Here is a 115,343-nt window from a genome sequence, read left to right as displayed (position 1 = left end):
TTTCACTTAAATACTGTTGAATTTTTTCAATATTTTGATGTTCACTTTCAACTACAATTTCTGTGTGAACTTTATTAAATGTTTCTTCATCCACTTTAGAAAGTATATATTCTCTTTCTTCTTTTGTTTCTATATGATTACAATGCGCTGCATATAATAATACATATACTTCAAATTCTCTTTTGGTCCAATCTAAATTCATTTATTTCTCTATTGGTAGTTCTAAATTACTAGCCCATTCTGTCCATGAGCCATCATACATTTTATATCTTTTATATCCTGCTATTTCGCTTCCTAATGCTAATATACATGCTGTTATTCCCGATCCACATGAAAAAATCACATCTTCTTTATTAGGGTTCAAATCTAAAAATATCTTTTGAATTTCTTCTTTTGCTCTCATCTTTCCTTCAATTTGCAGTTCTGAATATGGCAAACTTTTTGAATTTGGTATATGACCACTTCTTAAATCTGCCCTTGGCTCAGGTTCTATTGCGTAAAAACGCCCTTTAGAGCGTGCATCTAAAATTAGTTTTTTATTCTTTGATGCTTGGAGTACATTATTTGTTAAACTTATATTTTCTGTCTTAAAATCAGCTATAAAATCTCCTTTTATTACTTGCTTTAGTTTTAAAACCTCAACTGGATAATTATTCTTTAACCAACTTGGAAATCCGCCATTTAAAACAGTTATATTTTCAAATCCAAAAGCTTTAAACATCCACCAAACTCTTGGTGAAGAATAAACTCCTATTCTATCATAAACAACAATACTACTATTTTTATTTATCCCTAATTTCTGTACTTCCTCTTCAAAATTTTCTTTTGTAGGAATCGTATTTGGGTATAATCCTTCATTATCTAAAAAAACATTTTTTAGGTCAAAGAAAATAGTGTTTGGTATTTGCTGTTTTTCTTCTTTAGTTATTTCCTTTGTTCCTACTTTAGTAATGGTAGCATCTAAAACAATTAAATTTTCTGCATTTATATTCTCATATAACCATTCAACTGAAACTATTGGACTTTCTATTTTAAGTTTCATACTCTTTATAATTCATAAAAACATCAATGATAAAGTACTCATTGATGTTTTCAAATATATTTTTAATTAAGTTTTTTACTTTACCGCATCGTAATTATCGTCCCAATTTTTAGGCTTAGGATCTCCTAATTTACCTACTGATTTTGCTACAATCATAGAAACTGTTGCATCTCCTGTTACATTAATAGTTGTACGTAACATATCCAATGGTCTATCTACAGCAAAAATTAATGCCAAAGCTACTGGATATAAATCTTTTGGAAAACCAATTGACTCTAATACTATTACTAACATAACCATACCTGCTCCTGGAACTGCTGCGCTACCTATAGATGCAAGCAAAGCCGTTAGTACTATTGACATTTGGTTTGCAAACCCTAATCCTTCTGGCCATAAAACTTGCATTACAAATACTGCGGCTACTGCTTGGTATAAACTTGTACCATCCATATTTATAGTTGCTCCTACTGGCAATACAAAACTAGACACTTCTTTATCTACCCCAATATGCTCTTCTACACGTTCCATAGTTACTGGTAAAGTTGCTGCACTTGAACTTGTTGAAAATGCTAATAATTGTGCTGGGCTTAATTGTTTTAAAACCCAAAATGGATTTTTCTTTGTATAAACACTTACTAAAACCGAATAAAAAACAATCATTATTAATAAGCCTAACACTACAACTCCTGCATACTTTAATAAAGCTAATAATATATCTGGATCACCAGATGTTACTACAACGTTTGCTAATAAAGCAAATACAGCATAAGGAGAAATTAACATAATAAGGTCTACCATTTTTAATATGGCATCGTTTAAACTATCAAAAAACTTCTTTAATGGTTTCGCCTTCTTTTCTCCTATTAGCAACATTGAAATTCCTAAAAAGATAGTAAAGAAAATAACTTGTAACATTGCTTTATTATTACTCATAGCACTTACTGCATTATCTGGCACCATATCTACTACAAATTGTAACGGTCCACTACTCTGCTGTTTATTTGCCTCTGTAATTTTAGCTGTAATACTAGAACTTTTAGCATACGTGTTTGTTAATTTATCTACAGTTTCTTGTGATATTCCATCTCCTGGCTGAATTACATTTACCAATGCTAAACCAATAGTAATAGCTATAACTGTTGTTCCTATATAAATTAACATTGTTCTAACTCCAATGTTTTTAAATTTAGAAATGTCTTTTAAATCTGAAATTCCCTTAATTAATGATGCTATAATTAGTGGTACAGCTATTAACTTTAATAATTTAACAAATATGGTACCTAATGGTTTTATCCAATCTTCAATAAAATTATTCCAGCCAAATTGTAATGCTAAAAACCCAAAAAGGATTCCTAAAATCATTCCTATTAAAATTTGCCAGTGTAAAGCCAGTTTTTTCATGTAATCTATTTAATTTTTTAAAGGCTGTAAGGTAAAAATAAATATTTAAAAAAAATGTGACCTTAAATATGTAACTTGTGTCTCAATTATTGAGAACTAATTACTAATCTTATTATAACATAAAATGGCAGGAATTTTAGACTTATTAAACAGTGACTTAGGTAAAACAATTATATCTGGTGTAGCGGGTTCAACAGGACAAGACACTAACAAAACTAGTAGTGTTTTAACAATGGCTTTACCAGTTTTAATGAAAGCAATGCAACGTAATTCAACTACTTCGCAAGGAGCTGAAGGATTAATGGGAGCTATAAATAAACATGATGGTGGAATTTTAGACAACTTAGGAGATTTATTTAAAGGTGGTGTAAATGCTGATGTTTTACAAGACGGTAGTAAGATTTTAGGGCATGTTTTAGGTAATAAACAACAAGGTGTTGAACAAGTACTTAGTCAAAAATCTGGTATGGATTCTGGCGCTGTTGCTAATATTTTAAAAACAGCAGCTCCTATTTTAATGGGAGTTTTAGGAAAACAATCTCGTCAAAGTAATGTAAATAACTCTAATGACTTAGGTGGTTTACTAGGTGGTTTGTTAGGTGGAAACTCTGCTAAAAAAGAGCAAAGCTTTTTAGAACAAATTTTAGATGCTGATGGAGATGGTAGTATTGTTGATGATGTAGCTGGTATGGTTTTAGGTAATGGTGGTAGTCAACAAAAATCTGGTGGTTTACTAGGTGGTTTATTGGGTGGCATCTTTGGTAAGAAATAAATTCATATAAATAAGAAAGAGCAAAATAAATGTTTTGCTCTTTCTTATTTATTAAACATAACAAACCTCTATTAATATTCCCACTACACCTAAAAACAAACATAATGGCGAAAAATATTTTGAATCATTAACCCCGAACTTTGTTTGTTTAATTTTCTTAAAGAAACCTACATATTTAAAATCCCCTACTGCTCGTAATATAAAAACGCCTCCAACTACATATAATCCATAGTTTAAAAGCCAACTTGGTATTAAATCTGTTTTAAAAAGGTTAATTTTTACAGCATATAAAATTGCTATAATTAATAAAAATACACCTACAAACAAACTATCTATCCATTTCGGATTCATTACCTCTTCTCCATTTATTTTTGTTGGGATTACTTCCTTAAAAGCCCACTTACCTCCTACTGACCAATATAAATGAATTATAGAAATAAAAACTAGTATTAAAAAGCTAATCAATCCTAAAAAATAGATCATAATTTGTCGTTTTTAATGTAAATTTGTTAAGCCAAATTTAAGAACAACTTATGACAACTTTATTGATAAATATCAAGGAATTAATTCAAGTTAGAGAACATACTATAAAAAAAGTAAGTGGGAAAGACATGAATGTTTTACCAACCATAAAAAATGCTTTTTTACTTATTGAAAATGATCGAATTATAGATTTTGGTGTTATGGATAATTTATCTATCTCTGCTGATAAAACTATAGATTGTAGTGGTAAAATGGTATTACCTACTTGGTGTGATTCTCATACGCACATTGTATATGCTGGAAACAGAGAACAAGAATTTGTTGATAGAATCAATGGCTTATCATATGAAGAAATAGCTAATAATGGTGGTGGAATTTTAAATTCTGCTAAGAAATTGCAACAAACTTCAGAAAATGATTTATATAAACAATCTTCTGTCCGTTTAGAAGAAGTTATGAAACAAGGTACTGGTGCATTAGAAATTAAATCGGGCTATGGTTTAACTATTGATGCTGAGTTAAAGATGTTACGAGTAATTAAAAAACTAAGAGATAATTATGATCTACCTATTAAAGCTACTTTTTTAGGTGCTCATGCTTTTCCTACTAAATATAAAAATAATAAAAAAGGGTACATTAATTTAATTATAAATGAAATGCTTCCTAAAATTGCTGAAGAAAATTTAGCTGAATTTATTGATGCTTTTTGTGAAACTGGTTATTTTTCGGTTGAAGATACTGATAGAATTTTATCTGCTGGAAAAAAATATGGATTAACTCCAAAAGTGCATGTGAATCAATTTACTACTATTGGTGGTGTTCAAGTAAGTGTTAAACACGATGCTTTATCTGTAGATCATTTAGAAGTTATGAATACCGATGATATTGAAACGTTAAAAGGTTCTAAAACAATGCCTGTTGCTTTACCTTCTTGTTCTTATTTTTTAAGTATTCCTTATACTCCTGCTCGCGATATTATAAACGCTGGATTACCTTTGGCTTTAGCTACAGATTTTAACCCTGGTTCTACTCCTTCTGGAAATATGAATTTTGTAGTTGCCACCGCATGTATTAAAATGAAAATGACTCCGGAAGAAGCTATTAATGCAGCAACTATAAATGGCGCTTACGCTATGAATCTTTCTAATGAAGTTGGGAGTATTACTAAAGGAAAAAAGGCAAACTTTATTATTACTAAAGAAATTTTAAGTTATGGAGCAATTCCTTATAACTTTGGCTCGGTATTAATTGATTCAGTTTTTATTAACGGAAAAGCTATTTAATATGTTGCGTACGTTTTCAGAACATGATATTAAAAATTTTGTAAGTCTTAGACAAGGAGAAACTAAGATTGGTGAATTAATACATACTGTTTCTAATAATAATAATAACATTTCCGAAGAACTAAAAAAATCATCTGCTAAGTTTGTTATTTTTGGTGTTCCAGAAGATATTGGTGTAAAAATGAATTATGGAAATGGTGGAGCTCATACAGCATTTACTCCAGCTTTAAAAGCTTTTTTAAGCACACAAGAAAATCAATTTATTAGTGGAAAAGACATTTTCGTTTTAGGTTATTTAGATTATTTAGAAGATGTTTCTGATTTTGATAAAAATGATAGAGAAATCGGTGATTTATTAGTAAAATCTATAGATAAAAAACTATCAGAGGTTATTAAAATGATCATAGATGCAAATAAAACCCCAATTGTAATTGGTGGTGGCCATAACAATTCTTATGGTAATTTAAAAGGTCTTTCAGAAGCTAAAAAGCAACCTATAAACGTTGTTAACTTAGATGCTCATACAGATTTACGTCAACTAGAAGAACGCCATAGTGGTAATGGTTTTTCATATGCAATTGAGCATAAATATTTAGAAAAATATTTTATGTTTGGCTTACATGAAAATTATACTCCGCAGTATATTTTTGATTATATTCATAATAATTCGAAGATTGATTATAATACTTACGAAGATTTAGAAGTTTACAAATCTATTTCATTTGACAATGAGTTAGAACGTACTGCTAATTTTATTCAAGATCAACCTTTTGGTATTGAAATAGATTTAGATTGCATTCAAAACTTTCCTAGTAGTGCTATGACTTCAAGTGGTTTTAGTCCTTTACAAGCTAGGCAATTTGTACATTATTTTGGTAAAAATCCTAATGCTTCTTATATTCATATTTGTGAAGGAGCTCCTTCTGTTATGAATGACGAAACCGCAGCTGGTCAAGTAGGTAAATTTATAAGTTATTTAATTTCTGATTTTATTAAAGCTCAAGGAAAGTAATTTATTTTGGATTAAACTAAGTTTAATCAATCCAGTTTTTAAATTCTTTTACTCGCTCTCTACTTACAATTATCTCTGCTTCATTATAAGAGTGTAGTATTAGTTTTAAACGAGAGTTCGTATATGATATAATGTCTTTTATAGCGTTTATATGAATAATATATGTTCTATTCACTCTAAAAAATTGCTCTGGATCTAATTGTTCTTGCCAATGCTCAAGTGAATGATCTATCAAATAATTTCTATTTGAGTTTGTATGAATATATGTTGATTTATTTTCTGAATAAAAACATTCTATTTCATCTACATGTATAATCTTAATATGCTGTCCTACTTTAATAGTAAAACGCTTCTTAAACTTTCTATCAACTGGGTTAATTAATAATTTTCTAATATCATCAATGTTAACTTGAACATCTGACTGTTTTGGTTGATTTTCTTTAAATTTCTCAACTGCTACTTTCAATTCATCTTCATCAATAGGTTTTAATAAGTAATCTATTGAATTTAATTTAAATGCCTTTAATGCATATTCATCATAAGCTGTTGTAAAGATTATTGCTGACTTTACCTCTACTTCTTCAAAAATCTCAAATGATAACCCATCTGATAATTGAATGTCTAAAAAAATTAACTCTGGATGTTTATTCTTTTGAAACCAATTAATTGATTCTTCTACCGAATGTAACATTGTTTCTACTTCAATTCCTAATTCAGCTAGCATTCTACTTAATCTTCTTGCTGCTGGTTTTTCATCTTCAATTATTAATACACTCATTATATCTTATTAATTTTCATCCATGTATTCTTTAACTTTTCTTTCTTCCCAATCTTTATTAAAGAGTTTGTCTTTCCCTAAAACATTAACCGCATGTATTAATACTGCAATTCCCCACCAAAAGAAAATTCGATAATTACTAATATCTGTAAATGCTTCTACAAACGAACTACCATAATTAATATCTTTATAAATTCTATAGCCAATAAAAATAATATTTAATAGAATATAAAACGTTAAATGTTTATAGAACTTTTTTATATCCTCTACTCTTTTTTTTGCTTTTATATATTTTTCTGATTGTTTTTTTGAGTCCATAATCTATTCGTTTTCGTTCATTATACTTTTTATTTTTTCTCTTTCCCAATTCTCTATAAAAGTAAATTTATCTTTAAAAACATAGATACCATAAATTAGAAGTCCAATTCCCCATAATAATGAGTTTACCCAAATATTAGCTTTAGCCCATTTTAAGGTGTTTGGGTTTGCAATATGATTCTCAAAAAAATTAAATATTGTATTTGAAAAAAACATTATTATTAACATTATTAAAACAAATAACTGTAAATGATTATAAAAGTTTTTTTGTTTTGCTACTGTTTTCTGAGCTCTTATATATTTATCTTCTTGTATCATCATTCTCTTTTAGATACTCTTCAATTTTTCTTTTCTCCCAATCTTTATTAAAAAAGATATTTGTTCCAAATGTCCCCAACCAATGAAAAAACAAACCTATCCCCCAAAAAAGCCAAGTAGCATACACTCCAAAATTAGTTATTGCTTTAGTAAAGGATTGATTATTATCATTCATTATTCCTACTGTTACAACTACAGATATAAAGATATTAACACCTATGTATGATACTAAATGCCAATAAAAGCCTTTTATCTTTTCTACTCGCTTTTTAGCAAGCATATACTTATGTTCATTTCTATAATCTCTTTCCATTTTACTTATTCTTTTCTAAATATTCTTTTATCTTCTTTTCTTCCCAATCTTTTCCAAAACCTAATACGTTTTTTCCAAAAACTAACATCCAATGAATAAAGGTTACTAGAACTATTCCTATTACTGCAAACCAAAACCAATGAAAAGAAGGTGAGAACTTTAAATTAACAAAGACAATAATTATAATTGAAAGTACATTTACCAAAACATGAGCATAAAACCCTTTTATTTCCTTAATCTTTTTTTTAGCTTCTAAATATTTTTTCTCTTCTGTATATTTATTATCCATAATTACTATTCTTTATCTAAATATTCTTTTATTTTTTGTTCTTCCCAATCTTTTCCAAAACCTAATTTTTCAAATCCAAAAACTCCTAACCAATGAAAGAACAGTCCTGTTGTCATACCAATGATTGGAAAATAAAACCAATGATATTGCGGTACAAATTTTAAATTGATAAAAATTAAAACAGGAATTACTAAAACTGTTACTAACAAATGAATATACAACCCCTTTATTTTTTCTACTTTCTTCTTTGCTCTGGCATATTTTTGTTCTTCTGTAAATTCTCTTTTCATCTTATTTATATTTTTCTTCATCTTTTAAAATTTCATTGATTTTTCGTTCTTCCCAGTTTTTTCCTAAAAACAAATTATAATTATTCGCTTCTAAATAATGAAAAACTAATCCTATCCCCCAACCTATCATTGGAAACCAAAACCATTGAAAACCTGAATATGTTTTTAAATTAATAAATATTAAAAAAGGTATTACTAAACAGTACGAAACTAAGTTTTGATAGAATTCTTTTAATTTTTCAACTCTTTCAACTGCTTTTACATACTTACTATTTTCTAAATCACTTGTATTATAGTTCATTGTATTTGTTTTTGTTAACAGTGGTAAACTCACTGTAAATGTTTTGTTATTATTTGTTATTTCTACAGTCCTATCGGTTATTAAACCATAACGATCTGCTATATTTCTTAATCCAACTTTTGTACTTTTCCCTATAGCTTCTTTTGGATTAATATTATTTTGAATTTGTAAAAAACCATTTTCTTCAAAAATTCTTATTTCTAAGGGTTTTGTTGAAGACACAACATTATGTTTTACTGCATTCTCAAGTAATAATTGTAATGATAAAGGCACTATTTTTAATTCTGAGTTACTTATTTCATTAGGGATTGTAAACTTTACTGCATCTTCAAAACGCATCTGTAATAATTCCATATAGGTTTTAGCAAATTGTAATTCTTCTTGAATAAGTACTAATTCTTTATTACGCTGTTCTAAAACATACCTATATACTTTAGATAATTTAGTAGTAAACTTTTCAGCTTGCTTAGGATTTTCTCCAATTAAAGAGGTTAAAACATTTAAACTATTAAATAAAAAATGTGGGTCTAATTGACTTTTTAATGTTTCAAACTTTGCAGTCTCTGTTTTTGCTACTATTTCATGTTGGGTAGTTTCTCTTTTTACAGATGCTTTCCAATTTATCATAAAGCCACGAGCATGAAAAAACACCGCCATTCCCAACGAAAGAATAATACCAAATAAATGTGCTAAGATTAAATTCCCTTTAAAAAAACTAGATACTGGGTGGCTAAAAATAATTACATATTGTACATAATGAATTGCTAAAACTGCTATAATTGTATAAACAACTGTTGTAATTACTCCAGCCCAAACTCGTTCGTTCGTTTGAGTTACCCAATCCCATTTAGTATTTAAATAATCGTTAATTATACCATTCCCTAAACCTAATGAAAAAGAATACATAGCTGAAATTAAAAATACTAAAGCTGCTCCTTTTAAAGTAAATTGTTGATTTACAATAATAAAAAAGATTCCAAAGATTATTGTTAATTTTAAACAAACCCAAATATCATTTTTTAAGCTTTTAAAAGTATTTTTAATAGGTAATTTCATTGGTATATTATTCTTAAAATTTGATTTCTAAAGATACATTTTTATCATCAACTAAAAACTTAATTTGATCATATTGAGGTGGTCCAAACCTGTTCATATTGTTTGTAGAAACCCCATAATCTTCAATTGGCATACCATTCGGTTGAAAGTCCATTTTATTATTGTTATTCTTATCATGAAAACAAATAATAGCATATTCTCCTTCTGGAACATTTTCAAAAACCACAGTACTTTCACCCTTAATTATTTTTGATGACTTTGCTAAAACTGGCTCTTTTCTAAAATTGTCTTTAGTATATAATGCATAACTTATCTTTCCTTCATCTGTAGTAGCATTTGTAACTGTTGCAGTTATTGTGCTATTTTGTGCTGTTACTTTTCCTGCTATAAAAAATAAACTTACTATAAACACTGTTGTAAAAAATTTCATCTCTTTTATTTTTATTGGTTAATTATGGTACAAATATCTTCAGGTTATGTAGTTTTTAAAACTAAAAGAAACTCAATTGTATTTTTTTAAGGATGAACTGTAACAATTTGTATTTTTGAGCTACTTATAATTTATCAACTGGACTAAACTTAGTGGAAAAGAAACTAGAAAATAAATTTTTATCTGATTTTGAATCAAATCAAAACATTGTACATAAGGTGTGTAGGATATATACAACTAATCAAGATGCACATAACGATTTGTTTCAAGAGATAACAATTCAGCTATGGAAAAACTATAGTAAGTTTAGAGGTGATGCTAAATTTAGTACTTGGATGTATCGAGTAGCCTTAAATACGGCAATTTCTTTATACAGAAAATCTACAAGAACTGTAAAAACTCAAGACATTACCGACTATACTTTTAAAATTAAGGCTGAAGATTATGATGAAACAGAAGAATTACAATTAAAATCGTTGTATAACGCAATTAGAAAATTAAACGATATTGATAAAGCTCTTATCTTTTTGTATTTAGAAGATAAACCTTATAAAGAAATATCAGAAACTCTTGGTATTAGTGAAGTAAATGCTAGGGTTAAAATGAACAGAGCAAAGGAAAAATTAAAAAAAGTATTAAACCCATAATAATAAATGGATTTAGATAAATATAAAAAAGCATGGGGTAATCAACCAGAGGAGGCTGATAAGGTTTCTAAAGTTGATATCTATAAAATGGCGCATTCCAGGTCATCATCTATTGTAAAATGGATTTTTATTATTGGAATTTTAGAGCTCATATTTTGGGCAGGTTTAAACATATTTTTTGTTGGATCATCATATACAGAAGTATATGAACAATTGCATTTAAATAGTTTTGTAAAAATAAGTGTGTATTTTCACTACTTTGTCATAGTTATATTTTTATATTTCTTTTATAAAAATTATAAATCAATTTCTATTTCTGATACAACTAAAGTGCTACTTCAGAAAATTTTAAAAACAAGAAAAACAGTAAAATACTATGTATATTTTAACCTCTTATATGTAGTTTTTGCAAATATTTTTCTATTGTGTTTTATTTTTTCAGATTTAGACTTATTAATTGAATACTACCATAATCAAGGGATAGCTACTCCTGATAATAAACAACACCTTTTAATTTCATTAATTATAGCTACAGTATTCTTATTAGGTTTCATGGTACTTATTCTTTGGTTATTTTATAGAATAATATACGGTGTACTTTTAAGAAAATTAAATAAAAACTATAAAGAAATATCTAAATTAGAAGAGTTAAATTAACAAAAAAGAGGAAGCAATTAGCTTACTCTTTTTTGTTAGAATAATTTCAATTCTTCAAGTAAAACAGCTAACATATCATCTGTAAAATCTAAATGCGTAACAATACGTATTTTACCATCTCCCATAGAAATTAATAAAATTCTTTTTTGTTCCATCTTTTTAATAAAATCCATTGGATCAATAGCGTCATTCACATAAAAAATAACAATATTTGTTTCAATTGGTTCCACCTTTTTAACATACGAACAATTTTCTAATACTGCTCCTATAGCTTTTGCTCTAGAATGATCTTCAGCTAAGCGATCTACTAAATTATCTAATGCATAAATTCCTGCAGCAGCTAAAAAACCAGCTTGACGCATTCCCCCTCCAAATAATTTTCGCACACGTAGTGCTTTTTCTATATGCTCATTGGTTCCTACTAAAACAGAACCAACAGGAGCTCCTAAGCCTTTAGATAAACAAATAGAAATCGTATCAAATAACTCACCATATTGTTTAGGTGTTTCATTTTTAGCAACCAAAGCATTAAATAAACGGGCTCCATCTAAATGATACGCTAAATTATTAGCTCTAGAAACTTTACCTATCTTAATTAATTCTTCAAAATCCCAACAAGCTCCACCACCTTTATTGGTTGTATTTTCAATACAAACTAATCGATTAAAAGGTACATGAATATCACCTCTACCTAAAGCAGCTTTTTCTAATTGTTCAGCAGTAAACATTCCTCTATCACCATCAATTAAATGTGAGGTTACTCCAGAATTAAATGCAGCTCCTCCTCCTTCGTAATTATATACATGTGCCCATTTATCGCAAAACATTTTATCACCAGGTTGTGTATGTATTTTAATAGCTACTTGATTTGCCATTGTTCCAGATGGGAAAAACAAAGCAGCTTCCATTCCAAACAGTTTTGCTACTTTCTCTTGTAATAAATTTACAGTAGGGTCAGCACCAAAAACATCATCTCCAACTTCAGCATTTAACATTGCCTTTAGCATTCCTTCAGTTGGTTTTGTTACTGTATCGCTTATTAAGTTTATTTCCATTTTTAACTACGGTTTTAAAATGTATTTTTGCATTATGATTACACACGAACAGTTAAAAAATATTACTGAACGAATTGGCAAGTTAAAAGGTTATTTAGAAATTGACAAGAAGTTAATTGAAATTAACAATGAAGAAGAAGAAACTACAAACCCCGACTTTTGGAATAATCCCAAAGAAGCTGAAATTTTAATGAAATCACTCCGTTTTAAGAAAAAATGGGTGAGCGACTATAATTCAGTAATAACAATGAATGAAGACCTTCTTGTATTATATGATTTCTATAAAGAAGACGCTGTTGATGAGACTGAAGTAATTGAGCAATTTGAAAAAACAACTATTTTTTTAGAAGATATTGAATTTAAAAACATGCTTTCTGATGAAGGAGATAATTTAAGTGCTACCATACAAATAACATCAGGTGCTGGTGGTACTGAGAGTTGTGATTGGGTAGAAATGCTTTTGCGTATGTACACCATGTGGGCAGAAAAACAAGGGTATAAATTAAAAACGTTGAATTACCAAGCTGGTGATACCGTTGGTATTAAGACTGTTACTATTGAAATTGAAGGAGATTATGCTTTCGGATGGTTGAAAGGAGAAAACGGCGTGCATCGTTTAGTTCGAATTTCACCTTTTGATAGCAATAATAAAAGACATACTACTTTTGGTTCTGTTTATGTTTTTCCTGTAGCCGACGAAAGTATAGAAATTGATATAAACCCAGCCGACATAGAAATTGTTACTGCTCGTTCTAGTGGAGCTGGTGGACAAAATGTAAATAAAGTAGAAACTAAAGTTCAATTAACTCATAAACCTAGTGGGATAAAAATTTCTTGTTCTAATTCACGCTCTCAACATGATAACAGAGCTACAGCTTTAAAAATGTTAAAATCGCAATTATATGAAATTGAATTACAAAAACGTTTGGCCGCTAGAAATGATATAGAAGCAGGTAAATTAAAAACTGAATGGGGAAGTCAAATACGTAACTACGTGATGCATCCATATAAACTAGTAAAAGATGTACGTACAGCTCATGAAACTGGAAATGTAGATGCTGTAATGGATGGAAATATAAATCCTTTCTTAAAAGCTTATTTAATGTTAAACGGACAAAAAGAGAAATAATGATAAAAATATACCATAATAACAGATGTAGTAAATCTCGTTGCGGATTAGAAATTTTAGAGAATTCAGGAAAAGAATTTGAAGTTGTAAAATACTTAGATAATATTCCTTCCAAAGATGAATTAAAGGAAATAATTAATTTACTTAACATCTCTCCTATTCAATTGGTTCGTAAGAATGAAAAAATATGGAAAGAAGAATTTAAAGGTAAAGAATTATCTGATACGGAAATTATAAATGCAATGGTAAATAATCCTAAACTTATTGAGCGTCCTATTGTTATTAACGGTAAAAAAGCTGTAATTGGACGTCCGCCAGAAAACATTTTAGATATTATTTAAAAAAAAGCTCTCAAAAAATGGAGAGCTTTTTTTAATAATAATTAACAACTAAACTTTTAGTTTGTTATTTTATCATAGTATATTAGCAATTCAATCAATTTATAGATAATACTATGAGAAAAATTTTATTGGGGTTATCCCTCACTTTGATCGCCTCAACAGGCTACAGTCAAATTGCCAAAGAAAGAAAGCAACAGCTTTCTAAGAAAGAAAAAATTAGTACTATGAAAATTCCAACTGATTCTTCAGTTAAGATAGGAAAACTATCAAATGGGATGACATACTACATTAAACAAAATCCAAAACCAGCTAACAAAGTTGAATTACGATTAGCTGTTAATGCCGGTTCAATTTTAGAAGACAAAGACCAATTAGGTTTAGCTCACTTTATGGAGCATATGAACTTTAATGGTACAAAAAACTTTAAAAAGAATGAACTTGTAGATTACCTTCAGTCTATTGGTGTTAAATTTGGAGCGCATTTAAATGCTTATACAGGGTTTGATGAAACTGTGTATATTTTACCAATTCCTAGTGATGATGATGCAAAATTAGAAAAAGGATTTCAAATTCTTGAAGATTGGGCACATGGTGCTTTGTTAGAAGGAAAAGACATTGATGAAGAACGTGGTGTTGTTTTAGAAGAATACCGTTCTCGTAGAGGTGCAGATAGTCGTATGTTAGAAAAATACTTACCAAAAGTAATGCACGGTTCTAAATATGCTGAAAGATTACCTATTGGTACTAAAGAGAACTTAGAAAACTTTAAACATGAAAGTATTCGCCGTTTTCATAAAGATTGGTATCGTCCAGATTTAATGGCAGTTATTGCTGTTGGAGATGTTGATGTAAAAATATTAGAGGAAAAAATAAAATCACACTTTGGTAAAGTTCCAGCGGTTAAAAACCCTAGAAAAAGAGAAGTTGCTCCTTTAAAGAATCATAAGGAGACATTTATTGCTATTGAAGCTGACAAAGAAGCTCCATTTTCTAGAGTACAGTTAATGTATAAAGATTATGATAATGCTAAACCACAAGTAACTGTTGGAGATTATAGAAATTCATTAGTAAAATCTTTATTTTCTCAAATGTTAAATAATCGTTTAGACGAATTACGTAATAGTGAAAAACCTCCTTTTGTTTATGGTTTTAGCTATCACGGTGGTACTTGGGCTAGAGGAAAAAATGCTTATCAATCTATGGCAGGTACAAGTGCAGATGGACAATTGAAAGGATTACAAGCTTTATTAGATGAAAGTGAACGCGTTAAAAGATATGGTTTTAAACAAGGTGAACTTGATAGAGCTAAAAAAAATGTAGTTGCTCGTATTGAAAAAGCTTTTAAAGATAAAGACAAAAGAGCTTCTAATAGAATTATTGGTGAATATGTAAACAACTTCTTAGAACAAGAGCCAATTCCTAGTGTTTCTTGGGAATATAAAGCTCATCAAATGTTATTACCTTCTATAAACCTTGATGAAGTTAATACTATTATTAAAAACTTTTTACACGATGATAACCGTGTAGTAGTAATTACTGGCCCTAAAAAAGTAGTTACTGAAAAACAAGTTTTAGATGCTTTAAATAATGTAAAAACAAAAGAGTTAAAGCCTTATGAAGATAAAGCTGTAGCTACTTCTTTAATGACGAAAGCACCAACTCCTGGTACAATTGTTAAAACTACTGAAAATAAAAATTTAGGGACTAAAACTTTTATTTTAAGTAATGGAGCTACTGTTACTTTTAAAAAGACAGACTTTAAGAATGATGAAATATTATTTGACGCCTTTAGTTTTGGAGGTACTTCTTTATATTCTAATAAAGAATTAAAAGCAACATCTTTTGCTAATGGAGCGCTTTCTCAAGCTGGTGTTAATAAATACTCTAAAACAGATTTATCTAAAATGATGTCTGGTAAAATTGTTAGAGTAAATCCTTTTATTGGAGGTTTAAGTGAAGGATTTAGAGGTTCAGCTTCTCCTAAAAACTTAGAAGAACTTTTTCAAATGGTACATTTATATTTTACTTCTTTAAATAAAGATGAAAAAGCATTTAATTCATATGTAAATAAGCAAAAAAGCTTTTTAGGAAACTTATTGGCTAGTCCAAATTTCTTCTTTCAAAAAGAAATGTCAGAATTTATGAATGAAGGAAATGACCGTTATACTGGTTTTCCAACTCCTGAAAAATATGAAACTGCAGATTATGATTTAGCGTATAAAAAATACCAAGAACGTTTTGCTGATGCAGGTGACTTTAATTTCTATTTTGTTGGTAATGTTGATGAGAAAAAACTTGCTGAGTTTTCAACTAAATACTTAGCTAGCTTACCAGGAAAAAACTTAAAAGAATCATACAAAGTAAATTCTTTTAGACCTTTATCTGGTTCACACTCTAAAACTGTACAAAAAGGTAAAGACCCAAAAAGTAATGTAAGTATTACTTACCAAGGTAAAGCTAAATACAATAAGAAAGACGCTTTAGCTTTTGCTAGTTTAGGTGAAATCGTTGGTATTAAATTAACTGAAAAATTACGTGAGCAAGAAGGTGGAGTTTACTCTTCTAGAACAAGAGGTAATATTTCAAAAATGCCTTATGGATGGTATCGTTTTAATATTTCTTTTCCTTGTGCTCCAGAAAACGTAGAGAAATTAAAAACAATTTCTGTAGATCAAGTTGCATCTATTGTAAAAAATGGTCCAACTGAAGAAGATTTAATGAAAACTAAGAAAGCAATGATTGCAGATCATAAAGAAGATCTTAAAAAGAATCGTTTTTGGTTAAGAACAATTAAAAATGTTGATTACCAAAAAAATGATGCTTCTGATGCTGCTTCTTTTGAAGACCGTGTGAATGCTTTAACTAAAAAAGATATTCAGAAGGTTGCTAAAAAATATTTAACAGATGGTTATATTTTAGGAATATTAAATCCTGAAAAATAATATTGAATATTGTTTTAAATAAATTAAAAAGCTCTCAAGAAATTGAGGGCTTTTATTTTTTTATAAATTGAGATTGAAGAAAACCTAAACCATAACCATAAAACTGAGTAAGTGTAGTAATAATACTTAAAAAAGCTACTTTACTATTTTTATTTTGAAATAATGAATCTATAAATATAAAAGTTAAATAAACTCCATAAAAAGCTAATAATTGCCAAAAGCCAAAAAAAGCAGTAATAATAGCGATGTCTAATCCGAGGATAAATAAACTTGGAAACCAAAAAGTAATTTTAGCCGTTTTTGGATACTTTTTATTAAGTATTGGCCTAGCTGTTCCAAAAGAGAAAGTTTGTTTAAAAAACTGCTTAATAGTACTTCTACGCTTATGATAAACATATGCCATTTCTATTAACTGAGTTTTAAATCCATTTTCCCATAAACGAAAAGTTAAATCAATATCTTCTCCTGTTTTCATTTTAGAAAAACCTTTCGTCTCCTCAAAAGCTTTTTTAGATATCCCTAAATTAAAACTTCTTGGTTGAAATTTCCCTACTCCCTTTTTCTTTCCTCTAATTCCTCCAGTTGTTAATACAGAAGTCATAGAATAATTAATTGCCTTTTGTAAAGAAGTAAAACTTTTATGTGCAGCATCTGGTCCGCCAAAAGCATCTGTATAATGCTCTCGTAATCTTTTATGAACTTCAGATAAATATTGAGAAGGAACTATAACATCAGAATCTAAAATGATAAAATAATTACCAGCAGCTCTTTCCATACCGTAGTTTCTACTCACTCCTGCCCCACTATTTTCTTTAAAAAAATAATGAAGATTTAATTTCTCTTTATAACTCTCAACTATTTTCTCAGAAGAGTTATCAGATCCATCTTCTATAATAAGTACTTCAAAATTATCATGAAAATCTTGTTTGGTAAGACTTTCTAATAATTCATCAATTTCTTTGGGCCGATTATATACCGGAACTATTATAGAAAAATTTAATTTCATTATACTAAAACGCTTTCTTTTATTTGTTCAGTAATACCTTTCCAAAGACTAATTCTTTTTCTCAAAGATTCTTTAGCGTAATATAATACATCATCCCATTTTTGTTGATCTTCTCCACATAATTCTTCAATCATCTTTAATGATAAAGGACCATGCTCATCTCCATCTAATTCAATATGTCTTTTTAAGTAATAAGTAAGTTTACTATAATTTGAATTATCTGTTTCTTCAGTATTTTTAACTATTTCTAAAAACATATCTGGTATTACATCTTCTCTTCCAAACGTAAAACTAGATGCTATTATATGTGGTTCTGATGTAGCTATAACTCCAAATGTAAAGTTAATAAATTCTTTAACTTCATTAATAATTGTTATGCTACTTAATGCTTCATTCACATTTTTTCCATCAATAAGCTTTGATATAAATTTTGCTATTTGAGAAGTATCTGCCCCAGCTTGTTTCATGGCATCAATGTACATTTCAAAATGGCTTTTAGGTTCTCCTGATTCATTTATATCTGTTTCTTCGCCTAATACAATTTCATTTATAAATTGAGCTGTAGTTGAATTTGCTACTGGAAGCCATGGCAAATTAACACAAGTTAAATTCTGTTGTAATGCTTTTAATAATGACATAAAATCCCAAACCGCAAAAACATGAGACTCCATAAATGTTTTTACATCTTCAATATCTTTTAACGATGTATATAAATCATGTGTTTTTAACTCTTCTCTTAACGATTCAAGCTCTTTTTCAATATTTAAAATTGTATTCATAACGTATATATCAATAAAAAATGCAAATCTAACGATTTGCATTTTATTTTTTTATTTATCTAAAAATTACTCTTCAGTAAATTTATCCATTACAGCATCACTTACTCCCATATTAGAGAATCCTCCATCATGAAATAAGTTTTGTAATGTTACTTTCTTTGTTAAATCAGAAAATAATGAAATTGTATAATCAGCACATTCTAAAGCTGAAGCATTTCCTAATGGAGACATTTTTTCTGCATAAGAAATAAATCCATCAAAACCTTTAACTCCTTGTCCAGCTGTTGTTGGTGTTGGCGATTGAGAAATTGTATTTACACGTACTTTATGATCTCTTCCAAAGAAATAACCAAAACTACGAGCAATAGACTCCAAATACGCTTTATTATCAGCCATATCATTATAATCAGGAAATACTCTTTGTGCTGCCATATATGTTAATGCAACAATACTTCCCCATTCATTCATGGCTTGTTTGTTATATAAAACATTCATTACTTTATGAAATGATACTGCTGAAACGTCCCATCCTTTAGTTGTAAAATCATATTTAGAATCTGTATAATGACGTCCTTTACGCACATTTACCGACATACCTATAGAATGTAATACAAAATCTATTTTCCCTCCTAAAATCTCCATAGACTTTTCGACTAAATCTGTTAAATCGTCCATAGAAGTAGCATCTGCAGGAATAATTTCAGATCCAGTCTTTGCTGCTAACTCTTTTATTTGCCCCATACGCATTGCAATTGGTGCATTGGTTAAAACAAACTCTGCTCCTTCTTCATGAGCACGTTCAGCAACTTTCCAAGCAATAGAATTTTCATCTAGGGCTCCAAAAATAATTCCTTTTTTACCTTTTAATAAGTTATACATATTGTTTAATATTTTTATATATCGTTGTTCGTTTGTATGGCAAATATACCTTAATTTAACAATTCTTTTGCGTGTGTTAATGCGCTTTCTGAAATATCCTTTCCACTTAACATTTCAGCAATTTCTACTATTCGCTCTTCGTTTGATAACACTTTTAAATTCGAAGTTGTAACTCCTTTTTCTTCTCCTTTAAATACTTTATAGTGTTGGGTACCTTTTGCTGCTATTTGTGGTAAATGGGTTATAGTTATCACCTGCATATTAGTCCCCATATCTTGCATTATTTTTGCTATTTTATTCGATACTTCACCTGATACCCCCGTATCAATCTCATCAAAAATAATGGTTGGTAATTTTATATTTTTTGATAGAATCTTTTTTATTGAAAGCATAATTCTAGAAAGCTCTCCTCCAGAAGCTACTTTTTTCAACTCCCCAAAATTCCCTCCTTTATTTGCTGAAAATAAAAATGTTAGATTATCTTTCCCATTAGATAAATAAGTTTCAGAATTAGTTAACTCAATTGAAAAACGAGCATTTGGCATTCCTAGTTCTGTTAATAAAAACTCTAACTCTTTTTGTAATTTAGGTATTGCTTTATTTCTTGATTTAGTAACCATAGCAGCTACTTCATCTAATTTTATTGCAACTTCTTTAATTTCTGCATTTTTAGCTGCTATTAAACCTCCTGCATCTTCAACTTGTGCAACTTTTTCCGATAACGACTCATAAATAATTTGCATTTCTTTTATAGAATCAACCGAGTGCTTTTTTTGTAGATTATAAATTAATTGTAATCGATCGTTTAATTCTTCTATTTCATTTGGATTAAACTCTACTTCTTCATTTGCTTTTTCTAGCTCAGAAACAATATCATCCAATTCTATTTTAATACTTGAAACTCTGTTTGATAACTCTTCGTAGTTCTTAGCAAATGAGCTTATTTTTTGTAAATTATTTTCTAATGAATGAAATAAATTCTGGAGTCCAATTTCCTCATTAACAGAAATTTGCAACGCCTCTGATAAATTTAATTTTATTTCCTCAATATTATTTAATTTATCTAACTTTTCTTCTAATACTTCTTGCTCCCCTTCTTTTAAATTTGCCTCTTCTAGTTCTTTAAACAAATGTAAGTTATACTCATATTGCTCTTTAGATTTCTCTGTTTCTTCTTGAAGTACTGTTAATTCCTTTTTTAAAGAATTATATTTGGTTACGCCTCTCTTATAAGATGCTATTTTTGCTTGATTTTTTGCTAAGGCATCTATAACCGAAAATTGAAAGCTAACATCTGATAATTGCATCGTTTGATGCTGGGAATGAATATCTATTAATCTACTTTTTAAAGCCGTTAAAACCGATAATGTAACGGGTGTATCATTTACAAATGCTCTTGATTTACCGGAAGGCAAAATTTCTCTTCGAATTATTGTTTCAGTTTCATAATCAAGGTCTAATTTTTTAAATAAACTTTGTAGAGAATACCCATCAACATCAAACTGTGCTTCTATTACACATTTCTTTTCTGTGTTTTTTAAAGACGATAAATCTGCACGATTTCCCATTACTAAGCCTAAAGCACCTAATAAAATAGATTTTCCTGCCCCAGTTTCACCAGTTATTATTGATAGCCCTTTTGTAAAATCAATCGATAATTGATTGATTAACGCATAATTATGTATCGATAAATGTGTTAACAAATCTTACTTTTTTTAAAGAATAAAAGTAAGGATTTTGAGCGAATTAAATTGCAGCTATTTACTATAAAAATTTATGTCAATTCTTTCCAGTAATCACTATAAAAATTACTTGTTTCTAATAATTCTTTATGACTTCCTTTTATTTTAGTTTCTCCATTTTCTAACACATATATAGTATCTGCGTACTTTTTTAACGTTTCCAAGCGGTGAGAAATAAACAGTATTCCCATATTTTCTTTTAATTTTGATATCAGCTCAATACTAAACCTTTCAGTTTTCCTATCCATTGCTGCTGTAGCTTCATCTAAAATTAATAATTGAGGTTGTTTATATAAAACTCTTGCTAAAGCAATAATCTGTTTTTGCCCACCAGATAAATTTATTCCTTCTTCACCTAATATAGTTGTATATCCTTGTGGAAAATCTTCAATAAACTTATCAAAACCATACTCTTGAAAAAACTCTATAACACTTTCAAGCTTATCTTCTTTACCTAATAAAATATTATCTAATACATTACCATTAAAAATGTTTATTTCTTGAGGTACAACCCCCACTAAATCCCTCCAATGTCTTATATCAATATCTTTAATAGACTCTTTTTTATTGACGATTATCATTCCGTTTTCAAAGTCATAGAATTTTTGAAGTATTTGTCCTAACGTACTTTTACCACTACCACTTTCTCCTACAATAGCAGTAATTTCACCTTTATTGACAGATAAATTTATATTTTTTAGTAATTGACTTCTACCTGCAAAACGAAATGACAAATTTTTAAGCTGTAATGATTCGAAGTTTTGAAGTTTGAGATTTCCTTGTTTTTCTCTTTCTATTGAAGTAAATTCAAACATACGATTAAATGCTATTTTTGCTTCATTAATAGGAATTGCAATCAACGCTAAATTAGTTATTGATGGTAATAAAGAACCAGCTATTCCTAAAACGGCCATCAATTTTCCTAACTGCATTTGAACATCATATACCTGAAAAGAAGTATAGGATAAAATTGCCATTAAAAACAAAACTCCTGCAATACCTGATAATAATGCTAAACGAACGTTGATTTTTCCTAAATCTACAATCTTATTTTGTAAGTTACCAAATACCAATTGATTTACTTTTTGAAAAAACATTTGCCTATTATAATTCTTAATAGTCGCTATACCTTGCATAGAACCTATATAATTACTTTCACTTAGCGCGTAACTTTGCATTACTTCTTTTTGAGATTTTATAATTTTAGAGTTAAAGCTATAAATAATAAAAAAATAAATAGGTAAACTTATTAAAGCTATGACTCCTACTTTCCATGAATAAAAGAATAGGAAACTGAAAGAAACTAAAACTACCAATACGTCTATAATAAAATTACTAGCTATAAATTTAATTACTTTTTGTACTCTATTTGTATCATTTAATCTTGCTACTAGTTCACCTATTTTTCGAGTGTCAAAAAACGGTTTTGGTAGATATAATAGCGAAGAATAAAAAGAATCAATAATACGGTTATTAAAATCTTTAGATTGTCTTATGAGCAACAATTCCCTTAAAGCTGTAAAACCAACCCTTACTAATAATAGAAAAGTTAATAACCCAATACCAAAAATCAATTTTTTAGTGTTTTGAGAAGGTAAAATATCATCAATTAATTTTTGAGAGAACACAGACATTGCCATACCTAATAAGGCAATACCAACACCCAAAACGATACTAATAACTAGTAGTTTTTTATCTTCCTTTAATAAATTTAAAAACCATTCTTTTTTTGATTTCCTAGTTGCTATCTTTTTTACAAAACTATCGTTAGGAGTTAAGGTAAGACAAGTTTTAGAAACCCATATTTTTTCTAACTCTTCTTTAGAATAATTAACTATTCCTCTTGCAGGATCACCAATAATAAATTGATTATTTTTGTAACCATAACACACCACATAATGTTGTAATTTATCTTCTATAATTACATGTAAAACAACAGGTTTCCTATGGTCAATTAATGCTTGTATATGTGCTTCATTTCCTTCAGCTGTAAAACCTATTTTATTTGCTGTTTGATACAATCCTAAAAGTGTAGTTCCTTGTCTAGTAGTACCACTCAACTCTCTTAGTTTTTCAAGTGAACCACTTCCACCATAATAGTTTATTAAAGATAATAAACAAGCAACACCACAATCAGATTGATCGTGTTGTAAAATATGAGTTTTAGTTAATAGTTTTCGATTCATAATATCCTCTCCTTCAAGTTAAACTTGTTTTAGCATCTCATTTTCTGTGAATACGTAATAAGTTCAGAATAAGGTTAAATTATTTGGAACTATTTTAGCACCTCTAAAATCTTATTAACTTTAGTAGCTCCTTTAAACTTTTGTTGCAATTTTTTATTAGCATTATATACTACAATGTAGGGTATTGAATTCACATCAAAAATTGTAGCAAACTCTCCCTTTATATCTTCTAAAAAAATGACATTATCTTTATTATACAATTGATGTTTTTTTGCAAATCGTAAAATATTATCTTTCTTCTCAAAAGAAACAAAGACTAATTGGGTATTTTTAAAATCATGTAAATGTTCTTGTATTTTTGTAGCTTCTGATTGACAATAATCACAATCGGAATTAAAATACACAAATACTATAGGTTTATTTTTTAAGTTATTTTGAGTAAACTTTATTCCTTGCATATTAAAAAAAGAAAAGTCAGGAATTGTTTTTATTCGTTCTTCAATTTCTAATTTATCATTAATTTTATTAATTATTCTATAGCCTAAATAACCAGCACTACTTAAAAGTACAAGTGCTAGTAATAATTTCTTTTTCATTTATTCTTTTTTACATTTAGTTTTTGACTTCGACCAAACCAATAATTAGGTTAAGTTAAGTGTTAAGAACATTACCAAGCCAAGCCAAATAATTAAACCTGCACCATAACTTACAGCAACAATTTCAAAGCTTTTTGAATACTTATTTTTGAGTAATTTATGTAAACCATATACCAATACAAAAAAATAGGCTATTTCAAATAAATTAATAGTTTGCATAGGGTAAATAAGCCAAGGCTCTATATTTTTAATATCTAAAAAATTAATATAACTCAAAGGATAATACTGTTGAATATCTTGTAAAGTATATTCTACTTTTATAAATAAAAAATAGATTAATCTAACAAAACCTACAAATACCAACACAAACTCACCTATTAATGTAACTCTAAATAATTTTATAAATTTTATCTTATTTTCTGTATCATAGAAAAACACCCCTATATTTAAACATAAAGTTATCAAACTAGTTCTAATAATAATTAGAACAAAAACAAAAACATATGGCATCCAAGACCATTCTTTTTTACTCTCTATTAATTCCTTAATTTGATCACCTGATAATTGTTCGAAATAAATTTCGTATATTAAATTATCTATAAACAAAACCCTACTATTGATAAAAACACAAAAAAAGGAAACACCTAAAATTGTAATAAGTATATTTTTAGTTTTCAACTTTGTTTGTCTTTTTAAAAATATGTAACAACAAGTAAACTAGATTCTGAAACAGCATAAGAAATCTCACATATAAAATCAGAATTAAGAAAATTTACAGCAATTATCACTCTACTCTAGTCAACCTTAAATAATTTTTGCTCCCTATTGTTTGCCAAAATACTATTATAGCTAAAGTGCTTACCATAGCCATTGATAAATAAATATTAATTATATCAAATATTAACAAAACCCAACCCAATATAAAACAAGAAGCTATTAGAATAAATAAACCGTTTTGAACCTGACTCGTAACATTAAATCTAACCTTGTTAATTTCTTTATCTAATACTACTTTATTTGAATAGCAATTATTAATCTTTATATATAATTCAGATGAAGTATTCTTAGTATTAACTTTTTTTATAGTTTCAAAAGGCTCTATATAATCAATAAAAACACCATCAATATATACTTTAAGAGGTCTAGGCATTATTAATAAATTTTTTTCTCTATTTATAACTATTTCCATTATTTCTTAATTTTAATTTCTTCTTAATTATAATAAGGTTTTATGCATTTCATAAAACCTTATTAAAGTTTAACAACCTGCCTTCCTTGCTACATAGGCAGCAGCAGCAATTGCAAGAGAAATACCTCCTCCAACTCCTGTCCACCAAGATGATACACCAAAAATCAAAGCCGCTCCAGACAATCCATCAGCTAATCCTGGAAAATCACACCCTCCTTTAATAATCTCCATCTGATTTAATTCTAAATTTTTCATATTAAAATAGTTTTTAATAAAAACACTATTAAAAACAGTACAAGTTTTATCATTTAATAGTATTTAAAATTCATAACATCCTACGATTTCTTTTAAGTCACACATAGCTTTATGACTTGTCATTGCAATAACTAGGATAAATTTCTAGCTTTATTTTATTTTACACAAAACACACAGGTTATAAATAATAACCTATGGTTTTAAAATATAGCTCTAAGTTTTATTTTACTCAACACTAGCTATTTAAGATTTTATTTAATAAATTTACTAAGCTATATTCTCCCCGACTTTACGTATAAGTAATTTATAGTTTTAAAAACTATAAGTATTAAAAAGTTATGGACGAGAATATTAAAATTATTACAGAAAATATACGATTAGAGCGTTTTAAAAAAAGGCTCTCTCAAGAAGCAATGGCTAATCTACTTCAGATTAGTCAAAATGCTTATAGCAAAATAGAAAGTGGTAAAACAACATTAACTATAATTCGTTTACATCAAATTGCTAAAGTTTTGGAAGTACCTTTTGAAAAATTATTTTTGGGATAGGAGCATAAAAAAAAACATAATGACATATTCCATTATAGCTTTTCTTTTTATTTAATAATAGTCTTTTATAGTAATAGCTTTAACTATCTTATATTATTGAATTTTTTTCCACTTATCTTTATAAGTCGGAGCAATTTTTTCTAAAACACTTCGCATTTCTTGACTTTTATTACTTGGCTTTCCATCTGAAAACACACTTGCAATTTCATCACCTTTAGCATCTAAAAAAACACGAATCATATAATTTCCAATAGCTATGTTATGTAGTTTATCTAATGTTATAACATTTGTTTCTATCGCTTCTTTTGCTCCTTCTGTATTATCAGAAAAAATATCAAACCCTTTTCTATGATAATTATAATAAATAGCACGTAAAGGACTAAATTTAGATGATAATAAGTTATCTATCAAAGCAAAACGATTCTGTTTTCCTACTTGATTCTGCCAAGATGTTTCTCCATTAGACTGCGCTTGCAGCATTATATTTTCTGCCTGTTGCAAATAATTTGTCCCTCCTTTTAATGCAAAAGTATCTGCATCTACTCCGATAATAACATATACATAGAATGCGATTGTTGATATTAAATTAGATTCGTAAGCATTAGGATTAAAATTTAACGGATCAAATTCATTATAACGAAAATTAAAATTTGTATCGTTTATATTTAAAATTGGAGTGGCATATGTTGAGTTATATACCGGTCGAGTTGATTGTATTTGCAAACTAGCACTAAAATTATTTCCACTTTGCTCGTTTACTATAATTGTAAATGCACAATTAATACGTTCTTGCTGTTTAAATTTTTTATTTGTCCATTGCTTATCATTAATAAACTCTGTTAATGATTTTTGTAATGTTTCATAAACTTGCTTATTACTACTCTGAACTTTATCTGCATTTATAGTAATTAATGCATTTAATTCTTGTGATTGAGTTGTAAAAATTGATGATAAAATAAAAATTAAAAAAAGGAACTTACGCATTTAATTTATGTATTATTTCGTTAATTATATCTTTTGATACTTCTTTCTTCGATTTTAACTCGAATGACTTTTCATTAAAATCAGCATCAATAATAGTAATTTTGTTAGTATCGGTTGCAAAACCTGCACCTTTGTCTTGTAACGAATTTAATACAATTAAATCTAAATTTTTACGTGCAATTTTATTTTTTGCATTTTCTACTTCATTATTGGTTTCCAATGCAAAACCTACCAACAATTGATCTTTCTTAATCTCTCCTAATGATTTTAAAATATCTTTTGTAGGCTCTAACTCAATAGTTAACGTTGTATCTTTCTTTTTTATTTTCTGAGAAGCAATATTTTTTGGTCTATAATCTGCAACAGCTGCTGATAAAATAGCAATATCAACATCTTTATAATATTTATGACACGCTTCGTACATGTCTTGTGCCGACTTTACATCTATCCTATGGATAAAAGAATGTTTTACTTCTTGATGCGAAGGACCAGATACTAAAAACACTTCTGCTCCTAAATTAGCTGCAGTTTTTGCTACTTCAAAACCCATTTTTCCTGAAGAATGATTTCCTATAAAGCGAACAGGATCTATTGCTTCATAAGTAGGACCCGCTGTTAATAATATTTTTTTTCCTCGAAGCGGTAATTTCGAAACGATATCTTTTTCAATAAATGATACGATATCTTCTGGTTCAGCCATACGTCCTTCTCCCACTAATCCACTTGCTAACTCACCTGAGGCAGCAGGAATTAAAATGTTTCCAAAACTTTGTAGGCTATTTATACTATCTTTAGTAGATGGATGTTGATACATATCTAAATCCATTGCTGGAGCAAAATATACTGGACATTTTGCAGATAAATAAGTTGCTAACAACAAATTATCGCAATTTCCATTTGTCATTTTAGACAATGTATTTGCTGTTGCTGGAGCAATTATCATTAAATCTGCCCACAATCCTAAATCAACATGGTTATTCCACAATTCATTTTCATCTTCTTTTTCATAAAAAGTAGAATGAACTGGATTTTTTGATAATGTAGATAATGTAAGTGGAGTAATAAAATCTTTAGACGCAGGAGTCATTACTACTGTAACTTCTGCGCCAGATTTTATAAATAAACGAACTAAGCTCGCAGTTTTATATGCAGCTATACCAGCGGTAACGCCAAGTAGAACTTTTTTACCGCTTAATACAGACATATTATTCTGCGTCTGGTGTTCTGTGGTATACTTTGTCATTTAACCATTCTTCAACTGCAATTGCATGTGGCTTTGGTAAACGCTCATAAAATTTAGAAACTTCAATTTGTTCTTTATTTTCAAAAACTTCTTCTAAACTGTCATTGTAAGTAGCAAATTCATCTAATTTATCTACTAACTCTTTCTTTAAATCAGAATTAATTTGTGTCGCTCTTTTAGCTATGATTGAAATAGCTTCATAGATATTCTCTGTTGGAGCTTCGATAGCTTCTTTATCATAAGTTATTGTACTTAATGCTGCTTTCGTTTCTTTATAATCCATTTTCTAACTTTTAACTAATTGTTCTTGTTCTTTATTTAATGCTGATAACATTTCATTAGATTCTTTCATGTATTTAGACTCAGGAAAGCTTCTTTTTAATTTATCATACGCTTTTATAGCAGTTTTTATTCTTTCCGCTTTTCTACGTCGCGTGCTCTTTAGTACGAAATCATGAGCTGCTTTTAAACGAAAATATAAAGCTTCTTCTTTATATTTAGTCCCTAAATAATCTGATAATAAATTATCAAAAGCTACTATTGCTGCTCTATAATTTCTTGAATCGTAATCTGCTGTATTATAATAGGTTTTTGCTATTTCAAATGCCTTTTTTTCTAGTTTTGCACGTAATTCAGCATAATACTTATTTGCTTCTCCTAATTTTTCTGAATCTGGGTAATTATCTATAAAACCTTGGAAAGCTTCTAATGCTTTATCTGTATCTGTTGGATCTAAACTAAAACTTGGAGCCGCTTTATAATAACTAAAAGCAGATAAAAAAGCTGCTTCTTCTCTTTTAGAACTTTTAGGATAATTTCTTGTAAATCTATTAAAGTAATATCCAGCTAAACTATAATTCTTTTCGTTAAAGTTTGATTGAGAAACCATAAATTGTATACGTTCCATTTGAGGTTTACCTCTGTAAGATGGTGTAATTTTCTCAAACAAACGTAAGGCTTTACTGTACTTTTGTGCTTCGTACATTTTCACAGCCATTTTATATTGTTCCTCTACAGTTCCTTTATTCAATACTTTTTGATATTGTCCACAAGAAGACAATACTAAAAGCATCACTACTAAGTACGCTAAATTTTTAATTTTTTGCATCTGGCAAAATTAGTGATTAATTATGGATTATTAAAACGATTTTTTACTCTAAATAGAGCATTGCAATAAACTATAAAATCTGTTATAAAAAATCCAAAGAATTCCTAAATGTTTGTTAATCTTACTCTGTAGCGTTTGCAGCTCCTTGAACTACTATTTGCTTTACATCATTATCAAATAAATATAACCCACCTTTATCGTCTCCGATTAAATTAATTTTATCTAAAATATTTCTTGCTAATGCTTCTTCTTCTATTTGTTCTGAAACATACCATTGTAAGAAATTATGAGTCGCATAATCTCTTTCTTCTAAAGTTATATGAACTAAATCGTTAATTGATTTAGATACCATTACTTCATGATCAAATAATGTTTGAAACATATCTTTAAATGAACCAAACTCTAATGGTGGCGCAGCTAAAGCTGAAACTTGTGCATGCCCTCCTCTTTCATTTACAAATTTCACTAATTTAAGCATATGCATACGCTCTTCATCTGAATGTGCATACATAAACTGCGCTACTCCTTCAAAACCTTGAGTTTCTGCCCAACATGCCATTGATAAATATACTTGTGATGACTCTGCTTCTATTTTTATTTGCTTATTTAAAGCTTCTTCTATTTTTTTTGATAACATATTTTACTTTTGATTATACAAAGATGCTAAAAAAAGACTACAATTAAACAATTGTAGCCTTAGTTATACTGAATTTTTGCTTAGATAAATTATAGATTATCTATAAAGTCTGATATTTTAGTTTGTAATTCTTCTGTTGCGGTAACTAAAGGCAAGCGTACTTCATCTAAACAAATTCCTTGCTTAAGTAATACAGCTTTAATTCCTGCAGGATTATTTTCTTCAAAAATATAATCTATAATATCCATTAGTTTATAATGAATCTCATATGCTTCTTTATTCTTTCCTTCTAACCCTAATTGAATCATTGTTGAAAATTCTTTAGGTAATCCTTGTCCTATTACTGATATTACTCCAGATGCTCCTGCTAACACAACACCTAAAGCTAAATCATCATCTCCAGAAATTACTAAAAAATCTTTTGGTTTATTTTTTAACAATTCTAAATATTGTTGTTGATTATTTCCTGCTTCCTTTACTGCTATAATATTTTCAAAATCTCTAGCTAAACGTAAAGTTGTAGCAGGCTCCATATTTTTTGCCGTTCTACCAGGTACATTGTATAAAATAATTGGTTTCGGGCTTGCTAATGAAATTGCTTTATAATGCTGATAAAAACCTTCTTGTGTTGGTTTACTATAATAAGGAGCTACAGATAATATTGCATCTATATTTGATAAATCTAACGATTTTAATTCATCGACCACAACTTGGGTATTATTTCCTCCAACTCCTAAAACTAAAGGTAGTCTTCCTTTATTCTCATCAACTATTACATTGATAATTTTTTCTTTTTCCTCTTTTGTTATAGTACCGCTTTCTCCGGTAGTTCCGTTAATAACTAAATAATTAATTCCGTTATCAATATTAAAATTCACTAACTTTCTAAGTGCATCAAAATCTACACTTAAATCTTCGTTAAAAGGAGTAACTAAAGCAACTCCAGTACCAACAAACTTTTGCATTATATTTTATTTAAAATCGTTAAATATTTTTTTAATTCTTGATTTAAAACTGCTTCATTTTGCCCTTCATCTGATATAACAATATCATATAATCTATCATCAATATTTGCAAAACCCGCTTTTAAATCCGATTGCGATAACAAAGTTACCATATTCGAATATAAGTTAGGCTCCTTTGTGTAATTAATAAGTAAATCGTAATCGTTTTTAACGAACTCTTTTAAATTGTCTGATTTTAAACTAGCGTTAAAACCAAAATCATTATCTGTGAAAAACAAAGGTGACTCTTCATCTTTTTTTGAATACTCTCTATAGATTAACACTGTAATATTTTCTTTTTTAAAAGGAAACTTACTTGTTAAGTTTGATATCATTACGTTCATCAAAGACTCATTATCTAATAAAATAGCAACGCTTTTTATTAAATTACTTTTATGTGTTTTGTTTATTTTTTTATCAACAAAACTATCATACGACTTCTGTATAGATTTATATTTAAATTTACTTATCATTTTTCAAAATTACGAACGCTAATGTACATTATTTATCAACTATTTCTAATAACAAAAATTGATTTAATTGTTTTCCATAAACTTGAAAATTATCATCTGACACTAATATCAATGATTGATTTCCATTTGAGAGTTTAGGACCTAGAGTAATTCCTTCAATATTATCTATAATTCCATCTGTTAATTCGTTTTCAACGCTATTAAAGTCAAAAATTAACTCTTTTTTTAACGGTAAAAACTTTTCTTTTTTTAATGACTGAAAACTTAACGTATTTGTTGTTTCTTCATTAACAGTAGCTTTAAAAATCCTAATTGTATTTCCATAACTACTATAACCACTTTGATATATTCTTTCTACAACGAAAAATTTATTTTTTGTATATTCTAAAATTGCAGTTACTCCATTTAGATTAATTTTACCTTTAGCTGGCTTGTCTATTTTTTCTAACTGATATGCAAACTGTTTTGTAGCTTTCCTTGTATCGTTATCAAAATAAGTAATTCTAATTGGCGATTGCGTTTTATGAAATGTTGGCTCTTCCCCATCTGCTTCCAAAGGAGCTTCCATAGCTGCCCAAAAACCTTTATTATCTATGCTCTTTGATGAACTTTCAAAAGCTGCATTATGTTTTGGTTTTGCCTTAGATTTTGCTTCAAAATAACTCGGAACTAATATTTTTTCTTGAAATTCCCCTGCCATATCTGCTATAAATATTGATGGGTCTTTACCTTTTCTAATTGATCCTTCGCTAACAATATTTAATTGGTTATTATAAACTAAGATAGATTCTAAATCGAGAATATTCTCTTTATAAAATTGACTTGTAGTATCTTTTATTTGAATCGTTTTTTCAAACTTTACTGATTTTATTGAATCTTCCTTAATAAGGATATCTCCAACTAAAACTCTTGGGTTTCTAGCATCGTCAACAACCATATAATATTTATTATTATAAAAATCGATTCCTGAAATTCCTCCAACAATTGCATTTTCAAATTTCAATGAGTCTTTAACTATAAACTCATTTAAAAATTTCAATGATATCTTTTCTGTTTTACACCCTGTTAAAACTAAAAACACTAATATGTAAAAAATATTTTTTTTCATACGGCAAAAATACTATTTTATATAGATGTAAGGAATAAAAAAGAGCTCGTCTAAAACAATAAAACCAATAATAATGAAAAAATATTTACCACTTATTTTAAAATTAATTGCTGCTATTATTATGCTACAAACGTTATTTTTTAAATTTACTGGTGCTCAAGAAAGTATCGATTTATTTACAAAACTAGCTAGAGAAAATGAAGCTAATATGAGAATTGGAACTGGTGTTTTAGAACTTATTGCTTCAATTTTATTATTTATCCCTAAGAGAACTTGGTTAGGAGCTATTTTAACTATAGGTTTAATGGGAGGTGCTATTATGGGCCATATAACTAAACTTGGTATTGTGCACAATAATGATGGTGGTGGTTTATTTATTTGTGCTGTAATAACCTTAATTTCAGGTGCTATTTTATTAATTTTAAACAGAAAAGACATTCCATTTATAGGAGAAAAATTATAACACTCAACTTTATAATTTGTTAACTAAAAAGCGGGTTTAGAATATTTCTAAACTCGCTTTTTTTTAATACAATTTCATTACCATATTGAAAATCTGATGGATTTTACTTAATGGAATATCCTTTACTGGATTTATCATTAACAACTTAACAAAAGTTCTATTTCCTTGAACTAAATCTGGATGCTCTATTTGAACTCCTTTTCCGATTGCTATATAAGGAAACTTTGTTTTTTTGTCTACCCACAAATAGCAAAATATTTTATTCTGATACATAAAACAAGGCAATCTATATTTCCATTCTTGCTTTAATTCCGGGTGGTAATTTTGGATAATACTTTTTAACGCTAACAAACAGCCTTTTATTGGCTCTTCTTTTTCGAAATAAAAATTATCTAAATCTGTCATTAATTATACTGCTATAAATATTTCAGCTTCACCGTTTGTTGGGTTCTGGGCTTTACTTCCATATACTTCAAAATCTGAAGTATAGGTTCTGTTAATATCTGAATTCCAAATTTTCATCCATTCATCAACTACAGCTGTTTTTGTTAAATCTCCTTTTGCTGTAAACTTTTCATAATTAGAAGTTTCTATCTTTTTACCCATCATGCCTTCTGGTATGGCTTCTAAATTTTCTACTCTATATCCTAAGATCATCGTATAAGGCTTAGTATGATCTTTTTCGTAATCGGTATAAACTGCATAACTCTCATCTCCTACTCTATTTGTGAGTTTGTTTATGATTCCTTCCGACATAAATTTTTGCCATAATGCAGGTATATCTTGCATTGCTTTTCCGTTTTCATTTGTAGTTCTAATTGAAATTCCGACTACGTAAAATGCTTCTTTTTTTAATGTATTCATTATTCTAAATTTTAATGTTTATACAAAAATAGAAGTGACTTATGACAACGGTTTGTCAGGGGTATTAGAATATTTTTCTATGTAGATTTTAAAATATTCTTCTAGAGTCATATTATGAGATTCGAAGTGTTCTCCTGTAATTATTACTTTTTTTATACAATCTATTCTAAATGCTCTAAATTCATTACGTAGCCTGCAAAAAGCAATTAATAACCAATTCAAATTAGTACTATACATTGCAAATGGTTCTATAATTCTTTTTGTAGATTTATCTTGAAGTGAATGATATTCTATTTCTAATAATTGAAAATTAGTTATTGCAGTTTGTAACTGCATTAAATAATTACTCGATTGTTCTTTTTCTTGATTAAACCGAAATACGACTCTTTTTGAAAGCAAATCTGCTTTATCCTTTTGAGAATATTTTAAAACTGCTTTTATCTTAGTAATTGCATTTGAATAGTTATCTACAAAAGAGGTGTCTTTGTTTTTTAAGATCAATTGTTCTGCTGTAATTAAAGCATTTGCCTCTTCTTCTGAAAACATTACAGGTGGCAACTGATATCCTTCTTGCAAAAAATACCCTTTACCTTCTTCGGTAACAATTGGCACTCCCGAATTTTCTAATGTTCTAATATCTCTATAAATAGTACGGATGCTTACATCGAATTTTTCTGCCAATTCTCTTGCTGTTATCAATCGTTTGGATTGCAACAATGTTACCAATTGTGTTAATCGAGAAAGTCTTGGCTTTTCCATTTTTAAAAACTATTGATTTTTTGCAATCATTGCTTTTACTATTAAATACTGAGATACTATGTATAATGTTATTATAGCTATATCAAAAAGTCTTTTTGGGCTGTAAAAATTATTTAATGCTATTAAACTATCGGATGCTATAAATAAAATTGCTCCTAATAATAACCATAAATTTATTGTTGATTTTTCTTGCTGATAATTTAATAATGCGCAAGTTCCAAAAGCCGAAATTGCAATTCCATATACAATTACTGGTACTAACATTTCTCCCAGATTATCTTTAATTAAAAACAATACTCCTGCAAATAATGCTACGAATATAATTGCCGCTTTTAGTATTTTGTTTGCAGATTGCTTTTTTAAAAGTTGCGAAGTCATTTTTACATACAATACATGTGCTATTAAAAATGATCCCAATCCAAAAACAAAATAATTTACTTTGTCTAGCAAAAAAACATCTCCCCAAAAAGAGAAGAATAATGCTGAAACTAACCAAAAATTAGGCTTTTTTACTGACACTAAATACACAATAACTAATAGTGTCATTAATAATGGTTTAAAAATAATTTCTAAACTTTTATTCTGCGTAATTACTGCATATACATCTAGTATAGCTACTAATAAAAATAGGATTGATGTTATGGTGATTTTAGTTTGTCTGGTCATATTAATTTATTTTTAGGTTACTTCACTTCTCTTGCAATGACTCTTATTCTTCTTTTATTTAATATTAATTAACCATATCAATAAAGTCCTGTTCAGAAATAATAGGAATTTCTAAACTCTCTGCTTTTGTTAGTTTGCTAGGTCCCATATTATCTCCTGCAACTATATATGTTGTTTTTTTAGAGATTGATGAGCTTACCTTACCTCCATTGTCTTCAATAGCTTTCTTCAATTCGTTTCTACTCATTTGATGAAATACTCCCGAAACTACAAATACCTTTCCTTGTAATTTATCTGTTTGATTTTCTAAGCTTTCTGCTGAAACCTCTAATTGAACTCCATAAATTTTTAAACGATCTATTAATTGAATATTTCCTAAATCGTTAGAAAATTCAATAATGCTTTGCGCTATTCTATCTCCTATTTCATCTACTGCAATCAACGTATCAAAATCGGCAGCCATTAAATTATCTATCGATTTAAAATGCTTTGCTAACTTTTTTGCTACTGTTTCTCCTACAAATCGAATTCCTAAAGCAAATAATACTTTTTCAAATGGAATCTCCTTTGATTTTTCTATTCCCGTAACCATATTTTCGGCTGATTTTTCCGCCATTCGCTCTAAAGGAATTACTTGTTCAACCTTTAAATCGTACAAATCGGCATAATTCTGAATTAGACCTTCTTTTCGTAATAAATCAACTGTTTCTCCTCCTAAACCATCAATATCCATGGCTTTTCTAGAAATAAAATGCTGGATTCTCCCTGTTATTTGTGGCGCACAACCAAATTCATTTGGACAATAATGCTTTGCATCTCCTTCTGTTCTTACTAACTCCGTATCACATTCAGGACAGTTAGTTGCATATTTAGTAGCTTCAGAATCAGCAGATCTTTTAGATAAATCAACCTTAATGATTTTAGGTATAATTTCCCCTCCTTTTTCTACAAATACAGTATCGTTTACTCGAATATCAAGCTTCTCTATCTGGTCTGCATTGTGTAACGAAGCTCTTTTAACAATAGTTCCAGCCAACTGTACAGGCTCTAAATTCGCTACTGGAGTAATTGCTCCCGTTCTTCCTACTTGGTAGGTAATTTCATTTAAAACTGTAGATACTTGTTCTGCTTTAAATTTATATGCTATTGCCCAACGTGGTGCTTTTGCTGTATAACCTAATTCTTCTTGCTGTTGTAAATTGTTTACTTTTATTACAACTCCATCTGTTTCATATGGCAAATCATGACGTTTTTCGTCCCAATGACTTACAAATTCAAATACTTCATCTATCGATTTTGCCAATGCTATTGTTTTTGGCACTTTAAATCCAACTTTTCTAGCATTTTCTAAACTTTCAAAATGTGTTTTGTATTTACGTTCTTCTGTAACTACTTGGTATAATAAACAATCTAACGGACGTTTTGCTACTTCTGCACTATCTTGCAGTTTTAAACTACCACTAGCTGTATTTCTAGGATTTCTATAGGCTTCTTCTCCATTTGCTAAACGCTCTTCGTTCATTTTATTAAAACCATCAAGTGGTAAAATAATCTCTCCTCGCATTTCAAAATCTGATACAAAATCTCCGTTTGGTATTAACGGAATCGATTTTATAGTACGAATATTTGTAGTTACATTATCTCCCTGAAAACCATCTCCACGAGTTACTGCTTTTACAAATTTTCCTTTTTCAAAAGTTAAATTTATAGAGGCTCCATCATATTTTAATTCACAAGTATATTCTATTTCTTCAGTTCCAAGATTCTTTTGTACTCGCTTTTCCCAATCTAACAAATCTTCTTTTGAATAGGAATTATCCAAAGAATACATTCTGTTTTTATGTGTAAGTGTTTCGAAATTTTTAGTAATTTCTCCTCCTACTCGTTGTGTTGGTGAATTAGCATCGAAAAACTGAGGATTTTCTTCTTCTAGTTTTTCTAATTCTTTTAATTTTATATCAAAATCATAATCAGAAATTGTAGCATTATCTAATACATAATAATTATGATTGTGCTCACGTAAATCTTCTCTTAATTGTTGTATTTTTTGTTCAGTTGTCATTTAATCTTTCTTCAAAAAATTCTCTACCTGTCTTCTATGTCTTAATATGTGTACAATGGCATGCTCTAATAATTGTTCTAAATCATACGTCACATTCCATCGTGTTTTAAAAGAATATTTTTCTAGTTCTTCATTTGACTTATACCAATTATCATGAAATGATTCTTCTGTGTATTTCAACATTTCTTCTATCTCATGAATAGCATTTTTTGTAGTATCTATTGTTGTTTTATATTCTAACCAACGATTATTACTTACTGATTGTATATAATTTGCATAAGTATAACCCGATTGAATTATGTGAAATGTTACAGTTTGTATTGATTTACAGTCTGGATCCTTTGCTTCATTATCTCTAACTTCTAAGAATCCTTCCTCTGAAATAATATTTAGTATTCTAATATAATCTTTTGTAGCTCTTTTATATTCTTCTAATAAAGCTACTAACATTCCATTCTTTTGCATCTTATTTCCTAACTGTCCCTGTTAAAAAACTAGGTCCTTTTGGTAATGAATTACCAGCTGTACGCCTGAAAGAAACAACTTGTCCTACATGCCAAATTGCATCTGCTATAGGTCCGTTTAATTGATTCCAAAATGGATATTCTTCTACTTTTCCATTCCCTCTTTTAATCTTCATTACATATTTTGAAATATCTTTTGATGCTCTTAAAATAGCACTCGTTTTTTTAAAGTTTTCAAGTGTCATTTTACGCATCTCTGCATAAGTTAACGAATCTTCTTTTGGAAAACTCATATCTGTTCCTTCTACTGCACTTAAAGTCATAATTGACAATACTAAAATATGATCTAGGGTATCAAACATATTTCTAGCCTCTTTACTTGGCTTATATTGCAAATCTTTTTCCTTTAACCCTTCAGTTGCCCAATAATAACGGAATCCTAATCCATCGACCATTCTACTTACCACAGTTCCTTCTGTAAATTCTTTTGGTGCGTCAGGAATCTCATAATAAGGTAGTTCTTGTGAATTCATATTTTTTGTAATTACTAAAATTAATAGTGTTGTTATTAGCGCCCTCATATACCTAGTTTAACTGCTAAATTAAGAAAAAGTTTTTTAGGTTTTAATCACTTCTACACATCTTTATAAACAAAAAAAAACCGAAGTTAAAACTTCGGTTTTTTTAATAACTCTTTTAAAAAAGCACTACTTTTTTAACTTCATTGAATACGCCATGTCTCCATCTGTTGCTGAAAATAAAAGCTTTGTTTCGTTTAAAATTTCAATCTTTAAACCAGTTACTGTGCTTTCTTCTTCCTCAAGTTTAATTACTTTGTGCTCTTCATCAAACTTCCAAAGACCATTCTTTTTATTATTACCCATAACTACTTGGTATTTTCCATCTGCATGAAAAATCATCCAACTATTATTTTGATAAAATTCTTGAATTTCTTCACCAATTTGCACAGATTCTACAAACCATTTACCTGAAGTTAAAAAATCTAACTCGTTAATTTCTTGAGAATAAGATACAGAAGTAAAACTAAGTATCAATACAAGTACTGCGATTACTTTTTTCATTTTAGGGGAATTAGGGGGTTAAAGTATTCAAAAATAACAAAAAAGCCGAAACAAAAAAATGTTTCGGCTTTTATTATACTTTTCTTACTATTCTAATAATATGTATAGCGACGAACTTTAGCTATATGCTTAGCTAAACGCATTACTTGGTGAGAATATCCATATTCATTATCATACCACACATAAATTACAATTGTATCTCCATCCGCAATAGTTGCCTTACTATCAAAAATTGATGGTGCTGTTGTACCTACAATATCAGAAGACACTAATTCATTACTTAATGAATATTGAATTTGCTCAACTAAATCTCCTTCTAAAGCGTATTGCTTCATAATAGCATTTACTGCTTCTACAGTTGTATTTGAGTTTAACTGTAAATTTAAAATTGCTAACGATCCATTTGGAACTGGTACACGAATAGCACTTGACGTTAACTTACCTTCTAATGCAGGCAATGCTTTTGCTACTGCTTTTCCTGCTCCAGTTTCTGTAATTACCATATTTAAAGCTGCTGCTCTTCCTCTACGGTATTTTTTATGCATATTATCAACCAAATTTTGATCGTTTGTATATGCATGAATCGTTTCTAAATGCCCTTTTTTAATTCCAAAATTATCTTCTAAAACTTTTAATACAGGTGTTATAGCATTTGTTGTACATGAAGCTGCTGAAAATATATCTACATTATCAGGATTGTTTTCAGAATGATTTACTCCGTGTACAATATTTGGAATCCCTACTCCTGGCGCTGTTAATAAAACTTTACTTGCTCCGTTTGGTACTAAATGACGACTTAATGCTTCTTTATCTTTAAAGGCTCCTGTATTGTCAATAATTAACGCATCGTTAATTCCGTATGCTGTATAGTCAATATCTTCAGGTTTACCCGCAGAAATCATATACACTGTAGTACCGTTAATAATTAACGCATTGTTATCTACATCAACTTGAACCGTTCCTAAGAAATCTCCATGAACAGAATCTATACTTAATAAAGATGCTCTTTTTTCTAATACTGCTTCGTTAATTTCTCCACGAGTAACAACAGCTCTTAATCTTAACTGAGAACCTTTACCCATTTTTGTCATTAACTCACGTGCTAATAAACGACCAATACGACCAAAACCATATAATACAACATCTTTTGGCTGAATATCTTCAGCTTCTGTTGCATCTTTTAATTGATTTTGAACAAAAGTTACTTTATCTATCGAATCATCTTGTAAATGATATTCATATGCTAATTTACCAATATCTAATTTTGATGCTGGTAATTCAATGTTTTGAATTGCTTTTGCTATTTCTAAAGCATCGTTAATTGAAATTGGCTTTGCTACAAATTCCTTTGCATAATCAATTAAATTTAAAACTTCACTAGCTCTTTTATCTACTAATGGGTTTCTAAATAAAACTAACTCGATAGACTTATCGTACCATAAATCGTTAACGATATTAATAAACTCAACCGTAGCTCTTCGAACTTGCGCCTGACTTACTACTTCTTTTTCGTAATTTGTTATTGTTGACATAGTTGTGTGTTAACTAAAATTTTAAAATTTGCAGCAAAAATACTTATTTCAAACGATTTCGTAAACGTTTATAAATAAAAAAAACTCGTTAAATAATATTTAACGAGTTTTTAATTATTCTAATAATTGAAACTTTAATATCTAAATCTTTCTAATCTACCTGAAGGACTTATCATTTCTAAAAGAAGTCTTCTATTAGTATTACTATCTAATATTCTAACTGCTTCTGCTGCTGAAGACACTTTTTTACCATTAATTTTTGTTAAAATATAGCCTTTTCCAATTTCAAACTCTTTAAAAGCTTTATTTATCGTTCTTTTAATCTTTGCTCCTCCTTCTATTTTAAATTTCCTTTTATCTTTAGCATCTATATCTTCAAATTCTGTTTCCAAGTATCTACTAGTAGGTAACTTAATTAACTTGGTTAATTTTACAACTTTAGTTAACTCCTTCCCGTCTCTATCAACTGTTACGTTTACATATTCTCCTGGACGCTTTGCTGTTAATAAGCCTTTTAAATCTGAAAACTTAGAGATTTTCACATCATTAACCTTTTTTATTATATCCCCTTCATCTATTCCTGCTTTTTTTGCTCCTCCATTTTCAAATACTTCTCCCACAATCACTCCTTCAATCTCCTCTGAATTTTTCACATCAGGTCTAAAACCTATTAATGCTTGCTGTACTGTTCCATATTCTAATAAATCATCTACAATTTTCTTTGCTATATTAGATGGAACCGCAAAGGAATATCCAATAAAAGAGCCTGTTTTAGATGAAATTGCTGTGTTAATCCCAACTAATTCTCCTCTTGTATTTACCAAAGCTCCTCCACTATTTCCAGGGTTTACTGCCGCATCTGTTTGTATAAAAGCCTCTACATTACTATTCCCTTTTAAATCTCTTCCTTTTGCACTTACAATACCTGCGGTTACAGTTGATGTTAAATTATAAGGATTCCCTACTGCCAATACCCATTCTCCTACTTTTGCATTATCTGAATTTCCAAACGGTAAATTCGGTAAATCTTCATCTGTTTCTACTTTTAATAAAGCTATATCATTGTCTTTATCTGCTCCGACTAAAACTGCTTTCAATTTTTTTCGATTGTTCAGTGTAATTTCTATTTCACTTGCTCCTTCAATTACATGGTTATTTGTAACAATATAACCATCTGGAGAAATTATTACTCCGCTCCCCGTTCCTACTTGCTGGTATTTTTTTGTACCACTTCCATTTCCATAAAACAATTCTGCCCATGGGTTTTGTTGTGTTCTAATTGCTGTATTTTTAACGTGCACAACAGCATTTACTGTTTTTTCAGCTGCCTCTGTAAAATCAGTTGGCTTTGATGATGAATTAATTACAGTTGGTGTGTAATTCGCTTTTACAGTTTGTAAAGTTGGTTCTACAGTTTTTTCAACTATTACTTGCGGCTTTTCAATGGCTACTTTATATCCTGCAAGTGCAACAACTCCACCAAAAAACGCAATCCCTAAGGTTTTAAATACTTTTTTCATATTCTTACAAAATTTAATATCTCAAATATACTATTTTAACATTTTCGTCAAATCTGTTTAACTTCTTTTTAACGGATTTTAACCGCTATTTAACACTATCTCTCAACAAAGAAAATATGTATCTTTGCCTAGTATGAAGATGACTTTTTATAAATATCAAGGAACAGGAAATGACTTTATTATAGTCGATAATAGAGTTAAAACCTTTCCAAAAAACAATATAGATATCGTTACCAAATTATGTGATAGACATTTTGGTATCGGTGCTGATGGCTTAATTCTTATAGAAGAAGATACTACTACAGATTTTAGAATGATTTATTTTAATGCTGATGGTAGTGAAACCATGTGTGGTAATGGAGGAAGATGTGCAGTTGCTTTTGCTAAGCATTTAAACATTATTGATTCTAAAACAACGTTTACTGCTTTTGATGGTAAACATTATGCTGAAATAAAAAATGACCTTATTTCTCTTCATATGATAGATGTGAATGAAATTATTATAAAAGAAGCTTATACCTTTGCCAATACTGGTACACAACACCATGTTGAAATGGTAGACAATTTAGATAAGTTTCCTGTTTTTGAAAAAGGAAAGGACATTCGTTATAATGTATATGGTAAAACTGGGAGCAATGTAAATTTTGTTGAGCAACTTAACAATGACACCTTTAGAGTTAGAACATATGAAAAAGGTGTTGAAGATGAAACTCTAGCTTGTGGTACAGGTGTTACTGCTGTTGCTATTGCGATGCATGCTACTAAAAAAACAACTGAAACTTCAATTAACCTTCCTGTTGAAGGTGGCTTATTAAAAGTTTATTTTGAAGAAAATAATGGTAACTACACTAATATCTTTTTAGAAGGCCCAGCTGTTTGTGTATTTAAAGGTGAAATAAATTTGTAATGAATACTTTAAAAGGTACACATATTAATTTAAGAGCTCTTGAACCTGAAGATTTAGATTTTTTATTTCAAATTGAAAATAATGAAGCTTTTTGGGAAGTTAGCCACACGCAAGCTCCTTTTTCTAAGTATCTTTTAAAACAATATTTAGAAAACGCACATTTAGATATTTTTGAAGCTAAGCAATTACGATTAATTATTGAAGACAATACTTCTTTAAGTTCTATAGGAATGATTGATCTTTTTGACTTCAATCCTCTGCACAAGAGAGCTGGGATTGGAATTTTAATTCATCCTGACTTTCAAAAAAATGGATTTGCTTCAGAAGCTTTACAACTTTTAATTAGTTATAGTTTTACACATTTACAATTGCATCAGTTATTTGCTAATATTACTTTTGATAATAATAATAGTATAGCTCTTTTTTCGAAACACAGTTTCAAAAAAATTGGTATTAAAAAAGATTGGATTTTAAACAAAGGAATTTATAAAGACGAAATTTTATTTCAATTAATCAATGAATAAAAAAATAATATACGGAACGATTGCCATCATATTTTTAATTGGTGGAATTATTGGTTTTAACTTTTATCAAAAAATATTTGGAAAATCTATCAACAAAGATGGTGTCATATATATTGGTTCAAATTATCATTTAATGGATTTAAAAAAGCTATTACATGAATATACTAATACACCTGAAAACTTTGTTTATGTTGCCAATAAAAAGAAATTCACAAAACCTAAAGGAGGAAAGTATACTTTGAAAAAAGGAATGAGTATGAATGATGTTGTTAATTTATTGCGCAGCGGAAATCAAACTCCTATAAAAGTCTCTTTTAACAATCAAGATACTTTAGAAAAGTTGGCAGGAAGAATTGCTCAACAAATTGAAACTGATTCTATTTCGTTGTTAAAAGCAATGACTGATGTAACTTTTCTAAGCCAAAACGGTTTTAATAGACAAACAGCTTTAGAAATTTATATTCCTAATAGCTATGAATTTTACTGGAATACTTCAGCAAATAAGTTTCGTAATAAAATGTTACGCGAATACAAACGTTTTTGGAACCAATCTAGGTTAGAAAAAGCTAAAAAGCTAAACTTAACTAAAAGTGAAGTAATTGCACTTGCTTCAATAGTTCAAAAAGAAACTGCCCAAAAAAGTGAACGCCCTATTGTTGCTGGATTATACCTAAATCGATTAAAAGACAATTGGCTATTACAAGCAGACCCTACTCTTATATATGCTATAAAACAATTAAACGGTCAAGATTTTGTTGTAAAACGTGTATTAAATAAAGATAAAGAAATAAAATCTCCATACAACACTTATAAAAACATCGGACTTCCTCCTTCTTTAATTGCAATGCCAGATGTTTCTTCTATAGATGCTGTTTTAAATTATAAAAAACATAAGTACTTTTATATGTGCGCTAGTATAGAAAAAATTGGATTTCATGATTTTGCTACTACTTTAGCGCAACACAATAGAAATGCGGCTAAATATCAAAGATGGATTAGTCAACAAGGAATTAGAAGATAATTTTAACAAAAAATTATTCTCATAAAAAAATCACAAAAACTATTGATTAAATAAAGAAAAATGATTTTTTCTATTTAATTCTTACAAAAAGCATAAAAAAAATATCTTTTTAGCAATATACAAAAACACCTAATGCACTGAATAATAACTACTTACAAAATTAGTTGTATATTTGCAGCGCTAAACAGAAAGTAACTAATTATCAGATATTTAATATTTGTTTTCATAGGTTTTGTACTATTTGCTAGTTTTACAACACCAGAAATAAGAAAAGAAAAAGAAATTACCACCACCACTACGCCAATAGCTGAATATAATGCTATTGGAGTTACTATACCTTTTTTATTAAAAGATTTTGTAGGCTTTAAAGAAGCATTAGCTTTTAAAGAATCTCAAGGAAGATACCGTATAGTAAACAAACTTGGTTATTTAGGTAAATACCAGTTTGGAAGAGAAACGTTAAAAAGGTTTAGAATTTACAACACTAACTATTTTCTTAAATCTCCAGAACTACAAGAAAAAGCTTTTATAGCTTATTGTAAAGTAAATAAATGGATTCTTAGAAAAGATATTAGAAGAAGTATTGGAAAAACTATTAACGGAACAAAAATAACAGAGTCGGGTATTTTAGCAGCTGCACATTTAAGTGGTGCCGGTAATGTTAAAAAGTATTTACGTTCTAACGGTGTTTTCAAATTTAATGATGCATTTGGAACTTCTATACAATCATATATGAGAAAATTTTCTGGTTATGATGTATCAAACATTACAGCTAACAAAAAACCTACTGTATAAAATAATAAAACCAATTTATACCAAAAAAGACATCAAATATGATGTCTTTTTTTTTATTTATGAATTATAAAAATAGTTGGTCTTTTATGTAAATCCGTTTTTACATTTTTCCATTCTTTTGCTGTATATGTTTTAATATACTCAGAAGGTAATGTAATATCACATGCTACACAAATTCGAGTATCTGGAGATAATGTAGTACGTAAATCATCTAGCATTTTCTCATTTCTATAAGGCGTTTCTATAAAAATTTGAGATTGATTTTTATCTCTTGATATTTTTTCTAAATCTTTAATAGCCTTTTTTCTATCTGATTTATCAATTGGTAAATACCCATTAAAAGCAAAATTCTGACCATTCATTCCAGATGCCATCATAGCCATTAAGATTGAAGAAGGTCCTACTAATGGTACAACCTGCACTCCTTTTTCATGTGCTAATTTTGCAATACTTGCTCCAGGGTCAGCAACTGCAGGAACTCCTGCTTCAGATAACAAACCTATCGAAATACCTTTATCGCAAATATCTAAATAATTTTGAATTTCAAAATCATCAGAATATTTATCTAATAACATTAATTGTAAAGATGATTGCGCTTTTGCTGGTGTAATCTTTTTTATAAATCTTCTCGCTGATTTTTCATTTTCAACAATAAAATAATCAAGATGTTCAATTACTTTTTTTACCGATAATGGCATAACCTCTAAAGGCTCTGTATCTCCTAATGTTGTTGGAATTAAGTATAATTTCCCTTTCATTATTTCTCTAATTTTGAAGCAATAATATTACATGCTTCATCTAACATTCTATATACATTTTCAAAACCTTGATCTCCTCCATAATATGGATCAGGTACACTTCTATTTTCTTTAGGATATAATTCGTTTAAAATCATTTTCACCTTTTGAGTCTCTTCATAATTATCTGACATTGAAACAATGTCATCATAATTATTTTCATCCATTGCAAAAATAAAATCAAATTCTTTAAAGTCTGATTTATTAAACTTTCTAGATCTTTGATCAGTTATATTAATACCGTATTTATTTGCAACCTCTATAGATCTTTTGTCTGGTAATTCACCTACATGATAACCTGCCGTACCAGCAGAATCAACAAAAAATGATTGAGATGATAATTTAGATTGTAAAATACCTTCGGCTAAAGGGGAACGACATATATTCCCTAAACAAACCATTAGTATTTTTTTCATAATCTAATATTACAGTGTTAATTTCTTCCTTAAATCTTCTACGTATTTCTTAAATTGCTTATCAGTTTCAGTTAAGTTATCAACTGTTTTACAAGCATGTAACACAGTGGCATGATCTCTTTTTCCTATCTGACTACCTATACTAGCCAAAGATGATTTAGTCATGCGTTTTGCAAAATACATTGCTAATTGACGTGCTTGAACAATATGTCTTTTACGCGTTTTAGATTGTAAAGTAGCTACATCCATATCAAAATATTTAGACACTACTTTTTGAATATAATCTATTGAAAGTTCTTTCTTTGTATTCTTAACAAATTTATCTACAATTTGTTTTGCTAATTCAATAGTAAACTCTTTTCTATTGAAAGAAGCTTGTGCGATCATAGAAATAATAACACCTTCTAATTCACGAACATTTGATTTTATGTTCTTAGCAATATATTCAACTATTTCTTCTGGCATCTCAACACCATCTCTGTACAACTTGTTTTGAAGTATAGAAGTACGAGTTTCAAAATCAGGTGCCTGTAACTCAGCAGATAATCCCCATTTAAAACGAGATAGTAAACGTTGCTCAATATCTTGCATATCAACAGGAGCCTTATCAGAAGTTAAAATCACCTGTTTACCATTTTGATGTAAATGATTAAAAATATGGAAAAATACATCTTGCGTTCCAGCTTTTCCTGATAAGAATTGTACATCGTCAATAATTAATACATCAATCATTTGATAGAAATGAATAAAATCATTTCTAGTATTCGATTTTACCGAATCAATGAATTGTTGTGTAAATTTTTCTGATGAAATATATAAAACCGTTTTATCCGGATATTTATCTTTAATTTCAACACCTATTGCGTGTCCTAAATGTGTTTTTCCTAAACCTACTCCTCCATAAATTAATAATGGATTGAAAGAAGTTCCACCTGGCTTATTAGCAACTGCCATACTAGCTGAACGAGCTAATCGATTAGAATCTCCTTCTACAAAATTTGCAAAATTATAATTTGGATTTAATTGAGATTCTATCTTAACCTTTTGTAGACCAGGAATAATAAAAGGGTTTTTTAACTCTCTTTTAGATTCTAGTGGCATTGTTACCTTTTGGGGTTTCAATGGGTTACGATTAGAACTTGGGATTTTAACTGTTTGCGGACTGTTACTGCTATACGTATTTTCCATACGTACATCGTAAATCAATTTAGCATCATTCCCCAATTCTCTTACCAAAGCCACTCTTAACAACTTAATGTAATGTTCTTCTAGCCATTCGTAAAAAAATTTACTTGGTACCTGTACTGTAAGTGCCTCCCCTGCCAATTTTATTGGCTTTATTGGTTCGAACCAAGTTTTGTATGCTTGGGGTTTAATATTATCTTTTATAAAAGATAAGCATTCCATCCAAACTGAATCAGCAGTTTTTGTCATTTGGGTTAAAAACTATTTTAAGTTGTTAATTTTTATTCAGATTTATGGGGACACCAGATACATCTGTCTGGGTGAACAAAAGTGTGAATAAAATTCAGTATAAAAAAATCAAATTGCTATTGATTTTTAATTATTTTTTCCGTAACGTTAATTATAACAAAAACACAAAAAACATTTTGAAAAAACATAAAACTTCGGTTAGAATACGATATGCAGAAACCGATCAAATGGGCGTTGTTTACCATGGAAATTATGCTCAATTTTTTGAAATTGGCCGAACCGAATGGTTACGCTCTTTAGGCATTACATACAAATATATGGAAAAAACAGGTGTTATGCTTCCTGTAATTTCATTATCTTGTCATTTTAAAAAATCAGCTTTATATGACGATGAAATTACTATCTATACATACATAAAAAAAACACCTTCAGTAAAAATTGAATTTGATTATGAAATTATAAATCAAAACAACGAGCTAATTTGTACCGGTAATACTATTTTAGCTTTTATTAATATGAAAACAAAAAAACCAATGCGTTGTCCAAAATATATTATAGAAAAATTGGACGATTATTAATTTGAAACTAAAAAATAATTAATGAAAATATATACAAAAACTGGTGATAAAGGTTCTACTTCTCTTTTTGGAGGAACACGAGTTCCTAAACACCATTTAAGAATTGAGAGCTATGGTACAGTAGATGAACTTAATTCTTATATTGGTTTAATAAGAGATCAAAATATTGATAGCCTTATAAAAAAAACACTCTCTAAAATTCAAAGTGATTTATTTACTTTAGGCGCAATGTTGGCTACTCCTCCTGAAAAGGAAACTTTAAAAAGTGGAAAAGAACGATTAAACATTTATAAAATTACAGATGATTCTATTCAATTCTTAGAAGATGAAATTGACCTAATGAATAAGACTCTTCCACAAATGACTCATTTTATTTTACCTGGCGGACATCAAACCGTGTCATTTTGTCACATAGCACGTTGTGTATGCCGTAGAGCTGAACGTTTATCGGTAGCTTTAAACGAAGATGAACCTATAAATTCAAATGTTTTAATGTACTTAAACAGACTTTCTGACTATCTTTTTGTACTGGCACGAAAGTTGACCCAAGACTTAAAAGCGGAAGAAATTAAATGGATTCCCGAAAAATTATAACTAAGTTCTTTTTTTATTGATTTAACATTTTTTAAAAAAAACTTGACTTTCTCAAAAAAAAAATTATTTTTGCGAAAATCTTAATAAACAGATAAAGAAATGTATTGGACACTTGAACTAGCATCATATTTAGCAGATGCACCTTGGCCTGCAACTAAAGACGAATTAATTGATTATGCTATTCGTACAGGAGCACCCTTAGAAGTGGTTGAAAATTTACAGGATATTGAAGATGAAGGAGAGGCATATGATTCAATAATCGAAATTTGGCCTGATTATCCTACCGAAGAAGATTATCTTTGGAACGAAGACGAATACTAAGAATACAACCATAAAAGTCTCTATTAGAGGCTTTTTTTTTGCTTACTTTTAAGCACATAAATTATAAACATACAAAAGTAGATTAAAACATATTTAATCTACTATAAAACAATATTTTACAAATGAGCGTTTTAAATTCGATTCTAAAACTATTTGTTGGTGATAAACAACAAAAAGACCTAAAATCTCTACAACCGATTGTTGAAAAAGTACAATCTTTTGAAAATTCATTAAATAGTTTATCTAATGATGGTTTACGGGCAAAAACAATCGAGTTTAAATCGAAAATAAAAGAAGCTACAAAATCTTTTAATGAAACTATTGCTACTTTAGAAGAAGAAGCTCTAAATGCAGATATTGATCGTCAAGAAGAAATTTATGCAGAAATAGATAAATTAAAAGATGAAGCTTATGAAGCTTCTGAAGCGGTTTTATTAGATATTATGCCTGAAGCTTTTGCTTTAGTAAAAGAAACAGCTAAACGTTTTACACAAAACGATGAATTAGAGGTTGTTGCTACAGCTTTTGATAGAGAATTATCTGCTACAAAAGAACATATTGTATTAGAAGGCGATAAAGCTTACTGGGCAAGTTCATGGGATGCTGCAGGAAAAGAAGTAGCTTGGGAAATGGTGCATTATGATGTTCAATTAATTGGTGGATCTGTTTTACACCAAGGTAAAATTGCTGAGATGATGACTGGTGAAGGTAAAACATTAGTATCTACCCTACCCGTTTTCTTAAATGCCTTAACTGGTAACGGAGTTCATGTAGTAACTGTGAATGATTATTTAGCAAAACGTGACCGTGCGTGGATGGCTCCAATTTTTGAATTTCATGGATTATCTACAGATTGTATTGATTTCCACCAACCAAATTCAGAAGAACGTAGAAAAGCTTATAATGCAGACATTACGTATGGTACCAACAATGAGTTTGGTTTCGATTATTTACGTGATAATATGGCTAGTTCTAAAGAAGATTTAGTTCAAAGAGCACCAAACTATGCTATTATTGATGAAGTTGATTCTGTTTTAGTAGATGATGCTCGTACACCTCTAATTATATCTGGACCTGTACCACAAGGAGATCGTCATGAATTTAATGAGTTAAAACCTTTAGTAGCTGATTTAGTAACATTACAAAACAAATATTTAGTAGGGGTATTAGCAGAAGCAAAAACCTTACTAAAAGAAGGAAATACTAAAGATGGTGGTTTCTTATTATTAAGAGTTTATCGCGGACTTCCAAAAAATAAAGCCTTAATTAAGTTTTTATCTCAAGAAGGAACAAAGCAAATTCTTCAAAAGACAGAAAACTTCTACATGCAAGACAATAATAAGTTAATGCCTGAGGTTGATGCTGAATTATGGTTTACTGTTGAAGAAAAAAATAATCAAATTGATTTAACCGACAAAGGTATTGGGCATTTATCTGAAAAAACAGAAAATGATACATTCTTCGTTTTACCAGATATAAGTGTTATCGTTGGTCAAATTGATAGTAGTGAAGATACTCCTGAGGAAAAAGCAAATCAAAAAGAAGAATTATATCGTGAGTTTAGCGTAAAAAGTGAACGTATTCATACCATGAATCAACTTTTAAAAGCATATACTGTTTTTGAAAAAGATGTTGAATATGTGGTAATGGACAATAAAGTTATGATTGTTGATGAGCAAACGGGTCGTATTATGGACGGTCGTCGTTACTCAGATGGATTGCATCAAGCAATCGAAGCTAAAGAAGCTGTAAAAATTGAAGATGCAACGCAAACATTTGCAACTGTTACGTTACAAAACTACTTTAGAATGTACCGTAAGTTATCTGGTATGACTGGTACTGCGATTACTGAAGCTGGTGAATTCTGGGAAATCTATAAACTAGATGTAGTTGAAATTCCTACAAACAGACCAATTCAGAGAGATGACAAACAAGATTTAGTTTACAAAACTACTCGTGAAAAATACAATGCTGTAATTGAAGATGTTGTTGAATTATCGAAAGCTGGTCGTCCAGTTCTTATCGGAACAACATCAGTAGAAATATCTGAACTATTAGGTAGAATGTTACAAATGCGTAAAATTCCACACAACATATTAAACGCAAAATTACACAAGCGTGAAGCGGATGTAGTAGCTGAAGCGGGTAATCCTGGTGTTGTAACAATTGCAACAAATATGGCAGGTCGTGGTACCGATATTAAATTATCTGACGAAGTAAAAGCTGCAGGTGGTTTAGCAATTGTAGGTACTGAACGTCATGATTCTCGTCGTGTCGATCGTCAATTACGTGGTCGTGCTGGTCGTCAAGGTGATGTTGGTTCTTCTCAATTCTATGTTGCCTTAGATGATAATTTAATGCGTTTATTTGGTTCTGATAGAATTGCTAAAATGATGGACAGAATGGGATTAAAAGATGGTGAAGTAATTCAGCATTCTATGATTTCAAAATCTATTGAAAGAGCTCAAAAGAAAGTAGAAGAAAATAACTTTGGTATTCGTAAACGTTTATTAGAGTATGATGATATTATGAATGCACAACGTGAGTTTGTTTACAAGCGTCGTCGTCATGCATTAGATGGTCAACGTTTACAAATAGATATTGCAAATATGATTTATGATACTTGTGATTCTATTGTAAAACAAAACAAGATGAATAACGATTACAAAAACTTTGAGTTCGAATTAATTCGTTTTTCATCAATGACTTCTCCTTTTTCAGAGGAAGAATTTACTAAATTGACTGAACAGGAAATAATTGATAAATTGTATGTAATTGTTTCTGATCATTATAAAAATGATACAGAAAGGCATGCTGACAATGCTTTCCCAGTAATCAAAAATGTTTTTGAAACGGAAGGTGACCGTTACGAGCGTATTGTAGTTCCTTTTACAGATGGTACCAAAACATTACAAGTAGTTACCAACTTAAAAGAAGCATATGAATCTGAAGGAAAATCATTAGTAAACGATTTTGAAAAGAACATTACTTTATCAATTATTGATGAAAACTGGAAAGATCATTTACGTAGAATGGATGAGTTAAAACAAACCGTTCAAAATGCTACCTATGAACAAAAAGATCCTTTATTAGTTTATAAGTTTGAAGCTTTCGAATTATTTCAAGAAACAGTTGATAAAGTAAACAAAGAAGTTTTATCTTTCTTATTTAAAGGGCAATTACCAAGTCAAGATGCATCGCAAGTATCAGAAGCTCGTGAACAAAAACGTGAGCAATTAGATACTCGTAAAGATGAAGTTCAAAACTCTACACAGCAAGCTATGAGCAGAGCTAGAAATCAGCAAACTCAAGAGCAACAAGTTGTAGAAACAATTGTTCGTGAACAACCAAAAATTGGTAGAAACGAAAGAGTTACAATTAAAAATGTAATGACTGGTGAAGAAAAAGAAGTAAAATACAAACAAGCAATTCCTTTACTAGAAAAAGGAAGCTGGGTATTATACAACAAATAATACTATCATAAATAAAAAGTAAAAAGCTCGGGAAATCCCGAGCTTTTTACTTTTACATAACTTTGCCACCACACAACAATAACATTCTCATTACCATTACTTCACATTTAATTCAACATAAAAAAACATTCGAAAAGTATATTTGATAAAACACAGTAGTATACTTTTAAGAATGAAAAAAAACAAAAAGCGAAAATTAGATATTGTTGTTGTATCTGATGTTCATTTAGGCACTTTTGGTTGTAGAGCCACAGAACTTCATAATTATTTAAAAACCATCAATCCTAAAGTCTTAATCTTAAATGGCGACATCATAGATATTTGGCAATTTAAAAAACGTTATTTTCCTAAACCACATATGAAGATTATAAAGCAATTAATGTCTTTTATAACTTCTGGCACTAAAGTTTATTATATAACAGGAAATCACGACGAAATGCTCCGTAGGTTTAAAGGATTTAGACTCGGAAGTTTTGAAATAGTTAATAAAGTAGTTTTAGATCTTGATGGTAAAAAGGGATGGTTTTTTCATGGTGATGTTTTTGATATAACTATGCAACATTCTAAATGGCTAGCTAAATTAGGCAGTTTTGGTTACGATACTTTAATTATGATAAATACAGCTGTAAACTGGTTTAGTAACAGATTAGGTTATGGAAAATTATCATTTTCTAAAAAAATAAAAAACAGTGTTAAAGGTGCTGTGAAATTTATTAATAATTTTGAAAAAACAGCTTCAGACATCGCTATTTCAGAAGGATATGATTATGTTGTTTGTGGACATATACACCATCCAGAAATAAAACAAATTGAAAATGAAAACGGTATAACTACTTATTTAAATTCTGGCGATTGGATTGAGAACTTAACTGCTTTAGAATATCATAATAAATCATGGACTTTGTATGAATATGAAAAAGATGATATCGCAAAAAACGCTCATCTAAATTCACATAAAAATGATTCTGAATTTGTTGCTTCTGAAAGTAGTAACAGTATGCTTTTTGAAGAACTTTTAAAAGAATTTAATATTAAAGAAAATTAAAAACATTTATGAAAATTTTATACGCATTTCAAGGAACAGGTAACGGACATGCTAGCAGAGCTATAGAAATTATACCTTACTTACAGTTAAAGGCTGAAGTTGATGTTTTAATTAGTGGACACCAATGTGAACTAAAATTTCCTTTTGAAATAAAATATAAATACTATGGTTTAAGTTTCATTTTTGGGAAAAAAGGAGGAATTGATTTTAAACAAACTTTACAGAAATTAAAATTAACCAACCTATTTAAAGAAATAAAATCAATACCGATTGAGGATTATGACCTTATCATTAACGATTTTGAACCTGTTACAGCCTGGGCTGCCAAATTAAAAAACACACCTATCATATCACTTAGTCATCAGAATGCTGTTTTAGACAAACATTCTCCTAAATATGGAATGTACAAATTTGAAAGACTAATATTAAAATATTATGCCCCTTCGAAAATAAAATTTGGTTTTCATTTTCAGACTTATTCTTCTGCAATATTCTCTCCAATCATCAGAAAAAAAATTAGATATAAAAATAGAACTAACAAAGGACATTATACAGTATACCTACCTGCCTATAGTGATAAGAAAATTATAAAGGTCTTATCTGAATTTAAAGATGTTAAATGGCAAGTATTTTCTAAACATACTAACCAACATAAATTGCACAATAACATCTTTATACAGCCCATAAATGGAAATGAGTTTATTAGAAGCATGGCTTCCTCAAGCGGTGTGCTATGTGGTGCTGGTTTTGAAACTCCAGCTGAAGCTTTATACCTAAAGAAAAAGCTATTGGTAATTCCAATGAAAAATCAATATGAGCAACAATGCAATGCTTTAAGTTTAAAAGAAATGGGCGTAACTGTTCTAAAAAAATTCAACAAAAGACAGTGCGAAAAAATTTCTAAATGGATAAAATCTAACAAAATTATAGAAATAGAATACTCAGATAATACCGAAGATATTTTAGAAGCTATTATTTTACCTTATTACAATGAAACAATGTTACCAAGTATTGTATCATAAAACAAAAGTTGTATACTTCTTAAAATAAAAAACTTGGGCTTTATTATAAAACCCAAGTTACTATTTAAAAAGTTTGGCTAATCAAATTAGTTTAGCCTGTGATTCTATTTTCTACATAGCACCTAATTCTTTTAATAGTTTTTCTGAATTCTTTTTTACATTTGCTGCTGGGTTTAAAGTTAACGCTTTTTTTAACGCTTTAATCGCCTTCTTCTTATCTCCAGCTGCTTTGTATGCTTCTCCCAAACTATCATAAGCATTTGCACTTTTCGAGTTTTTATCTACATTAAGTTGCATAAATTTAATTGCTCTAGCATAATCTTTAGAATTTATCATCGCATACCCCAATCTATTTAATTGAGCTGTATTTGCCATAGAAGCTGCTTCATCAATCATCTTACTATATTCATCTTTTTTACCAAGCTTGTTTAATATTTGAGCCTTAATCCCTACATTTCTAAATGTTTTTTGACTATAAAACTGACCTGAAATAGCATTATTAATCCACCCTAAAGCTTCATTTAAATCACCTCCGTTATTCATTGAAAAGTTTGCCGCTTGCTCCCAAGATTGACGATTAAAACCTGCCTGACTTTCTAACTTTTTTCTTACATCTGCTAAAACTACCTTCGTAACATCAACTCCTATTTTCATTGGAACTTGTTTTTTTCCCCATTTTAAAGATAGTACAGCCGAATTTTTAGTTACATCAGTAAAATCATATGTTAATTGCTCTTCATGTGGAATCGCAGTCATATTTACATCCACTCTCAAAACATCTTCATTAGGTTTATAAAAATAACTTCCCCATGCACTATTGTTCTTAGAAAAAATAATAGTTGCTTTATCATTGTTATGAATAATCATATGCAAACCATATTTCCCTGCTTTCAGAGATTTTCCTTCTACCGTAGCATCTGTTGTAAATTTTATAATTGTGTTTTCATTCGCTCCTGCACGCCAAGGAGATTCTTTTGCGGTTCCAAAATTTAAATTATTCATTCCATAAGGAACTAATTTACCCCACACTTCTCTTTTCTTTACACTTGGTCTAGCATATTTAACATAAATATCGGAAATACCAATGCGCTGAGAAACTGTTGCTTGCTGACTCCCTCTAGGCAAGTTTAATTGAGCGTAAGAATCAATACTAATAATAAGTAAAAAACTTAATAAAACTTTAAAGTAATTATTTGGTTTCATCTTGAAAAATTTGTTTTAGTTAATTAACCTTTACAAATTAGACACTATTAAAAATTATTTATGTTAGCAATTAGTTAAAAACCTATTTAACATAGTTAATTAACACTTAATTAACTTTTTAAACACTACTAAAAAACAATTAATTACCATTCTATTTTTTTCAATTCTTTTACTTGTAAAAACTCATTAGTTTGAGAAAAATGTTTGTTTCCAAACCAATACCCTCTATTTGCACTTAGTGGAGAGGGATGTCCAGATGTTAAAACATGATGTTTTTTAGTATCTATCAGCTTTATTTTCTTTTTAGCATAACCACCCCAAAGTAAAAAAACAACATCTTTTTTTTCTTCTGAAACTTTCTTAATTATGGCATCTGTAAACTCTTCCCATCCTTGTTTCTGATGACTCCCTGCTTCAGATTCCCTTACCGTTAAAGTTGCATTTAACAACAAAACTCCTTGTTTTGCCCAACGTGATAAATCGCCAGATTTTGGATAAGAAATACCTAAATCTGTTTCAATTTCTTTAAAAATGTTTATTAAAGATGGTGGATGTTTAATTTCTTCTTTAACTGAAAAACATAAACCATTTGCTTGTCCTTTTCCATGATAGGGATCTTGCCCTATAACCACCACTTTTATAGCATCTAATGCACAATAATTAAGTGCTGCAAAAATGCTCTCTTTCTCTGGATAACAAATATTTTCTATATATTCATTTTCAACAAAAGAAATTAAATTTTTAAAATATAATTTTTCAATTTCTTCCTGTAAAATATTTTTCCAGCTATCTGCTATTTTTACCTGCATTCTTTCCTATTTTTGCTTTGGTTTCAAATATACTATTTTGACTAAAAACATTTCAGAAAAGACACTTCAAGATTTAGAATTTACAACAGTTTTAGAACAGGTTGCCGAGCACTGTATTTCAAATTTAGGTAAAGAACAAACTTTACAAATTCAACCAATTTCAAACAAAAAAAACTTATTTTTTGAATTGAACTTAGTTAACGAATATCTTTCTTCTTTTGAAAATGAAAACAGAGTTCCAAATCATTCTTTTGAAGATGTTACCGAAGAAATTAAACGATTAGCTATTGAAAATAGTTTTTTAGAAACTGAAGCTTTTTTAAAAGTTGCAACAGTTACAGATACTGTAAATGAGCAAAAAAAGTTTCTTAAAAAATTTCAAACCTACTACCCTACTCTTTTCACTTTAAGTGATAAAATTGAGTTTACAACTTTTGTTTCTGATAGTATAAAAAAAATAATTACTTCTTATGGTGAAGTTGCTAATAATGCTTCACCAGTTTTAAAACAAATAAGAAAAGATATAAATAATGTTCGCGGAAAAATTTCTGAAAGTTTTTCTCATGCATTAAGTAGAAACATAGCTAGTGGTTATTTAGATGATATTAAAGAAACTGTTATAGATAATCAACGTGTTTTAGCTGTTACAGCAATGCATCGTCGTAAAATAAAGGGAAGTTTATTAGGCTCTTCAAAATCTGGTAATATTGTTTATATAGCTCCACAAGCTACTTTATCTTATAGTAGAGAATTACAAAATTTGATATATGAAGAAAAACAAGAGGTTGTAAAAATACTAAGAGCTTTAGCTAGCGAGATACGTCCTTACACACCTTTGTTAAATGAATACGTTACTTTTTTAACGCATTTAGACATGGTTGGTTCTAAAGCTAAATATGCTCGTAGCATTAATGGTTTGCTTCCAAAAATTACCAAGGAGAAAAAAATATTTTTTAAAGATGCATTTCACCCTGTTTTATGGAAAAAGAATAAAGAACAGGGTATAAAAACCATTGCTCAAACAATTCGACTTGATGAAAAACAACAAATAATTGTTATTTCAGGTCCTAATGCTGGAGGAAAAAGTATTACTTTAAAAACTATAGGTTTATTACAACTTATGCTACAAAGTGGCTTGCTAATTCCTGTGCATGAACGTAGTGAAACAACCCTTTTCAATACTATTTTAACTGATATTGGTGATAATCAATCTATAGAAAATCAATTAAGTACCTATAGTTATCGATTAAAAAACATGCGATCTTTTTTAAAAAAATGTAACGATAATACTTTATTTTTAATTGATGAATTTGGTACTGGATCTGATCCAGAACTAGGTGGTGCTTTAGCTGAAATTTTCTTAGAAGAGTTTTATGAAAATAAAGCTTTTGGAATTATTACTACACACTATGCTAATTTAAAAGTTTTAGCTAACGAATTAGAAAATGTTACCAATGCTAATATGCAATTTGACGAACGTACTTTAGAGCCTTTATATAAACTATTTATTGGACAAGCTGGTAGTTCTTTTACTTTTGAAGTAGCTCAAAAAAATGGAATTCCTTATAGTATAATTAATCGAGCAAAAAAACGTGTTGAAACCGAAAAAGTTCGTTTAGACAAAACTATTTCTAAACTTCAAAAAGAACGAAATCGCTTACAAAAAACTTCAGATAGTTTAGTTAAGCAAAAAACAAAAGGAAAAGAACATATTGAAAACTTACAAGAAAAAGAACAGAAATTACAAGACAAACTTTCTGGTTTTCAAGAGTTATATGACAATAACCAACGTATGCTTTCTCTTGGTAGAAAAACAAATGAGCTTTTAAATAAATATTTTCAAACCAATAACAAAAAAGAGCTCTCTACTAATTTTCTCAAATGGGTTATGTCTGAAAAAACTAAATACACGAAGAAAAATCCGCCTCAAAAGAAAAGTAAATTAGAAAAGAAAAAAGATTTAGAACTTGTTAAAAAGCAAAAAGAAATTATAACCAAAGTAGAAAAAGAAGTCTTACAAAAAGTAGTAAAAGTTAGAGAAGAAAAGAAAAAAGTAGCAGACAAAATAGCCAAAGAAAAGGCTGCTTATGTTTTTAAAATTAATGACAGAGTTCGTTTAGTTGATGGAAATTCTGTTGGTACAATTGATAAAATAGAGAAGAAAAATGTTTTTATTAATTATGGGCTATTTACTACTAAAGCTAAAATTGAACAATTAGAATTAGTAGAAAGAGCAAAAAAATAGCTTACTCATATACTGTAAAATACACCTATTTTATTTCTTAAAAAGTTTTTTATACATTTATAGGGTTAATAAACTATCCCCTTATAACTTATGAGAAACTTTTTAAAAGCTTTTCTCTTTTTTCTGTGTTGGGCTACAATAGCCTTATTTATACATAATCATGCTTTAAATGATGATGTAAAAAATATTGTAAATGAAGTTAATAAAGAACAAATAACTTTGACTTCAAAAAAAACTACACCTTTAAAAAAAGAGAAAGACACACTCCAACTTACTATAAAAAAGGAAATAATACCTTCCAAAAAACAGACTACTAAACTTAACTTTAATGACAAGTTTATAACAAGCGCTAACAATACTCGAGTTCTTTTTCCTAAAAAATTCTACTACTTTAAAGATTCTATTTTTAATTTCTTAAATAATAATTCTCAAAAAGAAATTACGATTAAAGCTACTTATTTAAAAAATGAGTTGCTAAATAATAATTCTAATTTTGGATATGAGAGAGCTTTATATTTAAAAAGAAAACTAATTCAATATGGTGTAAACCCTAAAAGAATTAATATAGAAAGTAAAATTGATCAATATGAATATGATCCTGAAGGTTTTTATGCTGATGGTATTACCATAACATGTAATGCCATGGCTAACAATAAAATAGCTTCTATAGAAAATGAAATTACAAATAAAACATTACACTCTTCATTTGGTAATAATTCTTTTAAGCCAGATAGAACCTTGTATTCATACACTAAAGAAGTAAAAAATTATTTACGTAAACATCCAAACAAGAAAATAACCATTATTGGGCACACAGATAATCTAGGTGAAGAAGAAGCTAATAACTGGATTGGATTAGAGCGCGCTAAAAACGTTTCTAACTATTTCATAAAACAAGGTATAAACAAAACCATAATCAATTCAACTTCAAAAGGAGAAGCTACTCCAATTGCAGATAATAGCACCAAAGAAGGTAGGGCTAAAAATAGAAGAATTGAAATCTTAATCAACTAACTCCCCGTTAAAAATGACTTTATTTATTACGAATCAAACGACGCATCTTTTAGAAATATTCTTTTGGATGTTAGGCGCCTTTTTAATAGGCTATATATTTTCTTGGTATTATTATAAAAATAAATATCAATCAAAATTAACAGAAAGCACGCATGTTATATCTGAATTGAGAGATGAAATGCAATCAACTATAAGAGCAAAAAAGACAGTTGAGCGTGGTGGTATTGAAATAAAACAACCAAAAAAGCTTAGTTTAAAAACTATTGGAAAGGCTAAAGAAGAAGATAAAGATGATTTAACTAAAATTAAAGGAGTTGGTAGTTTTATTGAAACCAAACTAAATAGTATTGGTATTTATACTTATGAACAAATAAGTAAATTATCTTTCGAAGATATAGAAACTGTAACTGATTTAATCCAATTTTTTCCTGGTAGAATTGTTAGAGACGATTGGAAAGGTCAAGCAAAAAATCTTTTAAATAAATAATCTAGTAAATGAAAAACCATTGAATTAATTAATTCAATGGTTTTAAAATTTTAAATAAATACAAATAAAACTTATTCGTATTTTTTCATTTCTTCATCGTAAAATTCTCCTGCTTTATCCATTAAACTTGCAAGTTCTGTAGTAATATCATCTTCTTTTTCACCAGTTAAATCCTCAAACCATTCCACTTCATCATCTTTCAAATTAATTAAAAATCGGGGAAATTCAGTATGCAGTACAAAAATATCATCAGGGTGATTACTGCTATCGGCTAGTAAAAATTTAGGTAAGTCCATTATGTTTTGTTTTAATCAATTTTAATGTTAATTTATTAAATCGTATGAATAATAAAATAGAAGCAGTGGTTAGTCCCGCTAATAAACCTAGCCAAATTCCAAAACTTCCATATTGTTCCTCAGTTCCTAAAAAGTAACTCACTGGAAACCCAACAACCCAATACGAAATAAAAGTTATTATAGTTGGTATTTTTACATCTTGTAAACCACGTAAAGCTCCTAAAACCATTACTTGTATACTGTCTGATATTTGAAAAATAGCCGCAGCAATTAATAAGTTTGCGGCAATCTTCATTACTTCCATATTATCAGCATAATTATTTGTATCACTCAAATCTACATATAAATTAGGTAAACTTTTATGAAATACAAAAAAGATAGTAGCAAAAGCTACAGCTAAAATAATACCTAGCAAAAATATTGAAAAAGCTATTCTTCTTAATTCTTTATAATCCTGTAATCCTTTTTGATTACCTACTCTAATCATAGAAGCTACACTTAACCCCATAGCTACCATAAAAGTCATTGAAGATAAGTTTAAAGCTATCTGATTTGCAGCTTGAGGATTTTTCCCAAGCAGTCCACTCAACCATATTGCTGCGGTAAATATAGCAACCTCAAAAAACATTTGCATGGCACTTGGAGCTCCTAAATTAATGATTTTTTTAAGCATTAATTTATCTAATACAAACAATTTAATATTAGTTACCAATCGTTTTGAACGCTCTTTTTTAGTTAATAACCACCAAAGATAAAACACCATTACAAACCTTGATATTAAAGTTCCGTACGCTGCTCCTACTATACCATACTCTGGAAATCCAAATTTTCCAAAAATAAATAGGTAGTTTAAAATTACATTTAAAACATTAGCTACAATTGTTGCATACATCGGATATCTAGTCATAGACATTCCATCGCTAAACTGTTTAAATGCCTGGAAAACGATCATAGGTATTAATGAGAAAGCCACTAAATCTAAATACGGTATTGCTAGTTCTACAACCTCATTAGGCTGTTTCATTAAATACATTAAAGGCTTTGAAAAGAAAACCATCAAAAACATCAAAATCCCTATTGCGGTACATAAAAACAAACCATGTTTAAATGTTGACTTTGCTTGTGTAAAATTATCAGAAGAATCAGCTTCAGCTATTAATGGTGTTATAGCTGTTGAAAAACCAATTCCTAAAGACATTGCTATAAACATAAAACTGTTCCCTAAAGAAACCGCAGCCAACTCTGCAGTTCCTAACTGCCCTACCATAATATTATCAACAAAACTAACAAAAGTATGCCCTAGCATTCCTAGCATTACTGGAGCAGCTAGTTTCCAATTGTACTTAAATTCGGATGTATATTGTTGTAAATTCAAAACTTATATTATTTCGAAGGGCGAAGATAACTTTTTAATAGTCTACTACCTTTATCTTCATAATTTTTTAATAAATTTAATTACCTTTGATGTTCTTAAAAACAGAAAAAATGGCTTCAATAACATTACAAGGAAATGCAATAGAAACAATAGGTAATTTACCAACAACTGGTAGTAAAGCAATAGACTTTTCTCTAGTTGCAACTGATTTATCTATTAAAAGTTTAAACGATTTTTCAGGTAGTCGATTAATTTTAAATATTTTTCCAAGTGTTGATACTGGAACTTGTGCGACTTCGGTTAGAGAGTTTAACAAAAAAGTAGCTAGCTTAGAAAACACAAAAGTTTTATGTATTTCAAGAGATTTACCTTTTGCTCAAGGTCGTTTTTGTGGAGCTGAAGGAATTGAAAATGTTGTTATGTTATCTGACTTTTCTACTGGTAAATTTGGAAAAGATTATGGTTTAGAAGTAAAAAACGGTCCTCTTTCTGGATTACACTCTCGTTGTATTGTTATCATAAACGAAGAAGGAAACGTTGTATATACCGAACAAGTTTCTGAAATTGTTGACGAACCAAATTACGAAGCTGCTTTAAAAGCTCTTTAGATTTATGAAAAACCCGAATGACGGATATTTTAGAGGTAGATTACGTAGTATGAAATTTGCTTTAAAGGGAATGTGGTTGTTGATAACTACAGAAGATAGTATTAAAGCACAATTTAGTATTGCTATATTAGCTACAATTATTGGCTTTTATTTTGATATTTCAGCTTCAGAATGGATGTTTCAATGTTTAGCTATTGGAATGGTTTTAGTTGCTGAAGCTTTAAACACCGCTGTTGAAGAAGTTGCTGATTTTATTCATCCTGATTATCATGAAAAGATTGGTTTTATAAAAGACATCGCTGCGGGTGCTCCTGCATTTGCTGCCGTAATATCACTAGTAATAGCTGGTATTATTTATCTTCCTAAAATAATAGCTATATTGTAGCGTTCAATATATTTCTAACAAAAATACATGGCAAAAAAAAAGACAACTGTTCAAAAAAAACGACCTAAAAATAATTTATTTAAAAAGATTTCGTCTTTCTTTTCTAATAGACAAAATCAAACTATTACAGGTGCGTTTTTAATACTGTTTTCAATATTTTTAACAGTTGCTTTTATTTCTTTTTTCTTCTCTTGGCAAGAAGATCAAAGTACTTTAACACAATTTGCTGATAAAAAAATACCTACCAAAAATTTATTAGGTAAAATAGGTGCTAAATTGAGTAACTTTTTTATTTATAGAGGTTTTGGTTTAGGTTCATTTCTTATTCCTATTACATTATTTTTAACAGGAGCTAGAGTATTACTACAAGCGAACTTAAAAAAGATTATTACTTCTTGGAATTGGGGATTATTAATTATGCTTTGGTTCTCGATAGCTTTAGGTTTTGTAGAGAAAAAAAACGCTTTATTATCTGGAGTTATAGGTTTTGAAATTAATGAATACCTACAAACATTTTTAGGTAAAACAGGGGTTATTATTTTATTATTATTTTTCCTACTTACCTACTTAATTACTCGATTTAGTATTACTCCTGAAAAAATAAATGAGCGAATAAAAACGAGTAAAGAAAATGATCTTGCAAGAAAAGAATCAACAGAAATAACTTCTAACGAATTAGAAAAGAATGAAAATAAAGAGTTAGAAAACAAAAAATCTAATTTTGAAATATCTGTTGAAGATCTTCAGCCTACAATATCAAAACACTCCGAGGCTAAAACTTCAATTTCTCCTATAAAAAAAGAGGAAGTAATTTTAGACCCTAATATAAATATAGAACCAACTATATCTGTTTCAGAAGATACAAAAAAAGAAGTTGAAGTTGCTATTGAAAAAATTTCAGAAGAGAAAAGTTTTACTGAAAATTTATCAAATCAATTAATAAAAGATTTTGGGGAATTTGATCCTACTTTAGATTTAGGTAATTTCAAATTCCCAACATTCAACTTATTAAAAGAATATAATGAAACTATTTCTATAGACCCAGAGGAGCTCGAAGCAAATAAAAATAAAATTGTAGAAACACTAAAAAACTACAAAATTGGTATTGCTCAAATAAAAGCTACTGTAGGCCCTACAATTACACTCTATGAAATAGTACCTGAAGCAGGTATTCGAATTTCAAAAATAAAAAATTTAGAAGATGATATTGCCTTATCCCTTTCTGCACTAGGAATTCGTATTATAGCACCTATTCCAGGAAAAGGAACTATAGGTATTGAAGTTCCTAATCAAAAATCAACTATCGTTTCAATGCATTCTGTTATTTCTTCAAAGAAATTTCAAGAATCTCAAATGGAATTACCTATTGCCTTAGGTAAAACTATTTCTAATGAAACCTTTGTTGTTGATTTAGCTAAAATGCCTCACTTATTAATGGCAGGAGCAACAGGGCAAGGAAAATCAGTTGGATTAAATGCTGTATTAACATCTCTTCTTTATAAAAAACATCCAGCAGAAGTTAAGTTTGTTTTGGTCGATCCTAAAAAAGTAGAATTAACTTTATTTAATAAAATTGAGCGTCATTACTTAGCTAAATTACCAGATAGTGAAGATGCTATTATTACAGATACGGCCAAAGTAGTAAATACATTAAACTCTTTGTGCATAGAGATGGATAATCGTTACGACTTACTTAAAAATGCAATGGTTCGGAATATTAAAGAATACAACACCAAGTTTAAAGCAAGGAAATTAAATCCCGAAAACGGTCATCAATTCTTACCATATATAGTTTTAGTAATTGATGAATTCGCTGATTTAATTATGACTGCTGGTAAAGAGGTAGAAACTCCAATCGCTCGTTTAGCACAATTAGCACGTGCCATTGGAATTCACTTAATTGTAGCAACTCAGCGTCCGTCAGTAAATGTAATAACAGGTATTATAAAGGCTAATTTCCCTGCAAGAATTGCGTTTAGAGTAACTTCTAAAATAGATTCGAGAACGATTTTAGATGCAGGTGGAGCAGATCAATTAATTGGTCGTGGAGATATGTTATATACAGCAGGAAATGATTTAAATAGGATTCAATGTGCATTTGTAGATACTCCTGAAGTAGAAAAAATAACTGATTTCATTGGTTCTCAACGCGCATACCCTGATGCTCATTTATTACCAGAATATGTTGGTGAAGAAGGTGGCACAAATGTTGATATAGACATTGCAGACAGAGATAAACTCTTTAAAGAAGCGGCTGAAGTTATTGTTACAGCGCAACAAGGCTCAGCATCTTTATTGCAACGTAAATTAAAATTAGGCTATAATAGAGCAGGTAGATTAATTGATCAATTAGAAGCGGCTGGTATTGTTGGTCCTTTTGAAGGTAGTAAAGCTAGACAAGTTTTAGTTCCTGATTTTGTTGCACTTGAGCAATTATTAGAAAACGAAAAGAAATAACAATTAAAATATTCCGAAGACGGAAGCAAAAAGATAGAATGAAAAAAGTTGGATTATTATTTATCGGGTTATTTATTAGTTTAAATACTATAGGACAAAATACTTCTTCTGAAGCTAAAAAGTTATTAGATGAAGTATCAACTAAAATGGGGGCATATAATAATATGATTATCGGCTTCAATTCTTCATTAGTTAATAGAGAGGCAGGTATTACAAACGACCCTCCTATTCGTGGTGAAATTACGCTTTCAGGAGAAAAATACAACCTAGATTATCTAGGTAATAATTTTCTTTTTGATGGTAAAAAGTTAGTCGTAATTAATCAAGAAGAAAAAGAAGTAAATGTTACTAATGGAGATTTAGATGAAGAAGATGGTTTTATTTATCCTTCAAAACTATTAACTTTTTATAAAGAAGGTTATAATTTTTCTATGGGTAAATTGAAAAATAGTAATGGAAGAAAAATTCAGTTTGTAGATTTAACACCTATCGATAGTAATTCAGATATCGTAAAAGTACAATTAGGTGTAGATGCTAAAACAAAACATATTTACAAATTAGTTCAAATAGGTTCAAATGGAGCTGAGACAACTTTTACAATAACAAAATTTAAAAGTAATCAGTCTATTTCTAAAAACTTGTTCTCTTTTGATAAAGAAAAGTATTTAAAACAAGGATACTTTATCGATTAATACATAAAAAACTAGTTTTGTTAATGATACTAATAAATCATTAACAAAACTTTTGTTTTTTTATTCATCTAACCTACTAACTTTGCATCTGTGAAAATACTAGACAGATATATTTTAAAAAGTTTTTTAAAACCTTTTTTAGCAACCTTCCTAATCATACTATTCGTATTAGTAATGCAGGCCATGTGGCTTGCTTTTGATAATTTTGCAGGAAAAGGAATTAGTATACCAATTATTTTAAAATTCCTTTGGTACACGACTCTTTTAATGGCTCCACAAGCTTTACCTATTGGAGTACTACTCTCTTCTATTATGACTCTAGGTAGTTTATCAGAAAACTACGAATTTGCAGCTACAAAATCTGCTGGAGTTTCTTTACCTAGAATGGTTCGTCCTTTAATTTTTTTAACATTCATATTAAGTGGTATTAATTTTCTGTTTCTAAACAATGTATATCCATATGCAATGTTGAAACAATTAAATATGAAAATTAATATTAAAAAGAAACAACCTGCAATTGCCTTAGTTGCTGGTAGTTTTAATACAGAATTACCAAATTTTCAGATTAAGTTTGATGAAAAATATGGAGAAGAAGACAACCTTTTAAAAAAGGTTATTATTTATGATTTATCTGCAAAAAAAGGTAATAATAAAATTATAACTGCCGAGAAAGGAAAAATTATTTCTGATGAAGGAAGTAGATATATGACCCTTATTTTAGAAGATGGTTATTATTTTGAAGGCCACGTAAAAAGTGATTTAAAAAACAAAATGCCTGCATCTCATGCTTATTTTGATGAGTATATTATCAATATTGATATCTCTTCTTTATCTGGTACGGATGTTGAAACAATGAGATACACTAAGCAATATAATATGTTAAGCTTAAATCAGCTTAAAGATACGTTGCCTACTATGAAAAAAAATTATGATGATTTTATTTCTAATAGAGCTAAAAATTTATTCTTAAATATAGATGTAGATAATTTACATTCTTACCCAGATTCTTTAGTTAATAAAGACCTTTCATTAAACATACTAGATAATTTTAATTTAATAGAAAAGCAAAATATAATAAACAGTGCTAGTTCAAAAATAGAGCGTACTATAAATAACAATAAATCAAATAAGCAAACATTAAAAAATAAAAGAAAGTATCTAAACCTTTATGATATTGAGTTTTATAACAGGGTTGCTTTTTCATTTTCTTGTTTATTACTTTTCTTTATTGGAGCTCCACTTGGTTCAATAATTAGAAAAGGTGGTATGGGATTACCAATGATTTTAGCTATAGCTGTTTATGTAACCTATTTTTTCAGTAATACTTTTGGAAGAAATTTAGCTGAAGAAAGCTCTCTTACTGCTATTGGCGGATCTTGGCTAAGTGTATTTTTAATGCTACCTTTGGCAATAACGTTAACAATTAGAGCAACAAAAGACAAGGGCTTTTTTGATATTAAGAGCCTTTTTACAAAATTGCGAAGTTTATTAAACAACATATTCTCTAAAAAAGAGAAAACAACATAACAATGACAACACACACTACTGCTAAAGTTAAATTAAACACAATTGAAGAGGCCATTGAAGACATTAAAAACGGTAAAGTTATTATTGTCGTAGATGATGAAGATCGTGAAAATGAAGGAGATTTTCTAGCCGCTGCTAATAAAGTTACGCCAGAGATGATCAACTTTATGGCAACACATGGAAGAGGTTTAATATGTACTCCACTTACAGAAGATCGCTGTAAAGAATTAGAGTTAAACATGATGGTAAACAATAATACCGATCCTATGGAAACAGCTTTTACCGTTTCTGTAGATTTACGAGGTAAAGGTGTTACTACTGGTATTTCTGCTTCTGATAGAGCAAAAACTGTTCAAGCTTTAGTTAATTCTGATACAAAACCATTCGATCTTGCTAGACCTGGACATATTTTCCCTTTAAAGGCTAAAAACGGAGGTGTTTTAAGAAGAACTGGACATACTGAGGCTGCGATAGACTTTGCTAGACTAGCTGGCTTAGAACCTGCAGGAGTTATTGTTGAAATAATGAACGAGGATGGTACCATGGCTCGCTTGCCTCAATTATTAGAAGTTGCTAAAAATTTCGATTTGAAAATAGTTTCAATTGAAGATTTGGTTGCTTACAGAATGGAACACGATTCTTTAATTGAAAAGAAAGAAGATTTTAATATCCAAACTCGTTTTGGAGATTTTCGTTTACGCGCTTATCAGCAAACTACCAACAAGCAAATTCATATTGCTTTAACAAAAGGTACTTGGACCAAAGAAGAACCTATATTAACAAGAATTAATTCAACTCTTATTAATAATGATATTCTTGGTACCTTAACCAACAACGCAGATAAGAAACTTGACCAAATGTTTAACGTTGTAAATGAAGAAGGTAAAGGAGCTATTGTTTTTATAAATCAACAAAGTCAAGCCTTAAACTTATTAAATCGTTTACGTGGCTTAAAAGAAAATCAATCTAATGGAGAAATGAAAGCTCCTAAAGTTGTTATGGACAATAGAGATTTTGGTATTGGAGCTCAAATATTACATGATTTACATATTCATAAATTACGTTTAATTTCTAATACAAAACAAACCAAACGTGTTGGTATGATTGGGTATGGTTTAGAGATTGTAGACTATGTAAATTATTAAAAAAATAAAATATATAAATAAAAAGAGGAAGTATATTATATACTTCCTCTTTTTATTTATATGCTATTTGTAGCTAAACTTATAATGAATTCATTAATAGTTTCACCTCATTAAATTCGTTTATTATTGCCTCTAAAACTTCTTTAGCAGGTTTTATTTCATGAATTAATCCAGCTACCTGTCCAATTTCTAACTCTCCTTCTTCTAAATCTCCTTCAAACATTCCTTTTTTTGCTCTTGCACGTCCTAACAGCTCTTTAATTTGTTCTACTGTTGGGTTTTGTTGATACAACTCTTGAACTTCTTGATAAAACTTATTTTTCACCAAACGAACTGGCGCCAATTCTTTTAAGGTTAAATGTGTATCTCCATCTTTTACCCCTACTATAGTTTCTTTAAAGTTATTATGGGCTGATGATTCTTGTGTAGCTGCAAAACGACTTCCTATTTGTACTCCATCAGCTCCTAACACCATCGCTGCTAACATACCTCTTCCCGTTCCTATTCCTCCAGCAGATATTACAGGTATTTTTACCTGCTCTTTTACCATTGGTATTAAAGTAAACGTTGTTGTTTCTTCTCGTCCATTATGTCCACCAGCTTCAAAACCTTCACAAACAACTGCATCTACTCCTGCTGCTTCTGCCTTTAAAGCAAATTTTACTGAACTTACTACATGTACTACAGTAATTCCTTTTTCTTTTAAAAAGCTTGTCCATGTTTTCGGGTTTCCTGCTGATGTAAAAACAATCTTTACTCCTTCTTCAACAATAATATCCATTATTTTTTCAATGTCTGGATACAACATGGGTACATTTACACCAAAAGGTTTATCTGTAGCTTTTTTACATTTTTGTATGTGCTCTCTTAGTACTTCTGGATACATAGATCCTGCTCCGATTAAACCTAATCCACCAGCATTAGATACCGCTGATGCTAATTTCCATCCAGAAACCCAAATCATTCCTCCTTGGATAATTGGATATTCTATTTTAAATAGTTTTGTTATTTTATTTTGCATTAATTAAATTTAGTGTAAAAAGTAAAAGGTATACTAAAATTATAAGGTATTTTTCTATTCATCGAAATTGCTGGTTCCCAGCCTTCAATATTCTCAAAATAACTCTTTAATCTTCTTTTTAAATCTAATGATATATTATCATTTGTATTTACATTCGTAATTTTTCCATTTTCATCAACAACAAAATTTATATAAATTTCCCCATTAATTTGAAATCCTATTCTGTTATGTAATTCTTTTATTCTTTTAAAAAAGTTATCTAAACCTCCTCCTTTAAATTTAGGCTTTCTATATTCTATTAATGCTTCTTTTATTTCTTTTCCCTCTAAATTATAGATTTTTGTCTTAATTAAATTCCCTTCTGCTGAAAAATATCTTCTACAAGCACTTTTTCCATTAGTATGATAATATTTCCAAATACCTATTTCAACTCCATTCTTAAAAAAACCTATATGGTTAATAGCTCCTGTATAAAACCAGACTTTCTGAATTCCATTCAATTTACTCTTCAAATTATATGAATAGCTTGCTTTTAATTTTCCATTTCTATAATACTCTAAAAAACTTCCAATAGGATTTTTTTTCTTTTCATCTTTATAATATCCTTTTTTATACATTTTACCATTTCTATAGTACCTTGTAATTAACCATAAAGAATCTTTTTTGACAACTGTTTCTATGAAACTAGCTTTATTTTTTTTCTTAACTACTTTTCCTTTCCAATCTAAATAATTAACAATTGAATCCTTTTGACTAAAGAGATTTAACGAATTACATATTACTAATGACAGTACTATTCTTTTTATTTTTTTCATAGCTATTTTCTTTTTCTTTTATTATTTCATTTTTAAGAAATCACTCCAGAACCTAGAAGTTCTTCTTCTTTATACCAAGCAACAAATTGTCCTTCTTGTATAGCTGATTGTGGGTTCTCAAATGCTACATATAGCCCTTTTTCAACGCTATATAAAGTTGCTTTTTCTAATTTTTGACGGTAACGAATTCTTGCTTCTACCTCCATATTCTCCCCAGGTTGTAAAGCTAAATCTTTACGTACCCAATGCAATTCCTCATTTGAAACAAATAAAACATTTCTATACAGTCCTTGATGGTTTTTACCTTCACCTGTGTATATCACATTTTCGTTTACATCTGTTTCTATAACAAATAGCGGTTCTTTAGTTCCTCCTACTGCTAATCCTTTACGCTGTCCTTTTGTAAAATAATGAGCTCCTTGATGTTTACCTACAACCTTTCCATCTTCTTTTTTGTAAGAAAATTTAGTTGATAAATATTCTAGTTCTGCTTCTTTATTCTCAAACTTTGGAGTTGAACGCGTGTATTGCTCAAAGCTACTAGGTATACTTATAATTTCTCCTTCTTTAGGTTGTAATTTTTGCTGTAAAAAGTCTGGCAATCGTACTTTACCTATAAAACACAATCCTTGAGAATCTTTTTTATCTGCTGTAATTAAATCGGCTTGTTTAGCTATTTCTCTTACTTCAGGTTTTGTTAGTTCACCTATAGGAAACAATGCCTTTGACAATTGCTTTTGCGATAATTGGCATAAAAAATACGATTGATCTTTATTCGTATCTTTTCCTGCTAATAGCTTGTATACTGGCTTACCATCAACAATTTCTTCTCCTTTTCTACAATAGTGACCTGTTGCTACATAATCTGCACCTAAATTTAGCGCGATGTCCATAAAAACATCAAACTTTATTTCACGGTTACATAAAACATCTGGATTTGGAGTACGTCCTTTTTCATACTCATTAAACATATAATCAACGATACGCTCCTTGTATTGCTCGCTTAAATCTACTGTTTGAAAAGGTATTCCTAACTTTTCAGCAACAATCATTGCGTCATTACTATCTTCTAACCACGGACATTCATCGGAAATAGTAACAGAATCATCGTGCCAATTCTTCATAAATAGCCCAATTACTTCATATCCTTGCTCTTTTAATAAATGAGCAGTTACACTACTATCTACTCCTCCTGAAAGTCCTACTATTACTCTTTTCATTCTTTCTTTTTGAAGATGCAAATTTACGAATAAGTTTCTGTTTTTAATATGGAAAAAATTGATGGTGCTATTGAGGGAATTGATGTACTCTAACATAGAGTAATTCCTCGTTGTTTTCAGTTGAAATTAACCTGAGGTTATCTTTACTTATAGAAAACTTATAAAAGTTAAATTTTGGGTTTTCTCCATAGTTTACTATTTGCAACTCTGGTTTATGTCCATGAATTTTATAAATACCATACTTTTTCTCTCTTGGTCCATTTTGAATAACATAAGTATCGTCCCATCTTAAGAATAAAGTTTCTTTTGAAGTAACATTAGTGTTTAAAAATTCTCCATCTTTCTTTACTCTTTTAGATTTTAATTTCCACAACCCTAATAATTCATTTCCTTTAGAAGTAGGTATTTCGTTTATTTTTTCTAAATAAACCGTAATATTTTCTCCCTCCTCTTTTCTTCTCCATAGCATTTTATTCTTACTCAATTCAACTTTAAAAGGTTCAGTTAAATCAGCTACTCCATTTTTATTATTAATGGATAATAAATTATTTTTCAGGCTCCATGTTCCATAAGAATGCTGGAACCAACCATTTCCTGAAGTTTGAGTAGCATCTTCTTTAAAATTCATCCAACGAGCATTAGGCGTCATTTCTTTTTTACCCATTTCTACTTTTTTAACTAACCAAAGTCCTGAAATAGTTGATGTTTTATTTTCATTACAAGAAATAAAAACACTTAAAATTAATAACCCAATTATGCTTCTATACATCGTAATTATGTTATTTGTTCTTTAACTCAGAAAGTCTAGTTCGTTTCTTTTTATCTACAATTTCTCCATCCATATAAAACTCCCACTTACCTATTCTCTTTCCGTTTTTATATAATCCTTTTTCTTTAATTCCACCTTTTAAATCGTAGTATTTTCCTTCTCCTTCTAATTTTCCATTAGCATAAAACACTTCCTCTATTAAAATTCCAGAATCGGTAAAGGTTTTTGATATTCCATTTTTCTTTCCTTCTTCATATATCATCTCTTGTGTTATATTTCCATTAGAATAATAATTTTTAACTATTCCGTTTAACACACCATCTTTATATTCTTCTTCTGAAAATAACTTCCCATTTGTAAAATAATACACCCACTTTCCAGTACGTTTTTTCCCAATCATTTTACCTTCGCTCTTTACCCTTCCTAATTCGTTGTAAAATTTAACAGAAGCTGTATCGTTTTTAAAAACCTTAACAATAGATGGTTGTGTTGATGAAGTAATTGGATAAAATTTAAAAACGCCTATTTCTTTACCGTTTTTAAACTTTCCTGAATAACGAATTTTTCCATTATCATAAAACTTCTTCCATACGCCTGTTCTCTTTCCGTTAGCATCCAATTTATTTATTTTCTGTGCTTTAATTGAAATAATAAAAAAAGCCGATAAGAAAAGTGCTATTGAAAATTTCCTTTTTATATTTAGCATTGATAATTCTTTTTATAATAATTGTATAACTTACTTATTTCAAAAATACATAAACCATACCAATATGAGTATTGATTTTTTAATTTCTGTTTTAAATGATATGGAGAACCCCGCTAGGGTAAACAGAAATAACGCTGCTATTATTGTATTAGAGCAGCCAAAATTAATAAAACATTTAGTTGATTTAACTTTTAACATTAATAATAAGATCTCTATTAAAGCTGCTTGGGTATTAGAATGGATTTGCACGCATCATGGTATTGCGTACATTCATCCTTATTTAAATATTTTTACCGAAAACATTTCTAAAGTACATTTTGATAGTGCTATTAGACCTTGCGCTAAAATTTGTGAGCATTTAGCGACTGCTTATACGGCTAAACAAAAAAACGAAACTCAAATAGTATTAACTCAAGAACATATTAATGCTATTATTGAAACTGGTTTCGACTGGTTAATCACCGATCAGAAAATAGCAGTGAGAGCTTATACCATGACTTCTTTATACTTATTCGGTTTAGAAAAAGATTGGGTGCACCCTGAATTAAAACATTTAATTAGTTCTAAAATTATTCACGAAAGCAAGGGTTGCAAAGCTCGTGGTAAAAAGATTTTAGAAATGATTGAAAAAACATAATAATTATGAAACTAGATGTCAAACTATTAATCCTATTTATTTCCTTTTCATCTTTATTAAACGCTCAGTTTCAAAAAGAAGCTACTAAGCTCACTATAAGTTTTATGGAAGAACAAAAAATCCCTGGTCTTTCAATTACTGTATCACAAAAGGGTAAAATCATTTGGTCTGAAGGATTTGGGTATTCTGATGTTACGATGAATAAAAAAGTATCTCCAAAAAATACTCAGTTTAGAATTGCCAGCATTTCTAAAACTCTTACCGCAGTTGCCTTAGCTAAACTTGTTGATGACAACAAATTAAACTTAAACCATAGTTTATATAAATACGTTCCTAATTTCCCTAAAAAAAAGCACGATTTTACAATCCGTCAAATTGCAGGGCATACTGCAGGCATAAGACACTATAATGGGAATGAATTTTTAATAAACAATAAAATGTCTATAATTAAAGGGCTTGATGTATTTAAAGATTCTGAATTACTTTTTAAACCAGGTACTAAGTTTAAGTATAGTACGTATGGTTGGAATTTATTAAGTGTTGTTATTCAAAACGCAAGCAATAGAGATTTTTTTGACTTTATGGATGCTGAAGTTTTTCAACCTTTAAAAATGAATAAAACTACCGTAGATGCATCTGATAAAGAAAATGTAAACAGCACACAGTTTTATGTAAAAAGAAAAGGAAAAGTAGTTCTTGGGCCTAAAGTAAGTAACGAATTTAAAGCTGCTGGTGGAGGTTTCTTATCTACCTCTGAAGATTTAGTTTTATTTGGAAATGAATTTATAACGCCTCAAGTAATCAGTACAAATTCCTTATCAGAACTTACTACATCTAACAAAATTAATGAGGGTAAAAAAACGAAGTATGGAATTGGTATAAGTATTCGTAAAACAAAAAACAACACTCTAAAACTAAGTCATTCTGGAGGAGGTGTTGGCGCTTCATCTATGCTATTAATTTATCCTAAAGAAGAAATTGTTATTTCTATTCTTACTAATTTGTCTCGAGTAAAAATGCGCGATTATATAAAAGAGTTGGAGAACTTATTAATTCGTTAAAAATATTCCAACAGTTCCTACTATTCTAATTACAAGAAAAACCGAATACCATTTTGGAAACTAAATTACCTCTCTCGGAAACTACTTAACCAACTTCTAATAAACCAACTATATCTTTAAAATAATATTTACAATTAAATTATAAGTTATGTTAAAAAAAATTTTAAAGTTAAATGGAGTACAAGAACTAGACAGTTTAACTCAAAAAGAAATTGAAGGTGGTGGTAATGTTGGTGGTTATTTAGATGGAATGCATATAGGCACAGAAATTTTTGAACCAGAGCCAACTCCAACACCAACATGGAAGTACAGATGTTATAGTAAAAACCATCAAACTGGTGGAACCTATTATATGAGTAATGTTATATTAAGAGGATACGACTGTTACCTTAATAACTAACAACTAAAAAGCGAGCTATATGCTCGCTTTTTTAATATTCTTTATTACATCTATTCTATATTCGTAGGCTTTCTATAGCCTTGAAAAGGTTGTTTTAACAACTCCTTTAAATTGGAGTTTTTTTCTTCATCAGGAAAAGTATCAACACCATATACTATTTGTTCTCTATCTAATTCCATGTAGGTTCCTAATAACCGATCCCAAATAGAAAAAATATTTCCATAATTAGAGTCTGTATACGGCAGCATATTATGATGATGCACTTTATGCATATCTGGTGAAACTATAATATAACTCAAAGCTTTATCTAGTTTTTTAGGCATTTTAATATTTGCATGTGTTAGCTGGGTAAAAACTAATGACATTGACTGGTATAACATAATAATTGCTATAGGAGTTCCTACTAAAAACACACCTATTAAAGTAAAAGTAAAACGTATTACACTTTCTAAAGGGTGGTGCCTGTTAGCTGTTGTAGTATCTACCTTATGATCTGAGTGATGCACTAAATGTACCATCCATAAAGGTTTTACCTTATGCTCTACATAATGTGCTAAATAAGCGCCAAAGAAATCTAAACATAAAACGCCTAAAATTACATATAACCATAAAGGCATTGCTGGTAACCAATTAATCAATCCAAAATTATTCGCTTGCACCCAATCGGCAGTTTTAAGCAATAAAAAGGCCAATGTAAAATTGATAATAATTGTAGTTCCAGTAAAAAACAAATTAGGCCATGCATGCTTCCATTTATTGTATTTAAACTTAAACAAAGGCAAAGCACTTTCTAAAAGCCAGAAAAAAGTGATCCCTCCTACTAGAATTAAGCTTCGATGGCTTGATGGAATAGTTTCAAAATAATTAACGATGGTATCCAATATGTATTATTTTTTTCTAAAAATAAGAAAAAGTTTTGAGTATCTATTTCACCTCGTAAAAAGTCATTCCGTTACACTTTTCATGTATCGTATATTTCAAATAAATTAAGTAACATATAACCAGATCCATAAAAAATAGAAATGAAGTTAATTGTAGGTAATTATTACGAAACTATAAAATATGAGAGTTTGTATGGAGAAACCTCATTCACCCTATAAAAATAACACAAAACTATCAGCGAACTTCGCTGATGCAATAAATATATAACGAAACCTTCAGCGAACTCCGCTGATGCAATAAATACAAAACGAAACCGTCAGCGAACTCCGCTGATGCAATAAATATAAAACAGAACCATCAGCGAGCTTCGCTGATAAAATAAATATACAACGAAACCATCAGCGAGCTTCGCTGAGAGAAAAAACATAAAAAAACCTCATTTTTAGGCTATAACCTACCTAATTAGCCCCCACTAAGTGATTCTCCTGATAAAAAAATAGGGAAAAACCTTACTTTAAGTATGGTTTTCCGCAGAATTAGCTTCTTTTTTTACGTTACATTCGAATGCTCAAAAAATTTAGTGAATTTATTGAGTTGTATAACCACATTAAAAAGGTATTCCATAACTAGTTATAATATACTTTTAATCATGTTCAATTTAGACTAACGTTAACTGTTTGAAGTAAAAAAATGACAGAGATAACTAATTTTAATTTTTATAAAGAACTTCACCTTTCGGAACTTAAACGAAAAAATGATATTGACTCACTTGTTGGGTATCCAACAACTCTCATAACAATACTTATTGGTTCTGCTTTTTATTTTTTTAAAAGTGAGAATTTTACTTATAAATCAACAGATAATAGCTTTCTGATTTTCTTACTCATACTAATTGTTTGTTTATTTGGAACCTCTATAGTTGTAGCAATTGTTTTTCTTATTAAAATGTATTTAAATACTTTCAAAAAGTATAAATATCTACCTTCTCCTTTAACTCTTAAAAAAAGAGAAAAAGAATTATATGAACACTATGAGGGATTTTATTTAGAAACAGAGTCTAAAGAATCATATAAGAAAGCGATTGAGTATGCTGATAATGAGTTCAAAAAAGACCTTCTAAACTATTACATAGATTACGGAACAAATAATCAGATAGTAAATGACAATAGAACTAAAGACTATTACAGTTCTAGAAAATGCTTGACTTTCGCTATTTTCTTACTATCCTTAATTGGAATATTAATACTTATAAAATAACTATTTATGGCAAATCAAAAACCACCACCACCACCACCTCCTCCTCCAGGAAGGCAATTAAATCAACCTCCTCCATCTAGACAAAAACCACCTCCACCCAAACCTAAAAAATAACCGTTTAGTAACAATGTATAAAAAACATAGGGAGTTTGTGCTAAACCGAAAGGTCTGTGAGTATTAACAAAGTTCGCTAAATATAAAATTTGACATTTAAGAGAATAAAATAAAAGCAAAATATTTATATTTAGCTAAGTAATAAACCGAAACGAAAGTGCTTTTTAACTTCCCTACGTTTCTTATACTAACCGTTAGCAAACATTAAAAAAACTGAACTCAAGAAAATGACAGCAGTAATAGGAATATTAAATAAACACGGAGTAACAATGGCAGCTGATAGTGCTGTTACAGTAACAGGTGGAAATCAAAAAAAGATTTACAACACTGCTAATAAACTATTTACATTATCAAAGCATCACCCAGTTGGAATAATGATATATGATTCCTCAACCTTTATGTCAACACCTTGGGAAATCATAATCAAACTTTATAGAAAGGAGCTTAAAGACAAAAGCTTTGACACAATAGAAGAATATAAAGAGGATTTTATAAAATTCTTAAAAGGTAAAGATTTTTATACAACACCAGAATATCAGCTTCTAAACTTAAAACAGTTTTTATATTGGCAATTAGATATTTTAAAAAATAGAATGATTGAAAATCTATCAGACGGAAAATCAGAAGATGAATTATCTGTTGAGTTTCAAGAAATTATTCTCGAAGATTTACAAAATAATATTAATTCATATGATGGAGCAACAAATATTCTAACTGATTTTGCCGATTACACATTAGAGAATTTTAAAGAATATGCAGAAGTCGAAATAAAAGAGGTAATTGATACAATATTTGATGGAATTGTTATCAATGACAATATATTTAATGCAATTATAAAATTATACTATCACCATTTGAGAACTTCCAATTTTATTGGAGTAACAACAGGAATAGTATTTGGAGGTTATGGAGAAAAAGAAATCTATCCTTCTATGGTTTCAATACAAGTATCGGATGTTATTAATAATCGTTTGCGATATTCTGATTTTGATAAATGTGAGATTTCGGACAACAATAACGGAGCAATAATGCCTTACGCTCAAATTGATGTAATAAATATGTTCATAAAAGGAATTGACCCTGAAATTGACCATACTTATATTTCTGTATTCCAAAAATTGCTAAAAGATTATACAGATACAATAGTCGGATTATTAAACGGAGAAAATGATGATTTAGCACAAAAAATAAATGGTTTAGATTTGTCAATTATTTCTAAAGAATTTGAAAAACAATTGAATCAATTAAAACGGGAAAAGCAAATTTTACCAACTCTTGACACAGTTGCAATTTTATCAAAAGAAGACTTGGCTGAAATGGCTGAAAGTTTGATTTATTTAACTTATCTAAAAAGGAGAATTTCTTCTTCGGAAGAAAGTGTTGGTGGACCAATCGACGTTGCTATAATCAGTAAAGGAGATGGGTTCATTTGGAAAAAAAGAAAACACTATTTTGAAGGAGATTTAAATAAACATTTTATGGCTAATTATTTTAACAATTAATATTATGCTTTCGAAACTAAAAAAAAATTTATCGATTAAAGAAACTCTTGTCAAAAAAGATAAAAAGACAGAATTAAAAATTGATACTTCGATGGACTACAATACAATATCGGACATTATAACAGAGAAATTAATGGCTAAAATAAAAGAAAGCGTTTGTTAACACCGTATATAATTAATTGCTTGGTTTTAGAATACTTACGAAAATACTCGCGGATTTTCTATTCGGTGTGTATTTTCTAAATTAGTTGTTTAAAATACGCAACGAAATCATACACAAACACGTTACCTATAATTTGAGAATGACGAAATCAGAAACAAAATTATTAGTCGGAATTGGAGTTCTGATTTTGCTAATCGATATTTTACTTATGAAATATTGGATTAGTAATATTAAACCTGATCCTTTTATGTCTGTTGGAGTTGAATCTCACAGACTTGAAATATTTGGAGTGAATATTCTGATTGGAATTATTGTTTTCTTTATTAAAAAAAGACTATCGGTTTTATTCTTTATTAATACAATAGTCTGCTATTGGGTCTTTTCATTTTTTTGGAATTTTTGGATTGAGAATCATCCTTACTCACAGACGAACTATTATTTCAAAATTAAAAATAGAAATTTACGATTGGATATTTCAGAAAACCCAAATATTTACGGAATTTATGAATTAGATTCTAATAAGACTGATTCTCTGAAAATTATAGAAACGGGTATGAATGAAAAAATAGGAGACAGTATTTTATTAAAAGGTTGGAATAAAGGAGAGTTTTATAATATGTACTTTTACAATAATAAACTGATTGGACTACCAGAAAGTCCTAACCCAATTGAACTGTATAAAAAGAAATAAAAATGAAAGTTACAACCGAAAAAAATGAAAAGGTTGCCAAAATGATCTTTGCATCCATTTACCCACTTTACCTGAATAGATTGGAGAAAAATGGCAGAACAAAAGATGAACTCAACCAAGTAATAGAATGGTTTACGGGTTTTAACAAAGAAGCTTTACAAGCACTTATTGATGAAAAAGTAACTTTTAGAACATTTTTTAAAAAAGCTAAAATACATCCTAACGCACACTTAATTAAAGGTGTTGTTTGTGGTTATCGAATTGAAGAAATAGAAGATGAATTTGAATTGTATAAACAATGCAGACGTATGGAAAAGCTCATTGATGAATTGGCAAAAGGTCGTAAAATGGAGAAAATTTTGCGAAAAGAAAAAAAATAGAAGCTGAAGCTAACAAAACCTAAACTACTTTAAAAGTTAAACTTATTAATATGCTAAAAATTCACTTTTTAAGTATATTCGCTACGTACTAATATTGAAAATCTAAACTCAAAAAATTATTGTTCAATTATGAAAAATTTATTTATAGCATTCTTTTTATTATTCGTTTATACAAAATGCTCAAGTCAAACTAAAACAGAAGCGCTAGAATCTTTAGGTGAAAGAATAGATGTATATAAACTAAATAATAGCAAAAAAAACTATAACTATTTACTTGAAGAAGTTGACTTTAATCATAACAAAACGGTTAAATTCATACAATTCTGTACGGCATTTAAACTTTGCTCAACAGCATATTATTTAACAGCAAAAGAGTATTCAGAAATAACAGTTAAAGAAAATACTGAAAGTAAATACATTCAAATATTCTTCCCAAATAATTCTATAGAAACTAAAAAGATTAACATAAAAACAGAAGAACATTTTAATGGAAAAACCACATCTAGTATAACAGTTTTTCTAGAAAAAAACACACCAAAGTCTGAAGTAAATAAAATAACAAAGGCATTTGTTGATATATTAAAAATGTATAATATTAAAAAGAAGACCTTATAAACTAAAATCTAATTGGTATAACATCTTTAATACTATAGCTAAAACACCTTATAAAGCGTTGTTACAATAACACCTTTATTATCATTCAAATTAATTGACAATAGTTGCTTTTTTTCTTTTACTTTAAAATTAAATGGAGGCACTAATAAATTTAAACCACTTTGCTTTTTTAACCGTATTCCTTGTCCAGAAATAATATCTTTATTAGCTATAAAACTACCTTCAGGTACATGTTCTGTTAAAATAACATATTTAAAGTCAGTTAATTTATCAGCTATACTTTGCACTTCGGTATTCGATAAGTGTTGTAATACTTGTCTTAGCATCACACAATCAGCAATAGGTAAATCATCTGTAGCAATGTCTAAACAATGAAATTCTAAATTTTCTTCTTTAAATTTTTCTTTGTTGTAAGTTATAAGGCTTTCTACAATATCTACTGCAATGTACTTTTCAGTGTACTTAACTAGTTCTTTTCCTATATTAAAATCACCACAACCTAAATCACATACCGTAAGAGGCTTTTTAAAAGAAGCTAAAAATGATTTTACAACATCTAAATATGGAGCTATAATCTTTGGGTTATGTGAACCAAAACCTGAATAAAAATTGGATTCATTATCTCCCCAAAGCTTCATTTCATAAACCTGTTCCATAGCATCTTTAGTAGGCCAAGGTTTCTTTTGTTTTTTAGGCTTAATTTCTTTCTTATCCATTAATAACACTATAAAATTATAAAGCTATTATATTTAATTTTAACAAAAGGTCTGCTTAATTAAGGTTACTTAAAAAGTACAGGATACTAATTCTTTTATGACTTTTTTTCTCTAGACGATCTTTTAACTTTTTCATTCGATCGCACCGGTAAACGTTTCTTTAATTCTTCAACAATTCTATACGTTGCTGGGCAAACCTCCGTATTATTAATAGTTAAATCGGCTAATTGAATAAATTTTCTTCGGTTGGTGTGTGGATATTCTGCACAAGCTTTTGGGCGTACATCGTAAATAAAACAGGTATTATCTCGCTCATCTAAGAAAGAACAAGGAGCTGTTTTTAACACCATAAAGTCATCAGCATCACGCTCTAAATATTGGTTAGTAAAATCACGCACCTTCATTTTTAAATGCTTCGCAATACGTTCCGTGTCTTTATCTGTAAAAATAGGGCTTGTTGTTTTACAACAGTTACCGCATTCTAAACAGTCTGTACGCTCAAATTCTTTATCATGCAACTCTTGCATAACAACATCTAAGTTTTTAGGCGTACGCTTTTTTAATGTAGCAAAATACTTTTTGTTCTCTTTTGCTGCATCCTGCGCTAACTTTTGTAAGTTTTCCAAGTCTTTATCCATGTTGCAAAAATACCTATATAAATTGTTAGAATCAGTTTAAATATCATCCAAATAAATTATGTAATTTTGCACTTCAATTTTTAATAACTAATGAGCATACAAACCTTAATAGAAGCTAAAGTAAAAGAAGGATTTTTAGCCTTGTATAATATTGAAATTCCAAGTGTAGAATTTCAAGCAACCCGTAAAGATTTTGAAGGAGACATCACTGTAGTGGTATTTCCTCTTTTAAGGTACAAAAAAGGAAGTCCTGTACAAATTGGTGAAGATTTAGGAGCTTATTTAGTAGAAAACGTTGAAGACATTACCAATTATAATGTAGTAAAAGGATTCTTGAACTTAGTTATAAACGATAGTTTTTACACAAACTTCTTTAATGAAATTACTACGGATTCTTCTTATGGATTTGTTACGCCTTCGGCAAACGAATCTTCAAGAATGGTTGAATATTCATCGCCAAACACCAACAAACCTTTACACTTAGGACATGTTCGTAATGTATTGTTAGGCTATTCAGTTTCTGAAATTTTAAAAGCTTCAGGGAAAAAAGTTTACAAAACACAGATTATTAACGACCGTGGAATCCATATTTGTAAATCGATGTTAGCTTGGCAAAAGTTTGGTAACGGAGAAACTCCAGAATCAACAGGTTTAAAAGGAGATAAATTGGTTGGAAATTATTATGTAAAGTTCGACCAAGAATATAAAAAAGAGATTGCTAATTTAGTAGCAAGCGGAACTTCTGAAGATGATGCTAAAAAACAAGCTCCTTTGTTTGTTGAAGCACAAGAAATGTTACGTAAATGGGAAGCTGGCGATGAAGAAGTTGTAACGCTTTGGAAAGAAATGAATTCTTGGGTTTATAAAGGTTTTGATGTTACTTACAAAAGTATTGGAGTTGATTTTGATAAGCTATATTACGAAAGTAACACCTATTTATTAGGTAAAGACGTAATTGAAGATGGTATAACTAATGGTGTTTTTTATAAAAAAGAAGACGGTTCTGTTTGGTGCGATTTAACCGATGAAGGTTTAGATGAAAAGCTAGTATTACGTTCTGATGGTACTTCTGTATATATGACGCAAGATATTGGTACCGCTATACAACGTGCTAAAGATATGTCGGATGTCGGTGGAATGGTATACACTGTTGGTAACGAACAAGACTATCACTTTAAAGTATTATTCTTAATTCTAAAGAAATTAGGATATTCTTGGGCTGAACAATTATATCATTTAAGTTATGGTATGGTTGATTTACCTTCTGGAAAAATGAAATCTCGTGAAGGTACTGTTGTTGATGCGGATGATTTAATGACGGAAATGACCAATACTGCCCGTACTATTTCGCAAGAATTAGGAAAATTAGAAGGGTATTCTGATGAAGAAAAAGAAGAACTGTATAGAATTATTGGATTAGGTGCTTTAAAATACTTTATTTTAAAAGTAGATCCTAAAAAGAGAATTTTGTTTGACCCAAAAGCCTCTGTTGACTTTCAAGGAAACACTGGACCTTTTATTCAATATACCTATGCTAGAATTCAATCAATATTAAGAAAAGCAGATTTTGATTACTCAAATGCTGTATCGATTGAATTACACGCTAAAGAAAAAGAATTAATTAAACAATTAGAGTTATATCCTGAAACTATTCAGCAAGCAGCTAAGAATTACTCACCTGCTGTAATTGCTAATTACACGTATGATTTGGTAAAAGAGTTTAACTCATTTTACCAAAACGTTCATATTTTAGGAGAAGAAAATCAAGATAAAAAAGTATTTAGAGTTCAGTTATCTAAAAAGGTAGCCGATACTATAAAATCAGCATTCTCATTATTAGGAATTCAGGTTCCAGAAAGAATGTAATTTTGCGTTAGGGATTGAACGGCTTGTTTGAGCTCGTTGAAGAATGAAACAGCGAATAGTGAAAGCCCGCTCGAACGCCCAAAGTAATTAATTAGAATAAACAAACAACAAGTAAAAATAAACGACATGAAATACGACGTATTAATAATCGGAAGTGGTCCTGGAGGTTATGTAACAGCTATTAGAGCATCTCAATTAGGATTTAAAGTTGCCGTAGTAGAAAAAGAAAACTTAGGTGGAATTTGCTTAAACTGGGGATGTATTCCTACCAAAGCTTTATTAAAATCTGCGCAAGTATACGATTACTTAAAACATGTTGACGCTTATGGTTTAAAAGCTGAAGCTATTGATAAAGATTTTGAAGCGGTTATTAAACGTAGTCGTGGTGTTGCTGAAGGAATGAGCAAAGGTGTTCAGTTCTTAATGAAGAAAAATAAAATTGATATTATTGATGGTTTTGGTAAAATAAAACCTGGTAAAAAAGTAGATGTTACTGCTGCTGATGGTACTGTAACTGAATACTCTGCAAATAATATTATTATTGCTACTGGAGCACGTTCTCGTCAATTACCAAACTTACCACAGGATGGCAAAAAAGTAATTGGTTACCGTGAGGCTATGAGCTTACCAACACAACCCAAATCTATGATTGTTGTAGGTTCTGGAGCTATTGGAGTTGAGTTCGCACATTTCTATAACTCAATGGGAACTGATGTTACTGTTGTTGAATTTATGCCAAACATTGTACCTGTTGAAGATAAAGATGTTTCTAAACAAATGGAACGTTCTTTTAAGAAAGCTGGTATTAAAGTTATGACGAATTCTTCTGTAGAATCTGTTGATACTTCTGGTGATGGTGTAAAAGCTACAGTTAAAACTAAAAAAGGTGAACAAATTTTAGAAGCTGATATCGTATTATCGGCAGTTGGAATTAAAACAAATATTGAAAACATCGGATTAGAAGATGTTGGAATTATTACTGATAGAGATAAAATCTTAGTAAACGACTGGTACCAAACAAATATCCCTGGATATTATGCTATTGGTGATGTTACTCCTGGTCCTGCCCTAGCGCACGTTGCTTCTGCTGAAGGAATTACATGTGTTGAAAAATTAGCTGGTGTACATACTGAAGCTATCGATTATGGAAACATTCCTGGTTGTACCTATGCTACTCCAGAAATTGCTTCTGTTGGTTTAACTGAAGAAAAAGCAAAAGAAGCTGGTTACGAATTAAAAGTTGGTAAATTTCCTTTTTCTGCTTCTGGTAAAGCAAAAGCTGCTGGAACTCCTGATGGATTTGTTAAAGTAATTTTTGATGCTAAATACGGTGAATGGTTAGGGTGTCATATGATTGGTGCTGGTGTAACTGATATGATTGCTGAAGCTGTTTTAGGGCGTAAATTAGAAACTACTGGACATGAAGTATTAAAAGCTATCCATCCTCACCCAACAATGAGTGAAGCGGTTATGGAAGCTGTTGCTGATGCTTATGATGAAGTAATTCATTTATAGTATTTTACAAATAAATACACAATAATAAAAAAACATAAACCTTACCAATTTCGGTAAGGTTTTCTTTTTACAAAAAACTTCTTAAAACTAAGAATCAAGCACTTACAAAATTAAAATAATATAAAACCCTAAAAATCAACTTCTGGCATTAAAATTGTTACCTTTTTCACTTAAAAATTTTATTAATTTAAACTAAATTACCATGAAAAATTTTACTTTAAGTGTATTACTTTTATTTGCAACATTAAACATTTCATTTGCTCAAGAAAAAGAAAAAAGACAGGAGGTTGGTATTAATTTTACTTCCCTCAATAACTTTGGAATTACATATAAAACAGGTACTGCTAAAAACTTATGGCGCTTTAATATATTAGCTTTAAACTTCAACAATAATAAGGGCGAAATAATAAATCAACAACAATTTATTGGTGAACACTATAGTGTTGGAGCTGGAATTAGTGTTGGTAAAGAATTTAGAAAAATTATTACTAAAAACTTAGAATTCCGCTATGGTTTTGATGTTGCTTTCAACTACGGCTGGTATAAAAACATTAATAAGGATAACAATAACTACTTTGAGAATGAAAGAACAACATATTCTCCTTCTTTAGTAGGAGTTATTGGAGCCAATTATATATTTAGTGAAAATTTAGCTTTTGGAGTAGAATTACTACCTAACTTCAATTATACTACAGGAAATAATAGAATAGTAAATGGTAACGTAGAAAATAAAGGAGATATCTCTGCGTTTGGATTCAACCTAAACAGCAATATTGCTAGATTATCTTTATCATATAGGTTTTAAAACTTTAACCATTTTATTATACATTTATAAGCCTCACTAATTAGTGAGGTTTTTTTATCTTTGAGCATGAAGAAATTAATCCCAATATTCGTATTGTTTATAGTATGTTTTTATTCTTGCAAGAAAGAAGAAAAAAAAACATCAGTACACCCTTTAAGTATTCCTTTTAATGAACGTCCAGTACCTACACTTCCAAACGCTAATAATATTGCAACTGGCGTTGTAGGTGGAGCACATTATATATGCCCTAAGAAATGTAAAGGTGGAACTTCTAGCGCTAAAGGAGCTTGTCCTATATGTAGCACAGAACTTACTCATAATCAAGCTTTTCATAATAAACCAATTAATACTACCATTGCTCCAATATCAACGCCTGTAGCAACTCCAGCTTCTGGGCCAAATGCTAAAGGTGAATATCATTATAAGTGTAAAAATGGTTGTGCTGGTGGTGAAGATGCTGCTGGTAAGTGCAGAAGTTGTTCTTCAGATTTAGAACACAATACAGCTTATCATAGTTAATGATTAATAAAACTTAAAACATTTAAACCTCACCAGTTTGGTGAGGTTTAAATGTTTTAAGTAATCAAATGTATTTACCATTACTATATTTTGGACTTCTACTTATAAAATCTCTAAAAATGCTGTATGGCTTGCTCCCATTAGCATAAATACTCGATGATCTTCTTTCTTTAAGTTCTATTCTATTTAAATTAGAATACATTCTCAAATTTCTTTGGTAATATTTTGCTGCTTCATCTGCTCCTTCAAAATTGTATTTAGTACCCGCATGTGTTAACATATCTGCATTATATTCAATTAAATAGTTTAAAAAATTATGCACCTATACATTTAGAGAATAATCAAACAATCGTCTACAGTAGAAGACACTTACATTTTTTTAAAAACTATTAACAAATTAGTGATTTAACAACTTTAAAATCAAACAAATACTATGATTAAATCTAATTTTTAACTAAAAAAGTATCATTTTATTAAAAAATAAATATTTCTATTGCATTTTCGGCACGATTATTGAAATTAACAAAGCTTTAACATTAATCGCAAACTATGATAAACTATCTACTACACAGTTTTAATTGTTGGGGGAGTTGTTAAATGAAAAGGAAAGAAAAACTCGAAGTATGCTAACTTCGAGTTTTATTTTTATATACTAAAATGTAAAAATTAATTATCTAATTAATTTTTTATACTTAATACGTTTCGGCATTAAATCTCCACCTAAACGCTTCTTTTTATTCTCTTCATAATCAGAAAAAGAACCTTCAAAAAAGTAAATCTGGCTATCTCCTTCAAATGCTAAGATATGAGTACAAATTCTATCTAAAAACCATCTATCATGCGAAATTACTACTGCACAACCAGCAAAGTTCTCTAAACCTTCTTCTAATGCTCTTAAAGTATTTACATCTAAATCATTAGTTGGCTCATCTAAAAGTAATACGTTTCCTTCTTCTTTTAAAGTCATCGCTAAGTGTAAACGGTTACGCTCACCTCCAGAAAGTGTACTTACTTTCTTATTCTGCTCGCTACCTCCAAAATTGAAACGACTTAAGTAAGCTCTAGAATTTACTTGTTTCCCTCCCATCATTACTAAATCTTGACCTTCAGAAAAATTTTCCCAAATAGATTTCTCTTGATCTATATTTGAATGTGCTTGATCTACATAAGCTATTTTAGCTGTTTCTCCTACTTTGAAACTTCCTGAATCTGGGGCTTCTTCTCCCATTATCATTTTAAAAATTGTCGTTTTACCAGCACCGTTTGGTCCAATAATACCTACAATTCCTGCTTGCGGAAGATTAAATTCTAAATTTTCATATAATAACTTGTCACCAAAAGCTTTAGAAACACCTGTAGCTTCAATAACATTAGTTCCTAAACGAGGTCCATTAGGAATGTAAATTTCTAATTTTTCTTCTGTTTGTTTTTGGTCTTGACTCATTAACTTTTCATAGTTCTTCAAACGTGCTTTTTGCTTTGTTTGACGACCTTTTGCTCCTTGTCTAACCCATTCTAACTCTCGTTCTAAAGTTTTCTGACGTTTTGATGCCGTTTTACTTTCTTGTGATAGTCTTGTAGACTTTTGATCTAACCAAGATGAGTAATTTCCTTTCCAAGGAATTCCTTCACCTCTGTCTAATTCTAAAATCCATCCTGCTACGTTATCTAAGAAGTATCTATCGTGCGTTACGGCAATTACAGTTCCTTTATATTGTGCTAAATGATGCTCTAACCAATGTACAGATTCTGCATCTAAATGGTTGGTAGGCTCATCTAATAATAAAATTTCTGGTTCTTGTAATAATAATCTACATAATGCAACTCTACGTCGTTCTCCTCCTGATAATACTCCTATTTTCTTGTCAGAATCTGGTGTACGTAAAGCATCCATTGCTATTTCTAACTTGGTATCTAATTCCCAAGCGTTAGAAGCATCTATTTTATCTTGAAGTTCGGCTTGTTGTGCCATTAACTTTTCCATTTTATCAGCATCAGAGTACACTTCTTCTAAACCAAACATATCGTTGATTTTATTATACTCATCTAGAATAGCCACAGTTTCTGCAACTCCTTCTTTAACTACTTCTAAAACTGTTTTATTTTCATCTAATTGTGGCTCTTGTTCAAGGTATCCAACTTTATAACCTGGAGAAAAAGTTACATCTCCTTGGAAATTTTTTTCTACTCCTGCTATTATTTTTAACAAAGTAGATTTACCAGATCCATTAAGTCCTAGAATACCAATTTTAGCTCCATAAAAAAAGCTTAAATAAATATCTTTTAAAACTTGTTTTCCTGTACTTTGATAGGTCTTAGAGACCTTATTCATTGAAAAAATTACTTTCTTATCGTCTGACATTTAACTGCTATTTTTTATTATTTAAACTCTTCCTTTTAGGGCATTAAAAACCCAAGCATTTGCAAAAAAACCTAGACCTACAGCTCCAAAACCATAACCTGCAATTTCATCGTATTTAAATACAGCTAAAGCTACCAATAAAATACCCATTAAAACCATTATAAGTGTTGCCCAACCTAGGACTGTGTTTTTATTCATTGACATAATTTACTTTTTACAAAAAATATGAACTACAAATATCGGTATTTATTTAGACTTAACCATATAAGTATTAAGCATAAAAAATCTCGCTATATAGCGAGATTTTTTATGCTTTGAATATTTTTTATTTTTTTGCTAGCTTACGTAAAACTACCCATTGTTTCATCATTTCTCGAGAATCACAGGCTGGATAACCTACAACCGTTTTACCTGCTGCTACGTCTGCAATTACTCCAGATCCTGCACCTACTTTTGCTCCTGAATGAATAGTTGTATGATCTTTAATAGATGCACTTCCTCCTATAATTACTCCATCTCCTAAAGTTACAGAACCAGCCAATCCACTATTACCTGCCATGATACAAAATCTTCCTAATATAGAGTTATGCCCAATTTGAACCAAATTATCAATCTTACATCCATCTCCTAAAATAGTTGAACTAAATTTACCTCTATCTACACATGAATTTGCACCAATTTCTACATTATCTCCTATTACAACATTCCCTATATGTGGTATTTTAGTCAAACCTTGTTCACTTGGTCTGTATCCAAAACCATCTGCTCCAATACTAACATTTGTATGAAAAATACAACTGCTTCCTATTACGCTTCGTTCTCTAATTACTGTACCAGACCAAACTGTTGTATTATTTCCAATAATAGAATCATCAAAAACAGAAACATTTGGGTACAAAATAACACCATCTCCTAAAACTACATTTTCACCGATATAGCTATTAGCTCCAATCTTACATCCTTTTCCTAATTTTACATTTTTGCTTATAACTGCGGTTGGGTGAATGTCTATTTCAAATTTTGGGCTATCTAATTGGAAAGTTTCTAATAAAGTTGCCATTGCTAGATCTGCATTTTTAACTTTAATGAATGCTTTTTTATCCCCTGGTAATATGTCTAACTTCTCATCTACAATTGCTGCACTTGCATTAGATTTTTCCCATAAACGAGCGAATTTTTGATTTCCAATAAATGTTATTTGACCTTTTACAGCTTTTTCTATTTGCTCTGGGTCACATATTTTTTCTGAACAATCCCCTATTAATTCACCCTTTAAAATGGTATTAATCTCTTGTATTGTAAATGACTTCATATTTTATTATTGTTTTAGGTTGTTAAAATAGGGTTATTTTTTTTAGTATTTTTTAGAATAAAAAAAACCTGTTTAATACAGGTTTCTTTTATTCTAAAATAACTAGGAATTATAGTTTAGCAGCTAATCTACTTCCTTGGTTGATTGCTCTTTTTGCATCAAGCTCTGCTGCAACATCAGCTCCTCCAATTATATGTGTCTTTATTCCTTTAGTTTCTAATGGTTCTAATAATTCTTTAAATGGTACTTGTCCTGCACAAATTATTATATTATCCACTTCTAATACTTTTTGCTCTTCATTTTGGGTATAATGCAAGCCTGCATCATCTATTTTAGTGTATTGAACTTCATTAATAAATTGTACTTTTTTCTTTTTTAGTACTGCTCTATGAATCCAACCTGTAGTTTTCCCTAATTTACCTCCAAACTTTCCTTTACTTCGTTTGAACATAAATATTTCTCTTGGTGATGGATGATTCTCTGGCTGTATTCCCTCAATTCCTGCACGGGCTTCCAATGATTTATCTATCCCCCATTCTTGTAACCAAGCATCTATATTTTGAGAAGTACTCTCTCCTTCATGTGCTAAGTATTCTGATATATCAAAACCTATTGCTCCTCCACCAATAACTGCAACACGCTTTCCTACTGGTTTTTTATTTTTTACTACATCAATATAACTCAATACTTTTTCATGCTCTATACCTTCTATTCTTGGAGTTCTTGGTTTTATTCCTGTTGCTAAAACTACCTCATCAAAATTACCTTTTATTAGGTCTTCTGCGGTAACTCTTGTATTCAACTTTAAATTTACATTATGAAGTTGAATCTGTTTATTAAAATATCGTATTGTTTCATAAAACTCTTCTTTACCTGGAATTTGTTTTGCTATATTAAACTGACCTCCTATTTCTTTATCTCCATCAAACAAAGTAACATCATGGCCTCTTTGTGCAGCAATGGTTGCAGCTACTAATCCTGCTGGGCCAGCTCCAACAACCGCTATGCTTTTTTTGTTATCAGTTGGTGTATAATTTAACTCTGTTTCATGACAAGCTCTTGGATTTACCAAACAACTTGCTACTTTCTTTTGAAATGCATGATCTAAACATGCTTGATTACACCCTATACAAGTATTTATCTCATCATCACGTTCTTCTTGCGCTTTATTTACCCATTCTGGATCTGCCAAAAATGGACGTGCCATAGAAATCATATCTGCATCTCCTTCTGATAAAACTTTTTCTGCAGTTTCTGGCATATTAATTCGGTTAGAAGTAATTAACGGAATTGACAATTCTTTTTTCATTTTTTTAGTTACCCAAGTAAATGCTGCTCTTGGTACTGAGGTTGCTATGGTAGGAATTCGCGCTTCGTGCCAACCAATACCTGTATTGATTATTGTAGCTCCTGCTTTTTCTATCTCTTTACCTAACTGTACCACTTCTTCCCAAGAACTTCCTTGCTCAACTAAATCAAGCATTGATAATCGGTAAATTATAATAAAATTCTCACCTACTGCTTCTCTTGTTTTACGTACTATTTCTACTGCTAAACGTATTCTATTCTCATAATCTCCTCCATAGTTATCTGTTCTTTTATTTGTTCTTTTAACTATAAACTGATTAATTAAATATCCTTCAGAACCCATTATCTCTACGCCATCATACCCAGCTTCCTGCGATAATTTTGCGCAGTTTACAAAATCTTTTACTGTTCTTCGAATACCCGATTGTTTTAAAGCAAATGGCTTAAAAGGATTTATCGGTGCTTGTATTTTTGAAGGTGCTACACTAACAGGATGATAACCATAACGCCCTGAATGTAAAATTTGCATACAAATCTTTCCACCTTCTTTATGCACCGCATCAGTAATTACTTTATGCTCACGTGCATGCTTTTTAGTACTCATTCTTGCCGAGAAAGGTGCTGTCCAACCTTGAATGTTAGGCGCTATTCCTCCAGTAACTATTAATCCAACTCCTCCTCTAGCTCTCTCTGCATAATAAGTTGCTATTTTTTCTATTCCATTTTTTTCTTCTTCTAAACCAGTATGCATAGAGCCCATTAAAATACGGTTCTTCAAGGTGGTAAATCCTAAATCTAATGGTTCAAAAATATGCTTGTATTTGGTCATTTTGTCTAGTTTTTGTTATTTTATTTATTATGCATGCATAATAAAATGCAAGATACAATTTTTTATAAAACAAAAACTCAAAGATTAAATCTTTGAGTTTTTTGTAGGTTTTAGAACCTAACTTACTATATAACCAGAATATTAAATCAAGTTAGAAAATCATTGGTACCTCAACAAATAAGATATCTGATGTTCTTTGAGCAATTATATTTATTGATCTTGTTTCCCAAATACCTATTGCATCTCTCTTTCCTAATATATTATTATCTATTTTTATATCCCCTTCAATATTCATAATATAAACACCGTGATTATTTGATTTCAATTTGTATTCTAATGCTTCATTTTTGTGCAACGTTATTCTTGAAATTTGTGCGTCTTGCTGAATCTTTAAACTTTTATCATCTTTAGAATTCTCTGAACTCACCAAAATTTGTAGTTTATTATTTCGTTCTGTTTCTTTAAAATATTTCTGCTCATACTTTGGTGTTATGTTTTGCTCACTTGGAACAATCCATAACTGAAAAAAGTTTACTTTTTCTAATTCATTATCATTAAATTCAGAATGAGTTAAACCACTTCCTGCTGACATTACTTGTACTTCTCCCGCTGTTATTGCCTTTTTATTCCCCATACTATCTTTATGAGATAATGCACCTAACAATGGAATTGAAATAATTTCCATATTCTTATGTGGATGTGTTCCAAAGCCTTCTTTTGCCTCTACAATATCATCATTAAAAACTCGTAATGCTCCAAAATTCATTCGATCTGAATTATAATAACCTGCAAAACTAAAGCTATGGTAACTTTCCAACCAACCGTGATTTACATATCCTCTACTATCTGCTCTATGAAGTATTGTTTTCATTTTATCTTTTAAATTATTAATATAAATACCCCATTTTTCCTTTCTTATAATCTCGTAATGCTTCCATTATTTCTGTTTGAGTATTCATTACATATGGGCCCCAAGAAGCTACTTTTTCGTTAATAGGTTCTCCTGATAATACCAACAAGATACTTTCCTTTTTAGCTTCTATTTGTATAGTATTTCCATCTTGATGAAAAGTAATCATTTGAGTTGCTCCTTTCTTTAAAGTTGTTTCATTATTAATTAACGTTTCTCCTTCTAACAAATACACTAAAGAATTATGCGACATTGGAATTGTAACATTTACCTCTCCTTTCTCTTGTGTCTTAACTGTAAACACATTAACTGGTGTCTGAGTTTTTATTAAACCTTGTTTCCCCTCTTGCTCACCTGCTACAACTTTTAATTGAATACTCTTATCATCATTTTCAACTACTGGAATCACTTCACTTTTTAAATGCTGGTAATTTGCTGGCATCATCTTCTTTTCTGCTGGCAAATTCAACCACAATTGAATACCTTCTAGTTCACCTCCTTTTTCTACAAATTCTTTTGAAGGTCCTTCTGCATGTATAATACCTCTACCGGCAGTTGTCCATTGTACATCTCCTGCTTTAACTAACATTTCATTCCCCAAAGAATCTCTATGAAACTGTTCTCCTTTAAATAGTAAAGTTATTGGCTCAAAACCTCTATGGGGGTGTGGACCTAGATCGAACGGATTATTAAATACGCTAATTGCATAGGGACCATAATGGTGCAATAGCAAAAAAGGATCTACCATATCTATTCCTTCTGTTGGAATTGGTTGTCTTAATCGTATTGGGCCCATACTTACTAATGGACTTCCTACTTTATGCGCTATTGTTTTTATTGTTTTCATTTCTATTTTATTTCAGATTACACTTTTAATTTTATTCACACATCTAAATAAAACTGCTAGGTATTTTCTGCTTCTTATATTTTAAAATCATCTTCTTTAAGTTATTTTCCATGGAAAATATATTTATAAATTTTTTTCTTTCTCTTTTTTAAAATTTCAATAATAATTACCTTATTTTATCTAACAATTCACTTAATTGAATTGCCTCTTCTTCAGAAAGTTTTTCTATAAAATCAATGTCTATATTACTATCAATTGTTTTTAATAACTCTAATCCTTGATTAACGATACTTATATATACTACTCTCCTATCATGATCACATCGTATACGTTTAATTAATTTCTTATCACATAACTTATCCATTAATCGTGTAGCATTAGGAGCACGTTCTATCATTCTGTCTTTAATAACTTGAACTTTGATAGGCTCTTTCGCTCCTCTTAATATTCTTAGTATATTATACTGTTGAGGAGATATTCCGTAAGGCCGGAAAAACTCATTCTCTTTACTTAAAATCCAGTTTGCTGTATATTTTATATTTATAAAAGCTTTCACTTTATTATTTGGAAATGTTGAATTAATATCTTTTGAAATATCTCCCATCTTAACTAAGCTCTTAATTTTAAATCTTGCATTAGTTTATTAAATAAATCTGATGTTGGTGTTAAGTATACTTCATCATCTATGAACAATGTAGGATATTTAACTACTCCTTCATATAACTCTTTACTATGTTCTCTGGCTTCTTCATCCGTTGACACATCTTTATATTCAAAAGCTATTTCTGTAGATCTTAAAAAATTTTTAAATGCAACTGTATGCGCATGCCCTTTTCTACCGTATAAAGTAATCTTCATTTTTTTCCTTTTCTAGTTACAAATTTACGAAATACACCTTTTATTTCCAAGGGAACTAATTTAATAGTATCTATATCATAAATTATAGGTTATATGGGAAATCATAGCTCTTATCCTTTAAATTCCATCTGCATATGAGCCCCATCACAATACGGTTTATTTTGAGAAGCTCCACATCTACAAAATGCAGTTGTTTTATTTTTCTTTTCTTCTACTCCATTCGAGTTCGTTACATGTAAAGTTCCATAAACTAACAACGGACCATTCTCTAAAACCTCAATCTTAGTCTCTGTATGTGCTTTTTCCTTACTTCCTCCTTTAGATATATAAGACAAGGCTCCTGAAGGACATGCTTCTACTTGTTTTTTTATTCTGTCTGTAGTTGCCCCTTCCATATTTACCCAAGGTTTATTTCTTGGATCAAAAACTTGAATTAACTCTTTCCAGCACTTTTTGGCATGAATACAAGTATTAGGTTTCCAAACTACAGTAATATCATCGTTACTGTAGTTCTTTATAATTTCCTTTTTATTATCAGACATAACTAAAATGTTTTTATTTATACTACATTTTCGAAAGTTGTAACTGCTTCTTTTAATTTTTTGTTTAATTCTTCATTTACAATGCTTTCCCCTTTAAAGTTATCATAAAACCCTGGGAATGAAAAATTTGATGCAACATTAGCCCCCATGTGTGGAAATGCTCCTAATGCTGAAGCTAATACTCCTGCTCCTCCTCTACCTCCTGGAGATGCTGCCATTACCAAAACTGGTTTATCTCTAAATACTTTTCTTTCTTTTCTTGAAGCCCAGTCAAAAACGTTTTTAAAAGCTGCTGAATAAGATCCATTATGCTCAGCTAAAGACACTATAAAACCATCGTATTTATCTAATGCTTCATTAAACTTGGCTGCACCTTCTGGATATGCTTCATCTCTTTCTATATCTTCACTAAAAATTGGCGATTTATAATCATTTAAATCTAATATATCAAAAGATACATTTTCTAGTTGATTTGCTGCATAAGTAGCTAACTGTTTGTTTATCGATGTAGTACTTGTACTTCCAGCAAAAGCTGCTATTTTTTTCATCTTATTATTTTATTTTGCTTGTTATTTCTGTTTCCCCTTTTACCATTTTAGCTACTGGACATTGACCAGCCATTTCTAATAGCTTTACTTGTTGTTCCTCTGTAACCTCTTTTTCAAAAGAAATTTCTTCTATTAATGATTTTTTTATTCCTTCAGAAGTTAACGCTTGTTTTTGAATTACTTTGACAGTTATTTCTCCAATGTCCCATTTTTTTCTTTCAGCGTACATACGAAGTGTCATAGATACACAACCTCCTATTGCTGTTAGTAAATACTCTACAGGTGTTGGAGCATTATCATCTCCTCCCTTATTTACAGGCTCATCTATCATAACAAAATGGTTTCTCATTTTTGCTTCTGCTAAATAATTACGATTGGTTAGTTTAACTTCTGAAGTGATATTTTTAGGCATTTAATTTTTTATTATAAATATATGATATTACTAATAAAACCATTGCCATAATTGCCCCCATTTGTTCTCCATCTCCTATCATGACATGCGCAAAAAATGCAAGTACAAAAGCAAAGAAAAATCCAGCATAGGCCCATTCTTTTAAAAATGTATCTTTTAGAAACCAAATAGCTACTAATCCTAAAATTTTAGCTGCTCCATATGGATAAATAATATACGTTGGATACCCAAAGGCTTCAAACATTTTAGCTATTTCTGCATTATTAAAGAAATACATTCCAGCAGAAAACAACATTAATAATGTTAATAATCCTGTAGCTACATAATAGATAATTTTGTCTCGTTTCATTATAATTTAGTTTTAAATTCATTACAAAGGTATAAAAAATATTTTTATTTACCGTGGAATATATTTACTAGGTAAATAAATTTCATATTTCTCTTTCTTAAATATATAGAAATTATTATATATTTGCATAAGTACTTATATAATTAATTATTATAAATAATATGGACGCATTAAAAGGTTTTGGAGAAATTGGAATGGGCTCTCGTTTAAAGAGAGTAAGTGAGTATATGATGCGAGAAACTCAATTGGTTTATAATCAATATAATATTGATTTTGACCCTTACCTATTCCCAACATTTAAAATAATAAAAAACAAAAATGGTGTTACCAATACTGAAATAACGAATAGTTTACATATTTCTCAACCTGCTACAACACAAGTTGTAAACAAACTTTTGAAAAAAGAGTTAATTATTTTAAGAGAAGATAAAATTGATAAACGCAAGAAAGTAATATTTCTTTCCGATAAAGGTAAAAAGTTAATTAAAAATGTCTCCCCAATATGGAATAGTATAGAACAAATTATTAAAGAATACACCTCTATAACATCAAACTCTTTAGTAGAACATTTAAATATATTAGAAGAAAAATTTAACACCAAAGCTTTTAGCAAAGCTATCATAGAACACATAGAAATGAATACTATAAAAAAACACAACTTAAATATTGAAAATTTTAAGAATGAATATGCTTCTCATTTTTACGATTTAAACATTGAATGGTTAAAAACTTTTTTTTACGTTGAACCATACGATGAAGAGGTTTTAAGCAACCCTAATAAATATATAATTGACAAAGGCGGACATATCTTTTTTGCAAAATTGAACAATGATATCGTAGGTACAGTAGCTTTAATGCCTATGGAAGAAGAAAATGTATACGAACTAACTAAAATGGCTGTTTCACCTAAACATAGAGGTCATAAAATTGGTCAGAAATTAATGCAAAAATGTATTGATTTTGCCGAAGAAAACAAATTCAACAAACTTGTTTTATACTCTAATACAAAGCTTGAAAATGCAATTTATATTTATAGAAAATATGGTTTTATTGAAACACCTGTTGAAAAAAATTCACCATATGTGAGAGGTAATATTAAAATGGAATTAAAAACAAACTAACAAAAAACTCCAGCGATATGCTGGAGTTTACTTCAAAATACAAAAATTTATAAACTGCGAATTATAAACTTTATCTCTTTTAATTTTTCAGTAAAATTTCCCGTTATGTAAACAAACAACTTTTTACAAACCACACAAACGGGAAACTTACTTACAAATAATTAATGTAAAATACTTTATACTTCTATTGCTACAACTTCATTTGTAGAAATTTGTTTGTTTACTTCAAACTGGTTGGATGTATTTTTTTCTCCACCTGCTTTTAAAGCTTTATCTCCTGCAAAAAAAGTTTTATGATCATCTCCTAAATCAGAACCAGCCATTCTTTGGTGTTTTACACACGATACTCCTTTTCTTATTTCTTTACGTTGTACTTCCTTTACATATGACAACATTCCTTCTTCTCCGAAATAACCTTCGGTTAAATCGTTCATATGAAGTGCTGTTGTATGATACGTTGGAAGTGTTATTAAATGATGAAAGATACCTGCTTCTCTAGCTCCATCTATTTGAAATGTACGAATCTTTTCATCTGCTCGAACACATAGTTCTGATCCATCATACATATCATCCATTAAATTATTTTTATCATACTTGGATACATCCTTTCCTTCTAAAACCATGGTATCGTAAACCTGATTACGGAAATTTAATGTCCAATTAAATGATGGTGAATTGTTATATACCAACTTTGCATTTGGCACTTCTTCTTTTACGCGATTTACCATATGTGCTATCTGATCTACATTTGGTGTAGGCGTTTCTATCCATAATAAATCCGCTCCGTTTTTAAGACTTACTATACAATCTAGTACTACCCTATCTATATTAGATCCTTCTTTAAATTTATACAACCCGTTAGACAACCGTATTGGGCGCACTAATTTTCCGTCTCTTTTTAATAATACATCATCTTCTTTCGCATTTTCTATCGCTATTTCCTCAGCTTCTACAAATGCTAAATATTGCGATGCTAAATCTCCTGGTTCTTGACTTACCGGTAATTTCTGTGTTAAACCAGCTCCTTCAGAATCGGTTCTCGCTACAATTATTCCATCATCAACTCCTAACTCTAAAAAAGCATATCGGATTGCATTTAATTTTGCTATAAAATCTTCATGAGGCACTGTTACTTTTCCATCTTGATGCCCACATTGTTTTGCATCGGAAACTTGATTTTCTATCTGAATTGCACATGCTCCAGCTTCAATCATTTTTTTTGCCAACAAATATGTTGCTTCTTCATTTCCAAACCCTGCATCAATATCTGCTATAATTGGAACTATATGTGTTTCGAAATTATCTATTTCACTTTGTACATCTTCTCCGTTCTCTAATTTTTTAAATAAATCGTTCAAGGCTATAGCATCTGCTTGACGTAAAAAATCATAAATTTCTTTAATTAGGGCTGGTACTGCTGTTTTTTCGTGCATTGATTGATCTGGCAATGGACCAAATTCTGAGCGTAATGCTGCTACCATCCAACCTGAAAGATATAAATATCGCTTACTTGTTGTTTTATGATGCTTCTTAACTGCAATCATTTTTTGCTGTGCTACAAACCCATGCCAACATCCTAATGATTGCGTATATTTTGACGTATCTGCATCATATTCTGCCATATCTTTTCTCATAATAGCAGCTGTATATTTTGCTATATCTAAGCCTGTTTTAAAGCGATTTTGCGCTACCATTCTTGCTGCATTCTCCGGATTTACAGCATTCCAAGTATTTCCGTACTTTTTCTTAAGGCTAATTACAGTTTCTAATGCTGAATTGTAACTTCCTTGCGCTAAATTTTTCATAAATTTGTGTTGTTAAATAAGTTATTTAATTTTATTAATAGCTTACCCCATAAAATGTTGCCGCATTTTGTGGGGCTTTTTTTTGTTTATAAGTATTTATATGCTGGTAAGGTTAAGAATTCTACAAACTCTTTATTTAAAATTAAATCATCAAATAATTTAATGGCTGTTTCAAATTTCCCTTGAGCATACCTTGCCTCCCCTACATAACTTTTGATCTTTTTTATTTCTTCTTTTTTATACTGTAAGTACATATCTTTTGTAAATGTTCTTCCGTCTTCTAATAATACATTTTTATGTAACCATTGCCATACTTGTGATCTTGATATTTCTGCTGTTGCAGCATCTTCCATTAAATTATACAGTGCCGCTGCTCCTTGTTTCATTAACCACGATTCTATATATAAAATTCCAACATTTATATTATCTCTTATACCCTTTTCTGAAATTGTTCCTTCAGGTAATGCTACAAGTTCTTTTTCTGTTATTGATACATCTTCTAATTTTTTATCTATCTGATTTGCATTCGGCATGTATTCGTTAAAAACATCCATTGCTACTTTTACCAATCCTGGATGTGCCACCCATGTACCATCGTGTCCATTTTTAACTTCCTGCAATTTATCATTATACACTTTTGTAAATGCTAATTTATTTGCCTCATCATTATTCTTTACAGGAATTTGTGCTGCCATTCCTCCCATTGCATGCACCCCTCGTTTATGACATGTTTGAATTACTCTTAACGAATATGCTTTCATAAACGGACTCCCCATAGTAACCTGCGAACGGTTTGGGACTATAAAACCTGTATGATTTCTAAACTTTTTGATGTAAGAAAAAATATAATCCCAACGCCCACAATTCAATCCAGCCATATGATCTTTCAATTCATATATAATTTCATCTAATTGAAAACTTGCTGTTATAGTTTCTACTAACACAGTAGCCTTAATTGTTTTTTGTGAAATACCTAAATAATCTTGTGCATATACAAAAACATCATTCCACCAACGCGCTTCTTGGTAATGTTCTAATTTTGGTAAATAAAAATAAGTTGCACTTCCTTCTGCTAATAAGTTTTTAATATTATGAAAGAAGTACAATCCAAAATCTACCAAAGAACCCGACATTTCTTTTCCTTCTATTACAAAATGTTTCTCATTTAAATGCAGTCCTCTAGGGCGAACCAATAAGGTTGCTACTTCTTTATTTAACTTGTATGTTTTATCCTTCTTTTCATTGTAAAAAGATATTGTTTTGTTTACTGCATCTCTAAGATTTACTTGTCCATCTAATATATTAGCTATTGTTGGAGAATTGCTATCTTCAAAATCTGCCATAAATGTTTTAGCTCCAGAATTCAATGCATTTATTACCATTTTTCTTTCTACTGGACCCGTAATTTCTACTCTTCGGTCCAATAAATCTTTTGGCAATTTCTCACAAGTCCAATTGTCTTCTCTTACAATTTTTGTTTCTTCTGGAAAACTCGGAAAATTGCCTGCATCAAAATAGGCTTGCTCAATTTCTCTTTCTTCTAGTAGTTGAAGTCTTTTTGCATTAAACCTTTCATGGAGTTGAATTAAAAATGCTTTCGCTTCTTTTGTTAAAACACTTTTATATGCAACTTCTTCAAAACCTTTAAACTGAATTTCTTTGACTAAAACATCTTGATTCATAATAACTTATTTTTAATTATTGATACTTCAATATTATAAAAAAGAATTCGAAACAAAAAGCGAACGTTCGCTAAAATTATACTTTTTGCTAATTTTTATTAATTCGCTAATTTTTATACCTTTGAATTACGAATCTTTTAATAAAACACTTTGGAAGAAGAATATATTAGACTTGTTTTTGGATTAAAACTAAAACAAATACGTACAGATAAAAACCTATCACTCTTTGGATTAGCCAAATTAACTGGTTTATCTAAATCGTATTTAAATGAAATTGAAAAAGGAAAAAAATATCCTAAAACAGATAAAATTGTTACTCTCTCTGAGAAACTAGAAGTTCCCTACGATCATTTGGTTTCTTTAAAGCTTGATAAAAACTTAGCTCCTATTGGTGAAATCTTACAATCGAAAATATTAAAAGAGATTCCTTTAGATCTTTTTGGTATTAAAGAGAATAACTTAATTGACATAGTTGCCAATGCTCCTGCGAAAGTGAATGCCTTTATAAGTACCATTATAAAAATTTCTCAAAATTATAATTTAACTAGAGAGAGTTTTTTTTTAGCTTCTTTACGTTCGTACCAAGAAGCGCATAATAATTACTTTGAAGATATTGAAAACAATGTTATTTCTTTTGCCAAAGCGTATCATATTAATTTAGAAAAATCAATAAAATCAAAAGATTTAGAAGATATACTTATTCAAGAATATGGTTATACTATTAATACTGAAGAGTTATCTAAACATCAAAAATTATCTGAATTAAGAAACATCTACATTCCTAAAAATAAAACCTTACTTATTTTCGATGATATTAATGAAGCCCAAAAAACCTTTATTTACGCTAAAGAAATTGCTTATAACTACTTAAATATTGAAAATCGTTTGTATACCTTTCCTTGGATTAAGTTTGAAAGTTTCGATCAGGTTTTAAATAATTTTATTGCTTCGTATTTTGCTGGTGCTCTTATTATTCCTAAAGATAATCTTATTAAAAAATTAACGCATTTATTTTCTTTGCAAGAATGGCAACCGATACAATTGCATAAAATTATAAAAAGCTTTCACTGTTCTGACGAAACTTTCTACCAACGTTTAACCAACATATTACCCAAACATTTTAATATAAAAAACTTATTCTTTTTACGCTTTACACACAAAGAAAACTCCTCTGTATTTAGGCTCTCTAAAGAATTGCATATTACACAGCAACAGACACCACACGCTAACCGGAATAATGAACACTATTGCAGAAGATGGGTTTCTTTAAAAACTATTCAAGATTTAGAAAAGACGTCTACTAAAAAATCTACCTATAGTATTCAAATATCTTCTTATGAAAATACTAAAAATGAATACCTCGTATTATCTGCAGCTACTTCAGATCCTTTTAAAGATTCAATTAACCGTAGTGTAAGTATTGGTTTATTATTATCTCCGCATTTAAAGAAAAAAATTCAATTCTTTAAAGAAGATACTTTCACTAAAAAAACTGTGGGTGTTACTTGTGAATCTTGTGGTGTTAAAAATTGTAATGAACGAGTAGCCGAACCACGTATTTTAAACAAACAATTAAGAAATTTAGAAATAGAAAAAACAATAGAAAGCATCCTAGAATCACATCGATAAACACCTTGTATTCTACCCTGTTTTTCTTACTTTAGCAAACGCAAAACAAATAACTTACAATGGATCTTAACTTCAATAAAAACGAAGACCACAATAAACTTTTAGCTTCAGATTTACGCCAACGTTTGGTAAAAGTAAAATTAGGCGGAGGACAGAAACGTATTGACAAACATCATGAAAAAGGAAAACTTACCGCTAGAGAGCGTATTGATTTTCTTTTAGACAAAGACACCAAATCTATTGAAATTGCTGCTTTTGCTGGTGATGAGATGTATAAAGAACATGGAGGCTGCCCTTCTGGTGGTGTGGTTGTTAAAATGGGATACGTTAGCGGTAAACAATGTTTGGTTGTTGCTAACGATGCTACCGTTAAAGCTGGTGCTTGGTTTCCTATTACTGGTAAGAAAAATTTAAGAGCGCAAGAAATTGCTATTGAAAACAAATTACCTATTATTTACTTAGTTGATTCTGCTGGCGTTTATTTACCGATGCAAGATGAAATTTTTCCTGATAAAGAACATTTTGGAAGAATTTTTAGAAACAATGCTGTAATGAGCAGTATGGGTATTACTCAAATTGCTGCTGTTATGGGGAGTTGTGTTGCTGGTGGTGCTTATTTACCTATTATGAGCGACGAAGCTTTAATTGTTGATAAAACTGGTAGTATTTTCTTAGCTGGAAGCTACTTAGTTAAAGCAGCTATTGGTGAAAGTATTGACAATGAAACTTTGGGTGGAGCTACTACACACTGCGAAATCTCTGGAGTTACTGATTATAAAGCAAAAGACGATAAAGACGCGTTAACTACCATTAAAAATTTAATGGATAAGATTGGAGATTATGATAAAGCTGGTTTTAACCGTAAAGAAGCTTTTCCTCCAAAAGAAAATGAAGACGATATTTTTGGAATTCTTCCTAGAGAAAGAAATGCTCAATATGACATGTTAGAAATTATCAAACGTTTAGTTGATAATTCTGAATTTGATCAATATAAAGAAGGTTACGGACAAACTATTATTACTGGTTATGGTCGTATTGATGGTTGGGCTGTAGGTATTGTTGCCAACCAACGTACTTTAGTTAAAACTAAAAAAGGTGAAATGCAATTTGGTGGTGTTATTTACAATGACTCTGCTGATAAAGCTACGCGCTTTATAGCAAACTGTAATCAAAAGAAAATTCCTTTAGTTTTCTTACAAGATGTTACTGGATTTATGGTTGGCTCAAAATCTGAACACGGTGGTATTATTAAAGACGGTGCTAAGATGGTAAATGCTGTGTCTAACTCTGTTGTTCCTAAGTTTACTATTGTTATTGGTAATTCTTACGGTGCTGGTAATTATGCTATGTGTGGTAAAGCTTATGACCCTCGATTAATTGCTGCATGGCCTAGTGCTGAATTAGCCGTAATGAGTGGTAACTCTGCTGCTAAAGTTTTGTTGCAAATTGAAACTGCTTCCTTAAAAAAGCGTGGAGAAGAAATTACTCCTGAAAAAGAAGCTGAGTTATTTAATAAAATAAAGTCGCGTTACGATAACCAAATTTCTCCATACTATGCTGCTGCAAGAATTTGGACAGATGGCGTTATTAACCCACTTGATACAAGAACTTGGGTTTCTATGGGGATTGAAGCTGCGAACCACGCTCCTATTGAAAAACCTTTTAATTTGGGAGTTATTCAAGTATAATATTGCATATAACTACTTATGAAAAAAAAGATTTTATGGGCTATTCTAATAGCCCTTTTTAGTTTTTTAGGCTACCAAGCTTACATTTTTACTTTAGCTGATGAAGATAATATTAACCCTATTTATCTAATTCCCGAGAATGCTGCTATTGTTTTAGAAACTGAAAGACCTATTGATACCTGGGATGAAATAAGTTCTAGTCCTATATGGAAGCATTTTCAAACCAATTCTTATTTTAAAGAAGTTACCAAAGATGTTAATGGTTTTAATAAACTTTTTAAAGATCAGAAAGGTGTAATTGATTTTATTGGCGAACGTGATTTATTAATTTCTATTCATAGTTATCAAGCTAAAAAATACGGATTGTTATATGTAGTTGATCTTCAAAAACTAGCAAAACTTAGTTTTTTAAAAAGTGCCATTCAAAAATTAGCTGATCATAATTTTAAGGTTACTCAAAGACTATATAAAAATCATGAGATTATTGAGCTTTACAATAAAAGTACTAGAGAAACGCTTCATCTCTCTTTTATTAAAAATCAATTAATTGCTTCATATACACATGTATTGGTTGAGCAATCTATTAATCAATATTTAGAACCCGTAATTGGTCGTGATCTTAATTTTGTTGAAGTAAAAAAAGAAACTGAAAATGACGGTTTTTTCAACGTATACATTCAATACAAGTATTTTGATAAGTACTTAGCTTGTTTTACCGATGCTTCTAACTTAAAAAGTTTTAAAAATATTAAAAGTGCCTTGTTTTATTCTGGATTTGACATTTCTATTATGGAAGGGGTTACGCTACAAGCACTTGGTTACACCAATGTTAATCAGACTTCACAAACCTTTTTAAAAGCCATTCAAAAATCTGGTAAAGGCAAACGCAGTATTGCTACAATAGCTCCTAGAAATACTTCTTTATACTTAAGTTTTTCTTTTGAAAATTTTGATGATTTCCATGCAAATTTAGAAACTTTAGAAAAAGAGAATACTGCTACTTTTAAAACCTATACTGATCAACTTAAAAGCATTGAAGACCAATTAGAAATTGATGTTAAAGAGCATATTTATAGTTGGATTGGTAACGAAGTTGGTTTGCTACATTTTAATTCTAATTTATCTAAGAATAAAAAAGACATAGCCGCTGTTATTAAAGCTGTTGATATTGATGATGCTAAAGAAAATTTAGATTTTATTCTTGCTAAGATTAAAGAAAATACGCCTTTAAAATTTAAACAAATAAATTACAAAGGATATCCTATTCATTTTTTTGATTTAAAAGGCTTCTTTAAAATGCTGGCTGGTAAAACCTTTGCCAAAATGGAAAAACCTTATTTTACTATTATTGATGATTTTGTAGTATTTAGTACGAGTCCTAACTCTTTAAAAGAAATTATTAATAATCACTTAGTGAAATATACCCTAGCCGAATCTGAACGATTTGAAGAGTTTAATTATCATTTTGAAAATAAATCGAGTGTGTTTGCCTACGTTGAAACTGAGAACTCTTATAATGATTTATTAAGTTTATTAGATAGAACAACACAAGTACAACTTAAAAAGAATAAAAAATACTTTAATTCTTTTTCTCAAGTTGGTATTCAACTTATTTCTAAAGGTGATTTGTTTGAAAGTAATATTACGCTTTCTTATCAATCTCCCGAAGAATTATCTAATCATCATAAAAGTGAAACTGCTTTAAAAGAAGAATTGTATAAAAAGTTAGTTCCAGAAAAAGATTCTGTAATAATTGAAACTGCCGAAACTATTTTTACAATTCAAGCTATAAATCCTTCTGATTTAAGTGCGAAAGAATACAAAGAATATTATGATAATAAGCTACTAAAGTTTGAAGTTGAATTAGATGATGGTGCTTTGGATGGTGATTTTAAGTTTTATTATTCTAGCGGTAATTTAAAACTAAAAGGGCAGTTTAAAAACGGAAAAAAAACGGGTATATGGCGTGCCTATAGTGACAAAAAAGGAAATTTAATTTTCAAAAAAAGATTTTAATTGTAAATATTTAACGCAATAGTTACATTTGCCATTGCGTAAACATAATTTTTAAGAAATGGGAAGAGCATTTGAATTTAGGAAAGCAAGAAAAATGAAACGTTGGTCTGCTATGGCTAAAACTTTTACTAGAATTGGTAAAGACATTGTTATGGCGGTTAAAGAAGGAGGTCCTAACCCTGAAACAAACTCTCGTTTACGTGTTATTATACAAAATGCGAAGGCTGCGAACATGCCTAAAGACAACGTACAACGTGCTATTAAAAAAGCTTCGGATAAAGATACTGCGAATTACAAAGAAGTATTGTTTGAAGGTTATGCTCCGCATGGTATTGCAGTTTTAGTTGAAACCGCAACAAATAACAATAATAGAACCGTTGCGAATGTACGTGCTTCTTTTAATAAATGTAATGGTAACTTAGGGACGTCTGGTTCTGTTGTTTTTATGTTTGACCATGTAGTAAACTTTAAAGTTACTGAAGCCTCTTTAGGAATGGATTTAGAAGAGTTTGAAATGGAAATGATTGACTTTGAGGTGGAAGAAGTTTTTGCTGACGAGGAAGACAACTCGGTTATGTTATATGCTCCTTTTGAACAATTTGGTTCTATTCAGAAATACTTAGAAGAAAATAATATTGAAATTCTTTCTTCTGAGTTTGAAAGAATTCCTACAACCACCACTGCTATTTCTGACGAGCAAAAAGAAGATGTTAACAAGCTTCTAGAACGTTTAGAAGAAGACGATGATGTAAACCAAGTTTACCACTCCATGGAAGAATAAACTTAGTTTTTTAAACAAATACGACTATAGCCCTCTATTTTACTAGAGGGTTTTATTTTTCTTGTTTGGTTATAATTGTTTGTTGTTGGTTAAAAAATGATCCAATTCTAAATTGATGAATTTTAACTTTCAAATAAGAAGCTATAAAAAGAAAAATAATACCCAAGCAATTAGACTAAGATTCTTCACTTCTACAGATGATATTCAATATATTGACAACAAGGTCTCCGTTTTAATCAATCAAAAGGCTTCCTTTAGAAGAAAATCTTAATGCTCAAATAAACAAACTAAAGAACAAGGTTCTAAAAATTTATTACAATAATAAAGGCGTTTCAACTAAAAGGCTTTTACAAATTTATAACAACAATACAATATATATAGTAAAATAAATTAGGTCATATTTGTATATTCTATACTATAATTTGCAATAGTTTCATTAGCCTTTTCAAGTATGTTTTCTCCTGTCATTTGTTGCGTAACATCAATAAAATGAACATCTGTAATACCCCAAAAAGAAAACATGTGCTTCATATAGTCAGATACAAAATCCGCTTCACTTTTAAATGCCGTACCACCACTTGCAACGATAATATATACTTTTTTATCTTCAAGAAGCCCAGTAACCTGCCCCATGTCATTATAACTAAAAGTGACTCCCGTTCTTGATATAAGATCTATATAAGCCTTAACAGATCCAGGTACTGAAAAATTGTAAATAGGTATTCCCATCACAATAACGTCAGACTCTTTCACTTCATTTATAAGTCGGTTTGACTCTTTCAATAGTTCATTTTGGACATCCGTTCTATCTTCTGGCAGAGTGTAAAAAGCACCAATAAGTTCCCCTGTTATCAAAGAGACTCCCTTTGTAAGGTCTCTATCTATTATCTCATCATTGGTTGAACAAATAGAAGAAATTAGTTTACTCACTAATTGCCTGGTTACAGATTTATCTGCAGATTGCACACTTGAATTGATTTTTAATATTTTCATACTTTATATTATTTAATTGTATCTTATTTTATTCTAACTCATTCTTACTATAAAGTTTTCTTTCTCTTTACGCACCTTCAATTCTCTAGAGTGAACATCTTCTACCGATCGGTATCCTATTGGCAAAGCCAAGACAGGTGTCAAGTTTTTTGCTTCTAAGTCAAGAATTTCTGTAAACTTAAAAGGGTCAAACCCTTCCATTGGACATGTGTCTATGCGCATTTCTGCAGCAACGGCCAGCACTGTTCCAAGAGATATGTAAGCTTGGTTCTTACCCCAGTTTATTTTGGCCGCATCATCCATGGAATTAATATACATCTTCATTGAATCAGCATAGCCAATCATTTTTTCCTTTCCCTCTTATCTCAGCAGCTCTGGAGGCATAGGTGTCAACCGTTTCATCACTGATGTTTGTTTCCACAGCAAATACCAATATATGAGAAGCGGTTTCAAATTGTTCCTGACCATACCCATGTGGTTCAAGTTTTGACTTCAATTCTCCTTCACTAACCACAATTACTTTAAATGGTTGTAGTCCACCTGAGGTAGCTGCAAGGTTTGCTGCATTTAATAATTGTTCAAGATCTTCTTGCTCAACCTTTTTTTCCGAATCAAATTTTTTAATCGCGGCTCTCCATTCTAGTGATTCTATTACACTCATTGCTCTTTTCTTTAAATTTTATTATTATATTTGTTACGCAAAGTTACTAATAAAAGTTACTTAATGTAACTATTGTTGTGATTTTGGATAAAAAACTAGTAATCTCCAAGTAACTAATACTGAAAACATGAAATGTAGTCAACCCCTTTGTCCTTTAACTCAAGCCTTGTCTGTAATAGGAGGGAAATGGAAACCGCTTATCATTTATTATTTAGATGGATCGAACAAACGTTTTGGCCAGCTAGATGCTATCATACCTGGAATATCCAGAAAAGTCTTAACCACACAATTAAACGAATTACGTCGGGATAAGCTGATTGAACGAAAGGCGTACGCTGAAACTCCTCCTCGGGTAGAATACAGCCTGACCAGCAAGGGACAAGAACTGCTCCCTATATTAAATTCTATTGGTAGTTGGGGAATGTATTTAGTTGATAAATATAAAGCTGAATCTTCCGGAAATAAATCAGAGGATTAATTTTGTTTAAATGAACAATGACTAGATTTAATTTCTGTAACAACAGAATATGTTGCCTTGGCTGATATCAAGGCTTTTTTTGAAACAAGAAAAATGTCTGAATCGAAGCAAGAAAAGATTGAGTAAATTGACAAAGAAAGCAGATTAAACATTCAATAACATGATGAAAAGATGTTTAATGTAGCTCCTTCAGATGAAATACTTCTTTATCTACTTTATGGATATTGCAGCCAACTATTTTAATTAATAATCAAAGGTTTATTTTACTTAGTTTGTAGAAAGTTCCTATTATCTACACTTTGTTTTACTTTAATACATTTATCCTTTGCATTTATAAAATTTCAAATTTAGGTTCTGCTTTAAGTAAATCAGAACAAAAACCATCTTTCTTTTATTCATGGATATCTGTTCGTTATCAGAAAAGCCTCATGAGTTACTTTTTTTTCCTTGCTTCATAGCTGCAATTACTTCTTTTTTACTTAAAAAATATGTCACTTCATCTATTATTTATTTTTTAGGTGTAAGATTCTTATAATTGTGCGTCTAACAATGAGGAGTTCTCAAAATAAATGATCTTTCAATACACCCATTGTGATTGTTTTTTTGGGGGCTTCTTTAATTACAGTCATTTTAGTATTTATTTTCTACGTTTTTGACATAAAAAAATCAACACTTGTTAGGTGTTGATCTGTGGTAAGTAATATTTATAAATAGTTATGCTTATTTTTTATTTTTCAATAATCTATTAACTAAAGTTTCTAACTTTTCAATTTTCTTTTGTTGCTCTTCAATCTTAAAATTTTGCTTTTTTAATTCTTCAATTTCTTTTGTTTGATTTTCAAGGAATTTTATTTTCTTTTCTTGTTCAATGGTATAGAGTGTTAATTCTTCAATTTTTTGTAATAATTTAGAATCCATCTCTCCAAGAAAAATTCCGTCTTCAGAAACTTCTTTTGCACTTGGAATATCTTTTAAATGCCCTTTTTCTTTAATATGTCTTTCTACTTCTTCTAACGTAGGTAATTTATAATCATCATAAAAGACAAAATCAGACCATCCAGTTTCAACTTTTATTTCTTTAGCCCTAATAGCTCCATTAACGGCTAATTTCCATATTCCTGGATTTGTTGTTCCTATTCCTACATTACCATTGTTTTGTAATGTCATAACTGTTACATCTGTATTATAATCTGAAGATGCAGTATTCCCTTTTAAAGCTATATCAAGACGTGTAAACGATTCGTAAATTCCACCAGGAACTGCATATCTTCCTAACTTAAACGATGCTGCTTGTTGAAAAGAAGCTCCACTTGTTATAGACCTTCCTATCTTAAATATTTCTTCAGTACCTACAATACCATTTGCGGGACTTCCTTGAACTTGTAATTTAACTTCAGGGGCTATAGTACCAATTCCTAAATTTCCATGATAATCAAAAGCAAAATTACCTGTTCCTGTTTTTAATAAAACTCCATAATACCCGGCTAACTGCATTGCAGAATATGTTGTGTTTCGAAATATCACATTACTCTGTCCTAATCCATACCAAGGACTATTATTTATTTTCTGACTTTCTTGTTTTATTGGATATTCAATAGTTTGAGCTTTACATAATATACTAGCACCTAACATAGCTATAATAGCAATTTTTTTTTTCATAATAATTTATTTGTAAAATTTAGAAAAACAAAAGTACATATTTTTACTTCCCACAATTATGTCTATGAACTTTTTCCGTTTTTAAAGTGTCGGATAACTACTATTATTTTAAATTCATTAACTTTATAGAATGAAATGGCCTAAGAAATACAAAGACTATTATGAGTACTATAAAAATAAAGAACCATTTCCTGCCTCTGCTGGCATCTTTTTTATAGCAATTTGCGGCATCGCATATTTAATTTATAAATGGTTGAGTTAATAATAATCCAATAATTAAATTAATTTTAATGTTTGTTTATTCTAAAAAGTGCGTTTGAAAACTAAAATAATAAACCAAATAATATTAAACAACTTACAAAACCCAAGTAAAGTAAGCTATTTAAGACCTCTAAATGATGTAAACCAAGTTTATCACTCAATAGAAGAATAGACTCTTTTTTATACCTTATATAAAACCCTCTATCAAAAATAGAGGGTTTTCTTTTTATAATTAAATATCAAAGATTTATTTTACTTAGTTTGCAGAAAAACTCCTCTCATCTATACTTTAATACTCTTTACCTAAAATTCAAAATATTAACTTATCTCCTTCTATATCTTTGAAGTATAAATTAAGATTTTGTTTTTTTCATTATATAGTTTGATTGATTAGTTAGTTTTTAGAAAAGAAGTATTACCTATTATAGGGATTGCTTCTTTTCTTTTTTATATACTACCATATTTGCTCAATAAGACAGCTTAGTAAAAAATTAACTTTGGTTTATATTTTGGTCAAGAGTTTGTACAAATAGGTTACGAGTTTTATACTTTGGGTTGAGAGTTTGTATAAATAAGTTACGAGTTTTATACTTTGGGTTGAGAGTTTGTATAAATAAGTTACGAGTTTTATACTTTGGGTCGAGAGTTTGCATAAATAAGTTACGAGTTTTATACTTTGGGTCGAGAGTTTGCATAAATAAGTTGCGAGTTTTATACTTTGGCTCGAGAGTTTGTATAAACAGGAAAACTTGTTATTAAAAGAATAGAAACACCTTAAAATAGGTGTACGTTAAATTTCAAGAATATGAAAAAAACTAAACAGCTTTTAAGCAACACAATAATTATTAACAGCTTTGTTTGGGCAACAGTCATGATTGTTTCTTACCTTATCTTAGGTTAAGCATACAAAAAATTAGTCTTATTTTATTAAGTTAGTTTTATCTCGAATTGGCAAGAAACAATTCGGTAAAAAATAAGCTAACAACTCTTTTATTGACACTTTTAAATACATAAATAATTTACAAGATACTCTTGAAAAACTACTAAAAGAAAACAAGAATGAAATTTACAGAATTTGTAGAATTTATGCTGCTATTAAATTTGAGAAAGTTAAGAACAAATAAAACTATAGATAACAAAGAACTATGTTAAATAATAAAGGATTTAAAACTAATTTAAAAACAAAATTTTCTTCATAAAATCACCAAATTTAGCCATATATTTTTCTCTACAAATTATTGTTTATCATTTTTTTTATTGATTTTAAAAAGATAGTTTTGGCATGCAAATTGTAAAATGAAAGAGAAAAAATAATCAATAAACATCAAAATGTAAATGAAAATTCAAACTTTTAAAAAAACACTATTTGTGTTAACTATGGCTTTAACTTTTGCTAATTGTCAGACTGACGATAATTTAGAGGCTTCAAAAGTTATTATTACTGATTTTAAAGCTACAGATCTAGTAAAAATGCATGGAGGAAGTGAAAAATCTTGGAAATTAACAAATGTAATTCTCCCTCAAGAACAAATGAATTACCCTACTGTATTAAATAATGATTGTGTATCTGACGATGTTTATACTTTTAAAGCTTCTGCAACAAATGCAAGTGTAGAGAATCTTAAAATTGATTTAGGTAATAATCGCTGTTTTAAAACAAATAGTGACGCAGAAAATTTTGAAGGAAAACTTTTATATGTTCCTTATAAACTTAATGGTGAAACTGTAATTGAAATTACCTTAGTGTTAAAATACACAAGAATTAAAAATATAAATGGTGAAACTTCTACTATATCAAGTATAGATTCTTATCGTTTATCTGAATTAACCGAAGACAGAATGGTTTTCTCTACAGGTTCTGAATATGTAGGTGAATATAGTTTTGCTTATGTATTTGAAAGAATATAAATCATTAATTTACTTTTATAAAAATATTTATTTTATTTGACATAAAAAAGCTCCTTAATTAAGGAGCTTTTGTTTTAAATATATATTTTTAAAAACAATTTATATAAACCTCAATTTAATGGGTTTCTTGCCTTATTATAAGCCATAATGTTCTTAGTTTTTGCTTTCTAGTTTCTTTTCTATTTTTGAAATTCTTTCTACTAAAGATTTCAAAAGTTTATTTTCTTCTTCTAGTTTTTCAATTATAGAATTTTGCTTTTTCAGTCCCTTAATTTCTTTCTCTTGTGAGATAGTATACAAAGTTAATTCTTCAATTTTTTGTAATAACTTTATTTGAAAACTACCAATATTAACTCCATTTTTTTTACCTCTTTAGCAGAAGCTATTTCTGAGAAAAATGAGAATTGCTAACAAAAGCTATACTTTATTAAAAAAAAATATATAATAAGAATCTTGGGATCTCTTTATTTAAAATTTAGATTTATAAAATAGCTATATTTTATTTAATTTAGCATCTGCTATGAACTCTCACATTTAAAATATTCTTTAGAACACACATATAAATTATACAAGCTTATAATCTATAAACTTTATCTTATACAATACTAACAACTAATCACTTTACTTTAAATAAAAATGAACGAAATAGAAAATACAACAACTGAAAACTTAGCTAAAAAAATTGAAATATGGGACAACTCTAAAAGAGCCAAAATATTAATAAATGTCTTTTGGGCATTAACTAGTTTATTATTTGTTAGTCTTCTTTCTGGATACTTTGAGTTATCCCTTCTTAAAAGTGTACAACAAGGAAACTCTATTGATGAAATTGATGTTAATGCAAGTGATTTAATGCAAATGATAATAGGATTATTACAAACTGGTTTACACATAGCTTCAATAATTGTATTTTTAA

General features: G+C 29.5%; 123 protein-coding genes and 1 pseudogene (2 of these 124 only partly in view). 50 read left to right on the top strand and 74 right to left on the bottom strand.

What is annotated here, in order from left to right:
• The 3 genes from Q0881_RS05370 to Q0881_RS05360 all read right to left on the bottom strand — a co-directional run.
• Positions 1-202, bottom strand: partial view of a hypothetical protein gene (locus tag Q0881_RS05370; RefSeq protein WP_299157529.1) — the 5' portion only. 125 nt of this gene lie to the left of the window's left edge; 202 of the gene's 327 nt are visible here — the first part of the coding sequence; its start codon is at positions 200-202; the stop codon falls past the left edge of the window.
• Positions 203-1,042, bottom strand: a complete 840-nt coding sequence (locus tag Q0881_RS05365; RefSeq protein ID WP_299157528.1) for a sulfurtransferase — start codon at positions 1,040-1,042, stop codon at positions 203-205. It lies immediately after the preceding gene.
• Positions 1,043-1,117: 75 nt separating this feature from the next.
• Positions 1,118-2,443 carry a dicarboxylate/amino acid:cation symporter gene (locus tag Q0881_RS05360; RefSeq protein ID WP_299157527.1) on the bottom strand — a complete coding sequence of 442 codons (1,326 nt, stop codon included), beginning with the start codon at positions 2,441-2,443 and terminating at the stop codon, positions 1,118-1,120.
• Positions 2,444-2,567: 124 nt separating this feature from the next.
• On the opposite strand from Q0881_RS05360, the gene Q0881_RS05355 reads away from it, so the two are divergent.
• Complete coding sequence (locus tag Q0881_RS05355; RefSeq protein WP_299157526.1) at positions 2,568-3,215, top strand: DUF937 domain-containing protein; 648 nt, start codon at positions 2,568-2,570, stop codon at positions 3,213-3,215.
• Positions 3,216-3,266: 51 nt separating this feature from the next.
• Here Q0881_RS05355 and Q0881_RS05350 read toward each other — a convergent pair whose 3' ends face one another.
• A complete protein-coding gene (locus Q0881_RS05350; RefSeq protein WP_299157524.1) occupies positions 3,267-3,698 on the bottom strand; it encodes a DUF3995 domain-containing protein in 432 nt (143 codons plus the stop codon).
• A 50-nt stretch (positions 3,699-3,748) separates the two neighbouring features.
• Between Q0881_RS05350 and hutI the strand changes: the two genes are divergently transcribed.
• Together hutI and Q0881_RS05340 are read left to right on the top strand one after the other, a co-directional pair.
• Entirely contained in the window at positions 3,749-4,981 is a 1,233-nt protein-coding gene (hutI, locus tag Q0881_RS05345; protein ID WP_299157522.1) for an imidazolonepropionase, read from the top strand.
• A gap of 1 nt (position 4,982) precedes the next feature.
• Positions 4,983-5,993 carry a formimidoylglutamase gene (locus Q0881_RS05340; protein ID WP_299157520.1) on the top strand — a complete coding sequence of 337 codons (1,011 nt, stop codon included), beginning with the start codon at positions 4,983-4,985 and terminating at the stop codon, positions 5,991-5,993.
• 22 nt (positions 5,994-6,015) lie between these two features.
• Here the strand turns inward: Q0881_RS05340 and Q0881_RS05335 are convergent, their stop codons facing one another.
• Genes Q0881_RS05335 through Q0881_RS05300 form a run of 8 tightly spaced genes read right to left on the bottom strand, consistent with a single transcriptional unit; the run spans position 6,016 to position 10,086 of the window.
• A complete protein-coding gene (locus tag Q0881_RS05335; RefSeq protein ID WP_299157519.1) occupies positions 6,016-6,771 on the bottom strand; it encodes a LytTR family DNA-binding domain-containing protein in 756 nt (251 codons plus the stop codon).
• Positions 6,772-6,780: 9 nt separating this feature from the next.
• The gene (locus Q0881_RS05330; RefSeq protein ID WP_299157517.1) at positions 6,781-7,089 is read right to left on the bottom strand and encodes a 2TM domain-containing protein; all 309 of its coding nucleotides are present in this window, start codon (positions 7,087-7,089) and stop codon (positions 6,781-6,783) included.
• Between the two features lie 3 nt (positions 7,090-7,092).
• Positions 7,093-7,410 carry a 2TM domain-containing protein gene (locus tag Q0881_RS05325; protein ID WP_299157515.1) on the bottom strand — a complete coding sequence of 106 codons (318 nt, stop codon included), beginning with the start codon at positions 7,408-7,410 and terminating at the stop codon, positions 7,093-7,095.
• A complete protein-coding gene (locus tag Q0881_RS05320) occupies positions 7,391-7,720 on the bottom strand; it encodes a 2TM domain-containing protein (RefSeq protein WP_299157514.1) in 330 nt (109 codons plus the stop codon). Before Q0881_RS05320 ends, Q0881_RS05325 begins: the two co-directional genes overlap by 20 nt.
• A gap of 1 nt (position 7,721) precedes the next feature.
• Entirely contained in the window at positions 7,722-8,009 is a 288-nt protein-coding gene (locus Q0881_RS05315) for a 2TM domain-containing protein (protein WP_299157513.1), read from the bottom strand.
• A gap of 5 nt (positions 8,010-8,014) precedes the next feature.
• Positions 8,015-8,320 carry a 2TM domain-containing protein gene (locus tag Q0881_RS05310; RefSeq protein WP_299157511.1) on the bottom strand — a complete coding sequence of 102 codons (306 nt, stop codon included), beginning with the start codon at positions 8,318-8,320 and terminating at the stop codon, positions 8,015-8,017.
• The gene (locus Q0881_RS05305) at positions 8,301-9,656 is read right to left on the bottom strand and encodes a 2TM domain-containing protein (RefSeq protein ID WP_299157509.1); all 1,356 of its coding nucleotides are present in this window, start codon (positions 9,654-9,656) and stop codon (positions 8,301-8,303) included. The genes Q0881_RS05310 and Q0881_RS05305 overlap by 20 nt, the downstream gene beginning before the upstream one ends.
• Positions 9,657-9,669: 13 nt before the next feature.
• Positions 9,670-10,086, bottom strand: coding sequence for a DUF2141 domain-containing protein (locus tag Q0881_RS05300; RefSeq protein ID WP_299157507.1), 417 nt, complete (start codon positions 10,084-10,086; stop codon positions 9,670-9,672).
• Positions 10,087-10,238: 152 nt separating this feature from the next.
• Here Q0881_RS05300 and Q0881_RS05295 point away from each other — a divergent pair, with 152 nt between their 5' ends.
• A complete protein-coding gene (locus Q0881_RS05295; protein WP_299157506.1) occupies positions 10,239-10,733 on the top strand; it encodes an RNA polymerase sigma factor in 495 nt (164 codons plus the stop codon).
• A 6-nt stretch (positions 10,734-10,739) separates the two neighbouring features.
• Positions 10,740-11,390 (top strand): hypothetical protein, encoded by a 651-nt coding sequence (locus Q0881_RS05290; RefSeq protein WP_299157505.1) that lies wholly within the window; start codon positions 10,740-10,742, stop codon positions 11,388-11,390.
• Positions 11,391-11,425: 35 nt separating this feature from the next.
• On the opposite strand, the gene Q0881_RS05285 is transcribed toward Q0881_RS05290, so the two are convergent.
• A complete protein-coding gene (locus tag Q0881_RS05285) occupies positions 11,426-12,445 on the bottom strand; it encodes a GntG family PLP-dependent aldolase (RefSeq protein ID WP_299157504.1) in 1,020 nt (339 codons plus the stop codon).
• Between the two features lie 34 nt (positions 12,446-12,479).
• Between Q0881_RS05285 and prfB the strand changes: the two genes are divergently transcribed.
• The 3 genes from prfB to Q0881_RS05270 all read left to right on the top strand — a co-directional run bounded on the left by prfB (position 12,480) and on the right by Q0881_RS05270 (position 16,857).
• Entirely contained in the window at positions 12,480-13,574 is a 1,095-nt protein-coding gene (prfB, locus tag Q0881_RS05280; protein ID WP_299157502.1) for a peptide chain release factor 2, read from the top strand.
• A complete protein-coding gene (gene arsC / locus Q0881_RS05275) occupies positions 13,574-13,915 on the top strand; it encodes an arsenate reductase (glutaredoxin) (protein WP_299157500.1) in 342 nt (113 codons plus the stop codon). Before prfB ends, arsC begins: the two co-directional genes overlap by 1 nt.
• Positions 13,916-14,028: 113 nt before the next feature.
• The gene (locus Q0881_RS05270; RefSeq protein ID WP_299157498.1) at positions 14,029-16,857 is read left to right on the top strand and encodes a pitrilysin family protein; all 2,829 of its coding nucleotides are present in this window, start codon (positions 14,029-14,031) and stop codon (positions 16,855-16,857) included.
• 52 nt (positions 16,858-16,909) lie between these two features.
• Here Q0881_RS05270 and Q0881_RS05265 read toward each other — a convergent pair whose 3' ends face one another.
• From Q0881_RS05265 to Q0881_RS05225, 9 genes are all read right to left on the bottom strand, one after another.
• Entirely contained in the window at positions 16,910-17,863 is a 954-nt protein-coding gene (locus Q0881_RS05265; protein ID WP_299157496.1) for a glycosyltransferase, read from the bottom strand.
• The gene (locus Q0881_RS05260; protein WP_299157494.1) at positions 17,863-18,642 is read right to left on the bottom strand and encodes a DUF3050 domain-containing protein; all 780 of its coding nucleotides are present in this window, start codon (positions 18,640-18,642) and stop codon (positions 17,863-17,865) included. Before Q0881_RS05260 ends, Q0881_RS05265 begins: the two co-directional genes overlap by 1 nt.
• Before the next feature lie 66 nt (positions 18,643-18,708).
• Complete coding sequence (locus tag Q0881_RS05255; RefSeq protein WP_299157492.1) at positions 18,709-19,521, bottom strand: SDR family oxidoreductase; 813 nt, start codon at positions 19,519-19,521, stop codon at positions 18,709-18,711.
• A gap of 50 nt (positions 19,522-19,571) precedes the next feature.
• Complete coding sequence (gene recN, locus Q0881_RS05250; RefSeq protein WP_299157490.1) at positions 19,572-21,224, bottom strand: DNA repair protein RecN; 1,653 nt, start codon at positions 21,222-21,224, stop codon at positions 19,572-19,574.
• 71 nt (positions 21,225-21,295) lie between these two features.
• Complete coding sequence (locus Q0881_RS05245; RefSeq protein WP_299157488.1) at positions 21,296-23,449, bottom strand: peptidase domain-containing ABC transporter; 2,154 nt, start codon at positions 23,447-23,449, stop codon at positions 21,296-21,298.
• 89 nt (positions 23,450-23,538) lie between these two features.
• Positions 23,539-24,045 (bottom strand): redoxin domain-containing protein, encoded by a 507-nt coding sequence (locus tag Q0881_RS05240; protein ID WP_299157486.1) that lies wholly within the window; start codon positions 24,043-24,045, stop codon positions 23,539-23,541.
• Between the two features lie 45 nt (positions 24,046-24,090).
• Positions 24,091-24,723 (bottom strand): hypothetical protein, encoded by a 633-nt coding sequence (locus tag Q0881_RS05235; RefSeq protein WP_299157484.1) that lies wholly within the window; start codon positions 24,721-24,723, stop codon positions 24,091-24,093.
• A gap of 106 nt (positions 24,724-24,829) precedes the next feature.
• A complete protein-coding gene (locus Q0881_RS05230) occupies positions 24,830-25,234 on the bottom strand; it encodes a hypothetical protein (protein WP_299157482.1) in 405 nt (134 codons plus the stop codon).
• Between the two features lie 69 nt (positions 25,235-25,303).
• Entirely contained in the window at positions 25,304-25,489 is a 186-nt protein-coding gene (locus tag Q0881_RS05225; RefSeq protein WP_299157480.1) for a hypothetical protein, read from the bottom strand.
• Positions 25,490-25,827: 338 nt separating this feature from the next.
• Here Q0881_RS05225 and Q0881_RS05220 point away from each other — a divergent pair, with 338 nt between their 5' ends.
• Positions 25,828-26,037, top strand: coding sequence for a helix-turn-helix transcriptional regulator (locus tag Q0881_RS05220; protein WP_299157478.1), 210 nt, complete (start codon positions 25,828-25,830; stop codon positions 26,035-26,037).
• A gap of 93 nt (positions 26,038-26,130) precedes the next feature.
• Here Q0881_RS05220 and Q0881_RS05215 read toward each other — a convergent pair whose 3' ends face one another.
• From Q0881_RS05215 to Q0881_RS05180, 8 genes are all read right to left on the bottom strand, one after another.
• Complete coding sequence (locus tag Q0881_RS05215; protein WP_299157476.1) at positions 26,131-27,021, bottom strand: DUF4835 family protein; 891 nt, start codon at positions 27,019-27,021, stop codon at positions 26,131-26,133.
• Positions 27,014-28,225 carry a bifunctional phosphopantothenoylcysteine decarboxylase/phosphopantothenate--cysteine ligase CoaBC gene (gene coaBC, locus Q0881_RS05210; RefSeq protein ID WP_299158131.1) on the bottom strand — a complete coding sequence of 404 codons (1,212 nt, stop codon included), beginning with the start codon at positions 28,223-28,225 and terminating at the stop codon, positions 27,014-27,016. Before coaBC ends, Q0881_RS05215 begins: the two co-directional genes overlap by 8 nt.
• A gap of 1 nt (position 28,226) precedes the next feature.
• A complete protein-coding gene (locus tag Q0881_RS05205; RefSeq protein WP_299157474.1) occupies positions 28,227-28,547 on the bottom strand; it encodes a DNA-directed RNA polymerase subunit omega in 321 nt (106 codons plus the stop codon).
• A 3-nt stretch (positions 28,548-28,550) separates the two neighbouring features.
• A complete protein-coding gene (bamD, locus tag Q0881_RS05200; RefSeq protein WP_299157472.1) occupies positions 28,551-29,372 on the bottom strand; it encodes an outer membrane protein assembly factor BamD in 822 nt (273 codons plus the stop codon).
• Positions 29,373-29,493: 121 nt separating this feature from the next.
• Entirely contained in the window at positions 29,494-30,009 is a 516-nt protein-coding gene (locus Q0881_RS05195; RefSeq protein WP_299157470.1) for a ferritin, read from the bottom strand.
• An 89-nt stretch (positions 30,010-30,098) separates the two neighbouring features.
• Positions 30,099-30,974: a 4-hydroxy-tetrahydrodipicolinate synthase gene (gene dapA / locus Q0881_RS05190; protein WP_299157468.1), complete on the bottom strand. Its 876-nt coding sequence runs from the start codon at positions 30,972-30,974 to the stop codon at positions 30,099-30,101.
• Positions 30,974-31,486: a hypothetical protein gene (locus Q0881_RS05185; RefSeq protein ID WP_299157466.1), complete on the bottom strand. Its 513-nt coding sequence runs from the start codon at positions 31,484-31,486 to the stop codon at positions 30,974-30,976. The genes dapA and Q0881_RS05185 overlap by 1 nt, the downstream gene beginning before the upstream one ends.
• A 28-nt stretch (positions 31,487-31,514) precedes the next feature.
• Positions 31,515-32,594: an esterase-like activity of phytase family protein gene (locus Q0881_RS05180; RefSeq protein WP_299157464.1), complete on the bottom strand. Its 1,080-nt coding sequence runs from the start codon at positions 32,592-32,594 to the stop codon at positions 31,515-31,517.
• A gap of 73 nt (positions 32,595-32,667) precedes the next feature.
• Here Q0881_RS05180 and Q0881_RS05175 point away from each other — a divergent pair, with 73 nt between their 5' ends.
• The gene (locus Q0881_RS05175; protein WP_299157462.1) at positions 32,668-33,057 is read left to right on the top strand and encodes a DoxX family membrane protein; all 390 of its coding nucleotides are present in this window, start codon (positions 32,668-32,670) and stop codon (positions 33,055-33,057) included.
• A 63-nt stretch (positions 33,058-33,120) separates the two neighbouring features.
• Here the strand turns inward: Q0881_RS05175 and Q0881_RS05170 are convergent, their stop codons facing one another.
• The 10 genes from Q0881_RS05170 to Q0881_RS05125 all read right to left on the bottom strand — a co-directional run bounded on the left by Q0881_RS05170 (position 33,121) and on the right by Q0881_RS05125 (position 42,006).
• Positions 33,121-33,462 carry a DUF1801 domain-containing protein gene (locus tag Q0881_RS05170; RefSeq protein ID WP_299157460.1) on the bottom strand — a complete coding sequence of 114 codons (342 nt, stop codon included), beginning with the start codon at positions 33,460-33,462 and terminating at the stop codon, positions 33,121-33,123.
• 3 nt (positions 33,463-33,465) lie between these two features.
• On the bottom strand, positions 33,466-33,921 hold the full coding sequence (locus Q0881_RS05165; protein WP_299157458.1) for a GyrI-like domain-containing protein: 456 nt from the start codon (positions 33,919-33,921) through the stop codon (positions 33,466-33,468).
• 39 nt (positions 33,922-33,960) lie between these two features.
• Positions 33,961-34,680, bottom strand: a complete 720-nt coding sequence (locus tag Q0881_RS05160; RefSeq protein ID WP_299157456.1) for a YafY family protein — start codon at positions 34,678-34,680, stop codon at positions 33,961-33,963.
• Between the two features lie 9 nt (positions 34,681-34,689).
• On the bottom strand, positions 34,690-35,346 hold the full coding sequence (locus Q0881_RS05155) for a lysoplasmalogenase (RefSeq protein WP_299157454.1): 657 nt from the start codon (positions 35,344-35,346) through the stop codon (positions 34,690-34,692).
• A 64-nt stretch (positions 35,347-35,410) separates the two neighbouring features.
• Positions 35,411-37,408, bottom strand: coding sequence for an NAD-dependent DNA ligase LigA (ligA, locus tag Q0881_RS05150; protein WP_299157452.1), 1,998 nt, complete (start codon positions 37,406-37,408; stop codon positions 35,411-35,413).
• The gene (locus Q0881_RS05145; RefSeq protein ID WP_299157450.1) at positions 37,409-37,873 is read right to left on the bottom strand and encodes a DinB family protein; all 465 of its coding nucleotides are present in this window, start codon (positions 37,871-37,873) and stop codon (positions 37,409-37,411) included.
• Position 37,874: 1 nt separating this feature from the next.
• Entirely contained in the window at positions 37,875-38,405 is a 531-nt protein-coding gene (locus tag Q0881_RS05140; protein ID WP_299157448.1) for a hypothetical protein, read from the bottom strand.
• Between the two features lie 174 nt (positions 38,406-38,579).
• The gene (locus Q0881_RS05135; protein ID WP_299157446.1) at positions 38,580-38,954 is read right to left on the bottom strand and encodes a hypothetical protein; all 375 of its coding nucleotides are present in this window, start codon (positions 38,952-38,954) and stop codon (positions 38,580-38,582) included.
• Between the two features lie 92 nt (positions 38,955-39,046).
• Entirely contained in the window at positions 39,047-40,486 is a 1,440-nt protein-coding gene (locus tag Q0881_RS05130) for a glyceraldehyde-3-phosphate dehydrogenase (protein ID WP_299157444.1), read from the bottom strand.
• 134 nt (positions 40,487-40,620) lie between these two features.
• Entirely contained in the window at positions 40,621-42,006 is a 1,386-nt protein-coding gene (locus tag Q0881_RS05125; RefSeq protein ID WP_299157443.1) for a trypsin-like peptidase domain-containing protein, read from the bottom strand.
• A 133-nt stretch (positions 42,007-42,139) separates the two neighbouring features.
• Between Q0881_RS05125 and dapF the strand changes: the two genes are divergently transcribed.
• The 4 genes and pseudogenes from dapF to Q0881_RS05105 all read left to right on the top strand — a co-directional run.
• A complete protein-coding gene (gene dapF / locus Q0881_RS05120; protein ID WP_299157441.1) occupies positions 42,140-42,913 on the top strand; it encodes a diaminopimelate epimerase in 774 nt (257 codons plus the stop codon).
• Positions 42,913-43,437 carry a GNAT family N-acetyltransferase gene (locus Q0881_RS05115; protein WP_299157439.1) on the top strand — a complete coding sequence of 175 codons (525 nt, stop codon included), beginning with the start codon at positions 42,913-42,915 and terminating at the stop codon, positions 43,435-43,437. Before dapF ends, Q0881_RS05115 begins: the two co-directional genes overlap by 1 nt.
• Entirely contained in the window at positions 43,430-44,458 is a 1,029-nt protein-coding gene (gene mltG, locus Q0881_RS05110; RefSeq protein ID WP_299157437.1) for an endolytic transglycosylase MltG, read from the top strand. The genes Q0881_RS05115 and mltG overlap by 8 nt, the downstream gene beginning before the upstream one ends.
• 336 nt (positions 44,459-44,794) lie before the next feature.
• Positions 44,795-45,253, top strand: a pseudogene (locus Q0881_RS05105) (peptidoglycan-binding protein LysM); the annotation flags it as partial.
• A gap of 53 nt (positions 45,254-45,306) precedes the next feature.
• Here the strand turns inward: Q0881_RS05105 and Q0881_RS05100 are convergent.
• The 3 genes from Q0881_RS05100 to dnaA are packed head-to-tail and all read right to left on the bottom strand — an operon-like array spanning position 45,307 to position 47,900.
• Positions 45,307-46,011 carry an SAM-dependent methyltransferase gene (locus Q0881_RS05100; protein ID WP_299157435.1) on the bottom strand — a complete coding sequence of 235 codons (705 nt, stop codon included), beginning with the start codon at positions 46,009-46,011 and terminating at the stop codon, positions 45,307-45,309.
• Complete coding sequence (locus tag Q0881_RS05095; protein ID WP_299157433.1) at positions 46,011-46,466, bottom strand: low molecular weight protein-tyrosine-phosphatase; 456 nt, start codon at positions 46,464-46,466, stop codon at positions 46,011-46,013. The genes Q0881_RS05100 and Q0881_RS05095 overlap by 1 nt, the downstream gene beginning before the upstream one ends.
• A 9-nt stretch (positions 46,467-46,475) precedes the next feature.
• Positions 46,476-47,900 (bottom strand): chromosomal replication initiator protein DnaA, encoded by a 1,425-nt coding sequence (gene dnaA, locus Q0881_RS05090; RefSeq protein WP_299157431.1) that lies wholly within the window; start codon positions 47,898-47,900, stop codon positions 46,476-46,478.
• A 176-nt stretch (positions 47,901-48,076) separates the two neighbouring features.
• Between dnaA and Q0881_RS05085 the strand changes: the two genes are divergently transcribed.
• The 6 genes from Q0881_RS05085 to Q0881_RS05060 all read left to right on the top strand — a co-directional run bounded on the left by Q0881_RS05085 (position 48,077) and on the right by Q0881_RS05060 (position 54,933).
• Positions 48,077-48,478 carry a thioesterase family protein gene (locus Q0881_RS05085; protein ID WP_299157429.1) on the top strand — a complete coding sequence of 134 codons (402 nt, stop codon included), beginning with the start codon at positions 48,077-48,079 and terminating at the stop codon, positions 48,476-48,478.
• 21 nt (positions 48,479-48,499) lie between these two features.
• Complete coding sequence (locus Q0881_RS05080) at positions 48,500-49,072, top strand: cob(I)yrinic acid a,c-diamide adenosyltransferase (protein WP_299157427.1); 573 nt, start codon at positions 48,500-48,502, stop codon at positions 49,070-49,072.
• 99 nt (positions 49,073-49,171) lie between these two features.
• Entirely contained in the window at positions 49,172-49,393 is a 222-nt protein-coding gene (locus Q0881_RS05075) for a DUF2795 domain-containing protein (protein WP_047789198.1), read from the top strand.
• A gap of 122 nt (positions 49,394-49,515) precedes the next feature.
• Complete coding sequence (gene secA, locus Q0881_RS05070) at positions 49,516-52,866, top strand: preprotein translocase subunit SecA (protein WP_299157425.1); 3,351 nt, start codon at positions 49,516-49,518, stop codon at positions 52,864-52,866.
• A gap of 172 nt (positions 52,867-53,038) precedes the next feature.
• Positions 53,039-53,911 (top strand): UDP-2,3-diacylglucosamine diphosphatase, encoded by an 873-nt coding sequence (locus Q0881_RS05065; protein WP_299157424.1) that lies wholly within the window; start codon positions 53,039-53,041, stop codon positions 53,909-53,911.
• An 8-nt stretch (positions 53,912-53,919) separates the two neighbouring features.
• Positions 53,920-54,933 carry a glycosyltransferase family protein gene (locus Q0881_RS05060; protein ID WP_299157423.1) on the top strand — a complete coding sequence of 338 codons (1,014 nt, stop codon included), beginning with the start codon at positions 53,920-53,922 and terminating at the stop codon, positions 54,931-54,933.
• Positions 54,934-55,044: 111 nt separating this feature from the next.
• Here the strand turns inward: Q0881_RS05060 and Q0881_RS05055 are convergent, their stop codons facing one another.
• Both Q0881_RS05055 and ung read right to left on the bottom strand, forming a co-directional pair.
• A complete protein-coding gene (locus Q0881_RS05055) occupies positions 55,045-56,136 on the bottom strand; it encodes a DUF2911 domain-containing protein (protein ID WP_299157421.1) in 1,092 nt (363 codons plus the stop codon).
• A 143-nt stretch (positions 56,137-56,279) separates the two neighbouring features.
• On the bottom strand, positions 56,280-56,945 hold the full coding sequence (gene ung / locus Q0881_RS05050; RefSeq protein ID WP_299157419.1) for a uracil-DNA glycosylase: 666 nt from the start codon (positions 56,943-56,945) through the stop codon (positions 56,280-56,282).
• A 37-nt stretch (positions 56,946-56,982) separates the two neighbouring features.
• Between ung and Q0881_RS05045 the strand changes: the two genes are divergently transcribed.
• The 3 genes from Q0881_RS05045 to Q0881_RS05035 all read left to right on the top strand — a co-directional run bounded on the left by Q0881_RS05045 (position 56,983) and on the right by Q0881_RS05035 (position 60,691).
• Positions 56,983-59,190, top strand: a complete 2,208-nt coding sequence (locus Q0881_RS05045; protein ID WP_299157418.1) for a DNA mismatch repair protein MutS — start codon at positions 56,983-56,985, stop codon at positions 59,188-59,190.
• A 90-nt stretch (positions 59,191-59,280) separates the two neighbouring features.
• Positions 59,281-60,204 carry an OmpA family protein gene (locus Q0881_RS05040; protein WP_299157416.1) on the top strand — a complete coding sequence of 308 codons (924 nt, stop codon included), beginning with the start codon at positions 59,281-59,283 and terminating at the stop codon, positions 60,202-60,204.
• Between the two features lie 13 nt (positions 60,205-60,217).
• Positions 60,218-60,691, top strand: coding sequence for a hypothetical protein (locus Q0881_RS05035; RefSeq protein ID WP_299157414.1), 474 nt, complete (start codon positions 60,218-60,220; stop codon positions 60,689-60,691).
• Positions 60,692-60,762: 71 nt separating this feature from the next.
• On the opposite strand, the gene Q0881_RS05030 is transcribed toward Q0881_RS05035, so the two are convergent.
• Complete coding sequence (locus tag Q0881_RS05030; RefSeq protein WP_299157412.1) at positions 60,763-60,987, bottom strand: hypothetical protein; 225 nt, start codon at positions 60,985-60,987, stop codon at positions 60,763-60,765.
• Positions 60,974-62,362 carry an MATE family efflux transporter gene (locus Q0881_RS05025; RefSeq protein WP_299157410.1) on the bottom strand — a complete coding sequence of 463 codons (1,389 nt, stop codon included), beginning with the start codon at positions 62,360-62,362 and terminating at the stop codon, positions 60,974-60,976. The genes Q0881_RS05030 and Q0881_RS05025 overlap by 14 nt, the downstream gene beginning before the upstream one ends.
• Before the next feature lie 110 nt (positions 62,363-62,472).
• Here Q0881_RS05025 and tpx point away from each other — a divergent pair, with 110 nt between their 5' ends.
• From tpx to ribB, 6 genes are all read left to right on the top strand, one after another.
• Positions 62,473-62,970 (top strand): thiol peroxidase, encoded by a 498-nt coding sequence (gene tpx / locus Q0881_RS05020; RefSeq protein ID WP_299157408.1) that lies wholly within the window; start codon positions 62,473-62,475, stop codon positions 62,968-62,970.
• Positions 62,971-62,974: 4 nt separating this feature from the next.
• Positions 62,975-63,355: a diacylglycerol kinase family protein gene (locus Q0881_RS05015; protein ID WP_299157406.1), complete on the top strand. Its 381-nt coding sequence runs from the start codon at positions 62,975-62,977 to the stop codon at positions 63,353-63,355.
• 27 nt (positions 63,356-63,382) lie between these two features.
• Positions 63,383-65,812 carry a DNA translocase FtsK gene (locus Q0881_RS05010; protein WP_299157404.1) on the top strand — a complete coding sequence of 810 codons (2,430 nt, stop codon included), beginning with the start codon at positions 63,383-63,385 and terminating at the stop codon, positions 65,810-65,812.
• Between the two features lie 38 nt (positions 65,813-65,850).
• Complete coding sequence (locus tag Q0881_RS05005) at positions 65,851-66,504, top strand: outer membrane lipoprotein carrier protein LolA (protein ID WP_299157402.1); 654 nt, start codon at positions 65,851-65,853, stop codon at positions 66,502-66,504.
• Between the two features lie 90 nt (positions 66,505-66,594).
• Positions 66,595-68,031 carry an LptF/LptG family permease gene (locus Q0881_RS05000; protein ID WP_299157400.1) on the top strand — a complete coding sequence of 479 codons (1,437 nt, stop codon included), beginning with the start codon at positions 66,595-66,597 and terminating at the stop codon, positions 68,029-68,031.
• A 2-nt stretch (positions 68,032-68,033) separates the two neighbouring features.
• Positions 68,034-69,176: a 3,4-dihydroxy-2-butanone-4-phosphate synthase gene (gene ribB / locus Q0881_RS04995; protein ID WP_299157398.1), complete on the top strand. Its 1,143-nt coding sequence runs from the start codon at positions 68,034-68,036 to the stop codon at positions 69,174-69,176.
• A 79-nt stretch (positions 69,177-69,255) separates the two neighbouring features.
• Here the strand turns inward: ribB and Q0881_RS04990 are convergent, their stop codons facing one another.
• From Q0881_RS04990 to Q0881_RS04970, 5 genes are read right to left on the bottom strand one after another with little or no spacing between them, the layout of a single operon-like run.
• Entirely contained in the window at positions 69,256-70,197 is a 942-nt protein-coding gene (locus Q0881_RS04990) for a nitronate monooxygenase (protein WP_299157396.1), read from the bottom strand.
• Positions 70,197-71,012 carry a hypothetical protein gene (locus tag Q0881_RS04985; RefSeq protein WP_299157394.1) on the bottom strand — a complete coding sequence of 272 codons (816 nt, stop codon included), beginning with the start codon at positions 71,010-71,012 and terminating at the stop codon, positions 70,197-70,199. Before Q0881_RS04985 ends, Q0881_RS04990 begins: the two co-directional genes overlap by 1 nt.
• 32 nt (positions 71,013-71,044) lie before the next feature.
• Entirely contained in the window at positions 71,045-72,328 is a 1,284-nt protein-coding gene (gene mnmA, locus Q0881_RS04980; RefSeq protein WP_299157393.1) for a tRNA 2-thiouridine(34) synthase MnmA, read from the bottom strand.
• Positions 72,300-73,001: a hypothetical protein gene (locus tag Q0881_RS04975; protein ID WP_299157391.1), complete on the bottom strand. Its 702-nt coding sequence runs from the start codon at positions 72,999-73,001 to the stop codon at positions 72,300-72,302. The genes mnmA and Q0881_RS04975 overlap by 29 nt, the downstream gene beginning before the upstream one ends.
• Positions 73,002-73,011: 10 nt before the next feature.
• On the bottom strand, positions 73,012-73,707 hold the full coding sequence (locus Q0881_RS04970; RefSeq protein ID WP_299157389.1) for a toxin-antitoxin system YwqK family antitoxin: 696 nt from the start codon (positions 73,705-73,707) through the stop codon (positions 73,012-73,014).
• 64 nt (positions 73,708-73,771) lie between these two features.
• On the opposite strand from Q0881_RS04970, the gene Q0881_RS04965 reads away from it, so the two are divergent.
• From Q0881_RS04965 to Q0881_RS04955, 3 genes are all read left to right on the top strand, one after another.
• On the top strand, positions 73,772-74,344 hold the full coding sequence (locus tag Q0881_RS04965) for an adenylosuccinate lyase (RefSeq protein WP_299157387.1): 573 nt from the start codon (positions 73,772-73,774) through the stop codon (positions 74,342-74,344).
• Positions 74,345-74,349: 5 nt separating this feature from the next.
• Complete coding sequence (locus tag Q0881_RS04960; RefSeq protein WP_299157385.1) at positions 74,350-75,405, top strand: serine hydrolase domain-containing protein; 1,056 nt, start codon at positions 74,350-74,352, stop codon at positions 75,403-75,405.
• Positions 75,406-75,553: 148 nt separating this feature from the next.
• Complete coding sequence (locus Q0881_RS04955; RefSeq protein ID WP_299157383.1) at positions 75,554-75,805, top strand: hypothetical protein; 252 nt, start codon at positions 75,554-75,556, stop codon at positions 75,803-75,805.
• Between the two features lie 50 nt (positions 75,806-75,855).
• On the opposite strand, the gene Q0881_RS04950 is transcribed toward Q0881_RS04955, so the two are convergent.
• Positions 75,856-76,686: a sterol desaturase family protein gene (locus Q0881_RS04950; RefSeq protein WP_299157381.1), complete on the bottom strand. Its 831-nt coding sequence runs from the start codon at positions 76,684-76,686 to the stop codon at positions 75,856-75,858.
• Positions 76,687-77,377: 691 nt separating this feature from the next.
• Between Q0881_RS04950 and Q0881_RS04945 the strand changes: the two genes are divergently transcribed.
• The 5 genes from Q0881_RS04945 to Q0881_RS04925 all read left to right on the top strand — a co-directional run bounded on the left by Q0881_RS04945 (position 77,378) and on the right by Q0881_RS04925 (position 81,409).
• Positions 77,378-77,944, top strand: coding sequence for a hypothetical protein (locus tag Q0881_RS04945; protein WP_299157379.1), 567 nt, complete (start codon positions 77,378-77,380; stop codon positions 77,942-77,944).
• 341 nt (positions 77,945-78,285) lie between these two features.
• Positions 78,286-79,560: a hypothetical protein gene (locus Q0881_RS04940; RefSeq protein ID WP_299157377.1), complete on the top strand. Its 1,275-nt coding sequence runs from the start codon at positions 78,286-78,288 to the stop codon at positions 79,558-79,560.
• 302 nt (positions 79,561-79,862) lie between these two features.
• Positions 79,863-80,414 carry a hypothetical protein gene (locus Q0881_RS04935; RefSeq protein WP_299157375.1) on the top strand — a complete coding sequence of 184 codons (552 nt, stop codon included), beginning with the start codon at positions 79,863-79,865 and terminating at the stop codon, positions 80,412-80,414.
• Between the two features lie 2 nt (positions 80,415-80,416).
• A complete protein-coding gene (locus Q0881_RS04930) occupies positions 80,417-80,794 on the top strand; it encodes a DUF2200 domain-containing protein (RefSeq protein WP_299157373.1) in 378 nt (125 codons plus the stop codon).
• Positions 80,795-80,923: 129 nt separating this feature from the next.
• On the top strand, positions 80,924-81,409 hold the full coding sequence (locus tag Q0881_RS04925; RefSeq protein ID WP_299157372.1) for a hypothetical protein: 486 nt from the start codon (positions 80,924-80,926) through the stop codon (positions 81,407-81,409).
• A 38-nt stretch (positions 81,410-81,447) separates the two neighbouring features.
• Here the strand turns inward: Q0881_RS04925 and Q0881_RS04920 are convergent, their stop codons facing one another.
• Together Q0881_RS04920 and Q0881_RS04915 are read right to left on the bottom strand one after the other, a co-directional pair.
• Positions 81,448-82,125 (bottom strand): class I SAM-dependent methyltransferase, encoded by a 678-nt coding sequence (locus tag Q0881_RS04920; protein WP_299157371.1) that lies wholly within the window; start codon positions 82,123-82,125, stop codon positions 81,448-81,450.
• Positions 82,126-82,220: 95 nt separating this feature from the next.
• Complete coding sequence (locus Q0881_RS04915; RefSeq protein WP_299157370.1) at positions 82,221-82,763, bottom strand: YkgJ family cysteine cluster protein; 543 nt, start codon at positions 82,761-82,763, stop codon at positions 82,221-82,223.
• A 90-nt stretch (positions 82,764-82,853) separates the two neighbouring features.
• Here Q0881_RS04915 and argS point away from each other — a divergent pair, with 90 nt between their 5' ends.
• The 4 genes from argS (at position 82,854) to Q0881_RS04895 (ending at position 87,468) form a co-directional block, all read left to right on the top strand.
• Entirely contained in the window at positions 82,854-84,629 is a 1,776-nt protein-coding gene (gene argS, locus Q0881_RS04910) for an arginine--tRNA ligase (protein WP_299157369.1), read from the top strand.
• A gap of 126 nt (positions 84,630-84,755) precedes the next feature.
• Positions 84,756-86,144, top strand: coding sequence for a dihydrolipoyl dehydrogenase (gene lpdA / locus Q0881_RS04905; RefSeq protein WP_299157368.1), 1,389 nt, complete (start codon positions 84,756-84,758; stop codon positions 86,142-86,144).
• Positions 86,145-86,346: 202 nt separating this feature from the next.
• Positions 86,347-86,949, top strand: coding sequence for a hypothetical protein (locus tag Q0881_RS04900; RefSeq protein WP_299157367.1), 603 nt, complete (start codon positions 86,347-86,349; stop codon positions 86,947-86,949).
• 66 nt (positions 86,950-87,015) lie between these two features.
• A complete protein-coding gene (locus Q0881_RS04895) occupies positions 87,016-87,468 on the top strand; it encodes a heavy metal-binding domain-containing protein (protein WP_299157366.1) in 453 nt (150 codons plus the stop codon).
• A 64-nt stretch (positions 87,469-87,532) separates the two neighbouring features.
• Here Q0881_RS04895 and Q0881_RS04890 read toward each other — a convergent pair whose 3' ends face one another.
• The 13 genes from Q0881_RS04890 to Q0881_RS04830 form a co-directional block, all read right to left on the bottom strand.
• A complete protein-coding gene (locus Q0881_RS04890) occupies positions 87,533-87,790 on the bottom strand; it encodes a DUF5694 domain-containing protein (protein WP_299157365.1) in 258 nt (85 codons plus the stop codon).
• A gap of 348 nt (positions 87,791-88,138) precedes the next feature.
• Positions 88,139-89,830 (bottom strand): energy-dependent translational throttle protein EttA, encoded by a 1,692-nt coding sequence (gene ettA, locus Q0881_RS04885; RefSeq protein ID WP_299157364.1) that lies wholly within the window; start codon positions 89,828-89,830, stop codon positions 88,139-88,141.
• Positions 89,831-89,851: 21 nt separating this feature from the next.
• Positions 89,852-90,028 (bottom strand): CAL67264 family membrane protein, encoded by a 177-nt coding sequence (locus Q0881_RS04880; protein ID WP_175578649.1) that lies wholly within the window; start codon positions 90,026-90,028, stop codon positions 89,852-89,854.
• 127 nt (positions 90,029-90,155) lie between these two features.
• On the bottom strand, positions 90,156-91,142 hold the full coding sequence (lpxD, locus tag Q0881_RS04875) for a UDP-3-O-(3-hydroxymyristoyl)glucosamine N-acyltransferase (RefSeq protein WP_299157363.1): 987 nt from the start codon (positions 91,140-91,142) through the stop codon (positions 90,156-90,158).
• Between the two features lie 109 nt (positions 91,143-91,251).
• Positions 91,252-93,279, bottom strand: a complete 2,028-nt coding sequence (locus Q0881_RS04870) for an NADPH-dependent 2,4-dienoyl-CoA reductase (protein ID WP_299157362.1) — start codon at positions 93,277-93,279, stop codon at positions 91,252-91,254.
• Positions 93,280-93,430: 151 nt separating this feature from the next.
• A complete protein-coding gene (locus tag Q0881_RS04865) occupies positions 93,431-94,150 on the bottom strand; it encodes a pirin family protein (RefSeq protein WP_299157360.1) in 720 nt (239 codons plus the stop codon).
• A 16-nt stretch (positions 94,151-94,166) separates the two neighbouring features.
• A complete protein-coding gene (locus Q0881_RS04860) occupies positions 94,167-95,036 on the bottom strand; it encodes a pirin family protein (protein WP_299157359.1) in 870 nt (289 codons plus the stop codon).
• A 166-nt stretch (positions 95,037-95,202) separates the two neighbouring features.
• On the bottom strand, positions 95,203-95,640 hold the full coding sequence (locus tag Q0881_RS04855; protein WP_299157358.1) for a MarR family transcriptional regulator: 438 nt from the start codon (positions 95,638-95,640) through the stop codon (positions 95,203-95,205).
• A 5-nt stretch (positions 95,641-95,645) separates the two neighbouring features.
• A complete protein-coding gene (locus tag Q0881_RS04850; RefSeq protein ID WP_299157356.1) occupies positions 95,646-95,894 on the bottom strand; it encodes a glutaredoxin domain-containing protein in 249 nt (82 codons plus the stop codon).
• Between the two features lie 110 nt (positions 95,895-96,004).
• Positions 96,005-96,436: a (4Fe-4S)-binding protein gene (locus Q0881_RS04845; protein WP_299157355.1), complete on the bottom strand. Its 432-nt coding sequence runs from the start codon at positions 96,434-96,436 to the stop codon at positions 96,005-96,007.
• A gap of 17 nt (positions 96,437-96,453) precedes the next feature.
• On the bottom strand, positions 96,454-96,984 hold the full coding sequence (locus Q0881_RS04840; RefSeq protein WP_299157354.1) for an NAD(P)H-dependent oxidoreductase: 531 nt from the start codon (positions 96,982-96,984) through the stop codon (positions 96,454-96,456).
• A 4-nt stretch (positions 96,985-96,988) separates the two neighbouring features.
• A complete protein-coding gene (locus Q0881_RS04835) occupies positions 96,989-97,396 on the bottom strand; it encodes an OsmC family protein (RefSeq protein WP_299157353.1) in 408 nt (135 codons plus the stop codon).
• Complete coding sequence (locus tag Q0881_RS04830) at positions 97,389-97,745, bottom strand: DoxX family protein (RefSeq protein ID WP_299157351.1); 357 nt, start codon at positions 97,743-97,745, stop codon at positions 97,389-97,391. The genes Q0881_RS04835 and Q0881_RS04830 overlap by 8 nt, the downstream gene beginning before the upstream one ends.
• A 161-nt stretch (positions 97,746-97,906) precedes the next feature.
• Between Q0881_RS04830 and Q0881_RS17865 the strand changes: the two genes are divergently transcribed.
• Entirely contained in the window at positions 97,907-98,866 is a 960-nt protein-coding gene (locus Q0881_RS17865; RefSeq protein ID WP_366139554.1) for a bifunctional helix-turn-helix transcriptional regulator/GNAT family N-acetyltransferase, read from the top strand.
• A 176-nt stretch (positions 98,867-99,042) separates the two neighbouring features.
• On the opposite strand, the gene Q0881_RS04815 is transcribed toward Q0881_RS17865, so the two are convergent.
• Positions 99,043-100,671, bottom strand: a complete 1,629-nt coding sequence (locus Q0881_RS04815; RefSeq protein WP_299157350.1) for an isocitrate lyase — start codon at positions 100,669-100,671, stop codon at positions 99,043-99,045.
• A gap of 86 nt (positions 100,672-100,757) precedes the next feature.
• Positions 100,758-102,353 (bottom strand): malate synthase A, encoded by a 1,596-nt coding sequence (gene aceB, locus Q0881_RS04810; RefSeq protein WP_299157349.1) that lies wholly within the window; start codon positions 102,351-102,353, stop codon positions 100,758-100,760.
• Positions 102,354-102,503: 150 nt separating this feature from the next.
• On the opposite strand from aceB, the gene Q0881_RS04805 reads away from it, so the two are divergent.
• The 4 genes from Q0881_RS04805 to Q0881_RS04790 are packed head-to-tail and all read left to right on the top strand — an operon-like array spanning position 102,504 to position 108,467.
• Complete coding sequence (locus Q0881_RS04805) at positions 102,504-103,982, top strand: helix-turn-helix transcriptional regulator (RefSeq protein WP_299157348.1); 1,479 nt, start codon at positions 102,504-102,506, stop codon at positions 103,980-103,982.
• 59 nt (positions 103,983-104,041) lie between these two features.
• The gene (locus Q0881_RS04800) at positions 104,042-105,670 is read left to right on the top strand and encodes a carboxyl transferase domain-containing protein (RefSeq protein WP_299157346.1); all 1,629 of its coding nucleotides are present in this window, start codon (positions 104,042-104,044) and stop codon (positions 105,668-105,670) included.
• 18 nt (positions 105,671-105,688) lie between these two features.
• Positions 105,689-107,686 (top strand): DUF3352 domain-containing protein, encoded by a 1,998-nt coding sequence (locus tag Q0881_RS04795; protein ID WP_299157344.1) that lies wholly within the window; start codon positions 105,689-105,691, stop codon positions 107,684-107,686.
• 58 nt (positions 107,687-107,744) lie between these two features.
• Positions 107,745-108,467 carry a YebC/PmpR family DNA-binding transcriptional regulator gene (locus tag Q0881_RS04790; RefSeq protein WP_299157342.1) on the top strand — a complete coding sequence of 241 codons (723 nt, stop codon included), beginning with the start codon at positions 107,745-107,747 and terminating at the stop codon, positions 108,465-108,467.
• A 390-nt stretch (positions 108,468-108,857) separates the two neighbouring features.
• Here Q0881_RS04790 and Q0881_RS04785 read toward each other — a convergent pair whose 3' ends face one another.
• From Q0881_RS04785 to Q0881_RS04775, 3 genes are read right to left on the bottom strand one after another with little or no spacing between them, the layout of a single operon-like run.
• Positions 108,858-109,460 carry an NAD(P)H-dependent oxidoreductase gene (locus tag Q0881_RS04785; protein WP_299157341.1) on the bottom strand — a complete coding sequence of 201 codons (603 nt, stop codon included), beginning with the start codon at positions 109,458-109,460 and terminating at the stop codon, positions 108,858-108,860.
• Positions 109,461-109,493: 33 nt separating this feature from the next.
• Positions 109,494-109,763, bottom strand: a complete 270-nt coding sequence (locus Q0881_RS04780) for a nitroreductase family protein (protein ID WP_299157340.1) — start codon at positions 109,761-109,763, stop codon at positions 109,494-109,496.
• A 25-nt stretch (positions 109,764-109,788) separates the two neighbouring features.
• Positions 109,789-110,121: a nitroreductase family protein gene (locus tag Q0881_RS04775; protein ID WP_299157338.1), complete on the bottom strand. Its 333-nt coding sequence runs from the start codon at positions 110,119-110,121 to the stop codon at positions 109,789-109,791.
• 127 nt (positions 110,122-110,248) lie between these two features.
• On the opposite strand from Q0881_RS04775, the gene Q0881_RS04770 reads away from it, so the two are divergent.
• Positions 110,249-110,599 carry a helix-turn-helix domain-containing protein gene (locus tag Q0881_RS04770; protein WP_299157336.1) on the top strand — a complete coding sequence of 117 codons (351 nt, stop codon included), beginning with the start codon at positions 110,249-110,251 and terminating at the stop codon, positions 110,597-110,599.
• A 720-nt stretch (positions 110,600-111,319) separates the two neighbouring features.
• On the opposite strand, the gene Q0881_RS04765 is transcribed toward Q0881_RS04770, so the two are convergent.
• Complete coding sequence (locus Q0881_RS04765) at positions 111,320-112,258, bottom strand: hypothetical protein (protein WP_299157334.1); 939 nt, start codon at positions 112,256-112,258, stop codon at positions 111,320-111,322.
• Positions 112,259-112,388: 130 nt separating this feature from the next.
• On the opposite strand from Q0881_RS04765, the gene Q0881_RS04760 reads away from it, so the two are divergent.
• The 3 genes from Q0881_RS04760 to Q0881_RS04750 all read left to right on the top strand — a co-directional run.
• Complete coding sequence (locus Q0881_RS04760) at positions 112,389-112,520, top strand: hypothetical protein (RefSeq protein ID WP_299157332.1); 132 nt, start codon at positions 112,389-112,391, stop codon at positions 112,518-112,520.
• A gap of 1,334 nt (positions 112,521-113,854) precedes the next feature.
• Positions 113,855-114,427, top strand: a complete 573-nt coding sequence (locus Q0881_RS04755; protein WP_299157331.1) for a hypothetical protein — start codon at positions 113,855-113,857, stop codon at positions 114,425-114,427.
• 636 nt (positions 114,428-115,063) lie between these two features.
• Positions 115,064-115,343, top strand: the 5' portion of a protein-coding gene (locus tag Q0881_RS04750) for a DUF4328 domain-containing protein (protein ID WP_299157330.1). Its footprint extends 449 nt past the window's final position; 280 of the gene's 729 nt are visible here — the first part of the coding sequence; the start codon lies at positions 115,064-115,066; its stop codon lies beyond the right edge, outside the window.

Origin of the sequence: uncultured Tenacibaculum sp. (assembly GCF_947494125.1) — a bacterium.
GTDB lineage: Bacteria > Bacteroidota > Bacteroidia > Flavobacteriales > Flavobacteriaceae > Polaribacter.
This window is presented reverse-complemented; position numbering and strand designations above follow the sequence as displayed.

What these genes read in the sequence shown, in the direction of transcription:
- Q0881_RS05365 (WP_299157528.1), bottom strand. Translation starts at nt 1,042, where the DNA reads ATGAAACTTAAAATAGAAAGTCCAATAGTTTCAGTTGAATGGTTATAT.
- Q0881_RS05360 (WP_299157527.1), bottom strand. Translation starts at nt 2,443, where the DNA reads ATGAAAAAACTGGCTTTACACTGGCAAATTTTAATAGGAATGATTTTA.
- Q0881_RS05355 (WP_299157526.1), top strand. Translation starts at nt 2,568, where the DNA reads ATGGCAGGAATTTTAGACTTATTAAACAGTGACTTAGGTAAAACAATT.
- Q0881_RS05350 (WP_299157524.1), bottom strand. Translation starts at nt 3,698, where the DNA reads ATGATCTATTTTTTAGGATTGATTAGCTTTTTAATACTAGTTTTTATT.
- hutI (WP_299157522.1), top strand. Translation starts at nt 3,749, where the DNA reads ATGACAACTTTATTGATAAATATCAAGGAATTAATTCAAGTTAGAGAA.
- Q0881_RS05340 (WP_299157520.1), top strand. Translation starts at nt 4,983, where the DNA reads ATGTTGCGTACGTTTTCAGAACATGATATTAAAAATTTTGTAAGTCTT.
- Q0881_RS05335 (WP_299157519.1), bottom strand. Translation starts at nt 6,771, where the DNA reads ATGAGTGTATTAATAATTGAAGATGAAAAACCAGCAGCAAGAAGATTA.
- Q0881_RS05330 (WP_299157517.1), bottom strand. Translation starts at nt 7,089, where the DNA reads ATGGACTCAAAAAAACAATCAGAAAAATATATAAAAGCAAAAAAAAGA.
- Q0881_RS05325 (WP_299157515.1), bottom strand. Translation starts at nt 7,410, where the DNA reads ATGATGATACAAGAAGATAAATATATAAGAGCTCAGAAAACAGTAGCA.
- Q0881_RS05320 (WP_299157514.1), bottom strand. Translation starts at nt 7,720, where the DNA reads ATGGAAAGAGATTATAGAAATGAACATAAGTATATGCTTGCTAAAAAG.
- Q0881_RS05315 (WP_299157513.1), bottom strand. Translation starts at nt 8,009, where the DNA reads ATGGATAATAAATATACAGAAGAGAAAAAATATTTAGAAGCTAAAAAA.
- Q0881_RS05310 (WP_299157511.1), bottom strand. Translation starts at nt 8,320, where the DNA reads ATGAAGAAAAATATAAATAAGATGAAAAGAGAATTTACAGAAGAACAA.
- Q0881_RS05305 (WP_299157509.1), bottom strand. Translation starts at nt 9,656, where the DNA reads ATGAAATTACCTATTAAAAATACTTTTAAAAGCTTAAAAAATGATATT.
- Q0881_RS05300 (WP_299157507.1), bottom strand. Translation starts at nt 10,086, where the DNA reads ATGAAATTTTTTACAACAGTGTTTATAGTAAGTTTATTTTTTATAGCA.
- Q0881_RS05290 (WP_299157505.1), top strand. Translation starts at nt 10,740, where the DNA reads ATGGATTTAGATAAATATAAAAAAGCATGGGGTAATCAACCAGAGGAG.
- Q0881_RS05285 (WP_299157504.1), bottom strand. Translation starts at nt 12,445, where the DNA reads ATGGAAATAAACTTAATAAGCGATACAGTAACAAAACCAACTGAAGGA.
- prfB (WP_299157502.1), top strand. Translation starts at nt 12,480, where the DNA reads ATGATTACACACGAACAGTTAAAAAATATTACTGAACGAATTGGCAAG.
- arsC (WP_299157500.1), top strand. Translation starts at nt 13,574, where the DNA reads ATGATAAAAATATACCATAATAACAGATGTAGTAAATCTCGTTGCGGA.
- Q0881_RS05270 (WP_299157498.1), top strand. Translation starts at nt 14,029, where the DNA reads ATGAGAAAAATTTTATTGGGGTTATCCCTCACTTTGATCGCCTCAACA.
- Q0881_RS05265 (WP_299157496.1), bottom strand. Translation starts at nt 17,863, where the DNA reads ATGAAATTAAATTTTTCTATAATAGTTCCGGTATATAATCGGCCCAAA.
- Q0881_RS05260 (WP_299157494.1), bottom strand. Translation starts at nt 18,642, where the DNA reads ATGAATACAATTTTAAATATTGAAAAAGAGCTTGAATCGTTAAGAGAA.
- Q0881_RS05255 (WP_299157492.1), bottom strand. Translation starts at nt 19,521, where the DNA reads ATGTATAACTTATTAAAAGGTAAAAAAGGAATTATTTTTGGAGCCCTA.
- Q0881_RS05245 (WP_299157488.1), bottom strand. Translation starts at nt 23,449, where the DNA reads ATGAATCGAAAACTATTAACTAAAACTCATATTTTACAACACGATCAA.
- Q0881_RS05240 (WP_299157486.1), bottom strand. Translation starts at nt 24,045, where the DNA reads ATGAAAAAGAAATTATTACTAGCACTTGTACTTTTAAGTAGTGCTGGT.
- Q0881_RS05230 (WP_299157482.1), bottom strand. Translation starts at nt 25,234, where the DNA reads ATGGAAATAGTTATAAATAGAGAAAAAAATTTATTAATAATGCCTAGA.
- Q0881_RS05225 (WP_299157480.1), bottom strand. Translation starts at nt 25,489, where the DNA reads ATGAAAAATTTAGAATTAAATCAGATGGAGATTATTAAAGGAGGGTGT.
- Q0881_RS05220 (WP_299157478.1), top strand. Translation starts at nt 25,828, where the DNA reads ATGGACGAGAATATTAAAATTATTACAGAAAATATACGATTAGAGCGT.
- Q0881_RS05215 (WP_299157476.1), bottom strand. Translation starts at nt 27,021, where the DNA reads ATGCGTAAGTTCCTTTTTTTAATTTTTATTTTATCATCAATTTTTACA.
- coaBC (WP_299158131.1), bottom strand. Translation starts at nt 28,225, where the DNA reads ATGTCTGTATTAAGCGGTAAAAAAGTTCTACTTGGCGTTACCGCTGGT.
- Q0881_RS05205 (WP_299157474.1), bottom strand. Translation starts at nt 28,547, where the DNA reads ATGGATTATAAAGAAACGAAAGCAGCATTAAGTACAATAACTTATGAT.
- bamD (WP_299157472.1), bottom strand. Translation starts at nt 29,372, where the DNA reads ATGCAAAAAATTAAAAATTTAGCGTACTTAGTAGTGATGCTTTTAGTA.
- Q0881_RS05195 (WP_299157470.1), bottom strand. Translation starts at nt 30,009, where the DNA reads ATGTTATCAAAAAAAATAGAAGAAGCTTTAAATAAGCAAATAAAAATA.
- dapA (WP_299157468.1), bottom strand. Translation starts at nt 30,974, where the DNA reads ATGCAAAAGTTTGTTGGTACTGGAGTTGCTTTAGTTACTCCTTTTAAC.
- Q0881_RS05185 (WP_299157466.1), bottom strand. Translation starts at nt 31,486, where the DNA reads ATGATAAGTAAATTTAAATATAAATCTATACAGAAGTCGTATGATAGT.
- Q0881_RS05180 (WP_299157464.1), bottom strand. Translation starts at nt 32,594, where the DNA reads ATGAAAAAAAATATTTTTTACATATTAGTGTTTTTAGTTTTAACAGGG.
- Q0881_RS05175 (WP_299157462.1), top strand. Translation starts at nt 32,668, where the DNA reads ATGAAAAAATATTTACCACTTATTTTAAAATTAATTGCTGCTATTATT.
- Q0881_RS05170 (WP_299157460.1), bottom strand. Translation starts at nt 33,462, where the DNA reads ATGACAGATTTAGATAATTTTTATTTCGAAAAAGAAGAGCCAATAAAA.
- Q0881_RS05165 (WP_299157458.1), bottom strand. Translation starts at nt 33,921, where the DNA reads ATGAATACATTAAAAAAAGAAGCATTTTACGTAGTCGGAATTTCAATT.
- Q0881_RS05160 (WP_299157456.1), bottom strand. Translation starts at nt 34,680, where the DNA reads ATGGAAAAGCCAAGACTTTCTCGATTAACACAATTGGTAACATTGTTG.
- Q0881_RS05155 (WP_299157454.1), bottom strand. Translation starts at nt 35,346, where the DNA reads ATGACCAGACAAACTAAAATCACCATAACATCAATCCTATTTTTATTA.
- ligA (WP_299157452.1), bottom strand. Translation starts at nt 37,408, where the DNA reads ATGACAACTGAACAAAAAATACAACAATTAAGAGAAGATTTACGTGAG.
- Q0881_RS05145 (WP_299157450.1), bottom strand. Translation starts at nt 37,873, where the DNA reads ATGCAAAAGAATGGAATGTTAGTAGCTTTATTAGAAGAATATAAAAGA.
- Q0881_RS05140 (WP_299157448.1), bottom strand. Translation starts at nt 38,405, where the DNA reads ATGAATTCACAAGAACTACCTTATTATGAGATTCCTGACGCACCAAAA.
- Q0881_RS05135 (WP_299157446.1), bottom strand. Translation starts at nt 38,954, where the DNA reads ATGAAAAAAGTAATCGCAGTACTTGTATTGATACTTAGTTTTACTTCT.
- Q0881_RS05130 (WP_299157444.1), bottom strand. Translation starts at nt 40,486, where the DNA reads ATGTCAACAATAACAAATTACGAAAAAGAAGTAGTAAGTCAGGCGCAA.
- Q0881_RS05125 (WP_299157443.1), bottom strand. Translation starts at nt 42,006, where the DNA reads ATGAAAAAAGTATTTAAAACCTTAGGGATTGCGTTTTTTGGTGGAGTT.
- dapF (WP_299157441.1), top strand. Translation starts at nt 42,140, where the DNA reads ATGAAGATGACTTTTTATAAATATCAAGGAACAGGAAATGACTTTATT.
- Q0881_RS05115 (WP_299157439.1), top strand. Translation starts at nt 42,913, where the DNA reads ATGAATACTTTAAAAGGTACACATATTAATTTAAGAGCTCTTGAACCT.
- mltG (WP_299157437.1), top strand. Translation starts at nt 43,430, where the DNA reads ATGAATAAAAAAATAATATACGGAACGATTGCCATCATATTTTTAATT.
- Q0881_RS05100 (WP_299157435.1), bottom strand. Translation starts at nt 46,011, where the DNA reads ATGAAAGGGAAATTATACTTAATTCCAACAACATTAGGAGATACAGAG.
- Q0881_RS05095 (WP_299157433.1), bottom strand. Translation starts at nt 46,466, where the DNA reads ATGAAAAAAATACTAATGGTTTGTTTAGGGAATATATGTCGTTCCCCT.
- dnaA (WP_299157431.1), bottom strand. Translation starts at nt 47,900, where the DNA reads ATGACAAAAACTGCTGATTCAGTTTGGATGGAATGCTTATCTTTTATA.
- Q0881_RS05080 (WP_299157427.1), top strand. Translation starts at nt 48,500, where the DNA reads ATGAAAATATATACAAAAACTGGTGATAAAGGTTCTACTTCTCTTTTT.
- Q0881_RS05075 (WP_047789198.1), top strand. Translation starts at nt 49,172, where the DNA reads ATGTATTGGACACTTGAACTAGCATCATATTTAGCAGATGCACCTTGG.
- secA (WP_299157425.1), top strand. Translation starts at nt 49,516, where the DNA reads ATGAGCGTTTTAAATTCGATTCTAAAACTATTTGTTGGTGATAAACAA.
- Q0881_RS05065 (WP_299157424.1), top strand. Translation starts at nt 53,039, where the DNA reads ATGAAAAAAAACAAAAAGCGAAAATTAGATATTGTTGTTGTATCTGAT.
- Q0881_RS05060 (WP_299157423.1), top strand. Translation starts at nt 53,920, where the DNA reads ATGAAAATTTTATACGCATTTCAAGGAACAGGTAACGGACATGCTAGC.
- Q0881_RS05055 (WP_299157421.1), bottom strand. Translation starts at nt 56,136, where the DNA reads ATGAAACCAAATAATTACTTTAAAGTTTTATTAAGTTTTTTACTTATT.
- ung (WP_299157419.1), bottom strand. Translation starts at nt 56,945, where the DNA reads ATGCAGGTAAAAATAGCAGATAGCTGGAAAAATATTTTACAGGAAGAA.
- Q0881_RS05040 (WP_299157416.1), top strand. Translation starts at nt 59,281, where the DNA reads ATGAGAAACTTTTTAAAAGCTTTTCTCTTTTTTCTGTGTTGGGCTACA.
- Q0881_RS05035 (WP_299157414.1), top strand. Translation starts at nt 60,218, where the DNA reads ATGACTTTATTTATTACGAATCAAACGACGCATCTTTTAGAAATATTC.
- Q0881_RS05030 (WP_299157412.1), bottom strand. Translation starts at nt 60,987, where the DNA reads ATGGACTTACCTAAATTTTTACTAGCCGATAGCAGTAATCACCCTGAT.
- tpx (WP_299157408.1), top strand. Translation starts at nt 62,473, where the DNA reads ATGGCTTCAATAACATTACAAGGAAATGCAATAGAAACAATAGGTAAT.
- Q0881_RS05015 (WP_299157406.1), top strand. Translation starts at nt 62,975, where the DNA reads ATGAAAAACCCGAATGACGGATATTTTAGAGGTAGATTACGTAGTATG.
- Q0881_RS05010 (WP_299157404.1), top strand. Translation starts at nt 63,383, where the DNA reads ATGGCAAAAAAAAAGACAACTGTTCAAAAAAAACGACCTAAAAATAAT.
- Q0881_RS05005 (WP_299157402.1), top strand. Translation starts at nt 65,851, where the DNA reads ATGAAAAAAGTTGGATTATTATTTATCGGGTTATTTATTAGTTTAAAT.
- ribB (WP_299157398.1), top strand. Translation starts at nt 68,034, where the DNA reads ATGACAACACACACTACTGCTAAAGTTAAATTAAACACAATTGAAGAG.
- Q0881_RS04990 (WP_299157396.1), bottom strand. Translation starts at nt 70,197, where the DNA reads ATGCAAAATAAAATAACAAAACTATTTAAAATAGAATATCCAATTATC.
- Q0881_RS04985 (WP_299157394.1), bottom strand. Translation starts at nt 71,012, where the DNA reads ATGAAAAAAATAAAAAGAATAGTACTGTCATTAGTAATATGTAATTCG.
- mnmA (WP_299157393.1), bottom strand. Translation starts at nt 72,328, where the DNA reads ATGTTAGAGTACATCAATTCCCTCAATAGCACCATCAATTTTTTCCAT.
- Q0881_RS04975 (WP_299157391.1), bottom strand. Translation starts at nt 73,001, where the DNA reads ATGTATAGAAGCATAATTGGGTTATTAATTTTAAGTGTTTTTATTTCT.
- Q0881_RS04970 (WP_299157389.1), bottom strand. Translation starts at nt 73,707, where the DNA reads ATGCTAAATATAAAAAGGAAATTTTCAATAGCACTTTTCTTATCGGCT.
- Q0881_RS04965 (WP_299157387.1), top strand. Translation starts at nt 73,772, where the DNA reads ATGAGTATTGATTTTTTAATTTCTGTTTTAAATGATATGGAGAACCCC.
- Q0881_RS04960 (WP_299157385.1), top strand. Translation starts at nt 74,350, where the DNA reads ATGAAACTAGATGTCAAACTATTAATCCTATTTATTTCCTTTTCATCT.
- Q0881_RS04955 (WP_299157383.1), top strand. Translation starts at nt 75,554, where the DNA reads ATGTTAAAAAAAATTTTAAAGTTAAATGGAGTACAAGAACTAGACAGT.
- Q0881_RS04945 (WP_299157379.1), top strand. Translation starts at nt 77,378, where the DNA reads ATGACAGAGATAACTAATTTTAATTTTTATAAAGAACTTCACCTTTCG.
- Q0881_RS04940 (WP_299157377.1), top strand. Translation starts at nt 78,286, where the DNA reads ATGACAGCAGTAATAGGAATATTAAATAAACACGGAGTAACAATGGCA.
- Q0881_RS04935 (WP_299157375.1), top strand. Translation starts at nt 79,863, where the DNA reads ATGACGAAATCAGAAACAAAATTATTAGTCGGAATTGGAGTTCTGATT.
- Q0881_RS04930 (WP_299157373.1), top strand. Translation starts at nt 80,417, where the DNA reads ATGAAAGTTACAACCGAAAAAAATGAAAAGGTTGCCAAAATGATCTTT.
- Q0881_RS04925 (WP_299157372.1), top strand. Translation starts at nt 80,924, where the DNA reads ATGAAAAATTTATTTATAGCATTCTTTTTATTATTCGTTTATACAAAA.
- Q0881_RS04920 (WP_299157371.1), bottom strand. Translation starts at nt 82,125, where the DNA reads ATGGATAAGAAAGAAATTAAGCCTAAAAAACAAAAGAAACCTTGGCCT.
- Q0881_RS04915 (WP_299157370.1), bottom strand. Translation starts at nt 82,763, where the DNA reads ATGGATAAAGACTTGGAAAACTTACAAAAGTTAGCGCAGGATGCAGCA.
- argS (WP_299157369.1), top strand. Translation starts at nt 82,854, where the DNA reads ATGAGCATACAAACCTTAATAGAAGCTAAAGTAAAAGAAGGATTTTTA.
- lpdA (WP_299157368.1), top strand. Translation starts at nt 84,756, where the DNA reads ATGAAATACGACGTATTAATAATCGGAAGTGGTCCTGGAGGTTATGTA.
- Q0881_RS04900 (WP_299157367.1), top strand. Translation starts at nt 86,347, where the DNA reads ATGAAAAATTTTACTTTAAGTGTATTACTTTTATTTGCAACATTAAAC.
- Q0881_RS04895 (WP_299157366.1), top strand. Translation starts at nt 87,016, where the DNA reads ATGAAGAAATTAATCCCAATATTCGTATTGTTTATAGTATGTTTTTAT.
- ettA (WP_299157364.1), bottom strand. Translation starts at nt 89,830, where the DNA reads ATGTCAGACGATAAGAAAGTAATTTTTTCAATGAATAAGGTCTCTAAG.
- Q0881_RS04880 (WP_175578649.1), bottom strand. Translation starts at nt 90,028, where the DNA reads ATGAATAAAAACACAGTCCTAGGTTGGGCAACACTTATAATGGTTTTA.
- lpxD (WP_299157363.1), bottom strand. Translation starts at nt 91,142, where the DNA reads ATGAAGTCATTTACAATACAAGAGATTAATACCATTTTAAAGGGTGAA.
- Q0881_RS04870 (WP_299157362.1), bottom strand. Translation starts at nt 93,279, where the DNA reads ATGACCAAATACAAGCATATTTTTGAACCATTAGATTTAGGATTTACC.
- Q0881_RS04865 (WP_299157360.1), bottom strand. Translation starts at nt 94,150, where the DNA reads ATGAAAACAATACTTCATAGAGCAGATAGTAGAGGATATGTAAATCAC.
- Q0881_RS04860 (WP_299157359.1), bottom strand. Translation starts at nt 95,036, where the DNA reads ATGAAAACAATAAAAACAATAGCGCATAAAGTAGGAAGTCCATTAGTA.
- Q0881_RS04855 (WP_299157358.1), bottom strand. Translation starts at nt 95,640, where the DNA reads ATGGGAGATATTTCAAAAGATATTAATTCAACATTTCCAAATAATAAA.
- Q0881_RS04850 (WP_299157356.1), bottom strand. Translation starts at nt 95,894, where the DNA reads ATGAAGATTACTTTATACGGTAGAAAAGGGCATGCGCATACAGTTGCA.
- Q0881_RS04845 (WP_299157355.1), bottom strand. Translation starts at nt 96,436, where the DNA reads ATGTCTGATAATAAAAAGGAAATTATAAAGAACTACAGTAACGATGAT.
- Q0881_RS04840 (WP_299157354.1), bottom strand. Translation starts at nt 96,984, where the DNA reads ATGAAAAAAATAGCAGCTTTTGCTGGAAGTACAAGTACTACATCGATA.
- Q0881_RS04835 (WP_299157353.1), bottom strand. Translation starts at nt 97,396, where the DNA reads ATGCCTAAAAATATCACTTCAGAAGTTAAACTAACCAATCGTAATTAT.
- Q0881_RS04830 (WP_299157351.1), bottom strand. Translation starts at nt 97,745, where the DNA reads ATGAAACGAGACAAAATTATCTATTATGTAGCTACAGGATTATTAACA.
- Q0881_RS17865 (WP_366139554.1), top strand. Translation starts at nt 97,907, where the DNA reads ATGGACGCATTAAAAGGTTTTGGAGAAATTGGAATGGGCTCTCGTTTA.
- Q0881_RS04815 (WP_299157350.1), bottom strand. Translation starts at nt 100,671, where the DNA reads ATGAAAAATTTAGCGCAAGGAAGTTACAATTCAGCATTAGAAACTGTA.
- aceB (WP_299157349.1), bottom strand. Translation starts at nt 102,353, where the DNA reads ATGAATCAAGATGTTTTAGTCAAAGAAATTCAGTTTAAAGGTTTTGAA.
- Q0881_RS04800 (WP_299157346.1), top strand. Translation starts at nt 104,042, where the DNA reads ATGGATCTTAACTTCAATAAAAACGAAGACCACAATAAACTTTTAGCT.
- Q0881_RS04795 (WP_299157344.1), top strand. Translation starts at nt 105,689, where the DNA reads ATGAAAAAAAAGATTTTATGGGCTATTCTAATAGCCCTTTTTAGTTTT.
- Q0881_RS04790 (WP_299157342.1), top strand. Translation starts at nt 107,745, where the DNA reads ATGGGAAGAGCATTTGAATTTAGGAAAGCAAGAAAAATGAAACGTTGG.
- Q0881_RS04785 (WP_299157341.1), bottom strand. Translation starts at nt 109,460, where the DNA reads ATGAAAATATTAAAAATCAATTCAAGTGTGCAATCTGCAGATAAATCT.
- Q0881_RS04780 (WP_299157340.1), bottom strand. Translation starts at nt 109,763, where the DNA reads ATGGATGATGCGGCCAAAATAAACTGGGGTAAGAACCAAGCTTACATA.
- Q0881_RS04775 (WP_299157338.1), bottom strand. Translation starts at nt 110,121, where the DNA reads ATGAGTGTAATAGAATCACTAGAATGGAGAGCCGCGATTAAAAAATTT.
- Q0881_RS04770 (WP_299157336.1), top strand. Translation starts at nt 110,249, where the DNA reads ATGAAATGTAGTCAACCCCTTTGTCCTTTAACTCAAGCCTTGTCTGTA.
- Q0881_RS04765 (WP_299157334.1), bottom strand. Translation starts at nt 112,258, where the DNA reads ATGAAAAAAAAAATTGCTATTATAGCTATGTTAGGTGCTAGTATATTA.
- Q0881_RS04760 (WP_299157332.1), top strand. Translation starts at nt 112,389, where the DNA reads ATGAAATGGCCTAAGAAATACAAAGACTATTATGAGTACTATAAAAAT.
- Q0881_RS04755 (WP_299157331.1), top strand. Translation starts at nt 113,855, where the DNA reads ATGAAAATTCAAACTTTTAAAAAAACACTATTTGTGTTAACTATGGCT.